This window comes from Halorussus pelagicus (assembly GCF_004087835.1).
GTDB classification, from domain to species: domain Archaea; phylum Halobacteriota; class Halobacteria; order Halobacteriales; family Haladaptataceae; genus Halorussus; species Halorussus pelagicus.
Genome location: NZ_CP035119.1, coordinates 2,849,167 through 2,961,201, shown reverse-complemented (window position 1 = coordinate 2,961,201; position 112,035 = coordinate 2,849,167). Strand labels below are relative to the sequence as shown.

Annotated in this window: 114 protein-coding genes, 2 tRNA genes and 2 pseudogenes (2 of these 118 cut by a window edge); 63 read left to right on the top strand and 55 right to left on the bottom strand. The window is 62.7% G+C overall.

All coding sequences use genetic code 11. From position 1 onward, the window contains the following. A protein-coding gene (locus tag EP007_RS14910) for an FKBP-type peptidyl-prolyl cis-trans isomerase (protein WP_128478405.1) crosses the window boundary here: on the top strand, positions 1-276 show its 3' portion. The gene continues 204 nt to the left of window position 1, outside the view; the window shows 276 of its 480 coding nt (coding positions 205-480); the start codon falls outside the window, past its left edge; it ends in the stop codon at positions 274-276. A gap of 39 nt (positions 277-315) precedes the next feature. Here the strand turns inward: EP007_RS14910 and EP007_RS14905 are convergent, their stop codons facing one another. The 3 genes from EP007_RS14905 to EP007_RS14895 form a co-directional block, all read right to left on the bottom strand. Continuing rightward, positions 316-1,728: a sulfite oxidase gene (locus EP007_RS14905; RefSeq protein ID WP_128478404.1), complete on the bottom strand. Its 1,413-nt coding sequence runs from the start codon at positions 1,726-1,728 to the stop codon at positions 316-318. Between the two features lie 161 nt (positions 1,729-1,889). Next, the gene (locus EP007_RS17990) at positions 1,890-2,777 is read right to left on the bottom strand and encodes a cupredoxin domain-containing protein (protein WP_243700401.1); all 888 of its coding nucleotides are present in this window, start codon (positions 2,775-2,777) and stop codon (positions 1,890-1,892) included. Between the two features lie 121 nt (positions 2,778-2,898). Next, positions 2,899-3,543 (bottom strand): YbhB/YbcL family Raf kinase inhibitor-like protein, encoded by a 645-nt coding sequence (locus EP007_RS14895; protein WP_208023506.1) that lies wholly within the window; start codon positions 3,541-3,543, stop codon positions 2,899-2,901. Between the two features lie 150 nt (positions 3,544-3,693). Here EP007_RS14895 and EP007_RS14890 point away from each other — a divergent pair, with 150 nt between their 5' ends. Next, positions 3,694-5,502 (top strand): ABC transporter substrate-binding protein, encoded by a 1,809-nt coding sequence (locus EP007_RS14890; protein WP_128478403.1) that lies wholly within the window; start codon positions 3,694-3,696, stop codon positions 5,500-5,502. A gap of 99 nt (positions 5,503-5,601) precedes the next feature. Then, positions 5,602-5,772 (top strand): HEWD family protein, encoded by a 171-nt coding sequence (locus EP007_RS17625; RefSeq protein WP_166035625.1) that lies wholly within the window; start codon positions 5,602-5,604, stop codon positions 5,770-5,772. Positions 5,773-5,789: 17 nt separating this feature from the next. Here EP007_RS17625 and EP007_RS14885 read toward each other — a convergent pair whose 3' ends face one another. Further along, entirely contained in the window at positions 5,790-6,272 is a 483-nt protein-coding gene (locus EP007_RS14885; RefSeq protein ID WP_128478402.1) for a DUF5518 domain-containing protein, read from the bottom strand. Between the two features lie 117 nt (positions 6,273-6,389). Here EP007_RS14885 and EP007_RS14880 point away from each other — a divergent pair, with 117 nt between their 5' ends. The 3 genes from EP007_RS14880 to EP007_RS14870 all read left to right on the top strand — a co-directional run bounded on the left by EP007_RS14880 (position 6,390) and on the right by EP007_RS14870 (position 8,611). After that, positions 6,390-7,091, top strand: a complete 702-nt coding sequence (locus EP007_RS14880; protein WP_128478401.1) for a MinD/ParA family ATP-binding protein — start codon at positions 6,390-6,392, stop codon at positions 7,089-7,091. Positions 7,092-7,118: 27 nt separating this feature from the next. Beyond that, on the top strand, positions 7,119-7,745 hold the full coding sequence (locus tag EP007_RS14875; RefSeq protein ID WP_128478400.1) for an RAD55 family ATPase: 627 nt from the start codon (positions 7,119-7,121) through the stop codon (positions 7,743-7,745). Positions 7,746-7,864: 119 nt separating this feature from the next. Further along, positions 7,865-8,611, top strand: coding sequence for an HFX_2341 family transcriptional regulator domain-containing protein (locus EP007_RS14870; RefSeq protein ID WP_128478399.1), 747 nt, complete (start codon positions 7,865-7,867; stop codon positions 8,609-8,611). A gap of 491 nt (positions 8,612-9,102) precedes the next feature. Here EP007_RS14870 and EP007_RS14865 read toward each other — a convergent pair whose 3' ends face one another. Then, positions 9,103-10,047, bottom strand: coding sequence for an FKBP-type peptidyl-prolyl cis-trans isomerase (locus tag EP007_RS14865; protein ID WP_128478398.1), 945 nt, complete (start codon positions 10,045-10,047; stop codon positions 9,103-9,105). Positions 10,048-10,237: 190 nt separating this feature from the next. On the opposite strand from EP007_RS14865, the gene EP007_RS14860 reads away from it, so the two are divergent. The 3 genes from EP007_RS14860 (at position 10,238) to EP007_RS14850 (ending at position 10,955) form a co-directional block, all read left to right on the top strand. Next, complete coding sequence (locus EP007_RS14860; protein WP_128478397.1) at positions 10,238-10,417, top strand: HVO_2753 family zinc finger protein; 180 nt, start codon at positions 10,238-10,240, stop codon at positions 10,415-10,417. A 2-nt stretch (positions 10,418-10,419) separates the two neighbouring features. Beyond that, positions 10,420-10,686: an elongation factor 1-beta gene (locus tag EP007_RS14855; protein ID WP_128478396.1), complete on the top strand. Its 267-nt coding sequence runs from the start codon at positions 10,420-10,422 to the stop codon at positions 10,684-10,686. Between the two features lie 80 nt (positions 10,687-10,766). Further along, on the top strand, positions 10,767-10,955 hold the full coding sequence (locus EP007_RS14850) for a hypothetical protein (RefSeq protein WP_128478395.1): 189 nt from the start codon (positions 10,767-10,769) through the stop codon (positions 10,953-10,955). A gap of 71 nt (positions 10,956-11,026) precedes the next feature. Here EP007_RS14850 and EP007_RS14845 read toward each other — a convergent pair whose 3' ends face one another. Continuing rightward, on the bottom strand, positions 11,027-11,656 hold the full coding sequence (locus tag EP007_RS14845; RefSeq protein ID WP_128478394.1) for a VOC family protein: 630 nt from the start codon (positions 11,654-11,656) through the stop codon (positions 11,027-11,029). 78 nt (positions 11,657-11,734) lie between these two features. Continuing rightward, on the bottom strand, positions 11,735-13,165 hold the full coding sequence (locus EP007_RS14840; protein WP_128478393.1) for an aldehyde dehydrogenase family protein: 1,431 nt from the start codon (positions 13,163-13,165) through the stop codon (positions 11,735-11,737). A 234-nt stretch (positions 13,166-13,399) separates the two neighbouring features. Between EP007_RS14840 and EP007_RS14835 the strand changes: the two genes are divergently transcribed. From EP007_RS14835 to EP007_RS14825, 3 genes are all read left to right on the top strand, one after another. Next, positions 13,400-14,209: a carbon-nitrogen hydrolase family protein gene (locus EP007_RS14835; protein ID WP_368408107.1), complete on the top strand. Its 810-nt coding sequence runs from the start codon at positions 13,400-13,402 to the stop codon at positions 14,207-14,209. Positions 14,210-14,586: 377 nt separating this feature from the next. Beyond that, positions 14,587-15,120: a DNA starvation/stationary phase protection protein DpsA gene (gene dpsA / locus EP007_RS14830; protein WP_128478391.1), complete on the top strand. Its 534-nt coding sequence runs from the start codon at positions 14,587-14,589 to the stop codon at positions 15,118-15,120. Positions 15,121-15,215: 95 nt separating this feature from the next. Further along, a complete protein-coding gene (locus EP007_RS14825) occupies positions 15,216-15,758 on the top strand; it encodes a hypothetical protein (RefSeq protein ID WP_128478390.1) in 543 nt (180 codons plus the stop codon). A gap of 84 nt (positions 15,759-15,842) precedes the next feature. Here the strand turns inward: EP007_RS14825 and EP007_RS14820 are convergent, their stop codons facing one another. Continuing rightward, entirely contained in the window at positions 15,843-16,586 is a 744-nt protein-coding gene (locus EP007_RS14820) for a DUF7504 family protein (protein ID WP_128478389.1), read from the bottom strand. Between the two features lie 125 nt (positions 16,587-16,711). Here EP007_RS14820 and EP007_RS14815 point away from each other — a divergent pair, with 125 nt between their 5' ends. Continuing rightward, a complete protein-coding gene (locus EP007_RS14815; protein ID WP_128478388.1) occupies positions 16,712-17,803 on the top strand; it encodes an NADH:flavin oxidoreductase/NADH oxidase in 1,092 nt (363 codons plus the stop codon). A gap of 15 nt (positions 17,804-17,818) precedes the next feature. Here EP007_RS14815 and EP007_RS14810 read toward each other — a convergent pair whose 3' ends face one another. Then, on the bottom strand, positions 17,819-18,049 hold the full coding sequence (locus tag EP007_RS14810) for a hypothetical protein (RefSeq protein ID WP_128478387.1): 231 nt from the start codon (positions 18,047-18,049) through the stop codon (positions 17,819-17,821). A 457-nt stretch (positions 18,050-18,506) separates the two neighbouring features. Here EP007_RS14810 and EP007_RS14805 point away from each other — a divergent pair, with 457 nt between their 5' ends. Next, positions 18,507-19,478: a DUF7547 family protein gene (locus tag EP007_RS14805; RefSeq protein ID WP_128478386.1), complete on the top strand. Its 972-nt coding sequence runs from the start codon at positions 18,507-18,509 to the stop codon at positions 19,476-19,478. Here EP007_RS14805 and EP007_RS14800 read toward each other — a convergent pair whose 3' ends face one another. Beyond that, positions 19,479-20,033: a metal-dependent hydrolase gene (locus EP007_RS14800; protein ID WP_166035622.1), complete on the bottom strand. Its 555-nt coding sequence runs from the start codon at positions 20,031-20,033 to the stop codon at positions 19,479-19,481. It abuts the gene before it with no gap. A 104-nt stretch (positions 20,034-20,137) separates the two neighbouring features. Here EP007_RS14800 and EP007_RS17985 point away from each other — a divergent pair. After that, positions 20,138-20,254 (top strand): annotated as a pseudogene (locus EP007_RS17985) (Sec-independent protein translocase subunit TatA/TatB); the annotation flags it as partial. A gap of 46 nt (positions 20,255-20,300) precedes the next feature. Here EP007_RS17985 and EP007_RS14790 read toward each other — a convergent pair. The 4 genes and pseudogenes from EP007_RS14790 to EP007_RS14775 form a co-directional block, all read right to left on the bottom strand. After that, positions 20,301-21,560: a DUF6498-containing protein gene (locus EP007_RS14790; protein WP_128478383.1), complete on the bottom strand. Its 1,260-nt coding sequence runs from the start codon at positions 21,558-21,560 to the stop codon at positions 20,301-20,303. Positions 21,561-21,628: 68 nt separating this feature from the next. Continuing rightward, positions 21,629-22,011 (bottom strand): annotated as a pseudogene (locus EP007_RS14785) (FAS1-like dehydratase domain-containing protein). Positions 22,012-22,018: 7 nt separating this feature from the next. Beyond that, complete coding sequence (locus EP007_RS14780; protein WP_128478382.1) at positions 22,019-22,384, bottom strand: Zn-ribbon domain-containing OB-fold protein; 366 nt, start codon at positions 22,382-22,384, stop codon at positions 22,019-22,021. Further along, entirely contained in the window at positions 22,385-23,542 is a 1,158-nt protein-coding gene (locus tag EP007_RS14775) for a thiolase family protein (RefSeq protein ID WP_128478381.1), read from the bottom strand. Between the two features lie 283 nt (positions 23,543-23,825). Here EP007_RS14775 and EP007_RS14770 point away from each other — a divergent pair, with 283 nt between their 5' ends. After that, positions 23,826-24,833, top strand: coding sequence for an asparaginase (locus tag EP007_RS14770; protein WP_128478380.1), 1,008 nt, complete (start codon positions 23,826-23,828; stop codon positions 24,831-24,833). 149 nt (positions 24,834-24,982) lie between these two features. On the opposite strand, the gene EP007_RS14765 is transcribed toward EP007_RS14770, so the two are convergent. Both EP007_RS14765 and EP007_RS14760 read right to left on the bottom strand, forming a co-directional pair. Next, positions 24,983-26,629, bottom strand: coding sequence for an acyl-CoA synthetase (locus EP007_RS14765; protein ID WP_128478379.1), 1,647 nt, complete (start codon positions 26,627-26,629; stop codon positions 24,983-24,985). Between the two features lie 77 nt (positions 26,630-26,706). Further along, the gene (locus EP007_RS14760) at positions 26,707-26,886 is read right to left on the bottom strand and encodes a hypothetical protein (RefSeq protein ID WP_128478378.1); all 180 of its coding nucleotides are present in this window, start codon (positions 26,884-26,886) and stop codon (positions 26,707-26,709) included. A gap of 178 nt (positions 26,887-27,064) precedes the next feature. Between EP007_RS14760 and EP007_RS14755 the strand changes: the two genes are divergently transcribed. The 5 genes from EP007_RS14755 (at position 27,065) to EP007_RS14735 (ending at position 34,417) form a co-directional block, all read left to right on the top strand. Next, positions 27,065-28,228, top strand: a complete 1,164-nt coding sequence (locus EP007_RS14755; protein ID WP_128478377.1) for an alpha-1 4-glucan-protein synthase — start codon at positions 27,065-27,067, stop codon at positions 28,226-28,228. Between the two features lie 61 nt (positions 28,229-28,289). Beyond that, the gene (locus EP007_RS14750) at positions 28,290-29,438 is read left to right on the top strand and encodes an extracellular solute-binding protein (RefSeq protein ID WP_128478376.1); all 1,149 of its coding nucleotides are present in this window, start codon (positions 28,290-28,292) and stop codon (positions 29,436-29,438) included. A 2-nt stretch (positions 29,439-29,440) separates the two neighbouring features. Further along, positions 29,441-31,096 carry an ABC transporter permease gene (locus EP007_RS14745; RefSeq protein WP_128478375.1) on the top strand — a complete coding sequence of 552 codons (1,656 nt, stop codon included), beginning with the start codon at positions 29,441-29,443 and terminating at the stop codon, positions 31,094-31,096. Beyond that, on the top strand, positions 31,089-32,306 hold the full coding sequence (locus EP007_RS14740; RefSeq protein WP_243700400.1) for an ABC transporter ATP-binding protein: 1,218 nt from the start codon (positions 31,089-31,091) through the stop codon (positions 32,304-32,306). The genes EP007_RS14745 and EP007_RS14740 overlap by 8 nt, the downstream gene beginning before the upstream one ends. Next, on the top strand, positions 32,303-34,417 hold the full coding sequence (locus EP007_RS14735) for an ArnT family glycosyltransferase (RefSeq protein WP_128478374.1): 2,115 nt from the start codon (positions 32,303-32,305) through the stop codon (positions 34,415-34,417). Before EP007_RS14740 ends, EP007_RS14735 begins: the two co-directional genes overlap by 4 nt. A gap of 385 nt (positions 34,418-34,802) precedes the next feature. Here the strand turns inward: EP007_RS14735 and EP007_RS14730 are convergent, their stop codons facing one another. Together EP007_RS14730 and EP007_RS14725 are read right to left on the bottom strand one after the other, a co-directional pair. Beyond that, positions 34,803-35,531 carry a dolichyl-phosphate hexose transferase gene (locus EP007_RS14730; protein ID WP_128478373.1) on the bottom strand — a complete coding sequence of 243 codons (729 nt, stop codon included), beginning with the start codon at positions 35,529-35,531 and terminating at the stop codon, positions 34,803-34,805. A 94-nt stretch (positions 35,532-35,625) separates the two neighbouring features. Next, complete coding sequence (locus tag EP007_RS14725) at positions 35,626-35,844, bottom strand: hypothetical protein (protein ID WP_128478372.1); 219 nt, start codon at positions 35,842-35,844, stop codon at positions 35,626-35,628. 124 nt (positions 35,845-35,968) lie between these two features. On the opposite strand from EP007_RS14725, the gene tpiA reads away from it, so the two are divergent. Beyond that, the gene (gene tpiA / locus EP007_RS14720) at positions 35,969-36,613 is read left to right on the top strand and encodes a triose-phosphate isomerase (protein WP_128478371.1); all 645 of its coding nucleotides are present in this window, start codon (positions 35,969-35,971) and stop codon (positions 36,611-36,613) included. A 72-nt stretch (positions 36,614-36,685) separates the two neighbouring features. Here the strand turns inward: tpiA and EP007_RS14715 are convergent, their stop codons facing one another. After that, a complete protein-coding gene (locus tag EP007_RS14715) occupies positions 36,686-38,587 on the bottom strand; it encodes a PQQ-dependent sugar dehydrogenase (RefSeq protein WP_166035620.1) in 1,902 nt (633 codons plus the stop codon). 215 nt (positions 38,588-38,802) lie between these two features. Beyond that, positions 38,803-39,075, bottom strand: coding sequence for a hypothetical protein (locus EP007_RS14710; protein ID WP_128478369.1), 273 nt, complete (start codon positions 39,073-39,075; stop codon positions 38,803-38,805). Positions 39,076-39,198: 123 nt separating this feature from the next. Between EP007_RS14710 and EP007_RS14705 the strand changes: the two genes are divergently transcribed. Beyond that, positions 39,199-40,146: a TIGR02391 family protein gene (locus EP007_RS14705; RefSeq protein ID WP_128478368.1), complete on the top strand. Its 948-nt coding sequence runs from the start codon at positions 39,199-39,201 to the stop codon at positions 40,144-40,146. 90 nt (positions 40,147-40,236) lie between these two features. Here EP007_RS14705 and EP007_RS14700 read toward each other — a convergent pair whose 3' ends face one another. The 8 genes from EP007_RS14700 to EP007_RS14670 form a co-directional block, all read right to left on the bottom strand. Beyond that, complete coding sequence (locus EP007_RS14700; RefSeq protein ID WP_128478367.1) at positions 40,237-41,835, bottom strand: helicase HerA domain-containing protein; 1,599 nt, start codon at positions 41,833-41,835, stop codon at positions 40,237-40,239. 96 nt (positions 41,836-41,931) lie between these two features. Next, complete coding sequence (gene dinB, locus EP007_RS14695) at positions 41,932-43,398, bottom strand: DNA polymerase IV (RefSeq protein WP_243700399.1); 1,467 nt, start codon at positions 43,396-43,398, stop codon at positions 41,932-41,934. Positions 43,399-43,506: 108 nt separating this feature from the next. Next, positions 43,507-43,917 carry a hypothetical protein gene (locus EP007_RS14690; RefSeq protein ID WP_128478366.1) on the bottom strand — a complete coding sequence of 137 codons (411 nt, stop codon included), beginning with the start codon at positions 43,915-43,917 and terminating at the stop codon, positions 43,507-43,509. A gap of 130 nt (positions 43,918-44,047) precedes the next feature. After that, on the bottom strand, positions 44,048-46,459 hold the full coding sequence (locus tag EP007_RS14685) for a methyl-accepting chemotaxis protein (RefSeq protein WP_128478365.1): 2,412 nt from the start codon (positions 46,457-46,459) through the stop codon (positions 44,048-44,050). Then, positions 46,456-47,694, bottom strand: coding sequence for an ABC transporter substrate-binding protein (locus EP007_RS14680; RefSeq protein WP_243700398.1), 1,239 nt, complete (start codon positions 47,692-47,694; stop codon positions 46,456-46,458). The genes EP007_RS14685 and EP007_RS14680 overlap by 4 nt, the downstream gene beginning before the upstream one ends. Positions 47,695-47,909: 215 nt before the next feature. Beyond that, entirely contained in the window at positions 47,910-48,059 is a 150-nt protein-coding gene (locus tag EP007_RS17620; protein WP_166035618.1) for a hypothetical protein, read from the bottom strand. A gap of 245 nt (positions 48,060-48,304) precedes the next feature. Further along, a complete protein-coding gene (locus EP007_RS14675) occupies positions 48,305-51,451 on the bottom strand; it encodes a type 2 lanthipeptide synthetase LanM family protein (protein WP_128478364.1) in 3,147 nt (1,048 codons plus the stop codon). A gap of 121 nt (positions 51,452-51,572) precedes the next feature. After that, entirely contained in the window at positions 51,573-52,715 is a 1,143-nt protein-coding gene (locus EP007_RS14670; protein ID WP_128478363.1) for a zinc metalloprotease, read from the bottom strand. 124 nt (positions 52,716-52,839) lie between these two features. On the opposite strand from EP007_RS14670, the gene EP007_RS17615 reads away from it, so the two are divergent. Continuing rightward, positions 52,840-53,004, top strand: a complete 165-nt coding sequence (locus tag EP007_RS17615) for a hypothetical protein (RefSeq protein ID WP_166035616.1) — start codon at positions 52,840-52,842, stop codon at positions 53,002-53,004. Positions 53,005-53,691: 687 nt separating this feature from the next. Here EP007_RS17615 and EP007_RS14665 read toward each other — a convergent pair. The 5 genes from EP007_RS14665 to EP007_RS18300 form a co-directional block, all read right to left on the bottom strand. After that, on the bottom strand, positions 53,692-54,117 hold the full coding sequence (locus tag EP007_RS14665) for a hypothetical protein (protein WP_128478362.1): 426 nt from the start codon (positions 54,115-54,117) through the stop codon (positions 53,692-53,694). Between the two features lie 200 nt (positions 54,118-54,317). Then, the gene (locus tag EP007_RS14660) at positions 54,318-55,355 is read right to left on the bottom strand and encodes a tyrosine-type recombinase/integrase (RefSeq protein WP_128478361.1); all 1,038 of its coding nucleotides are present in this window, start codon (positions 55,353-55,355) and stop codon (positions 54,318-54,320) included. Further along, entirely contained in the window at positions 55,348-55,935 is a 588-nt protein-coding gene (locus tag EP007_RS18305; protein ID WP_368408082.1) for a DUF7835 family putative zinc beta-ribbon protein, read from the bottom strand. Before EP007_RS18305 ends, EP007_RS14660 begins: the two co-directional genes overlap by 8 nt. Further along, complete coding sequence (locus EP007_RS14650; RefSeq protein ID WP_128478360.1) at positions 55,935-56,267, bottom strand: helix-turn-helix transcriptional regulator; 333 nt, start codon at positions 56,265-56,267, stop codon at positions 55,935-55,937. Before EP007_RS14650 ends, EP007_RS18305 begins: the two co-directional genes overlap by 1 nt. Beyond that, positions 56,264-56,380 (bottom strand): DUF7557 family protein, encoded by a 117-nt coding sequence (locus EP007_RS18300; RefSeq protein ID WP_128478618.1) that lies wholly within the window; start codon positions 56,378-56,380, stop codon positions 56,264-56,266. The genes EP007_RS14650 and EP007_RS18300 overlap by 4 nt, the downstream gene beginning before the upstream one ends. Before the next feature lie 116 nt (positions 56,381-56,496). Here EP007_RS18300 and EP007_RS17980 point away from each other — a divergent pair, with 116 nt between their 5' ends. After that, positions 56,497-56,622: an antitoxin VapB family protein gene (locus EP007_RS17980; RefSeq protein ID WP_238398280.1), complete on the top strand. Its 126-nt coding sequence runs from the start codon at positions 56,497-56,499 to the stop codon at positions 56,620-56,622. 52 nt (positions 56,623-56,674) lie between these two features. Here EP007_RS17980 and EP007_RS14640 read toward each other — a convergent pair whose 3' ends face one another. Then, the gene (locus EP007_RS14640) at positions 56,675-56,932 is read right to left on the bottom strand and encodes a hypothetical protein (protein ID WP_128478359.1); all 258 of its coding nucleotides are present in this window, start codon (positions 56,930-56,932) and stop codon (positions 56,675-56,677) included. Between the two features lie 149 nt (positions 56,933-57,081). On the opposite strand from EP007_RS14640, the gene EP007_RS17975 reads away from it, so the two are divergent. From EP007_RS17975 to EP007_RS14615, 6 genes are all read left to right on the top strand, one after another. Continuing rightward, the gene (locus EP007_RS17975) at positions 57,082-57,393 is read left to right on the top strand and encodes a type I restriction-modification system subunit M N-terminal domain-containing protein (protein WP_243700397.1); all 312 of its coding nucleotides are present in this window, start codon (positions 57,082-57,084) and stop codon (positions 57,391-57,393) included. Further along, positions 57,387-57,725 (top strand): hypothetical protein, encoded by a 339-nt coding sequence (locus EP007_RS17970; protein ID WP_243700396.1) that lies wholly within the window; start codon positions 57,387-57,389, stop codon positions 57,723-57,725. The genes EP007_RS17975 and EP007_RS17970 overlap by 7 nt, the downstream gene beginning before the upstream one ends. Before the next feature lie 164 nt (positions 57,726-57,889). After that, positions 57,890-60,058: a DrmE family protein gene (locus tag EP007_RS14630; RefSeq protein WP_128478358.1), complete on the top strand. Its 2,169-nt coding sequence runs from the start codon at positions 57,890-57,892 to the stop codon at positions 60,056-60,058. Continuing rightward, positions 60,042-63,536 (top strand): DEAD/DEAH box helicase family protein, encoded by a 3,495-nt coding sequence (locus EP007_RS14625; RefSeq protein ID WP_128478357.1) that lies wholly within the window; start codon positions 60,042-60,044, stop codon positions 63,534-63,536. The genes EP007_RS14630 and EP007_RS14625 overlap by 17 nt, the downstream gene beginning before the upstream one ends. Continuing rightward, the gene (locus EP007_RS14620; protein ID WP_128478356.1) at positions 63,536-65,386 is read left to right on the top strand and encodes a hypothetical protein; all 1,851 of its coding nucleotides are present in this window, start codon (positions 63,536-63,538) and stop codon (positions 65,384-65,386) included. Before EP007_RS14625 ends, EP007_RS14620 begins: the two co-directional genes overlap by 1 nt. 629 nt (positions 65,387-66,015) lie before the next feature. Then, positions 66,016-67,548, top strand: a complete 1,533-nt coding sequence (locus EP007_RS14615) for a hypothetical protein (RefSeq protein ID WP_166035614.1) — start codon at positions 66,016-66,018, stop codon at positions 67,546-67,548. Between the two features lie 45 nt (positions 67,549-67,593). On the opposite strand, the gene EP007_RS14610 is transcribed toward EP007_RS14615, so the two are convergent. Continuing rightward, entirely contained in the window at positions 67,594-68,097 is a 504-nt protein-coding gene (locus EP007_RS14610; RefSeq protein ID WP_128478354.1) for a hypothetical protein, read from the bottom strand. Positions 68,098-69,250: 1,153 nt separating this feature from the next. On the opposite strand from EP007_RS14610, the gene EP007_RS14605 reads away from it, so the two are divergent. The 5 genes from EP007_RS14605 to EP007_RS14585 all read left to right on the top strand — a co-directional run bounded on the left by EP007_RS14605 (position 69,251) and on the right by EP007_RS14585 (position 73,100). Then, on the top strand, positions 69,251-70,075 hold the full coding sequence (locus EP007_RS14605; protein WP_128478353.1) for an HNH endonuclease: 825 nt from the start codon (positions 69,251-69,253) through the stop codon (positions 70,073-70,075). 119 nt (positions 70,076-70,194) lie between these two features. Next, positions 70,195-71,280: a DNA cytosine methyltransferase gene (locus EP007_RS14600; protein ID WP_128478352.1), complete on the top strand. Its 1,086-nt coding sequence runs from the start codon at positions 70,195-70,197 to the stop codon at positions 71,278-71,280. A gap of 13 nt (positions 71,281-71,293) precedes the next feature. After that, a complete protein-coding gene (locus tag EP007_RS14595) occupies positions 71,294-71,542 on the top strand; it encodes a hypothetical protein (protein WP_128478351.1) in 249 nt (82 codons plus the stop codon). A gap of 109 nt (positions 71,543-71,651) precedes the next feature. Next, complete coding sequence (locus tag EP007_RS14590) at positions 71,652-72,488, top strand: DNA adenine methylase (protein WP_128478350.1); 837 nt, start codon at positions 71,652-71,654, stop codon at positions 72,486-72,488. Between the two features lie 168 nt (positions 72,489-72,656). Then, positions 72,657-73,100: a hypothetical protein gene (locus tag EP007_RS14585; RefSeq protein ID WP_128478349.1), complete on the top strand. Its 444-nt coding sequence runs from the start codon at positions 72,657-72,659 to the stop codon at positions 73,098-73,100. 63 nt (positions 73,101-73,163) lie between these two features. Here EP007_RS14585 and EP007_RS14580 read toward each other — a convergent pair whose 3' ends face one another. Further along, positions 73,164-73,439 carry a hypothetical protein gene (locus tag EP007_RS14580; RefSeq protein WP_128478348.1) on the bottom strand — a complete coding sequence of 92 codons (276 nt, stop codon included), beginning with the start codon at positions 73,437-73,439 and terminating at the stop codon, positions 73,164-73,166. A gap of 520 nt (positions 73,440-73,959) precedes the next feature. Next, entirely contained in the window at positions 73,960-74,079 is a 120-nt protein-coding gene (locus tag EP007_RS14575; RefSeq protein ID WP_128478347.1) for an AbrB/MazE/SpoVT family DNA-binding domain-containing protein, read from the bottom strand. Positions 74,080-74,290: 211 nt separating this feature from the next. Between EP007_RS14575 and EP007_RS18205 the strand changes: the two genes are divergently transcribed. The 14 genes from EP007_RS18205 (at position 74,291) to EP007_RS14510 (ending at position 86,045) form a co-directional block, all read left to right on the top strand. Further along, positions 74,291-74,413, top strand: coding sequence for a hypothetical protein (locus EP007_RS18205; RefSeq protein WP_281062925.1), 123 nt, complete (start codon positions 74,291-74,293; stop codon positions 74,411-74,413). Beyond that, positions 74,410-74,619 (top strand): hypothetical protein, encoded by a 210-nt coding sequence (locus EP007_RS14570; protein ID WP_128478346.1) that lies wholly within the window; start codon positions 74,410-74,412, stop codon positions 74,617-74,619. The genes EP007_RS18205 and EP007_RS14570 overlap by 4 nt, the downstream gene beginning before the upstream one ends. 37 nt (positions 74,620-74,656) lie before the next feature. Beyond that, positions 74,657-76,267: a hypothetical protein gene (locus EP007_RS14565; RefSeq protein ID WP_128478345.1), complete on the top strand. Its 1,611-nt coding sequence runs from the start codon at positions 74,657-74,659 to the stop codon at positions 76,265-76,267. A gap of 15 nt (positions 76,268-76,282) precedes the next feature. Further along, on the top strand, positions 76,283-76,888 hold the full coding sequence (locus EP007_RS14560) for a hypothetical protein (RefSeq protein WP_128478344.1): 606 nt from the start codon (positions 76,283-76,285) through the stop codon (positions 76,886-76,888). Positions 76,889-76,894: 6 nt separating this feature from the next. Continuing rightward, positions 76,895-77,242 (top strand): hypothetical protein, encoded by a 348-nt coding sequence (locus tag EP007_RS14555; RefSeq protein ID WP_128478343.1) that lies wholly within the window; start codon positions 76,895-76,897, stop codon positions 77,240-77,242. Continuing rightward, entirely contained in the window at positions 77,235-77,633 is a 399-nt protein-coding gene (locus EP007_RS14550) for a hypothetical protein (protein ID WP_128478342.1), read from the top strand. Before EP007_RS14555 ends, EP007_RS14550 begins: the two co-directional genes overlap by 8 nt. Then, positions 77,621-77,890 (top strand): hypothetical protein, encoded by a 270-nt coding sequence (locus EP007_RS14545; protein ID WP_128478341.1) that lies wholly within the window; start codon positions 77,621-77,623, stop codon positions 77,888-77,890. The genes EP007_RS14550 and EP007_RS14545 overlap by 13 nt, the downstream gene beginning before the upstream one ends. 23 nt (positions 77,891-77,913) lie before the next feature. Continuing rightward, positions 77,914-78,507 (top strand): hypothetical protein, encoded by a 594-nt coding sequence (locus tag EP007_RS14540; protein WP_128478340.1) that lies wholly within the window; start codon positions 77,914-77,916, stop codon positions 78,505-78,507. Beyond that, the gene (locus tag EP007_RS14535; protein WP_128478339.1) at positions 78,504-80,234 is read left to right on the top strand and encodes a hypothetical protein; all 1,731 of its coding nucleotides are present in this window, start codon (positions 78,504-78,506) and stop codon (positions 80,232-80,234) included. The genes EP007_RS14540 and EP007_RS14535 overlap by 4 nt, the downstream gene beginning before the upstream one ends. After that, positions 80,224-81,147, top strand: a complete 924-nt coding sequence (locus EP007_RS14530; RefSeq protein WP_128478338.1) for a hypothetical protein — start codon at positions 80,224-80,226, stop codon at positions 81,145-81,147. The genes EP007_RS14535 and EP007_RS14530 overlap by 11 nt, the downstream gene beginning before the upstream one ends. Continuing rightward, the gene (locus EP007_RS14525) at positions 81,144-82,301 is read left to right on the top strand and encodes an ATP-binding protein (RefSeq protein ID WP_128478337.1); all 1,158 of its coding nucleotides are present in this window, start codon (positions 81,144-81,146) and stop codon (positions 82,299-82,301) included. Before EP007_RS14530 ends, EP007_RS14525 begins: the two co-directional genes overlap by 4 nt. A 123-nt stretch (positions 82,302-82,424) precedes the next feature. Beyond that, on the top strand, positions 82,425-85,046 hold the full coding sequence (locus EP007_RS14520) for a hypothetical protein (RefSeq protein ID WP_128478336.1): 2,622 nt from the start codon (positions 82,425-82,427) through the stop codon (positions 85,044-85,046). A gap of 1 nt (position 85,047) precedes the next feature. Continuing rightward, positions 85,048-85,326 carry a hypothetical protein gene (locus EP007_RS14515; RefSeq protein WP_128478335.1) on the top strand — a complete coding sequence of 93 codons (279 nt, stop codon included), beginning with the start codon at positions 85,048-85,050 and terminating at the stop codon, positions 85,324-85,326. Then, positions 85,323-86,045 (top strand): hypothetical protein, encoded by a 723-nt coding sequence (locus EP007_RS14510; protein ID WP_128478334.1) that lies wholly within the window; start codon positions 85,323-85,325, stop codon positions 86,043-86,045. Before EP007_RS14515 ends, EP007_RS14510 begins: the two co-directional genes overlap by 4 nt. A 60-nt stretch (positions 86,046-86,105) precedes the next feature. On the opposite strand, the gene EP007_RS14505 is transcribed toward EP007_RS14510, so the two are convergent. The 7 genes from EP007_RS14505 to EP007_RS14480 all read right to left on the bottom strand — a co-directional run bounded on the left by EP007_RS14505 (position 86,106) and on the right by EP007_RS14480 (position 91,192). Continuing rightward, positions 86,106-86,594 carry a hypothetical protein gene (locus EP007_RS14505; protein ID WP_128478333.1) on the bottom strand — a complete coding sequence of 163 codons (489 nt, stop codon included), beginning with the start codon at positions 86,592-86,594 and terminating at the stop codon, positions 86,106-86,108. Positions 86,595-87,180: 586 nt separating this feature from the next. Continuing rightward, entirely contained in the window at positions 87,181-88,866 is a 1,686-nt protein-coding gene (locus tag EP007_RS14500) for a winged helix-turn-helix domain-containing protein (RefSeq protein WP_128478332.1), read from the bottom strand. Continuing rightward, on the bottom strand, positions 88,863-89,291 hold the full coding sequence (locus EP007_RS14495; RefSeq protein ID WP_208023504.1) for a hypothetical protein: 429 nt from the start codon (positions 89,289-89,291) through the stop codon (positions 88,863-88,865). Before EP007_RS14495 ends, EP007_RS14500 begins: the two co-directional genes overlap by 4 nt. Beyond that, positions 89,288-89,554 (bottom strand): DUF7563 family protein, encoded by a 267-nt coding sequence (locus EP007_RS14490; RefSeq protein ID WP_128478331.1) that lies wholly within the window; start codon positions 89,552-89,554, stop codon positions 89,288-89,290. The genes EP007_RS14495 and EP007_RS14490 overlap by 4 nt, the downstream gene beginning before the upstream one ends. A 92-nt stretch (positions 89,555-89,646) precedes the next feature. Next, positions 89,647-89,826 (bottom strand) — tRNA-Trp (locus EP007_RS17610). A 46-nt stretch (positions 89,827-89,872) separates the two neighbouring features. Next, positions 89,873-90,100: a DUF5795 family protein gene (locus EP007_RS14485; RefSeq protein WP_128478330.1), complete on the bottom strand. Its 228-nt coding sequence runs from the start codon at positions 90,098-90,100 to the stop codon at positions 89,873-89,875. A gap of 159 nt (positions 90,101-90,259) precedes the next feature. Beyond that, a complete protein-coding gene (locus EP007_RS14480) occupies positions 90,260-91,192 on the bottom strand; it encodes a DUF5794 domain-containing protein (protein ID WP_128478329.1) in 933 nt (310 codons plus the stop codon). 479 nt (positions 91,193-91,671) lie between these two features. On the opposite strand from EP007_RS14480, the gene guaB reads away from it, so the two are divergent. After that, positions 91,672-93,165, top strand: a complete 1,494-nt coding sequence (guaB, locus tag EP007_RS14475) for an IMP dehydrogenase (protein WP_128478328.1) — start codon at positions 91,672-91,674, stop codon at positions 93,163-93,165. Positions 93,166-93,290: 125 nt separating this feature from the next. On the opposite strand, the gene EP007_RS14470 is transcribed toward guaB, so the two are convergent. Further along, the gene (locus EP007_RS14470; protein WP_128478327.1) at positions 93,291-93,653 is read right to left on the bottom strand and encodes a hypothetical protein; all 363 of its coding nucleotides are present in this window, start codon (positions 93,651-93,653) and stop codon (positions 93,291-93,293) included. A gap of 241 nt (positions 93,654-93,894) precedes the next feature. Here EP007_RS14470 and EP007_RS14465 point away from each other — a divergent pair, with 241 nt between their 5' ends. From EP007_RS14465 to EP007_RS14455, 3 genes are all read left to right on the top strand, one after another. Further along, positions 93,895-94,923, top strand: a complete 1,029-nt coding sequence (locus EP007_RS14465; protein WP_128478326.1) for an LLM class flavin-dependent oxidoreductase — start codon at positions 93,895-93,897, stop codon at positions 94,921-94,923. A gap of 108 nt (positions 94,924-95,031) precedes the next feature. Beyond that, positions 95,032-95,499 (top strand): GNAT family N-acetyltransferase, encoded by a 468-nt coding sequence (locus EP007_RS14460; protein ID WP_128478325.1) that lies wholly within the window; start codon positions 95,032-95,034, stop codon positions 95,497-95,499. Between the two features lie 34 nt (positions 95,500-95,533). Next, positions 95,534-95,977, top strand: coding sequence for an ATP-binding protein (locus EP007_RS14455; RefSeq protein WP_128478324.1), 444 nt, complete (start codon positions 95,534-95,536; stop codon positions 95,975-95,977). 464 nt (positions 95,978-96,441) lie between these two features. Here EP007_RS14455 and EP007_RS14450 read toward each other — a convergent pair. Continuing rightward, positions 96,442-96,515: transfer RNA gene (locus EP007_RS14450), tRNA-Lys, on the bottom strand. A gap of 185 nt (positions 96,516-96,700) precedes the next feature. On the opposite strand from EP007_RS14450, the gene EP007_RS14445 reads away from it, so the two are divergent. Beyond that, positions 96,701-98,152 (top strand): DHH family phosphoesterase, encoded by a 1,452-nt coding sequence (locus EP007_RS14445; protein ID WP_128478323.1) that lies wholly within the window; start codon positions 96,701-96,703, stop codon positions 98,150-98,152. A gap of 53 nt (positions 98,153-98,205) precedes the next feature. Here the strand turns inward: EP007_RS14445 and EP007_RS14440 are convergent, their stop codons facing one another. From EP007_RS14440 to EP007_RS14430, 3 genes are all read right to left on the bottom strand, one after another. Beyond that, the gene (locus EP007_RS14440) at positions 98,206-98,499 is read right to left on the bottom strand and encodes a PRC-barrel domain-containing protein (protein WP_128478322.1); all 294 of its coding nucleotides are present in this window, start codon (positions 98,497-98,499) and stop codon (positions 98,206-98,208) included. A gap of 91 nt (positions 98,500-98,590) precedes the next feature. Then, positions 98,591-99,757, bottom strand: a complete 1,167-nt coding sequence (locus tag EP007_RS14435) for a pyridoxal phosphate-dependent aminotransferase (RefSeq protein WP_128478321.1) — start codon at positions 99,755-99,757, stop codon at positions 98,591-98,593. 81 nt (positions 99,758-99,838) lie between these two features. Continuing rightward, the gene (locus tag EP007_RS14430) at positions 99,839-100,438 is read right to left on the bottom strand and encodes an anthranilate synthase component II (RefSeq protein ID WP_128478320.1); all 600 of its coding nucleotides are present in this window, start codon (positions 100,436-100,438) and stop codon (positions 99,839-99,841) included. 163 nt (positions 100,439-100,601) lie between these two features. Between EP007_RS14430 and folP the strand changes: the two genes are divergently transcribed. Next, on the top strand, positions 100,602-101,756 hold the full coding sequence (gene folP / locus EP007_RS14425) for a dihydropteroate synthase (protein ID WP_128478319.1): 1,155 nt from the start codon (positions 100,602-100,604) through the stop codon (positions 101,754-101,756). 105 nt (positions 101,757-101,861) lie between these two features. Next, positions 101,862-102,569 (top strand): 6-hydroxymethylpterin diphosphokinase MptE-like protein, encoded by a 708-nt coding sequence (locus EP007_RS14420; protein ID WP_128478318.1) that lies wholly within the window; start codon positions 101,862-101,864, stop codon positions 102,567-102,569. On the opposite strand, the gene EP007_RS14415 is transcribed toward EP007_RS14420, so the two are convergent. Next, complete coding sequence (locus EP007_RS14415) at positions 102,566-103,537, bottom strand: quinone oxidoreductase family protein (RefSeq protein ID WP_128478317.1); 972 nt, start codon at positions 103,535-103,537, stop codon at positions 102,566-102,568. The genes EP007_RS14420 and EP007_RS14415 overlap by 4 nt on opposite strands. A 102-nt stretch (positions 103,538-103,639) precedes the next feature. Between EP007_RS14415 and EP007_RS14410 the strand changes: the two genes are divergently transcribed. Then, positions 103,640-103,939 carry a hypothetical protein gene (locus EP007_RS14410; RefSeq protein WP_128478316.1) on the top strand — a complete coding sequence of 100 codons (300 nt, stop codon included), beginning with the start codon at positions 103,640-103,642 and terminating at the stop codon, positions 103,937-103,939. Between the two features lie 98 nt (positions 103,940-104,037). Here EP007_RS14410 and EP007_RS14405 read toward each other — a convergent pair whose 3' ends face one another. The 3 genes from EP007_RS14405 to EP007_RS14395 all read right to left on the bottom strand — a co-directional run bounded on the left by EP007_RS14405 (position 104,038) and on the right by EP007_RS14395 (position 106,281). Further along, a complete protein-coding gene (locus EP007_RS14405; protein WP_128478315.1) occupies positions 104,038-104,223 on the bottom strand; it encodes an HVO_2922 family protein in 186 nt (61 codons plus the stop codon). Positions 104,224-104,327: 104 nt separating this feature from the next. Continuing rightward, positions 104,328-105,332 (bottom strand): TIGR04024 family LLM class F420-dependent oxidoreductase, encoded by a 1,005-nt coding sequence (locus EP007_RS14400; protein WP_128478314.1) that lies wholly within the window; start codon positions 105,330-105,332, stop codon positions 104,328-104,330. Positions 105,333-105,489: 157 nt separating this feature from the next. Further along, positions 105,490-106,281 carry an SDR family NAD(P)-dependent oxidoreductase gene (locus EP007_RS14395; RefSeq protein WP_128478313.1) on the bottom strand — a complete coding sequence of 264 codons (792 nt, stop codon included), beginning with the start codon at positions 106,279-106,281 and terminating at the stop codon, positions 105,490-105,492. Between the two features lie 216 nt (positions 106,282-106,497). On the opposite strand from EP007_RS14395, the gene EP007_RS14390 reads away from it, so the two are divergent. Both EP007_RS14390 and EP007_RS14385 read left to right on the top strand, forming a co-directional pair. Then, the gene (locus EP007_RS14390; protein WP_128478312.1) at positions 106,498-107,631 is read left to right on the top strand and encodes a putative sulfate/molybdate transporter; all 1,134 of its coding nucleotides are present in this window, start codon (positions 106,498-106,500) and stop codon (positions 107,629-107,631) included. A gap of 121 nt (positions 107,632-107,752) precedes the next feature. Continuing rightward, positions 107,753-109,228: a cryptochrome/photolyase family protein gene (locus tag EP007_RS14385; RefSeq protein ID WP_128478311.1), complete on the top strand. Its 1,476-nt coding sequence runs from the start codon at positions 107,753-107,755 to the stop codon at positions 109,226-109,228. 35 nt (positions 109,229-109,263) lie between these two features. Here the strand turns inward: EP007_RS14385 and EP007_RS14380 are convergent, their stop codons facing one another. Beyond that, a complete protein-coding gene (locus EP007_RS14380) occupies positions 109,264-109,746 on the bottom strand; it encodes a peroxiredoxin family protein (RefSeq protein ID WP_128478310.1) in 483 nt (160 codons plus the stop codon). A gap of 118 nt (positions 109,747-109,864) precedes the next feature. Beyond that, complete coding sequence (locus EP007_RS14375; RefSeq protein ID WP_128478309.1) at positions 109,865-110,095, bottom strand: hypothetical protein; 231 nt, start codon at positions 110,093-110,095, stop codon at positions 109,865-109,867. 214 nt (positions 110,096-110,309) lie between these two features. Here EP007_RS14375 and EP007_RS14370 point away from each other — a divergent pair, with 214 nt between their 5' ends. From EP007_RS14370 to EP007_RS14360, 3 genes are all read left to right on the top strand, one after another. Continuing rightward, entirely contained in the window at positions 110,310-110,942 is a 633-nt protein-coding gene (locus tag EP007_RS14370; RefSeq protein WP_128478308.1) for a superoxide dismutase, read from the top strand. A 187-nt stretch (positions 110,943-111,129) separates the two neighbouring features. Then, a complete protein-coding gene (gene sod / locus EP007_RS14365; protein WP_128478307.1) occupies positions 111,130-111,741 on the top strand; it encodes a superoxide dismutase in 612 nt (203 codons plus the stop codon). Positions 111,742-111,981: 240 nt separating this feature from the next. Then, positions 111,982-112,035: the 5' portion of a hypothetical protein gene (locus EP007_RS14360; RefSeq protein WP_128478306.1), read on the top strand. Its footprint extends 285 nt past the window's final position; 54 of the gene's 339 nt are visible here — the first part of the coding sequence; its start codon is at positions 111,982-111,984; its stop codon lies beyond the right edge, outside the window.

Sequence of the window (112,035 nt, the reverse complement as noted above, 5' to 3'; positions counted from 1 at the left end):
ATGGCGGTCGGCGACGAGCGCACCGTCACGGTCGCCCCCGAGCGCGCGTTCGGCGAGCGCGACGAGGAGAAAGTCGTCGAGTTCCCGCGGGCCGACCTCGAAGACCGGAGCGACGTGACCGCCCAGACTGGCGAACTCGTCCGCGCGGAGACCGGCGAGACGGGGTGGATAGTCGCGGTCGGCGACGAGTCGGTCACGGTGGACTTCAACCACGAACTCGCGGGCCTGCCCGTCGAGTTCGACGTAAAACTGCTGAATCGCTACGAGGACGGTTGAGGCGTTTTCTTTCCCAAAAAAGAGGACCGTTCGGTGCGTCTACGACGATGTCGTCGTTCGTTCACCCTCGGTAGTCATCTGACCACCGCGGTCGGACTGGACGGTCACGTTCACGCCGTGCGGTTCGTAGGCGGTGTTAGCGTAGCCGTCCACGTTCCACGGAAACATGCCGTCCCGAATCTCGCGCAGACCTTGGTCCGGGTTCGAGATGGTCGCCGGTTGGGTCCGGCCCTTCCCGTCGGTCGCCCGCGAGTAGAGCGTGTACTCGCCGGGACTCGCGTCCCAGACGTACCGGAACTGCCGCCACGAGTACGGTCCCTGTCGGGGACCGAAAAACTCCGCGTCGTTCCACGTCTCGCCGCCGTCGGTCGAGATTTCGACGCGCTCAACTCGGTCGTCGCCCGCCCACGCCACGCCGAGGACCTCTATCTGGCCGTCCGGACCGGGCGAGACCGTCGAGTCAAGCGTCGGGTAGCCGATGAGCGACTTGACTATCTGGTCGTAGAGGAACGGCTGGTCGATTCCCTGCGAGTCCATCTGGCGCTGTGTGTCGAAGACGCCGATGCGGGGTCGAGTGTTGGCCTCCTCGCCCGCCGGGATGATGCGGTACGAATACTGCTGCCAGTGGGTGTAGAGTTGCTGGTCGCCCTCCTCCCACTCCTCGCCGAACACCATCCGGTCCATGACGTGCATCCGGTCTACCCACTTGACGTTGTTGTTGCCGAACCAACCGGGCACGAGCAGTCGCACCGGAAAGCCGTGGTCGTCGTTCATCGGCGCACCGTTCATCTCGTAGGCCAGCAGGCAGTCGCTCATCACCTTCCGCATCGGAATCGAGCGTGTGAAGATGTCCTCGCCCTCGGGGGCGTCTCCGCCCATCACCGAGAGCCACATATTCTGGTCGGTGTTCGCGCCGTACTCCTCCAAAATCTCGCTGATGGGCGTGCCGGTCCAGACCGTGTTCCCGACCGCGCCGAAGGTCCACGGGTTGCCGCCGACCTGCGGTTCGAAGTAGGCCCGCCCGTTGCCCGAACACTGCATCGTGTGGGTAACCGTCTCGGTCGAATACTCTCGCTTTATCTCCTCCATCGAGAGTTCGACCTCCTCGTCTACCATGCCGGTCAGCGAGACGGTCCACTCGTCTTCGTCTATCTCGGGCGTCGAGTAGTGGTTCCGGATGTAGTGTTCCTCGCGGGGCGTGACGAAACTCTCGTAGGTACTGCGCGAGGCGGCCTCCGCGTTCTGCGGGTCCGCCGAGATAATTCGCAGGCCCGGATACTGCTCTGCAAGCGGCGGTTCCTGCTGGCCGCCCTCCGTCGTCTCCTGTCCGCCGACGTTGCCCGCGAGGACGCCGACCCCGGCCAGCGTCCCCGAAGCCATCAGAAAGCGCCGTCTGTTCAGATACCGGTCGCGCGAACCCGCGTCGTCTCTCGCTCGCTCGCTGTCTGTCATTCGCTCGCCGTCTGGCGTTTTCGGGTTGTCAGTTCTCCCGTCGTCTCCCGTTCCCCTGTCTCCCCCTGACATACGACCAACTGGTTCGGCCGATTCGGGCTTAACGTTCCGCCTGAGGTGTCCGGAGCGAAGTGATAAATCGAATCACTTTTTCGGGAGAACTATTCGGCCACGACGACCGTGCCTATCATCCCTTCGCCGACGTGCGGGACGCAGACGTAGACGTACTCGCCGGGCACCGAGAAGGTGTGGGCGTAAGTCTCGCCCTCGGAGACGACGCGGAACGACTCGCCCTCGGGGTACGACGAGAACGGCTCTGCGTCCTCGGGGAGACTCACCTGTCGGGCGGCCTCGGGTCGCGCCGAGACGTTGTGTCCGGCGCTCTCGAAGCGCCAGCGCACCGTTCCACCGACCGGAATCTCGACGCGCTCGGGGACGAACCGGAAGTAGTTGCCCGACGGTCCGGCCGCGACTTCTGCCGCCACGTCGCCGGACGCGCCATCGGCCGTCGTTTCGCCGCTTTCGGTCGTCCTGGTCTCCTGTGTCGTCTCTTCGCTTTCGGTCGTCGGGTACCCCTCGCCCAGTTCGACCGCGGCCCGCATCTCGTCGGGATGGAACTCACACTCGTAGCTGGCCAACCGCTCGCGCGCTCGGAACCGGGTCCCCCGCGTCGCGCCCTGCCGGTTGGACGGCCCGGTCTGGCTGGCGACGTTGCCGTCGGGGTCGAGCAGTCGCAACCGATGTCGCGCTCCGTCGAGGTTCACCCAAACGACCCGGTAGGCGTCGCCCTGCCGCAGTCGGAGCGCCGGATTCCGCTGGCCCTCTATCGCCTGTGGCTGAAGCCCGACCCAGTAGTCGCGCCGCGCCCCGAGGACGATAGTTGTCCGGTCGTCCTGTGCGGCCGCGTCGCCCGAAACGAGCGGCGGCGCGGCCGACAGCGCGGCCGCGCCGCCGAGCGCGCACAGGAGGCTTCGCCTGTCGGTCGCTTCGCTCAACTCCTCGCTGACGGTCGATTCGCCTCCGTCGCTCGCACCGCTTTCTCCCCCCATAACCGACAGTATCGTCGGTTCTATCCGGCAAAAGGGTTCGGGCACCTCACGTTCCGTGGCGTCGGTCGGTGGTTCGGTCCGACTGGGAGCTTGCTCGGTCTGTCGCTCGCTTGTCGCCTTATTAGGTCGTCGTTGTGGCGCTCCGAGCGTACTGCCCGACGTACTGCGAGCGTGCGATTGCGTTCTGCAACACGGCGTCCACGACCTGCTGGTACTCCGCACCGGGGTCCAACTCCAGCGGCGCGTCGAGCGCGTAGAGACTGAAGAGGTAGGTGTGTCGCGGGTCGCCCTCCGGCGGGCAGGGACCGACGTAGCCCAGTTCTTCGGTTCCGTTCGCTCCCTGCACCGCGCCCCCGAGGTCGTCAAGCGTCTCGCTCGCGGGAAGGCCCTCGGGGAGTTCGCGGGCGTCGGCCGGAACGTTCCAGAGCAACCAGTGGACGAACGGCGGACTCGGCGCGTCCGGGTCGTCCATCACCAGCGCGAACGCCTCGGTCCCCTCCGGCGGGTTCGAGATGGAGAGCGGTGGCGAGACGTTCTCCCCGTCGCAGGTGTACCGCGTCGGAATCGTCTCGCCGTTCTCCCAGGCGTCCGTCGAGAGCGCGAACTCGCCGCCGTCTTCGGTAGTGGTCTGCTCGCCTTCGGTCGTCGTCGCCTGTTCTCCAGTCGTGGTCTCCTGCCCGTCGCGGGTCCCACTCGCGGGCATCGCTCCGGTCCCCCAAATCGTCGCGGCCGCCGCGGCCGAGCGCAGTAACGTGCGTCTGCGCATGGCAACTGGTTCGGCGTTGTCGATAAAGCGGTTTGGGGCCTCTTTTCACGATTGTTACTCTCTGACACGGATGGTACTAAGTAGCCACTGTCTTTATTCAGAGACGAGAACAGCCGCACACAGTCGCCTCGGGAGGCGGCATGCTACATTATGACACCTAATCAGTCCTCCAACACGCGTCCCCGCGACAGTTCTGTCGGTCGGTCCCGCCGCGCGTTTCTGGGCACCGCCGGGACCGTCGCGGTCGGCGTCGGTCTGGCGGGTTGTACCGGGAGCGCACCGAAAGCCGAAGGCTCGTCCGCCGAGCGGACGCTCCAGATGGTCGGCAGTTCCATCCGGACGCTCGACCCCGCGGCGGCGAACGACTCGGAGTCAACCACCGTCATCTCGCAGTTGTTCGACGGGTTGGCCCACTACCCGAAGGGCGACCTCGATCCCGAGTTGCTACTCGCCGACGACCACAGCGTCTCCGACGACGGGACGGTCCACACCTTCGAGTTGCACCCCGAAGCGACGTTCTCCGACGGGCGACCCGTTCGGGCCGACGACGTGGTCTACTCCTTCGAGCGCGTCGCCGCCTCCGAGAACTCCACGTCGGCGAGCGACCTCCTCGACGTTCTGGGCGTCGAACACGAGACTCGGACGGTCGAAACCGGCGACGGTACCGCCGAGGAGTACGACCCAGGAACGCTCGGCGTCGAGGCGGTGGACGACCAAACTGTCGAGATACACCTGACCGAACCGTTCCACGCCGCGCTGGGCGTGCTGGCCTACCCCTCCTTCGGCATAGTCCCGGAGGGCGTCGTCGGCGACGTACCGGGCTACGACGGCGAGATGAGCCAAGACGAGTTCGCCACCGAAAACCCCATTGGCGCGGGTCCCTTCACGCTGAAGAACTGGCAGAAGGACGTGGAGTACGCCGTCTCGGCGCGCGACGACTACTACGGCGACGGCCCGTACGTCGCCGGGATTCACTGGCAGGTCACGAGCGACCCCGCGGCTGCGTACACCTACGCCACCAACGAGAACGCCGACATCTTCTGGGTCCCCAGTGGGACGTTCGATTCGAGTCTCGTCTCCATCGAGACCACCGACGAGAAGGGACGGAACGTCGGCACCTACGGGCCGCTCCCCGAAAACGGCAGGACGATTCAGTACCTGCAAGTCCCGCTGACGTGGACCTACTACATCGGATTCAACACCGAGCAGGTCGAGAAACCGGTCCGGCAGGCCATCGCCTACGTCCTGAACCAGCAGACCCAGATAGCGGAAGTCCACGACGGCCGCGGGTCGAGCGCGGCCCACATCACGCCGCCCAACCTCTACCCCGGCGGCAACGCGGCGTATCGAGACGACGCCGAGGCGTACCCCTACAACCTCACCGAGTCGCGCTTCGAGGACGCCAAGGCGGTCCTCGCGGACGCTGGCTACGGTCCAGAGAACCCCACGGAGGTCCGACTCACGGTCTACGAGGGCGAGGCGTGGAACGAGACGGCGACGCTCCTCCGGGATAAACTGGCCAGCGTGGGCGTCGATTTAACCGTCGAGCAGACCACGTTCGCATCTATCGCCGAGCGCGGTCGGAACGGCGAACTCGACGCCTTCTCCTACGGGTGGACGATGGACTACCCCTCGCCCGACACGTTCCTCAAGATTCTCTACCCGCCCACCTCCGAGGACTACTTCTTCCGGTGGGGCGGCACGTCCGCGGCCGACCGAGCGGAGCGCGCGTGGGAGCGTGTCCTCGACAACTCGTCGGGGAGCGAGAGCGACCGACAAGCGCGGACCGAGGCCTACCGCGAGATGGAGCGCGCCAACTGGGAGGACGTAGTCGCACTCCCCGTCTACCACCCCATCGGCGAGGGGTTCTACTACGACTGGGTGGACGTGGCCAAAACCGGCGCGGCCGGGTTCTCGAAGCACAAGTACAACCACGCGAAAGTCGGCAAGCGCGAGTAACCCGCGAGAGTTCGGACCGCGAAGCGAGCGATTACGGATTTGCGGCAAACCCCGCGGCAGAACGCCCATTTATCAGGCCTGCGCGCATCTACTCGTCTAATGGTCGAACTGGACCCGCCGGACGAACGGGAGTGTCAGCAGTGCGGTCGTCGGGACGTGTGGGACGCCGATGCGACGACGTGGCGAATCGACGGCCAAGAGCGAATCGGGAACCCTCACTGCATCCACGAGTGGGACATCAACGGCGCGTATCGCCCGGTTCGGGAGTAGCGTCGAGAACCCCCGACTCAGTTCTCGACGCTGGCCGGTCGTCCTCGCCCGATTTGCTCGGCCACCCATTTTCCGAGTATCGACCCGAGAAGTGACACTACCGCACAGAATCCGGCACCCATGACGACCAAGAGCGGGGTCAGGACCACGATGGCGACGCGTAGGACCGATGAACCGTGCCAGACGACCACGGGCAGGGCCAAAAGAACCAGCACCATCATGGGGGCAGAACCGACGACCCCCGCTCGGGTACTGGCGCGTTCGACCTCCACCGGTCGTCCGGCGTAGAGGTAGCCGACGACCGCGCCAGCGAAGAATATGGCCGTTGCGGAAATCGTCGCGTCGAAGTTTATTCCGCCGTTCGACAGTATCTCGTGGGGGAGCGTTATGGAGTCCCAAGAGAGGGCGACGGTGAACGGAATCGAAGCGAGACCGACGAGCGTCGCGGTTCGCAACGACTCGTCGGTCAGGTCCGCCACCAGCGTTCGAAGTGAGAGCATTCGGATACTTGCTCCGTTTCCTCTGTACGATATTGAATCTATTGACTATCTATCAACTACGGGACGGCCGCGAGTTCGTCCGAACGTTGAAACCGGAAGCCGGGACAAGCCAACGCCATGCTCGCCGTCGCCGGAGGGAAGGGAGGTGCCGGGAAAACGACCACGACGCTCGGTCTCGCGGCCGCGCTCGGCCGCCAACGCAGGCGCGTCGTCGCGGTGGACGCCGACCGGGAGATGCCCGACCTGCACGCGATGGCCGGGGTCGCGCGAACGCCCGGTCTCGACGCCGTCGCAGAGGGGTGGCCCCCCGACCTCGTCGCCGGGAGCGCCGACCGCCCGACCGCAGGAATTGACGTTCTCCCGGCGGGGACCGGCCCGCCGTCGGCCGGGTCCGCGGCCAACGACGACACACGACCCCGCGCGTCGGTCCCGCTGGCGCGCGTTCGAGGCGTTGCCGACGCCGTTCTGCTTGACTGCCCCGCGGGCGCGGGACCGGACGCCGTGGCACCGCTCCGGGCGGCCGACGCCGCGGTGGTCGTGACGACGACCGACCCCGCCTGCCTGCGCGACGCCGCGAAGACGGCCGCGATGGCGCGCGAACTCGACGCGCCGGTCGCGGGCGCAGTCGTCTCGCGCGCCGACGAGACTCCGGCGGGCATCGAGCGACTGCTGGACTGTCCGGTCCTCGGCGTCGTGCCCGACGCCGGAATCGACTCGCGCACCGACGGCGTCGAGAGTGGCGTCGGACCGCTCGACGACGAAAGAGTTCGGACCGCACACGACCGTATCGTGTCAGTGCTTCAGCCCAAATACTTATGAAACAACGATTCCAAATCGTGCAAGTACGTGCCACGGCGTCTCTCGACCGGCATCGACGTGTTAGACAGAAAACTCGACGGGGGGCTACCGAAGGGGAGCGTCGTCGCGCTCTCGGCACCGCCCGCGAGTCAGGCCGAGCTACTACTCTACGAGTTCACCGCCGCGCGCCAGACGCTGTACCTCTCGACCGACCGCGACGAGGCGGCCGTCGCCGAGGCGCTGGAGCGCGCGCCGGGACACACCGGGTCGCCCGACGTGCGCCGCGTCCCCGGCGACGCGCCGCTGGACCACTCCCAGCGGCTCTTCCGGCGTCTCCCCGAGGACTCGAACCTCATCGTGGACCCGGTGGACCTGCTGGAGGACTGCGACGAGGACCGGTATCGGAACTTCCTCAACGACCTTCAGAACCACCTCCACAACACCGACGGCGTCGCCTTCCTCCACTGCCTCGACGGTCGCAGCGTGTCCGACACCCGCGACGTGACCGAACACATCGCCGACGTGGTGTTTCAGCTTCACACCGAGTATTCGGGCGACACGGTCGAGACGCGCCTCGCAGTGCCGAAGTTCCGGGGCGGCCGCGCGCTCCCCGAGACGATCAAACTCGAACTCGCGGAGTCGGTCCGTATCGACACGAGTCGGGACATCGCGTGACGAGCGCGGGCCGCGGATTTCCCCTCCCGCTTCGTACTCCCAAGACTTCCCAACCATCGTCCGAGACTCGATGCCGAGAACTTAAGACGGACGCATACGGGCATCGAAGATAACCCGCCATGCAGACGATAGACGAGGTTCACATCGCCGCGCTCGGCTACGAGTACGACCGCATCGTCGGTCCCGTCCGCGAACACAACGTCGATATTCTCTACCTGCTCGAACACGACGACCCAGGAGAGGGTCCCGACTACCACGACGACCTGCGCGCGGAGTTGGACGACTTCGGCGTCGAAATCCGCTCGCGGAGCGTGGACGTGTTCGACATCTACGACGTGCTGGGCGTCGTGACGACCCTGACAGCCGACCACACCGAAGACATCGTTCGCGTGAACGTCTCCAGCGGGTCGAAGCTCTCGGCGGTCGGCGCGGCCATCGCCTGCATGGCCACCGACGCGACGGCCTACTACGTCCACCCGACGGACTACCCCGCGGCCGACCGCCGCGAGCGCCAGAGCTACGGCTACGCGGGCGACGAGGTGCTTCCGTCCTACCCAATCGAGTCGCCCACGACCGACCAAGTCGCGGTGATGGACTTCCTCGCGGAGACGAACACCGAGACCTACACCGTGAAAAAGAAAGACATCATCGAGTACGCCGAAGAGCAGGGGCTGGCGTTCGTCGCCGACAACGACCCCGCCAACGACAAGGCGAAGTTCGCGCTCCTGAACGCCAACATCGTCGAACCCCTGCTCGAAGACGGCTACGTCGAAATCGAGGATGTGGGGCGGCGCAAACAGGTCGTTCTCACCGACACCGGGAGCGACGCTCTCCGCGCGTTCCGCCACAAACTCCGCGACCGCTAAACGATTTCTCTGGCGTCGCGTTCGCCTGAATATGGCGGTTCCGTGCAAATAGTCTTGATAGTTCCGTCAGTATCGAAAGTATGGGTTGTATCGATACTATCGGTTGTTTCGATAGTATGAATAGTATCGTGATAGAATTGAATATAATCGCCGGTGTAGACAGAAGTGGAGGTCACACACGACCTCCCCGAGTCGGCCGGTTGCCCGACCGGCCGTCGCCCCAACCAGTCAGAGCCGCCCACCCCCGCTGGCCTCGCCCGGCCAGCCCTCCACCGCGGCATCGCCCGCGGTCCCCACTGACGCTTCGGCGCTCCGTTCGCCTCTGACACACCCACCGACCGACGACGCCTCTCGGCCCTCCAGCGACACCACTCCGCCCTTCCTCCATACCCGCCAACGATATCCCTCCGGCGTCGGTCGTGTTCCTTGCTCACCGAGCGACGGCCGCGCCGCTGTCCGGAAAAAAAAAAGAAAGCAGGAACGAGTCGGCGTTACTCTTCGTCGGCGTCTTCGAGTTCTTCGACGATTTCCTCTTCGTCAACGTCGGCGTCTTCGAGGGCTTCTTCGAGGTCAGCGCCGCCCATGCCGCCGCCCATCATGCCGCCCATCGGTCCCATGCCGCCGCCGTCGATGGTCTCCTGAACGATGACGCGGTCGAGACCGAGCTGGTCGATGACGTTCTGAGCGATCTGTTGCTTCTGGAACATCCACTGCTGGTTCATCGCCAGCTGGGGCGTGCTCTCGATGTAGAGCGTCTCCTTCTCGACGGTCTCGGTCTCGGTTTCGGGTTCAGCGTCTTCGTCCTCGTCGTCGGACTCGACGACGGTCTCCTCTTCGACCTCGTCGGTCTGAATCCACATGTCGAGGTCGGCGTCGAGGTACATCGAGATGAGGCCCTGGGCCTGCTCGACGCGGTCCTCGACCTCGCCGACGATTTCGTAGTCGTACTCGATGTCCTCACCGGCGAGCGGGTGGTTGAAGTCCACGCGAGCGCGGCCGCCGATGATGGTCTCGACGTGACCGTGTTCGCCGTCAACATCGACGTGTGCGCCGGGGTAGCGGTCGTCTTCCGGAATCTTGTTGGCGCTGACGGTCCGGACCTCGTCGTTGTCGTACTCGCCGAAGGCCTCCTCGGCGGGGATGGTCGTGTTACCGGAGTGACCGATCTCCTCGCCGATGACGGCGTCCTCGACACTCTCGAAGATGTGACCCTCGCCAAGAACGATGGTTCGCGGCTCGAACTCGCGCTCTTCCTCGTCGAGACCCTCTTCCTCGGCGACTTCGGGGTCGGTCGTGTCCACGATGTCGCCGTCCTCTACGGTGCGTGCGGTGTAGTCGAGGCGAACGAAGTCGCCCTGCTGAAGTCCCTCGTTGCTCTCGTCTTCGACATCCGCGTTCTCGTCGTCGGCCACGTCGGCCTCTTGTTCTTCACTCATACCCAAAACGTCGCCCGTTCGCCTCTTAAGAATCACGTTTCTGACCGCACGCGCTCGATAGGGGCGCGAGTCGCTCGCCGACGGGCGGAAACGGGCCGTAACCGCCGTCGAGTCGCTTGCGAACCACTGGCGCGTCGGGTCCGGAGGCCCTATCGAAACGATTTAAAGTCGTGGTCGGGTACAGGGAGGTATGAGTCAGTCGAAACAAAAGCAGGCGCGACGATGCGTCTCCTGTGGGATTAACATCTCCGGGACGAACGCGGCGTCGTTCAAGTGCCCCGACTGCGGACAACAGATTTACCGCTGTGCGAAGTGCCGCAAGCAGAGCAACCTCTACGAGTGCCCCGACTGCGGATTCATGGGACCGTAAACATGGGAAAAGTAGCCGCTAAAATCAAGGTCATGCCGCAAAGCCCCGAAATCGACCTCGACGAGCTTCAGGACCGACTCGAAGAGTCGCTCCCTGAGGGAGCCAAAATCAACGGCTTCGAGCGCGATGAAGTCGCGTTCGGTCTGGTCGCGCTCCTGCCGACCGTCATCGTCCCCGACGACACCGGCGGGACGGAAGCCGTCGAGGAAGGCTTCTCGACCGTCGAGGGCGTCGAGAGCGTCGAAGTCGAGAACGTCGGCCGAATATAAGCGATTTTGCGGTTTTTGCCGCGCTCGACGCGCGGGCCGAGAGAGCAACGATTAAACCGTAGCAGTAAGCTCGTTGAGGTATGTCATCCCCGTTCGCTAGTCCGCTTATCCGCTACGGTATGGGTCTGAGTAGCGCCGCGATACTCACTTTCATCGCGCTCACCTTCCTCGACGGAATTACCCGGTGGGTCGTGTTGGGTCTCGCGGTCTTCGAAATCGTGTTCGTGCCGCAGTTGTTGAAGCGAGTCGTCGCCGAGCAGAACGCGTAATCGGCGCGTCGGTCCGCGACGACGGAAAACGTATTTTCTGCCCTGAGCGACCCCGCGCAGTTGCTCGTTCCCTACACGCCAGCGCCCGCCGACGCGTCCGGCAGGTCGAACTTCTCGGCGTCGATACCGAGTTCGTCCAGCGCCGCTTCGAGGTGGCGCTCCTCGGCGAAGTCCGCGCCGTCCTCCTCGCGGATGCGCTGGGCCGTCGCCAGCACCTCTCCTCTCCGGTCGTCCGGAATCGCCCACTTGTCCGTCGAGAGTTCGATGACGAGACCGTTGTGGTCCTGCGTGTACAGCGAGTGGAAGATGCCCCTGTCGAACTCGTTGTACCCCCGGCCCGCGTCTTCGAGGGCTTCGCGTATCTCCACGAATCGCTCGGGGTCGATGCTAAACGAGAGGTGATGTACCCCGCCGACGCCCGTTCGCTGGGGCCGAGGGTCCGAGTCGCGCTCGTCGTTCACGAAGAACGTGACGATGCGGCCGTCGCCCGAGTCGAAAAACAGGTGCGTCTGGGAGGGGTCGTCTAAGTTTGGTTGCCGGAGGACCAGCGGCATGCCCAACAGGTCCCGATAGAACTCGATGGTGTCCTCGGCGTTGCTCCCGATGAGGGTGACGTGGTCGGTTCCGGTCGTGTGCATCGGACTGTCCGGGAGGTCGGAGGTGACTTCGAAGTCGTCTGCCGGTCGGCGGTCGTTTGCCATACGTCGAGGTAGTCGGCCTGAGAGTATAGGGTTCAGGTAACACTCGCGTCACCGGGAGCGAGCGTCCCTGCGTCGAGGCTACAGTATGATGCTCTTCTTGCGGACCATCTCCTCGATGGTCGTGTGCAGGCCCTGCCGACCGATGCCCGAGGACTTGTTCCCGCCGAACGGGATGTCGCCGAGACCGTGGCTCGGAGCGCCGTTGATGCGGACCGCACCGGCGTCCAACCGGTCGCTCAGGTCCATCGCGCGGTCGTAGTCGCTGGTGAACACCGAGGCGTCGAGCGCGAGGTCGCCGTGGTTGGCGATGTCGAGGGCCTGCTCCTCGTCCTCGAAGGTCGTGACGACCGCGACCGGGCCGAACTGCTCCTCGTGGACGATGCGGGCGTCGTGGGGCACGTTCGCCAGCAGGGTCGGTTCGAACTCCGTGCCGTCGCGCTCGCCGCCGCGCACGAGGTCGGCACCCTTCTCGACGGCGTCCTCGACCAGTTCCTCGACCCACTCGGCCTGCCCCTCGTTGATGAGCGGTCCCATCGTGGTCTCCTCCTCGAAGAGGTCGCCGGGTTGCCAGCTATCCATCTCGGCTTCGAGCAGGTCCACGACCTCGTCGTGAACCGACTCGTGGGCCAGCACCCTGCTCACGGCCGAACAGCGCTGACCGGCGTACTTGAACGACCCCTTGGCGCACTGGCCAGCCACGTCGGCCAAGTCGGCGTCGGGGAAGACCACGGCCGGAGCGTTCCCGCCGAGTTCCATGTGGAGGTTCACCATGCCGCTCTCCTTGGCGACGTGCTTGCCCGCTCCGCTGGAGCCGGTCATCGAGATAACGTCGATTCGGTCGTCGCCCGAGAGCACGTCGCCGATGACGCTCCCCCGGCCCGGCACGAAGTTGAACGCGCCGTCCGGCATGTCGAGTTCCGAAATCACGGCGGCGAGAATCGCCGCGCTGACCGGCGTGTCGCTCGCGGGCTTGAGGATGACGGCGTTCCCGGTGGCAATCGCAGGCGCGACCGAGAGCGCGGTGGTCGCCACCGGGTAGTTGTACGGCGTGATGGCCAGCACCGTGCCCATCGGTTCGTGCTTGACGATGGCCTCCCAGCCCTCGTGTCCGGCGGTGGTGCCCTCGCGGAACTCGCCCTTCAGCGAGCGGACTTCCTCTTTCGCGCGTCGGAATCGCTCGGCGGCGGACTCGACCTCGCCGCGGGCCGAGGAGATGGGTTTGCCAGCCTCGCGGACGATGACCTCCGCGAGTTCCTCCTTGCGGTCAAGCAGTCCGTCGGCGATGGCGTCGAGCCAGTCGGCGCGCTGAGGAATGGTCGTCTCGCGCAGTTCCGATTGGACGCGCTCGGCCGCGGCGAGCGCGTCGTCGGCCTGCTCGGGACTGGCGGCCGCGACCTGCGCGAACGAACCGCCGTCCGCGAGGTCGGTGACTTCGAGAACGTCGTCGGCGTCGAGCCATTCGCCGTCGATGTAGAGGCGCTCTCGACGCTGGAGTGGTTGTTGGGACATACACCCCTCTTGTCGCTCCGAGGGTAAAATATTTACTCACGATTGGATTAACGACGGGTTCGCCGACTCCTCCGCTCTCGGGAATCCCGGTCGTTTTTCTCCCGTCGCTCCGAGTCGCTGGACGTGCCAGAGGACTCACGACTCAGCGAGACGCCGCCGACTGTCTCGCAGACGCCGCCGAACGCCGCGCGGACGACGACTGCCACAGGAACGCCGACCGTCGCGGCCTGCCAGATAGCCGTCGCCGACCTCGACGTGGCCGCAAATCTGGCGACTATCGAGGAGCGCGTCGCCGCTCTTCCGCCGGAAGTCGATGTCGCGCTCTTCCCCGAGTACGCGCTGACGGGGTTCGTCGCCGACGAGCGCGTCCGCGAGGTCGCGCTGGCCCGTGACGGCGAGACGCTGGAGCGTCTGCGCGCGGTCGCGGCCGAGACCGACACCGCGCTCCTCGTCGGCTTCGTCGAGCGCGCGGAGGCGTCCGGCGCGGACGCTGGCGAAGCGTCCGACGCGGGCGAGGCGTACTACAACGCGACGGCGTACCTTGACCCTCACGGCGAGGGTGAAGCGGTCGGAGAGAGGGGCCGACCCGTCGAGACCACCATCTACCGCAAGCGCCACCTCTGGGCGAACGAGTCCGAAGTCCTCGTGCCCGGCGACGAGCGCGTCACGGTCGAGACGCCGGTCGGCACCGCGGCCCTGCTGACCTGCTACGACCTCAACTTCGTCGGCGAGAGCGCGGCGTTCGCAACGCCCGACGTGGACGCGCTGTTCGTCGGCGGCGCGTGGCCCGCGGCCCACAGCCAAAACTGGAAACTCCTCCTGCGCGCTCGCGCGCTCGACGGCGTTCGGTGGGTGGTCGGCGCGGGTCGGACCGGGCAAAGTACGGTCGGCGACCCGACGGAGTACGCCGGGCGCTCGCGGGTCGTCCGCCCCGACGGGAGCGTACAGGCGGGTCTGAACCGCGGCGAGCGGGACTTGGTGGCGAGGTTGGACCCCGCGGTGCTGGCGGAGTGTCGGGAGTTCATTCCGGTTTTGGAGGACTGAGGGATAGGCGGTTCGTCGGTTATTCTGTGGATTGTGGTTCGAGTACGGCAACGGTTTGAGTCCGGTTTGATTGCTGTCGGAAAGTCGTCGGAGCTAGCTACTGCCGACGCCAATCAATGACTGCACCGCACCGCAACCGCGAGCCTCACACCTCCCAACCGATTGCGTTGCTCGTTTCACTGCGCTACTCATCCCTCGCGCGGATAGGCGCGGCGCGCGACTGCGCGCCGCGCCCGCACGCGCCGAGATGGAGAACTGACCGAGCGCACCCCTGCCTCCAAAACGCCCGACGCGAGAACCGACGCCGAATCTCTCGGACCGACCCGCGAGTACACTTAAGCGCCCGCCGGTGGTAGCCGACTCGGAGGCGATTACCCATGAGCCAACAGCGACAGGTACTCCAGCAGGCGGGCACCGTCGAGGGCAACGCGGTCCGTTTCGACGCCGAGAAAGCCGAACAGGTCGTCGAAGCCCTGAACCTCGATTTGGCGGCGAGCGTCGTCCGCTATCACCAACTTCGCAAGCATCGGTGGACCGTCGCCGGTCCCGAATCGGGCGAACTCGCCCGATTTCTCGGCGAGGCCGCCGCCGAGTCCGAGCGTCACGCCGACGGGCTGGCGCGCCGAATCGGGGAAATCGGCGGCGTCCCCCTGAGCGGTCCCGCCGCGTTCGAGCGCCACAGTCGGGTCCCCTTCGAAGGCGAAGACGTGTACGACGCTCGGACCTCGCTGGCCAACGACCTCGACGCCTACGGCGACGCAATCGAGAGCGTCAGCAGTCACATCGAACTCGCCGAGAGCCTCGGCGACCACGCCACCGGCCACCTGCTTCGGGACCATCTCGCGGACCTCGAACGGCGCGCGAGCGCCATCGACGGCCTGCTCGCGCGTGATTCGCTGACCGAGTGGTGAGGCGCGATGTGACATTCACTCTACGTGATGATTCTCGCCGGTGATAATCCACGAGAAATTTATTGGCGAGGGGTGATTCGGGAGACGTAGCGCCGATGGTGTCGAAAGCGTTTTTCACGGGGTCGAAGTACCTCGTCGAAGACAACGACGGCCGTCACGACTACTTTCGTCTCAACGGCAAGCGATTTCTGAAGGCGCTCTCGATGGCGGGCCAGCGCGTCGTTGACCTTCCGGTTGACGCCGACGACCGGAAATCTCGCTACCTGAAGACGCTCGTGAAACTCGATGAGGACTACTCCGCCGCCCGCGAGGACGAGGACGACGCCAAAGGCAAGTATCTGAAACACGACAAGCGCGCCGAGTGCCGCTTCCGAATCAAGACCGCCGAGCGACTCGGCGATTTGGTGGACGACCTCCACGCGGTGCTATCGCCCCACGACGCGCTCGTTGATGCCGCGGTCGAACAAGTCGAGCGCACCGAATCAGGCGAGGACGACCTGCGGCGGATTCGCCACGTTAACCGGGAGTCGCCCGGCGGTGACCCCCAAATCTGGAAGCGACTGCTCGAAAAGTACGACTGGTACGTCGGTCACGAGCGCGAGCAGTCCACGGCCGCGCGGAGTCGTTCGAGGGGGTAGTCGAACTCGAAAAGGTCGGTCGAATCGGAGGGGTAGTCGAACTCGAAGGGTAGCAGTCGAACCGGAGAATCGCGGCTGGCGCTCCTACAGCGCGAGCCAGTCGGTCGCCATCTCGGACTCCGAGAGGTGCCACCGCTGTTCGATCTCCTCTTCGCCGCGCCGAACTTCGACGACCGCGTCGAACAGCGCCTCGACCGATTCGACCGTCTCGGAGTCGTAGCGCGCGGGGAGGTGGTAGTGGGCCATCCCGTCGAATCGCTCGACGGTCTCGGTCAGGCCGAGCAAAAACCGGCGAACGTCTCGCTCCTCGTAATCGGCGACTAGCGGGACGAGCGAATCGAAACAGAGCCGTAGCTCCGCGGGCGAGAAGCCACCCGTTTTGGCGTCGAACCGCTCGATAGTCTCCTCGATAGCCGTCCCGAATTCCCGCAGGTCGTCGCTCTCGACGGTGACGTGCCGGAGCGACGAGTCCGAGGCGTTGCGCACGCCTGCCGGGCCGTCCAAGGAGTCGCCCCCGAGCGAGGCGTCGTCGGTCGCACTCCCACTGCGAACATCGGTCTGCCAGTTCACGACCGCGGCCTCGTCGCTGTACGCTCCTGACTGGGCCGACTGCAACCTCGCGTAGGCGGTCGGCGGTCTCGCGTCGCTGGTCACGAACAGGCGATAGCGCGGTCCAGCGCTCGACTCGCCGAGCAGACGCTCGCAGGCGGCGTCCAGCGCGTCGGTGCCGACGAGCAACACGTTACACCCGTTGCGCTTGAGGTCCGCGAGTCGATGTCGAAATCTGGCTACCGCTTCCGGACTCCCCTTTCCTTGCTCCCCACACATTGCTTCACTAATAACGTCAACGTATACAATAAGTGTTTCGGGGGTGCAAAACGCGGTCTCCGAACCTTCGGCAAGAAACGGGGGGAGCCGAGACCTTTCGGGGCCGGAGTTCCGAGAGGCAACCGATGACTGACGACCTGTTTGATTCGCTGTCGATTCGGGAGACGGAACTCCGAAATCGCGTGATGGTATCGCCGATGTGTCAATATTCCTGCGACCGCGACGGTCTCGCCACCGACTGGCACGAGGTCCACCTCGGGAGTCGCGCGACCGGTGGCGCTGGCGTCGTGATGACCGAGGCGACCGCAGTCGAACCGCGGGGTCGAATCACGCCCAACGACCTCGGAATCTGGAGCGACGACCACGGCGACGCGCTCGCGCCCGTCGCCGACTTTATTTCGAAGCGCGGCGCAACCCCCGCAATCCAACTCGCCCACGCGGGCCGGAAGGCCAGCAAGAACAGTCCGTGGGAGGGAAGCGACCCACTCGGTCCCGACGAGGGCGGGTGGGAGACCGTCGCGCCGAGCGCCGACCCCTACCCCTACGAGGAGGGCGAGACCGAGACCCGGAAGATGGACGACGACGATATCGAGTCGGTCGTGGACGCCTTCGCGGCGGGGGCCGAGCGCGCGCTCGACGCGGGCTTCGAAATCGCGGAGGTCCACGCCGCCCACGGCTACCTGCTCCACGAGTTCCTCTCGCCGGTGACGAACGACCGCGACGACGAGTACGGCGGTGACTTCGAGGGACGAACTCGTCTCGTCCGCGAGGTCACCGCCGCGGTCCGAGAGGTGTGGCCCGACGACAAGCCCGTTTTCGTCCGCCTCTCGGCGAGCGACTGGCTACCGGACCGTGAGTCGTGGACTCTCGACGACACCGCGGAACTCGCGCCCCTGCTCGCGGAGGCAGGCGCGGACCTCGTGGACGTGAGTTCCGGCGGCATCCACCCCGACCAGCAGATTCCCCAGACGGGACCGAACTATCAGGTGCGCTACGCCGAGCGCGTCGGCGAGGCGACCGACGCGCTGGTCGGCGCCGTCGGCGGCATCACCGAACCCAAGCAGGCCGACGCGCTGATTCGCAACGACCGCGCGGACCTCGCCATCGTCGGCCGGGAACACCTCCGGGACCCGTACTTCACGCTCCACGCCGCCGAGGAGCTGGGAGCGGGCGACCGCGTTGAGTGGCCGGTTCAGTACCGGCGCGCGACCCAGTAGAACGGCGCGAGACCGTCAGCTTTCGGCGATAATCTTGTGGAGGACGCCCACCGCGGCGACCAACATCGCAAGCAGACCCGCGAGGGCGACGAGGCTTACGAGGAGAAATCCGAAAGCCGTCACCGCGGTTCCAGCGAACGACGTGCTGAAAATGGTCAGGACGTACCCGAGAGCGAGGACCGCGTAGAGTTTCAGAAACTCGTCTCGCGTGGCGTATTCGAGGGCGTCGCGTGCGGAGACTGACATATTTCAGAGTGTCACGCGGGCGAGGAAAATCCTTCGCAAGCGACGCGAGAGTGGTTGGCGTCCATAGAGCGAAGAGTTCCGAACGTCGGGAGTTTCGGCAGGCGAACGTTTGAATCGTGGCGCGTGGGGGCGTCTGCGCGAACGGACGTGAGCGCATGGCTCGTCGGACGCGGGTTGTCCGACGGCGCGTCGCCGTCGGCGACGCGCCCTTCCGCGCGAGGGACGAACGACTGAGCGTAGCGAAGGAGTGAGGAGGTTGGGGAGGCGTGAGGGTGATGCGGGGCGGTGCTGGGCGGTTGCGGTGCTGTACGATTAGTTCAACTCTGAAGCTAGCTTCCCTCCGACGTTCGTCGTCGTTTTGCGACGACGGCCCGGACCACCGACCCTCGCCGATAACGACTTCCCAGTCATCCCGAAAGCGGCCAAACTCTTTAGGACGCGACACGTAGACCCGGCCATGAGAGATGACCGCGACGACCGACGCGACGGCGACCCGCGACGGTCCGACGACCGCCGCACCTCCGACGACCGAACCGGTTCCGCCGACCGACCTGATTCCCGCGACCGAGACCCCGAGCGAATCGACGAGCGCGTCGAGGAGTTGGAGGGCCGCGTCCGGGAACTCCGGGACGAACTTGGCCGCCCGCCCGAGGGTCCGCTCGGCCTGCCGCGCCCGCCGACGCCGCGCGAGGTGTTGTCGTTCACCGGCGAGTACGCGATTCCGACCGCCATCGCCATGCTTGAGGCCAACGTCCGGGCGTTGAAGGCGCTCCAACAGGTCATCCGCCTGCTCGACCCCGAGCGGAGCGTCGTGAACGAGGAGCGCGAGCGACTCCAAGGCCGGGCCGCCGACGCGAGCAGACTCACCCTCGACCGCCTCGAATCGGCGCTCGAAGACGTGGAGACGACGATTCGGGAGAGCGACCTGCCGCGCGAAGACGCCGCGCGCGACATCCTCGACGACGCCCGGCGCATCAACCGCGAGATTCGGGACCGCGTGGACCGCGAGCGGAGCGAAGTCGAGGAGTCCCGCCAGCGCGAGCGCGACATCGACCGCGAGCGAGGGCGCGACGAGCCCAGCGAGGGCGACGACTCGAACGACCGGTCCGGCGGCGACGACGAGGACCTCCGGGGCGCAACGACCATCGAACTTACCGACGAGAGCGAACGCGCCGACGGGGCGGACGCCTCGGAGGACGACGACCGCGCCGAGGTGGACGTGGAGGCCGAACTCGAATCCATCAAGGACGAGATGGAACGCCGGAACAACGACTCCGGGGGCGTCGCCCCGACGGAGGACGATTCCGAGGACGGCGACGCCGGGAGCGACCTAGAAGACTCCGGCGCGGAGGACGCCGACGCGGACGACTCGGACGACGCCGGTTCGGAGCATTCCGACGACGCCGACGCAACCGACGACGACGAGTGACTACTCCCTGACGCTCTCTCTGCGACGAACTCTGCGGTACAGTCGCTGGACCAGCGAGCGGTCGGTCTCGGAAGCGCGGCCCGCAATCCACGCGGCCGTTGCGCATCCGACGCCGAACGCGAGCATCGCGTAGTTCGCGGCGTCGTTGGTCGCGCGCACGAGGTCCAGCGAGTAGAGCGCGGGTGAGACCGGGTAGACGGGCATCACGCCCCACGGGTTGAGCAGGTCCGCGAGCAGGTGCGAGACCACCGCGAAGCTTCCGAGGAAGAACGCCCAGAGCGCCCCGCGGAGGGCTTCTCGACGGGGACGCTCCCGAAGCGACGACGCGACGACCAGCACGCAGAGACCACCCACCGCGAGCGCGAACCAGAGGGTGTGAGTCACGCCCCGGTGGACCAGAAACGCGAACTGGCCGTCGAGGTCAGGGAACAGCGCGTAGGCGAGGACGACGCCGCCGCCCGAGAGCGCGTCGCGGGCGTACCCCCGCGAGAGCAGGGCGTACCCGACCACGGCGTAGAGCGCGAGTGCCAACCCGTAATGGCCCGGCGGAAACACACTCCGAAGCGACCGCGGATTCAATGTGAATCTATCGGTTTTTGAGGTGCCAGCGCGGTGACGCCCGAGAAGTTGTTACCGACTCGCCGCGTAGGAGCGTCGGTATGCTTCCGACACCGCTGTTCGGTCCCGTTCCGGGCGGGATAGAGATGATGATACTTCTGCTCGTCGCCGTCCTGCTGTTCGGCGCGAACAAACTCCCGAAACTCGCGCGCTTGACCGAGAACGGACGACGTGAGTCTCGGACGAGACCGTTTACTCCCTCGGTTACAATCGGAATTTCTCCGCCAACTCATCCGGTTCTGCAAGGTATCTAAAGACGTGAACGTCACCGTTGATTTGGGTCAGCTTCAATCGACCGACTCCAGATAGTCGCTGCGTTATTCCACGCGAGACGGATACTTCTCGGAAGTCGGAAGACGTGACATGTAACTGTGGCTCGTCTGTTTTCCGGTCGTACACGACGAGTTCGTCGCTGTACACTCGATATTCGAGGTGGCCGTACTGCGTGTCGAACAGCCAAATTTGTCCCGCGACGACGCTTCCGACGAATCCGGCGACCAGTAGACCACCGAACACCGGACCGATTACGTCGGCGAGGATCAGGAGAACGATACCGGCGATACCGACGCTACCGGGGTACAAGATGCCGTAGCCGAGTCCGTATAAGATTCCATCTACCCGGACTGCTCGTCGCTCAGTCCGGAATACAGCCGTGGGTTCGCTCTCGGGCGATTCTATCGCTGTCCGCTCCTCGCCGATGCTGCCGGATACCCAATCGAACGAGAGGAGACCGGATCGATGTTCGTATCGAGTCGGATACCCCACTATCGTCACCCGGTAGGTTTCGTAGGCGAGTTTACAACAAGCGACGAAGAGGAACATCGCTCCGACGCTGGTGCGTACCGACCCGGAGGCGTCGGCAGACGAGACGACGGCCGGGTTGCCGTAGACCGCGGCGGAGAAGGTGAGGAACGCGAGCCAGAGAAACCGTCGCCGAGGCCAGACGACCGACGCCGAGACCTCCTCGTATCGTCGGTCGTCGAGGAAGCTACGACGAAACGCCGACCAGTGTCGGTACGCGAACGCGAGAGTGCCGACCGAGACCAGTGCGACCGCAACTGGGTCGAACGCGAGCGAGTCGGGGACGACGAACAGGAGGACCACGCCGGTCGGGACCCAGAAAACGGCGACACGGCGGAGCAGCGAAAGTACTGCCGGAGTATTTCGGGGGTGTACTGGTGGCAAGTCGTCGTGAATCTCGACCGTCCCGCGTTTGCTCCCCAGTTCCAAGCGCTCGAACAGTTTGATACGGTATCCATCCCGAAATGGTTCGGTCGGTACTTCTGCGAGTAGTCCTTCAACACCTGTCCGGACGAGTAGTATTCCGGCCTCCAACCAGTAGAGAACGAGCAAGAGGGTAACGCTCCAATCGAAGACGAGGACGCTGGCAAGGGCTGTCGCGTTCCCGAGACAGAGCGCCGTGATTAGCGACAATTGGCATTTCAGCGTCGCATTAGTGCTCATGTTGGTGTATCTAATTCCGTCCGTCGGGGGGTACTACGCTCCACAGTACGGTATCGAACCCCCGACCGTCACACGTTTTTCCAGACTAATCCCTCAACCGTGCCGGTCATCACTGTCTCGCCACCCTCGTTCTCGCAGGCGACGGCCGCCGAGAGGTCGTAGCGGTCCGCGCGCTCGGCGACTTCCGCGACGGTCACCTCGCAGGTCACGGTCTCGCCGGTGTAGACGGGGTTATCGAAGTTGAAGGCCATCGAGTGCCCGAGACCTTCCAAGTCGCTCCCGATTTTCGTCGGCATCGTCGCCGTAGACCGTGAACGAGCAGGCGGTCCTCGTCGTCGGGTTCAACATGGCGGGGTTGCTAGTCGCCCGAGAGTTCGGCGAACCGGCGAACGTCCTCGGGGGTGAAGGTGCGCTCGAAGGTCCGGGTGTCGCCTACGGAGGGCGGAGTCATTCGATTCTCACACCGGGTCGAACCGATACCCGTCCCACTCCTGACTCGCCTTCTCGCGGATTCCGGCGTCGGGGTCGCGCAGTTCCTCGGCGTAGACCGGCCGCACTTCGTCGCCGATTTCGACTTCGGCGTCCTCGGCGAGTTGGCCGATGGCGCGCACCGACTCGTCTTCCACTTCGAACTCCACGATGGCCAACGAGTTCGGTTGCCGGACGCCCGGCGGCGTCGCGGTGTTCGTCGTCCACGTCACGACCTCCGCGGTCCGGTCGCTTAGGTCGATTTCATCGGTCTGTTCCTCGCCGCATTCGGGACACAGTTCGTGGCCCGGATAGGTTACGTGCCCGTTCGGGCACCGGTAGGCGTACATCGTCATCTATGGCTCCTCCAGAATCGTGGTTGTCACGCAGTTGCCGAACCCGCCGACGTTGCAGGCGAGACCGACCTCGGCCTCGACCTGCCGGTCGCCCGCGTCGCCGAGCAGTTGTCGGTGCAGTTCGTACACCTGTGCGACGCCGCTCGCGCCCAAGGGGTGGCCCTTCGACTTGAGGCCGCCCGAGGTGTTGATGGGCAACTCGCCGTCCCGGTCGGTGACGCCCTCCTCGACGGCCTTCCAACCCTCACCCTGCTCGAAGAAGCCGACGGCCTCGCTCTGGAGGAATTCGAGGATGGTGAACATGTCGTGGAGTTCCGCCACGTCCACGTCCTCGGGGTCGCGGTCGGCCATCTCGTAGGCGTCGTCGGAACTATCCACCGCGCCGCCCATCACGGTCGGGTCGTCGCGCTCGTGGACGACGTGGGTGTCGGTCGCGCCGCCGATGCCCGAGATGACCGTGTATTCGTCCTCGGGGACGTACTCCTTGGCGACTTCCTCGGGGCAGAACAGCAGGCCTGCGCTCCCGTCGGTAATCGGGCAGAAGTCGTAGAGTCGCAGGGGGTCGGCCACGATGGGCGACTCCATGACGGTCTCTAAATCGACTTCCTTGCGGAACTGCGCGTGGGGGTTGTCCAGTCCGTTCTTGTGGTTCTTCACCGCGACCTTCGCCAGACTCTCGCGGGGCGCGTCGTACTCGTGGAGATACCTGCGCGCGGTGAGACCCGCGAAACTCGGGAGGGTCACGCCGTGCTTGTACTCGACGGGGTGGGTCAGCGACGCGATAACGTCGGTCGCCTCCGCCGTCGTCTTGTGGGTCATCTTCTCGCCGCCGACCAGCAGGGTCATCTCGCTCGCGCCGGAGGCAACCGACTGCCACGCGGCGTAGATGCCCGCGCCGCCCGACGCGCTGGTCTGGTCCACGCGCTGGGTGTAGGCCGGTATCGCGCCGAGGTCGTGGGCCAGCGCGTTCGGCGCGCCGGTCTGGCCCTCAAACTCGCCGCTGGCCATGTTCGAGACGTACAGGTGGTCTACCTCGTCGGGGGAAACGTCGGCGTCGGCGAGACACTCGCGGCCCGCCTGTGCGAGCAACTCGCGCAACCACGCCTCGCGCTCCCCGAACTCGGTCATCGAGGCTCCGATGATTGCGACTCGGTCCATGCCTGCCAGAAGGCGCAGGAGGGGTTTATATGCCGGGGATGACGCAATGGAGGTTTCAGGGAGGCGATAGCTGGTCAGCCAGTTCGCTCCGGACGGGGTCGCTCGGACTGAACACCGGTGAGGACCGACCGGGTTCTCGCGGTCGTCTTCGGGGAAGGCTGATCGGGCCGGACGAACTCGGAATCGACGAGGGCTTTCGAGTCGAGGGGTAGGCGACTCGCGGGAGCGTGACAACACTCTCCCCAACCCGTACGCTCTTGTCGTCTCGGGCGGGAATGGAGATATGCTCCCGCAAGTTCACGTCGTCGCAACTGGCGGCACCATCGCAAGCACGCCCGACGAGGACGGAGCCGCGCCGAATCTCGACGGCGAGGACCTCCTCGTCTCCGTTCCGGAACTCGCCTCTCACGCCGACCTCAGCGTCGAATCCGTGGCACAGGTTCCGGGGTTCGACGTGGATTTCGAAATCATGGCCGCGGTCGCCGAGCGCGCACGCGAGGCGGTCGCCGCGGACGGCTCAGGCGACTCCGCCACAAACGACTCGCCCGACGCAATCGTCGTGACCCACGGCACGGACACGATGGCCGAGACCGCGTACTTTCTCGATTTGGTCTGCTCGCTCCCGATTCCGGTCGTCGTCACGGGCGCACAGCGCCGCCTCGACGAACCGAGTTCCGACGCGCCCGCGAACCTGCTCGCGGCGGTCCGCGCGGCCACCCACCAGCGGGTCGATGGAGGCGTCTTCCTCGTGTTCGACGACGAACTCCACGCGGCCCGCGACGTGCGAAAAGTCCACAGCCACAAACTCGCGGCCTTCGCCTCACCCAACGACGGCCCGGTCGCCACGCTGACCCGCGCCGGGGTTCGCTTCCACCGGGAACCGGAAAGCGAGTCGGTGTCGGTCTCCGCCACCGAACCCGACGCTCGCGTCGAGATTGTCGTCTCTGCCGCCGGAGTCGATGGCAGACAAGTCGAGCGCGCGGTCGAATCCGGTGTAGACGGCGTCGTCGTCGCGGGCACGGGCTTGGGGAATGCGACCAGCGACCTCGGCGAGACTATCGCGGACGCCATCGACGCGGGCGTGCCCGTCGTTCTCACGTCCAGAACCGGCGCGGGAAGCACGGGCGCGGTCTACGGCACCGAGGGCGGCGGCCAGACGTTGCAGGACCGGGGCGCGATTCCGGGCGGCGACCTCGCGCCGTGGAAGGCGCGGGTGAAACTCGCGCTGGCGTTGGACGCGGTGGACGATTCGACGACCGTCTCGGAGTATTTCTCAAACGCGACAGAGTGAGTCTGTCGATTATACCGCTACTCGTCAGCCCTCACGGACAGCGACGGCACCGCGACTCGCGCCGCGTGTCCCCGTCCGCGACTGAGCGCGAGCGGACAATCGCGGGCGCATCCCGTGGTCGGTGTCGATTCGGTCGTCACGCGCGAGCGTCACTCCCCGAACTGCTGTTTCTCCTGTTTGCGCAATTCTATCCGGCGAATCTTCCCGCTGGAGGTCGTCGGTAGCTCTTCGACGTACTCGATGCGTCGGGGGTACTTGTACGGGGCCGTCTCCGCCTTCATGTACTCTTGCAACTCGTCGGTCAGCTCTTCGCTCCCTTCGCGGCCGTCCGCGAGAACGACGTAGGCCTTGACAACGTTGCCCCGCTCGTCGTGGGGACTGGCGACCGCCGCGGCCTCGGCGACCGCCTCGTGGCCCACGAGCGCGTCCTCAACCTCGAAGGGACCAATGCGGTAGCCCGACGAGATGATGATATCGTCGGCGCGGCCCTCGAAGAAGAAGTAGCCCTCCTCGTCCATCCGGGCGAGGTCGCCGGTCCGGTAGTAGTCGCCGTAGAACGTCTTCTCGTCCAGTTGGGGCTTTTCGTAGTAGCCGTCGAAGATAGCGGGCGAGTCCACCGGAACTGCAATCTCGCCGGTCTCGCCCGGTTCGACTTCCTCCTCGTCTTGCGTGTCGAGCAGGGTCACGTCGATGCCCGGCACGGGCTTGCCCATGCTACCGGGCCGCACGTCGATGCCGGGGTAGTTCGTCACCAGCGCGACCGTCTCGGTCTGGCCGTAGCCGTCCCGCGGCGTCACGCCGAACGCCTCCTCGAACTCCTGAATCGGTTCGCGGTTGAGCGGTTCGCCCGCCGAGACGGCCTCGGTTAGCGCGAGGTCGTAGTCGGCCAACTCATCGACCTGCGTGAACATCCGGTACTGGGTCGGGACCGCACAGAGTCGCGTCACGCCCTCCTCGTCCATCAGGTCGAGGAACGTCTCGGCGTCGAACTCCCCCTCGTAGACGAACTGGGGCGCGCCGGTCGTCAGGGCGACGCCGACCGGACTCCAGAACCACTTGGCCCATCCGGTCCCCGTGGTCGCCCACAGCAGTTCGTCAGAGAAGTCCGTCTCCTGCGTGACGCCCCACCAGTAGGGCGCGTTGATTAGCTCGAAACAGCGGAGCCAGCGGTGGCGGTGGAGGACCGGTTTCGGTTGCCCGGTCGTCCCACTGGTGTAGTTGATGGACATCGGGTCGTCCGCGCCGAGGTTCGGTCCCTCGTGGTCGGCGCTCCGGCCCTCCAGCAGGGCCGAAAAGGCGTGCCAGTTCTTGCTGTCGGCGATTTCGTCGTCCTCCTCGGCGTCCAGTACGACCACGCGCTCAAGCGGCGTCTCCTCAAGAATCGGTTCGACCATTTCGGTCAGGCCCTCGTGGACGACGACGGTTTCGGCCTCGCAGTCGTTCGCCCGGAACGCGAGGTCCTTGGGTTTGAGCATGGCCGAACAGGGAACCAGCAACGCGCCGCGGGCCAGCGCCCCGACCTGAATAGCGAACGCGTCGGGGTGGCGCGGGAACAGGTGCATCACGCGGTCGCCCTCGCTGACGCCGAGGTCGGCCAGCGCCGACGCGAAGCGGTTCGCGTCGTCTCGCACGTCGGCGTAGGTCCGCTCGGTCTCGCCGCCCTCGGCGTCGCGGAACCGGACCGCGAGTCGGTCGCCGAACGAGTCGGCATGGGCTTCCAGCACCGCCGGGAGGTTGTAGTCGTCGGGAATCGCCCACTCGAAACTGTCGCGTTCGCGCTCGTAATCGACGGACATGTTCGATATCCTCGTTGGTCAGTTATTTGAGTGTGTCGCAAGTTCTCACATTTCACGGCCGATTTCGGTCCCCGCAGTCAGACCGCCCGGCCGCGCCGCGAGAGACCGACCAACAGCGCGCCCGCCGCGAGAACGAGGACGGCGGCGGCGAGCAACAGCGTCGTGTACCGCAGTCTGATAACCAGCGGTGCGAACAGGACCACCGCACCGAAGACGAGGAGGGCGGTCCCGCCCCAGAGTTGTGTCTTGTCGTCCATGCCCCGCGTCGCAACGCCGAGACACTTAGCTTCGGGTGTCGCTGGCGTGGTCGGTTGCGACGGATGGCGCTGGCGGCGGGCGTCGCCCAGACGGGCCGCCCGAAACACGCTTCCACCGGCCCGACCAGCGCGGATAGACAACTTTTTAGGTATACCTAAACCAACTCTCGGGTAACGAATGAGCGCAACAGCAGACATTTGCGTCGTCGTCCCGACGATTCGGGAGTACGAGTGCATGCGGGCGTACTTCGAGAACGCCCGCGAACACGGCTTCGACTTGGACCGACTCCATGTCGTGCTGGTGACCGAGGACTTCTGCGACACCGACGAGATGGCCGCGATGCTGGCCGACGAGGGCGTCTCGGGCGAGGTGTTCGACGCGAGTAGACGCGCGGAGTGGTACGACGAGCAGGGCATCGCGGAGTACGACCACCTCGTCCCCGCGGCGAGTCACGCCGAGACGAGTTTCGGCCTGCTGTACGTCTGGGCCAACGACTTCGACTACGGCTTTTTCATCGACGACGACACCTTACCCCACGAGGAGTTCGACTTCTTCGGCAGTCACATGCGAAATCTCGATTTCGAGGGCGAAATCGAGGAAGTATCCTCCGACGAGAACTGGGTCAACGTCCTCTACCAGAACTTCGAGGAACACGGACTCTACCCCCGCGGCTACCCCTACGCCGCGATGGACGAGAGCGTCGAGACCGAGACGACCGAAATCTCGGACGTGGTGGCCTCTCAAGGACTCTGGACCAACGTGCCGGACCTCGACGCGGTCCGTATCCTGATGGACGGCGACCTGCAGGGACAGGCCCAGACCCGCACCACGACCGATGACTACGACGGCGACTTCGTCGCGGCCCGCGACAACTATCTCACGGTCTGCTCGATGAACCTCGCGTTCGAGCGCGAGGTCATCCCGGCGTTCTACCAGCTTCCGATGGACGACAACCGCTGGGACGTTGGCCGGTTCGACGACATCTGGTCGGGCGTCTTCCTCAAGCGCGCCTGCGACGTGTTGGGCAAGCGCATCTACAACGGTACGCCGCTCTGCGAACACAACAAGGCCCCGCGCTCGACGTTCGGCGACTTGAACAACGAGGTTCCGGGACTCGAACTCAACGAACACCTCTGGGAAGTCATCGACGGGACCGGTGGCGACGCCGACAGTTACGCGGGCGTCTTCGAGGCGATGGCGACCGAACTCGCCGAGGGCGACTTCGAGGAGTACGAGAACGGCGCGTTCTTCAACTACGTCGGCGAGTACATGCTCGATTGGCTTTCGGCGCTGGACGAACTCCGCGCAATCGAGTCCACCCCGACTCCGGCCGACGATTGAACTGATCCGCCGACGCCGAAATCGGTAAGTATAAGAGTTTTAGGCAAGCCTAATTCTAAGTATGAGCGAGCGTCAGTTCTGGACACGTCGTCGTCTCCTCGCGTCGAGTGCGGTCGGCGCGACTGCGAGCCTCGGCGGCTGTCTGTCGCAGTTTACCGGCGAACAAGAGAGTAGTTCGGCACTCAGCATCTCGGACTTCCGCGGGTCGGGTCCGCTCGTCGAGTCCCGGTCCGCGCCGGGCGGCACCTCGATGGACGATCTCCCGGACCTCGAAGGGTCCCTGGAGATATATCTCGGCGGCGGTGAGGGCGGACTCTACGAGAATCTGGTCCGCCTCCTCGAACAGAAATACTCCAACTTCGACGCCAACGTCCGGATGGCTGGCTCGACCCAGTTGGCCAACGAAATTATCGAGGTCGAGAAGGGCGGCGAAACCAACGCCGACGTGTTCTGGTCCATCGACTCCACGTCGCTCGGTCTCGTCGCCGACGCCGACATCACGAGCCAACTCCCCCAGCGCGTTCTGGACCCGGTTCCGTCGGGCTTCCGAGACTCGAACGGCGCGTGGGTCGGCGTCGCCGGGCGTGCGCGTTCGATTCCGTACAACACCGACGAGCTTTCGGAGTCCGACATCCCGGACAAGGTCCAACAGCTGCCGCAGACCGCCGCGCTGGAGGGTTCGATGGGCTGGGCACCGACCTACGGCGCGTTCAAGTCGTTTGTCACGGCGATGCGACTACTCGAAGGTCCCGAGACGACCAAACAGTGGCTCAGAGGGATGCAGGACCACAACGTCTCGCGGTATCCCGACGAGTTCCAAGTGTCGAACGCCGTCGCCGACGGCGAACTGCAGGCCGGGTTCGCCAACCACTACTACGCGCTTCGAGTCATCGCCTCGCGCGAGAACGCGCCCATCGACCTCGCGTTCACGAAAGGCGACGCGGGCGCGCTGGTCAACGTCTCGGGGTGTGAGCTTCTGGAAAGTTCCGACAAGCAGGAACTCGGTGCCGACTTCGTCCGCCACCTGCTCTCTGCGGAGGCACAGGAGTTCTTCGCCACCCAGACGTTCGCGTACCCGATGATTCCGGAGGTGTCGCCCGTCGGCCCGCTCCCGACGGTTGACCAACTCGAACCGCCGGAGATAGACCTCTCGAAGCTCTCGAACCTCGAACCGACCCTCGAACTGATGCGAGAGGTCGGGGTGCTGTAGGAATGTCCACCAGCGACCGCATCCGCGAGGCCACCGCGAAGTTCGGTGGAGACGAGGAGTCGCCACCGGTTTCGCTCGTCCTGCTGTCGGGTGCGGTGGCTGCCGCCGTCGCGTTCCCCTTGGTGTGGCTCATCTTGCGGTCGCTCGAAATCGGCTTCCAGCAGGCACTCGACCTGCTGTTTCAGCCCTCGACGCTCGAAGTCGTGACCAACAGCGTCGCGCTCGTTGGGGGCGTCACGCTCGGGTCGGTCCTGATAGGCGTCCCGCTCGCGGTTCTCACGGTCCAGACCGACCTCCCGTTCCGGCGGTTCTGGACCGTCGTCGTCTCCCTGCCGCTGGTCGTCCCGAGCTACATCGGCGCGTTCGCGTTCGTCTCGGCGTTTGGCCCGCACGGCGTTCTCTCGGACCTGCTCGCGCCGCTCGGCGTCCAATCGATTCCGACCATCTACGGTTTCAAGGGCGCGACGCTGGTCCTGACGCTATTTACGTACCCCTACGTCTTTCTGACGACCAGAGCCTCGCTGCTGTCGTTCGACGGGCGACTGATGGAGGCCGCCCGGACGCTGAATCACGGTCGATGGGCGGCCTTCCGGAAGGTCACGCTCCCCCAAATCGCGCCGGGTATCGCGGCCGGGAGTCTGCTGGTCGCGCTCTACGCGCTCTCGGACTTCGGCACGCCCTCCATCATGCGCTTCGAGGTGTTCACCCAGCAGGTGTACGTCTCGATGTGGGAACCGAACTACGCCGCGCTGCTGTCGCTTCAACTCCTCGCGTTCGCGGCGGTCATCCTCGCACTGGAAAACCGCATCTCCCGAAGCGAGGACGGTGCCCACGTCTCGCGCGGGTCGGGGTCGGTCCGCATCTCGCTGGGATACTGGAAGGGTCCGGCGCTGCTGTTCTGCGCGCTCGTCGCCGCGCTCTGTCTGGTCGTCCCGGTCGCCATCCTGTTCATGTGGCTGTTCCGGAGTAACCCGGCCTACACTGGCGGCGGGTTCGACTTCTCGTGGATATACGGTCTCAACTCCGGATGGGTCGCGTTGCTCGCCGCGCTGGCCGCGACGCTCGGGGCGCTCCCCGTGGCGTATTTCTCGGGGCGGTCGGACTCCCGACTCGCCACGCTGTTCGAGCGCGCGAGTTACGTCGGCTACGCGACCCCCGGCGTCGTGTTGGGTCTCGCGCTGGTGTACTTCGCGTCGTCGAACACGCCGGAACTCCTCGGCGTCGAACTCAACCTCTACCAGACGATTCCCCTGCTGGTGTTCGCCTACGTCGTCCGGTTCCTCCCGCAGGCGGTCGGTGCGGTTCAGTCGTCAATCCTACAGGTTGACCCCAAACTGACCGAGGCCGCGCGGACACTCGGCGAGTCGCCGGGGTCGGCGTTCCGGCGCGTGACGTTCCCACTCGTCCGTCCGGGCGTCGTTGCGGGTGCGGCGCTGGTGTTCCTGACGACGATGAAGGAACTCCCGGCAACCCTCATCCTTCGTCCGACAGGTTTTGAAACCCTCGTCACGTACATCTGGCGCGTACAGGACGCGGGTTACTACGGACAGGCCGCGGTTCCGGCGCTCGTCCTCGTCGGCGTGTCCGCGCTCTCGATGCTGGTCCTGCTCAAGCAGGACGGAAGCCTCGTGCGACAGGAAGGAGAGAACGATGCCTAGACGAACCCAACACGATGACTCCGAAACCATGGACCGAACGCACCGCGACGAGACGGCGACCGCACCGCGACACGAGAGCGACGACGCGGAAGCCGACCACGAGACCGTTCTCGACCTCGACGGCGTCGTCAAGGAGTACGCCGCCGAAACCGCGGTGGACTCGCTGTCGCTGTCGGTCCGCGAGGGCGAACTGCTCACGCTGCTCGGTCCCTCCGGGTGTGGCAAGACCACGACCCTCCGGATGATGGCCGGACTCGAACGCCCCGACGGCGGGACGGTGCGACTCGGCGGCGAAGTCGTCGCCGACGAAACCGGGTCGGTCAAGCCCGAGAATCGCAACGTAGGACTCGTCTTTCAGGACTTCGCGCTGTTTCCCCACCTCACGGTCTTCGAGAACGTCGCGTTCGGTCTCACCGAGACCGACGAGCGCGAGACCGAGCGCCGCGTCTCCGAACTGCTGAACCTCGTAGACCTCGCGGGCCACCGCGACGCCACGCCCGACGAACTGTCGGGCGGCCAGCAACAGCGCGTCGCCCTCGCGCGCTCGCTCGCGCCCGAACCCGAAATTCTACTGCTCGACGAGCCGTTCTCGAACCTCGACGTTCGCCTGCGCGTCGAGATGCGCGAGGAGGTTCGCCGAATTCTGAAGGAGGCGGGCGTCACGGCGGTATCGGTCACTCACGACCAAGAGGAGGCGCTCTCCATCTCCGACCGCGTGGCCGTGATGAACGACGGGGAGATGGAGCAGGTCGGCCGCCCCGAGAGCGTCTTCGAACACCCCGAGTCGCGGTTCGTCGCCTCCTTCCTCGGACAGGCCGGATTCCTCTCGGCGTGGCACGAGGAGGGGACGGTCGTCACGCCCATCGGTAACTTCGCGCCCCAGCGTCTCAACGGCCTGACGACGGAGTACGCGGGCACCGACCTCGACGTGCTGGTCCGGCCCGACGACCTCCGGGCGACCGTCGTGGACGAATCGGAGGCCGACGGCCACATCATCCACCGCCAGTACACCGGTCCCTCCTTCGTCTACCGGGTTGAACTCGACAACGGCGATCTGGTCCACTGTCAGCACAACCACGTCAAGGAACTCGACATCGGCAAACCGGTCCGGGTCGAACTCGACGCTGACCACACGCTGGCGTGGTACCCGCCCGAGGACGACGAGGAATCGGCCACCGAGCGCGTTTCGGAGTCCGTACGACCTCGATGAACCGACGGCGATTTCGGCTCTTCTCCGCGGCGGTTGCGATGGTTGGCGGCGCAATCGTCCTCCTGCTTGCGACCGAACTGTTCCCGTACCACACGACCAATCACGACGAGGCGGTGTATCTCCAGCAGGCCGGGATGCTGTTGGAGGGGCAACTCTCGGTGTCCCCGCCGGTTCCCGACTCGTTCCGGCCGTGGTTCTTCGTCCGGGACGGGGCGGAACTCTACCCCAAGTACGCGCCGGTTCCGGCCGCGATGTTCGCCGTCGGGAAGTTGCTCGGCGGCGCGCGCCTCGCGCTGGCCGGGATTGGGGCGGCGAACGTGGCGCTGACGACCGCGATTGTAGCCGAGGCCTTCGACCGGCGGACCGGCCTGCTCGCGGGAGTCTTCCTGCTCGCGTCGCCGCTGTTCCTCATAGACTCGTCGGTGTTCCTCCCCTACGCGCCGACGACGTTCTGGAACCTGCTGTTCGCGTTCGCGTACCTCCGGTCTGCCCGGCGCGAGGGAGCGGTAAAAGCCGCGGGCGCGAGGATCCGAGCAACCCACGCTTACGCCCTGCTCGCGGGTCTCGCAATCGGCGCGGCGTTCTTCGCGCGACCGTACACGTCGGTGCTGTTCGCCGCGCCGTTTATCGCCCACGCGCTCTACTCGCTGTGGGCCGGTCCGTCGGCGACGCGCCTGACGCGCCTCTCGCTGACCGCGCTCGGCGGGGGGGCTGGCGTCGGGGCGGCGCTGGCGTACAACGCCGCGATGACGGGGTCGCCGATGGTTTTCCCCTACGCCGCGTTCGCGCCTCAGGACGGTCTCGGGTTCGGCCACCGCGAGATTCTGGGCTACGCGCGCAACTACACCCCCGAACTGGCGCTTCGGGCAAACGCCGAGGTGGCGTCGGTGCTGTTCACCGAGTGGGTCGTCGCCGGGCCGGTCGGAAGTCTACTCGCCGCGGTCGGCGTCGGCGCGTTCCTGCGCCACGCTTCCGTCGGGAAGACCGCCGACCTCACCGACGTGCAGGCCAGAGCGATGCTGGCGGGCCTGTTCGTCTCGGTACTCGCGGGCAACGTCTACTTCTGGGGCAACCTCAACATCCTCGGGGCGCTGGCGGACCCGGCGGACGGACTCATCGACACGCTCGGGCCGTACTACCACTTCGACCTGTTGGTGCCGACCGCGGCGTTCGCGGCCCACGCCGCCTTCCTCGGATTCGACCGCGTGCGTGCGCTCGCTGGCGAGCGCACTCGACGCCCGCGAGCGGTCGTCGCGGGCGTCGCGCTCGTCGGCGCGGTTCTGCTCGCGGGCGCGACGGCGGGCGTCCTCGCGCCGACCGTCGCCGACCACGCCGAGATTACCGACTCCTACGAACGGGCCTACCAGCCCTTCGAGGACCGACAGCTCTCCGACTCGGTGGTGTTCCTCCCGACGCCGTACGGCGACTGGCTCAACCACCCGTTCCAGCACCTCCGGAACGACCCCGGCTTCGACGGCGAGCGCGTCTACGCGCTCTCGGACGGTCCCGACGACCTCGACGTGGTCGCGGCGTACCCCGACCGCGACTACTACCGGTACGTCTACCGCGGCGAGTGGACGCCGTTCCTCGGCGAGTCGGTCAACCCCGCGATTCACCGCGTCCGGGCGGTCCGCGGCGAGCGTGTCACCCTGAACGCGACGCTCGCGGTGCCCGAGTACGCCGAGAGCGTGTCTGCCCGCGTCTCGACCGGCGACGAGTCGGGCTACTACGAGGTCGATGGGACGCCGAAAAACGTGTCGCTCGGGCTTCGAGTGGCCGACGGGACCGCGCGCCTCGGCGGTCCGGGCGTGAGTCCCGTCGGCGAGAACGCCACCGTCCCGGTCGCCCGCGAGGACGAACTCGTCGTGCAGGTGTTTGTCAGCCGCGCGTCCGGCGGGTTCTCCTACCGCCTCGAACTGCCGGTCCGGCAGGCAGACGGTGAGGTCGCCGCGCTGACGCCCTACCGGGAAGTCTGTTTCGTCCCGGACAACTGCAACGGCGCGGCCGCCTACGTCGAGGACGCGGTCCCGAACGAGGTTCGCATGGAGACGACGCTCCGGGCGACTCGGTCCGGTCGCGTCGCCGACGACGGCAACGCGACCGCTCCGTAACGATGTCACTCTCCGAGTCGCACGCCACGCCCCGGATTCCGCGACAGCGCCGCCGCTCCGCGAGACCAACCAGCGACGACCCCGGTCGAGGCGACAAGAGACAGGAAATCCGTTCTCGAAGAACGAATTTTCATTCTTTACCACTCGAAGATACGTCTCGATATTGGCTCGGCCGTTTGAAGGCTACCCAGACTGGCGGTCCCCGTTCCCCGCCCGCCGGGCGACCGCACGAGGCGTCCGGGCGGGGTTCGTCCCGCCATCGGACGTAAACCCTCGGTCGAGGTCACGGAACGGGACGACAATGTCGCCGGACCGCTTTCGCGCCCTCGTACGGGAAGACGATTCCGGGACCTGCGACCGCGAGGTCCTCGGTCCGGCGCTCGTGCTACTGTTCGGCCAGACAGACCTTGATGATGGATTTGACGATGGCTGCGCCGCCCGCGAAGGGGTCTAACTTCGTCTCGCCCGCGCGCTCGTCGTACTCGATGGGAATCTCGCGCACGTCGTAGCCCCGCATCAGCGGGCGAATCAGCAGTTCCGCCGAGAGACCCGTGTTCTCGGTCCACCGGATGTCCTCGACGACGTGACGGCGGTACGCCCGCATCCCGGTCGTCGTGTCGTGGACGCGCTCGCCCATCAGGACACTCGCCAGCGCGGCGAACGCGTGGTTGCCCCACCGATTGAGGTCGGGCATCGCCTCGGCACCCCAGTAGAGTCGGTCGCCGCTCACCACGTCGTAGCCTCGGTTTATCCAGTCGAGGAACTCCGGCAGTTGCTCCATCGGGTAGGTGTCGTCACAGTCGGTCGTCACAACCACCGGCCGGTCAGGAGTCAGGACCGCCTCGCGCACCGCGACGCCGTAGCCCTGCGGTCGCTGTTCGATGACCTGCGCGCCGCGCTCGCGGGCGATTTCGGCCGTTCGGTCCGACGACCCGTCCACGCAGACGACCTCTGCCCGCCCGTCGGTCACGCGCTCGATGTCGTCGAGTACCGTCCCGATGGCCGCCTCCTCGTTGTACGTGCCCATCACGATGCTTACGTCGTCAAACGTGTACTCGTCGGTCGGCCCGTCCGCGCCAGCGGAATTCGCCGACCCGGATACGTCCGTATTCATGCTATCCGTCGCTTGTCGTGGGCCGTATTTGTACTTTTAGGTTCGCCAAAATTCCTAGCGGTTGGGGGACATTTTGGCCGGACCGAGGTCATCCTCAGGGCCGGTTGTCGAACGCCTCGCTCTGTTTCTCTAACTCCTCGGCGTGTCGCTGGACCTCGCCGAGCGCGCGCTCCTGTTCGTCGCGGGTTACCCCGCCAGAATCGACGTGACGGCCCCGGTACTGCCACGACGGAATCGCGTCCCAGACCGTGCCGCCGCTGTCGCCGTCGGAGGACTCGCCGAACCGAAGCCAGCCGAGTAGACGTGTTATCATGGCGTCACGTTGTGTTTCCAACAGTATAACCGTTCGCCTGCGCTCGACCGCTCGGAGACGTAGCCGAGGTCGTCCGCTTCCTTCTCTCGCAACCTATTAGTCCGGCCCGGTGGACAGTTCTCGTATGAAAGTCGTCGTCAACCTCAAAGCCTACCCCTGTGACCCGGTCGAAATCGCCACCGCCGCCCGCGACGTGAGCGAGGAGTCGGGCGTCCCCGTCGCCGTCGCGCCGCAGGCCGCCCACCTCGAACGCGTCGCCGAGACGGGCGTCGAAACGTGGGCACAGCACGTTAGCCCGGTCGAACACGGCAGTCACACCGGTTCGACGCTCGCGGAGGCCGCCGCCGAGGCAGGCGCGACCGGAACGATGCTCAACCACTCCGAGCGCCGACTCAAACTCGCAGATATCGACGCCGCGCTCGCGGCGGCCGAGCGCGTCGGACTGGAGACCTGTATCTGCGCGAACAACCCCGACCAAATCGGGGCCGTGGCCGGTCTCGGCCCGGACGCCGTGGCGGTCGAACCGCCGGAACTCATCGGCACCGGCACGCCGGTCAGCAAGGCCGACCCCGACATCGTGACCGACGCCGTCGCGGCCGCCGAGGACGCAGACGACTCGGTGGCGGTCTACTGCGGCGCGGGCATCTCGACGGGTGAGGACCTGGCCGCGGCCCAAGAGTTGGGCGCGGAGGGTGTCTTGCTGGCCAGCGGCGTGGCGAAGGCCGACGACCCCGAGGCCGCGCTCAAAGACTTAGTTGCACCGCTGTAGCCGCGACTACCGAGCGGGCGATTTCCGGCGTTTCGGTGTTGTTCGGCCCACAGCACCCCGAAAAATGAAGCGTCAGTTTCCTCCTTCCGTCGTCGTTTCCTCCTCGGTGGTCTCCAACTGCTCGCCCTCGCCCGCCGGGACGATGCGGTACACCTCGCCGGTCTCGCCGGTGATGGTCCCGGAGCCGTTGCCGAGGACGTAGAGTCGGCCCTGATTGTCCTGTCCGAACGCGAGGATGAATCGGTTCAGTTTCCCGTTCGGTGAGTTGGCGACCTGTATCTCCTCCAGCGACCAGAGTTCGTCCTCGTTCTCGGAGGGCGTCGCCGCGAAGATGCGCCCCGCAGGGTCGGCCCCGGTCCGACTGTAGTCGCCGAAGACGTACTTGTCCTGAACCCCCTCGATGGCGTCATTCGTGTACATATACCCGCCGATAACCGAGACTCCGACGCCCCGGCCCTCGTAGGTGTGGGGGTACTCGATGACGGGGTCGATGAACTGTTCGCCGCCGCGCACGTCGTCGGGGGTGCTGTTCGGGCACTGCTCGGGCGGTTCGTTGGGATTCTCCGTGCTGAAACAGCGGGTCGCCTCCTTGACGTTCCAGCCGTGGTTGCCGCCCAACTGTGCGATGTCCACCTGCTCGAAGAGGTTCTGGCCGTTCGACGCGACGAGGAAGTTGCCGTCGTCGTCGAACGACGCCCGCCACGGGTTCCGGAAGCCCCACGAGTGCTGCTCGGGGAGTCCGTCGTAATCCGCGAACTCGCCGCCCTCCGCGAAGGGGTTGTCGTCCGGAATCGCGTAGGGCAGGTCGCCTTGGAGGCGGTCTACGTCGATACGCAGGACACCGCCCATCAGGTTCTCGGTCACGTCCTGTCCGTTGCCGCCCTCGTTGCGGTCGTACCAGTCCTCGACGTGGCCGAGTCCAACGTCGTCGGCACCGCCGCCGTCGCCGGTCGGCACGTAGAGGTACCCGTCCGGGCCGAACGCGAGGTCGCCCGCGTTGTGGTTGAACTGCGGGGACGGCATCTCCAGAACCCTGCGCTCGGAGTTGGGGGTGCCGCTACTCAGGTCCTCGCTCGCCTGAAACTCCGACAGCACCTCCATGTGGTCGTACTCCTGTAGGTCCGGTACGTCGCTCCAGTCGGCGCTACTCAGGAACGGTGGTTCCCCGAGGGGCGCGCTGTATCGGACGAAAAACCGCCGGTTGTTCTGGAAGTCGGGATGGAACGTCACGCCGAGCAGTCCCCGCTCGTCGAAGTCACTCCCCTCACGGCCGCCAACGTCTACCATCCGGTCGGCGATGTCGATGAACGGTTCGTCCTGTAAGCCGTCGGGTCCGTGGACGTATATTTGGCCGACTTGGTCGAGGATGAACTGCCGGTCGTCGTCGCCCGGCGGAACTTCGAGTCCGACCGGGGAGACGAACCCGTCGGCGATTCGCTCGACGCCGACGCCCGGACCGACGGGCATGAATCGCTCGGTCTCCTCGGCCGCGGTGGTCGTCGCGGCCCCCTCGAACTGAATGGTTCCGCGCATCGACGCCGGGTGAACGTCACAGACGTACTCGGCCATATCCGTGGTCGCGGTGAACTGCAAGGTCTGGGTCGCGCCCCGCTCGGAGATGATTTCGGTGCGCTCGATAGCCTCGCCCTCGCCGTTGAGGATGGCGACGTTGTGGGGCAACCCATCGACGTTCTGCCAGGTAAACGCGTACTCTTCGCCCTCGGACAGTTCGAGCGTCGGGTTCGTCGTCCCCCCGATTTGGGACGGCGAGCGACCCTGCCAGCCAGCGACCTCCCCGCCGAATCGGTACTCCTGTCGCTCCTGTCCCGCTGTGACGACCGGCCCGAGACCGACGGCGGTACCGGTGGCCGCCGTCGCCTTCAGGAACGTCCGTCGTGAGGAGCGGTCGCGTACCTGTCCCCCGTTGTTGTCGGTCTCGTGGTTCTCGTCGGTGGTTGAGTTATTACTCGACATCTTCGAGACCGACGTGACTGCGCTACATAAGCCGGAAGTATCGTTCGGGTACAGTATCGTCACGGTTCCGCAGAATATGCCCTCGTTCACGCGAGCTATGCCGTCGTTTCCACCACGAAAAACCCGATTACGGCCGCGTTGACTCGTCCGGTCCGGCCCGCTGGTCCCATCTTGCGGTCTCACCCGTTCCATCCGGTCCTCGCCCGACCTCCGTCTCACTCCGCGAGGATGCGCCAGTGGTCCTCGTCCTGTTTTTCCAGCACCGACTTCTCGCGCATCCTTACGATGTAACCAGTGGGGGTGTTCTCCAACTCGTGGTCGGCCTTCACCCGGACGAGGTTTCCGAGGATTCGCGCCGAGGGCGGTTTCTGGGCCGCGCCGCAGTCGTAGATGGTCAGCAGTTCGGTCTCGCGCTCGTCGTAGACCACGAGGTAGGCGTGCTGGGGGAGACGCCATCGGTCGTCGCCCGCCCGCGCCAGCGTGTTCATGCTCAGTAGTAGTCCCCTCGGCAGTAAAAGCCCGCCCAGTTGAAAGGGCCTACCACTATTTGTTCTGGTTTTCTAATTCGGAACAGATATTAATTAGTATAGTGTTTCTGGATACGTCTCACAATGGAACTAAGCGAGCGCTTAAATAGAGAGAAGTATCAAAGCGGGGAGTGGGCTGGCGAGAATGTTGCTCGTGTGGACATCGGTTATGATGAAGGAGGTGCCTATCTCCTCACGCAAGGACGGTATAAAAAAGAATCATACCATGGAGGCATAAAATCGAAACGTGAGAGCACTATATTCATTTATTCAGACGGTATTAATTGGCTTCAAGAATTTGAACAAGTATTGATTGAGGCGAGAAATAATGACACAAATGCATCAATAAATAAACACATACAGGATCTGAACGGACAATTCCGTCAAAAAGATAGCGAAACAGAATTGGATAAAATTATAGTTGATATAAATTCAAGTGGCGTTCATTTATTAGCTTTTCAAGACGGTGACCTCTTAGGTACACGGCTTATTCCACGAACTGAGCGACTTGAGGATGGTGAGGAGAAGGGAAATGACCATCTTAAAACACTTCAAAGCCTTGTTTCTCAGGTCATCGATTCATATAAAGAAAATCACAAAAACAACTCTTCAGAAGAAGTGCAACTACCATTCAAACATATTGACGAAGAATTGAAGGCACGATGTTCTCCTTCTTTTGAAAGTGGCCAGTATGCTGATGCCGCAGAAACAGCGATACAAATCGTTGAGGAACGTGTGGATGAACTTACAGGCGAAGAGTTCACCGATCAGTATGGGAAGGCATTGATGGAACATGCATTCTCTCCGAATAATGGACCACTCACGTTGGGAGAGAGCGATAATGAACAGACAGGAGTTATGCTCCTATTCAGTGGCTCCATACAAGGCTTGTTTAACCCTCTCAAGCACCGGAAGCAGAATCCGGATAAGAATAGGTATTTAGATAATATAGATCAGCGACAATCTCAAAACATCATATTTCTTTCAGACTTGCTACTACAGCTGATAAAAGAGGGGGTGAATAAGGACTAAATTACGGATTTAGTGATTTCTGTTACGTTACTCGCTTTCGCATGTGCCAACACTTTTGAATACACCCTATAATCGTCGGAAAGTCCCGACTTACTCCACGTCCGGCAACTCCTCGGCCACCGCTTCTAGCGCCTCGGTCCGGGTGTCGTCGTCCATCTCGCCGTCGGTCAGCGCCGCGAGCAGACTCGGCAGAGCCGCGACGTACTCGCCGCTCCCGGCGTGTTGGACGAATCCGCGCTGGCGCAGCGTCCGGTTGTGGTTGTACGCGAGTTCGCGGTCCTCGGGACCGCCAGCGACGACGTGGGCGTCGGTCGGCGTCGCGGGACCCTGCCGGAGGTAGTGGGCCAACATTCCGCGCTCGACCGGTTCGAGGGCGTCCAGTTCCTCCCGAATGGCGTCAGTGGGGTTCCGGTTGGCCGCCTCGTCGTCGCGCTCGGGGTCCTCGCTTGCTCCGGAGTCGCTGTCGGTCTCGACCGATTCCTCGCCGTCCGCCGCATCGTCCTGCTCGAACCCGCCGAGGTCCGCCTGCTGGTCTCGTCCGGTGGCTTGCGGGTCCCGCCCGCCAGTTTGTTGCCCTCGCGGGGCGCGTGGGCGCTCTATCGTCCCGCCGCTGGTCTCGACGTAGGGGTTCGCGCGCTGGTTCCGCGAGGTGTCGAGCATCGCCTTGGCGAACTTGTCGGCGACCTCTTCCATCTCGCGGGCCTCCTCTAGTCGGCGTTCGAGGTCCTCGATGTGGCTTTCCTTCTCGCGGAGTTCCTGTTGAAGTTCCTCGATGCGGTCCTCGCGCTGGCTTTCCTCCTCGCTAATCTGGCGGAGGTCGCTCACGAGGTCGTCGCTGACCGACTTGAGGTCCGGGCGCTCGAAGTCGTCGAGTCCGGGCGTCGCCCCGGCGTCGAACGTCTGCTTGCGGTGGAACTTCACCCGGCGGGTCTCCTCGGACCAGTCAGTCGTCATGAACGCCTCGCCGTCGCCCATGTCCTCGATGGCGTCGGCGTAGTCGGTGCCGAGGATTCGGCCGACGACGTTGGTGTCGTTGTTCCACGTCAGTCGATGCCACACGAGCCAGTCGCACTGCGTGATAAAGTCCTTCTTCACGTCGGCGGGGCGCTGGCTGATACCCGCGATGCCGAGACCGTGCTTGCGCCCGCGCTTGCCGATTTTGATGAGCATCCGGCCACACTCGTCCATCCCGCCGCCCTCGGGAATGTACTCGTGGACTTCCTCGACGACCATCAGGAACGGCTTCTTGAGCTTCTTTTCCTTGGCGAACAACTGTTGGGCGACCGCTTTCAGCAGTTCCTTGCCGTCCTCTTCGTTCAGATAGCCCGACACGTCGAGGATGATGGGGACGTTGTCCTCCAGCGCCAGCGACGCCAGTCGCTCCGCGTGTTCGGGGTTGACCTGAATGTCGCACTCCTCGTCGGCCCCGGCGTGTAAAAGTTCGTACTCTTCTTTGAGACCGTAGTATTCACCATCTGTGTCCACAAGCATTACCGGATATCCGCCGTCTAAGAGCTTCTCGGCGACGACGCTCATCGTGTTCGACTTCCCGGAGCCGCTTTTTCCGGTGATGAACGCCCGGCCGGTCAGTACCTCCACGACCGGCAACTCGACGGGGTCGCCGGGGTCGCCGTCCTCGCCCCCTTTCCCGGCGCTCACCTCAGCCACGTCGATGGTCTCTTGGGACATTCCTTGCGGGCTACCTCTCACCGGTCCCTCATAAACTGTCGGGCCACGATTCGGGGCGGGCCGACGACTCCCCGCGGAACGCGGTCCGGAAGCGACTCACTCGAAGTCGCCCAGCGAGACCTGTCCGTCGGGGTCCGACTCGTCGCTTTCCGCGCTCGCCTCGTCGTCCGTCGCGCTTTCCCCGTCGTGCGCCCCCGACTGCTCTGTGTCGTCGTGGCTCGTCGCTACCTTCGTGTCGCCGTCCGACTCGTTCCACTCGCGGCCGAGCGAGAGTTGCCCGTCCGGGTCGGTCTCCGCCGTCGCTCCGTCGCGTTCGACGCCGGAGTTGTCGTCCGACTCGGAATCGTCGTCCCACTGGCGGCCGAGCGAACGTTGGCCGTCCGAACGCTCCGCCCCGTCGTCGCTCGCGCTTGACTGCCAGCCGTCGCCAAGACTCGCCTGCTCGCCGTCGGCGAACGAGAGGTTCGAGACGCGCACGCCGACCTTCCGGACCTCGACGCCGTCGAACTCCTCGAAGAGGTCGAGCGCGACCTCTTCGACCAGTTCCGGTTCGTCCACCGGGCCGGGCAGGGACTTCGCGCGGGTGTTCACGTCGAAGGGCGGCGTCACGGCCTTGATGCCGATGGTTCGGTACATCGCGCCCTGCCGGGAGGCGCGGTCGGCCACCGCCTCCGCCAAGGTCCCAATCCGGTCGCGCGTTCGCTCGCCGTCGTCGGTCGCCTCGGTGAACGCCGACTCCCGCGAGAGGCTTTTGGGTCGCCCTGTGGGCGTGACCTCGCGCTGGTCCTCGCCGCGCGCGCGGCGGTGCATCTCCGCACCGCGCTCACCGAATCTGGTCTCCAGTTGCGCTCGGTCGGCCGCCGCGAGGTCCGCCGCCGTCTCGATGCCCATCTCCGTCAACTCGCGGGCCGTGACCGGGCCGACGCCGTGCAACTCGGCCACGTCGAGCGGTGCCAGAAACTCCCGGACCTCGCCGGGGGAAACGACTACGAGACCGTCGGGCTTGTCGTGGTCGCTGGCTATCTTCGCGGCGGACATGTTCGGCGCGACGCCGACGCTGGCGGTTACGCCGACCTCGCGGTCGATGCGGTGTTTGACGTGGCGCGCGAACCCCTCGGCGACCTCCCACGCGGTCCGGTCGGACACGTCGAGGTACGCCTCGTCGATGCTGACCTCTCGGACCACGTCGGCCGACTCGTGGAGGATTTCCTTGACCTCCGCGCTGACCGACTCGTAGTGGTCCATGTCCACCGGTCGGTAGTAGCCCGCGTCGTCGGCTTGCTCTCCTTCTTCGGCCTTACGCGGCAGTCGTTCGAGAGCCGAGGAGATGGCTTGGGCGCTATCGACGCCGTACTCGCGGGCCTCGTAACTCGCGGTGGCGACCGCGCCGTGGCTCTCGCCCTCCTCGTAGCCCATCCCGACGACGACGGGTTCGCCCTCCAACTTCGGCTCTCGGCGGCGCTCGCAGGCCGCGTAGAAACAGTCCATATCGACGTGGAGGACGATGGGGTCGCCGCCCTCCTCGTCGGGCGTCCCCGGCAGGCGCGACCCGCGTTCAGTCACTGTCGAGGATGGATTCCGAGACAGGATAAAGGTTCAGTTCGGGGTCGGAGTTCGCCTCCTCACACACCCTCGGTGCGCTCCCACCTTCGCTCTCGGTGCGTCCTCCCCTCACGCCACGTCGGCGTCCCGGAGCAGGTCGGCGACGACGTGGACGTAGAGGACGCCCGCGGTGAACAGCGCGTACACCGGCCGAACCAGCGCGAGCGCGCCGACCCACGCGCCGCCGAGCAGGAGGTGACTGAGCAGTCGGAGCGTTTCGAGCGTCTGCGTATCTACGCCGTCGAACACCCGCTCCTGTTCGGTGAACGCGAACACGGGGTCGGCGACACAGCGCCGGAGGTGCGACCAGTCGCCCGCGAGATAGCGCGCGACGACGAAGTGGTCGAGGTCCACGAAGACCGACAGGAGGACGCCGTAGCCCAACAGAACCGCGGCTTCGAACGGGAGCGAGACCGGGAGCGTCGCCACGAGGAGTCCCGACGCGACGGTGCCCAGCGCGGCGTGTTCGGGCGACTTCATCGTCCCGAGTATGCCGTCTCCGGGACTTAGTTCTCTCGCTCGGTCGTGGTTCGGGGTCGCCGATCGCCCGAAACGGGTCGGCTCTCAACTCTGGAAAAACGAAACCCGACGGCCGCGAGAGCGGGCCGTCTCAGTCTTGGGTCGCGCTCGGGGTCTGCTCGCGGTGGACCTCGAACCGGTCAACCGTGGCCGCAAGCGATTCGGCTTTCTCCGCCAAGTCGTCGGCGCTTCTGGACACCTCTTGGAGCGAGGCGGTCTGCTCTTGGGCCGCGGCGGCAACGTTGGTGGCCTCGTCGGCGGTTTCGTCGCTGATGTCCGTTATCTCATCGACCATCCCGACGACCTCCTGGGTCGTCATCGACTGGTCGTCGGCCGCGTCGCTGATTTCGCGGACGCCGTCGGTCGTCTCCTCGACGTTGTCCACGATTTCCTCCAAGGCCGCTTGGGCCTCGCGGACCGTCTGGGCACCCCCGGAGACCGCGTCGCGGGTTTCCCGAACGTCCTCGGCGGTTTGGGTCGCGCCGGACTGGATGTCCTCGATGCGGTCGTCGATGTCGCCGACCGCCTCCTTGGTTTCGTTGGCGAGGTCCTTGATTTCGTTTGCGACGACCTCGAACCCGTCGCTGGAACCGCCGGTGTTGGCGGCCTCGATGTTCGCGTTCAGCGCGAGCATGTTCGTCTGCTCGGCGATGGACCGGATGAGTTCGACGACTTCGCCGATGCGGGCGATGTCGGACTCCAACTCCTCCATCTGTTCGACCGTCGATTCGGTCCCCTTCTCGATTCGCCGCATTTCGTCGATTGCGTCCTGTGCGGCCTCGCGGCCCTGCTGGCCCAACTCCTCGGTGTGGGTCGCCGCCTTCGCAACTTGGTCGGCGGAGGCCGCGACCTCCTCGATGGTCGCCGAGAGGTCGTTCATCTCCCCGGCAGTTCTATCGAGGCGCTCGGACTGTTCCTCGGCGGCCGACGACATCACCTGCGTTGACTCGCTGACCTGCTGGCTCGCGTCCTCGATTTCCGCGGTACTCGCGGTGACTTCTTGGCTTGACGCCGCGACGGTCTCGGCGAACTGGTTCACGTCCGCGATGGTGGTTTCGAGTTCCGCGATCATCGCGTTGAACTCCTCGGCGATTTCGGTCATCGCTTCGGTCGGACTGTCGGTGTCCATGCGCTGTGTCAGGTCGCCGTCGGCCGCGCGCTCCATCACCTTGCCGAACTCGGTGGCCTTGCGTTCGAGCGCGTCGTTCATCTCCTCGGCCTCGGCCTTGGCGTTCTGGGCCTCTGCGCGCGCCTGTTCGATGTTCGTCAGCATCTCTTCGAGGTCGTGGCGCATCTGCTCTAAGGACTCGCCGAACGTCCCCGGAACGGACTCGTCGAACGCGGCCGCGTCGAAGTTCTGGTTTGCCAGCGCGTCGGCTTGGTCCGCGACCGTGTTCAGATACCGCTGCATCGACTCGAACGACGTGAACAGTTGGCCCATCTCGTCGTCCCGCGTCGTGTCGGGGAGATCGACATCGAGTTTCCCCGAGGCGATCTCGTCGGCGGTGTCCGCGACCTTGGCGAGGGACTTCGCGGTGCCGCGCCCGATGGTAATTCCGACGAGCGCCAGCCCCAACGTCGTGGCGAACACCATCAGCAGGATGTTCTCGATGACCTTCGACTGGACCGCGAGCGCGTCGCTGGTCGGAACGCGATACGTCAGCACCCAATCGGTGCCGACGACCGGCGTGTAGGCACGGACGTTCCCGCTGTTGTCCAACCTCGGTAGAATCGGCATCTCGCTAATGCCACTCTCCCCGACCAGTCCCTGCTCGATGGCGCTCGAATCGCCCTCGTAGGGTTCGAGCAGTCGATTGTTCCGGTTGTCGAAGAGTATCGTTCCCTCGCCGTTCACGACCTTGATGTCGCCGGTCGCCATCGGCGAGGAGAGTTCGTGGGACCGCTCGGCGAGCGAGGCGGTCAGGACGAGCAGTCGGCCGGACTCGCCGGTCGGCGTGGCGAACGCGACGACCGGTTCGTCGCCGACTTCGTACGGCGCGGAGACGACCACCTCGTTCGGCGAGTCGAACGACAGCGAGTCTCCGGCCCAGCCAACGTCCGACGCGCTCGGCGTCGTCCCGACCGAGCTATCCGTCGTACTCGCCAGTATTTCGCCGCTCTCGGTATCGACGTAATGAATCGCCTGCGCCTCGCTCGGCAAGTCGATGAACTCCTGCTCGACGAGCGCTTGGCGCTCGGTCGCGGACATATTTCGACCGACCATGTCCGCGAGGAACCGCGTCGTGGAGCGCTGTTTCGTGACCCACTTTTGCAACGCTTCGGCCTCGCTGTCCGCGGTCCCGCTGATCTGTGTGCGGGTGTCCTCGCGGACGATGGCACCCGACTGTAGCTGCACGTAGGCCCCGACAAGGAGCATGAGGACCAACACCCCGAGTAACACCGCACCGAACTTTGCCGAGTAGCTCCGCCGGATTCGCGCGGGTAACAGTCCCTCGATGCGGGTCGTGAGTTCGTCCAGCCACTTCCGGCTCGGTTTGGTCATTGTCCTTGCCCTCCCTCGAAGTACGACTCCTGCAGTAGCTCTAGTTGCCTCACCGTTCCGTCCTCGACTCGCTCGACGATGTAGGGGTTGAGCGGTTCGAGGTTCTCGTTCAGATCGACGCTGCTCGACGCACCCTGATAGTTCACCTCGCGTCCCGCCTCGAACAGGTTCGCGGCGCGCTCGAAGTCATCGACCGAGACGGTGTGGCCTCGGCCACCGGACACCGCGCGCAGGTTCTCGCTGATCGCCGTCCCACTAGCTTCTCCGGCGCGCTCGATGGCGAGCGCCTGCAAGAACAGCGCGTCGTAGCCCTGGAGCGTGTAGGCTCTCAACGGTTCGATGTCGCGCAGTTTCTGGCGGAGGGTCACTTCGCCCGTGGTGTTGGCTTCCGCGACCGACGCGCTGTACATGCCGTCCATGTAGTCGGGGATATCGCCAGTCAGATACCCCGTCGATAGCACCGCCTGCCCGTCGTACTCGCTCTTTCCGAGGGCTTCGATAACCGTGTTGTTTCCGGGGACGTTGACGAACGCGACGGCGTCCGCGTCGGTCTCCATCAGCGCGCCGACCTCCGCGGAGTACGAGTCCTTCCCGCCGTCGAACGGTATCCGGACCGTTTCCACGTCGGACGTGGCTCGCTCGATCTCGTCGGCGAGTCCGCCGCCAAACGCGTTGTCAACGTAGAGTATCGCGGCCGTCTCGGCGTCGATGTATCGTTCACCTTCGAGGATTTTCGCCATCACGGTCGCCTGCTGGGCGTCGTTCGCTATCGTCCGGCCGAAATACTTCGTTTTCTCGGCCGTCCCCGCCGTTTCGAGTTTCGGGTTCGTCGCGGAGTGGCTGACGCTCATCACTCGCTCTTCGGCGAGTCGGTCCGCGAGTGACAGCGAGTTGCCCGATGTGAGCGGTCCGACGAGTCCGGCGACGCCCTCCTCGACGAGCGAGTCGAACGCCGCGTTTGTCTCTTCGGGAGTGCCGTCGGTCTTCTCGACGGTGAGTTCGACGGTCCGTCCGAGCGGGCCACCCGCGCTGTTGAGGTCGGCGACGGCCTGTTCGACCGCCGCGAGATGGTCCTGGACGATGGGACCCAACGTGGACGACGACAGCGGCAGGATGGTTCCCAGCCGAATCGGGGACGACCCGAGCGAACCGAGACACCCCGAGAGACCGGTCGCCATCGGTAGCGAACCGGCAGTGTATTTGAGGTATTTCCTCCTCGATAGGTCTGATGCCATTCGTACGGAGGTTTACTAAATCTATTATATAATCGTTTCGGCGGGATACATTTTCTAGCGGTATTAGTCTTATATCCCATTTGCAATACGCAAACTATATCTAGGTTCTCTCCGGACGACCGCCGATACGTCATCTGTCGGCCGGACTCGATAGATCCACTGGTATCCGGAATACGGTTGTCACATCTCGCAAAAAAGGAACGGGTTTCGAACGGTTACCAGCTGGAGAACGGGCTACAGGTGAAACCGCAACCGTCGCGGTGATGCGCTTCCTGCTCGGGTGCCTCGTCGGTGGACGGGGACACGGTGAACTCGTTGTCGTACTCTTCCTTGCTGCCAGCGTCAGTGTCAATTGCAACAGACATCGCAATTGGAATTATAAGCCATTAAATATTAAAACTTTTTATTGTATCACATACATATGTAATAGAACCATTGTTTTATGTAGCTTATTCACTGTGAACAATATTCTATACGCGCATCTAAACTTACGATTTAATATACTAACCGGGCTAGTTAATCTGATATGTCAGTTCTCGCGTTTCGTTGCGGTCAAGAGGACTTCGGCTCCGAAGCGTCCGGTACGAACCCGAAAAACTCGATTCGACAATCACTCTAACAGGAGCACACAGGGCAACGTGTCGGGATTTCGGAGGCGGAGAAGCGCGTACGACGGCCCGGCGACGCCGTCGAAGAACGTCGGATTCACGAACTCTCGAGAGTGTGCGGGCAGCGAGAGTGCGCCGTCGCGGTCCCGACGAGCGAGACACCGCCTCGCCAGTTCGACCGCGAGCGACTCGTCACACCCAGCGCGACGTGAACCGACCAGTAGAGCTTCGACGCGGCCAAAGTTCCCACAGCAGAGATTATCGAGATGGGATGGCTCGTCGGTTCCGGTCTCGGCCAGTGCGTCGGCCGCGTCCGCGACGAGCGCGTCGTCATCGAGCAGTTCTCCGATAGCTACTCGGCCGAGCGCCATCCCCGTCCGTCCGTGACACCATCGGTCCTGATAGGCGTCTCCTGCGGCGGATTGGGGCCAGTTGTTGCGAGACGACGAGTACAGCGACGCCTCGAAGTCAAGTGCCTCGCGCGCCGCCTCGGCGTATCGCGCGTCGTTCGTCGCCGCGGCCAGTCTGGCGAGCGCGTACGCGATGCCGGTAGAGCCGTGTGCAAAGCCGGTAGCCGGTATCTCCTCGTCGGTGGTCTCCCAGACGAGATACCCCTCGACTTCGGTCCGCGCGTCGAGCAATCGCTCGCCGCACTCGACCGCTCGGTCGAGGATGCCAGCGCCGCCGTACCGTTCGTGATACGCGAGCAGGCCCAGTAGCGTCCCCGCGACGCCGTCCACGACATCGAGCGAGTCGGCGTCGGCAACGCTGTCGGACGTGATTGTCTCCGCCGCCGCGAGAGCGGCGTCTCGATACCGGTCGTCGCCGAGGAGTTCCGCGACGACCGAGAGGACGTAGATGACGGAGCCGATTCCCTGCGTTCCGCCGTGGCCCGCCGAAATGGGCCCGTCGGTGACATCCTCGACGACCGGGGATAGCGTCTCTTCGACGAGGTGCCGGTAGCGTTCCCGACCGGTCGCATCGTACAGTGCGGTCGCGGTCAGCGCGATGCCGCCCGCACCCCAGAAGAGCGAATGGTCGGCCGGGTAGAGGTTGATTCCCGACTGAGGAACTATAGAGACCCAACTGGCGTCGTCCCCCGCCTCAACCATCGCGTCAACCACGCCGTCGAACAGGTCGATTGCTTCCCGCCGGAATCGCTCCGCGGAGGCGTCACCCGCGGGCGGTGGCGCTCCTTCGGCCGCCGTTACCCCACCGAGCGCCTGCCGAATCAGCCACGTCTGGCGTCGCCGGTCGGTTCCGTCCATCGTGTCGAGTCGCTGGCGGACGAAGTCGTACCCCGTACTGTCGGTGGTAACGTCCAGTTGCTCCCCCCGATGAAAAACCGCCGGTCGGTCCGCGCGCGCCGCGAATCTCGGCACGTCGAGGTTCCGGAGCGAACGTCGCTCGGACGCGTACATCGGCCAGAGTCGATCCGACTCGACGGTACCGTCGAAAAACGGCACCGCGAGATCCTCGAACTCGACTGTCAGTCGAGCGCCGTCCCGCAGCGGGTCCCGAGCGGCCGCCGACCGGAGGACCGACGCGTACCGGCCGGTTGACCGGTAGAGCAGTCGCGTTTCGACCGCCTCGACGAGTTCCGGGTCGGCGATCTCGGAGCGAAACCGACCGTCGGCGTGTAACTCGCGTATCTTCTCGTAGGTCTCCTCGAAACCTCGAATCAGGGCGTCCACATGGTCTTCCGGCGGTCGGTCGGAACTCCCCTCGGTCGGCGTGTTCGTACTCGGGTCAACGGTTACGGACTCCATCTCGACGGACATCACGTCCGTGTTGACCGCCTCGATAGCGGGCGTGGATCGGTTCGGGAGCGGCGTCTGCTCGCTATCGCTTCCGAATCCGGCGACCTTGTCGGCGAATCGCCCGCCGTGTGATTCGCGGGGGTCGCCGACGGAGAAAGGCAACAACACCGACAGCAGGACCGACCGGTCGATCACAGCGCTGGCTTCGGTCTCGAACGGCTTCGCGTCCGACTCGACGTGGGGGTGAAACACTGTCTCACCGTCAACTATCGTCGGTATCTCGCCGTCGGCGATGACGTTCTCGTAGTGACAGTCGGTCGCGTTGAGAACGTACGCGAGACACAGCAACGTCCCCGCCCGCTCGTAGTAGCGGTCGGCGGCGGACGCTTCGGGGAGGTCGCGGTACTCGGCCAGTTCCATCCATCCGTACTCCTCGCGCGCGAGCAGCGAGGGAGTCTCGAACTGCGGGGTCGAGAGACGGTCGTCCAGTCGGTGCAGAATCGTGTAGAGCGCATTCTCGCCATCGACCGGCCGCGGTTTGTAGACGACGCTCCCCTCCTCGAAGGAGACTCGCACCGGAACTCGGCCGCCAGCGTGTGTATCCGTGGTCAACGGTTCAAGGGCCGTCACGGAACCGGCGACTTCGAACCGCTGGTGGAGCGATTCCCGGTCGGTCTCCAATCGGCGGCACAGTTCCGCGACGGCGCTCTGCCAGTCCTCAAGCAGGACCACTAACTGCCGCGCGAGGACCGGGTACTCAAGACACAGATTTTTGAACCCGCCGTCGATCATCGCCGAGATAAACCGGTCGTAGTATTCCGTCGAGGGGTCGGACACGGTCTCGGGACTCGTCGCCGCCAGTTCCGAGTCGTGAACCTCGACGAAACTCTTGAACTCGACGTACAGCGCCCGGACGCACAGCGACCGGAGTCGGCCTACGAGGTGTTTCTCCATCGGTGATACCGCGGTCGCCGGAACGACCGATTCAGGACGCCGTTCGCGGGCGAAGCCAGCGATTGCGGCGAGCAGTTCCCCGAACGGAGTCTCGTCGGGAGTGGCGACGGCGTTCCGGTCGTCGGCCGAACTCGTCTCGACGTGACGGACCAAACTCGACAGGGTGTCGAGCCAGTCGGGCACCGGCTCGTCGGCGGGCCAACGGGTCGCCGCGATCTGCTCGCGGACCGCCGCCTCCGTGAGACCATCGCGTGCGAGGCGAGCGCGAAACGCCTCGTCGTTCGGGAAGCGCCGTCGCCACTCCTCGATGACTTCCTCGGGGGCGATAGGCGGCGACGACCCGACAGTGTTGGCCGGACCGTCGAGACGTTCCGCAAGCGTTCGGGCGCGCCCGGCAATCTCATGCCGTTCCTCCTCGGTGAACACAGGTCTCATTCTATACACGATGCCGGGCGCACGATGTGTTAAGGGTTGTTATCCTCGCACCCAAACGTTCGAGCAAAGCCGATGGCGTCGAAATTTACGAGGAAGAGCGCAATCGTCCGTGAGTCCCCGATCAGGTTGTCCACCACTCCCCGCGCCGGTCGTCGCGGCCCGCATCGACGAACGGTGCCGGGAGTTCGTCCTCGCCGAGACCCAGCGCGTTCGCCAGCCAGTAGCCAACGTGCCAGCCGACTGCCTCGGTTTCGAGACCACGGACGCGGATATCGTACTGCGCGAAGTATTCGGGCGCGTCGTCAGTGTCGGTGTCGTACGTCCACGCCGACCCGCACGACCCCTCTCGCACGCGCTCGCTCCCGCAGTCGAAGGGGTCGTCCGGGAAGTCGATTCGCACGTCTACCGCCGACCGGTTCGACGTTCGCTCGAACGAGACGTTGCTCGGGACCGCACCGTCAGCACCTGACTCGTAGTAGTCCAGCGCGTGTCGGACCTGTTCGCGGGCCGCGTCGCGGTCGTGGCCGGGAAGCCCCGACAGGTCGATGTGGACCGCGAGCGTGTCGTTCTTCCACGGCACCGCTCGGTCGGCGAGGTCCGGTTGCGACAGGTAGGTGAACGACGAGATCGCTTGCATCGTCGGCATCGGTTCCTCGCCGTGTTCGATGCCGAGGACGTGACCGAACTCGTGTCGGAGAATCGTCCGCGTCGATTCGTTCGAGTAGCCCGCGACGACCTCGACGCGAGCGGGCGTTTCCGGCGTTGACCGCGCGTCGAGGAGCGGTGCGCAACCGACCGCTGAGTCCGTGTCCTCGCCGTCACACTCGGTGACTTCATCGACCGACTCCACGACGATGTCCGCGTCGCGGGGGTTCGTCGCCCGAACGAACGTGACCTCGTAGCCCGCGTACTCGCTCCCCTCGCCGTTCCAGTACGCCAGCGTCTGCTCGACAAGCGGCGCGATGTCCCGCGACTGGTCGGCCGTGTTCCGGACCGCGACTGTCACCTTCTGCCTGCCCCACGGATTGTCTGCGGGTCGCTGTTCTATCGTGGTCGTGGAGGCGGTCGGCGTCGGGGTCGTGGTCGGCGTCGTAGTCGTAGCTCTGACTGTCGTCCCCGTATCGAACGTCGAGGTTGTTACAGGCGGCGTCGTCGCCGTCGCCGTGTCCGGTACCGCCGTGGTCGTCGCGGACTCCTGCAACGGGCCACTGCACCCCGCGAGAACGACGAGTGCGACGACGGCGAGCGTCCGCATGGTGGGCATGCTTACGCCACGCTCTGTAGAGCGAATACATCAAGATGGCGGTGGGCGGAGTGTTACGAGTTCGGTGGGGGACAAGAACATCAAGAGCAAGGCGATAGATTGAGCGGCCGAGTTCTACATCAAGATGGCCGGGGATAGCGTGACCGTCCCGAAGGGCGCGTTCGAGGAGTTGATAGCGACGGCGGAACGACAGGGCAGCGTCACGTCCGAGGAGATTGCCGAGGTGCTGGATACCGAGGATTTGCCTGTTGAAGCCGAGTTAGAGAGGTCTATCGGCGAAAGAGGATGATTTAATGTCAATAGCCGGTGTGATTGCGTCAGACTTATTTTTCTCCTTGGAGAAATTCCATCTGCCTCTCCAAAGAGGGTGCAACACTGTGCCGAAAGGTGCTTTATCATGCATTCCTCCGTAGAGAGGCAAAAATGGTAGAAATGATGGTATCTCTTGCAGCGCTGCTCGATCCATTAAGCGAGCATTCGTAGCTCTGTAAGGGATGTCCTAGCAAGCTCAATCCGTAAGACCGGCGGAACTCCGAGCCCTAAAAGGCAGCTCGGTCATCCGGTCACAGTATCCTTTTAAAATCAACTTTGTAGAAGTATCTTTTCGATAGTAAAAATGCTTAATAACGAGAATTAGGACCCGAGCTTGCTTATGAATGGAGACCGGCGGAACCGCCGGGCCCTTATTTCTCCGACTCGCCGACGCAAATTCCCACAGCGAGAGTGATCAAGTCTCGACCGAGGGGGACGCCCGCTAGTAGGAGGACAGTGCCACAGACCACGAGCATCGTGGTCAACGGGATGTCAGAAGCAAGCTCGGTCATCCGTATCAAGTATCCTTTCTTACGACGTATGATATCGCCGGGTGCTAACCGTACACCATTGTATTGTTTGGATTCGAGGTTAATGGATTTATCGTTAGCCTGTCTGTCTAAAATTGGCTGCTTCTATTACAGTAGTCAAGGTTTCTAAAAATTTAATACTGGATAAGTATAGGCCAAGGTACCTCGTACTCATCGGTCTCGGGGTACCAACGCCCGTCCACGACCTCCAACACCTCCGAGACCAACACGCGCGTAATCTTCAGCAGGTTCGACCCGTCCGAACCCACCGAGGAGTACAGCACGACGACGACGCCGCACTGGTGGCTCTCGCGCCGGAGCGACCGGAGGTGATGGAGGTTGAACCGGAGGACCCCCGGATACCCGCTCTCGTCCCTGTAGACCGCGCTCTTGCACTGGTAGTAGGTCCCGTTTTCCTCGGAGACGAGATCGACGTACGTCTTGCGCTCGCCGACGACTCGACAGTCGTACTTGCGGGCCGCCGACTGTTCGGCGTCGATGTAGCCTCTGCAGAACCGACAGACCGAGAGGTAGTCGTCTGCTGGGTTTCCAGAACTCACGCGGACCACCCCCGATTCAGAACAGCGTTACTACTCGCAGAACGTGGTGGAGTAAAACCAGCAAAGACTGCTGGTTTACTTTTAAATGGTATGGGGTCGGAGGGCGCTGGACTAGTTGTGAAGCCGTACTCTCGTCTGTCGATTCTGGTCGATTAGGGGAAGTTTCTCTCATGGGTGGAAAGTCGGGGGTCGGTCGATTGTCAGAACGGTGCGTCGAGAACGTCGAGGTCCTCGGTGTCCGGTCGGCGGCGCTCCAACTCCTCGTCGTAGTTGGGCTTGTCGTAGTAACGCCGGATGGTCTCGGGTTCCGCGGCGACGCGCTTCGCCACGCGGATGTACGAGATGCCGCAGTTGAGTTGCCACGTAATCGAGCCGGTCCGAATCGCGTGGGGCGACCGACTCGACGGACACCGCGAGGACTTCACGCGCTGGGTGAACTCGCAGGTGTCGCGCTTCCGGTTGTGCGGACAGGCCGTGTAGAGGCACGGCTGGGTCGCTTGATACGCCCAGCACCGAATCGAGGACTCCGAAGCCCGGCCGTGGTTCGTCGTGAGCAACGGATTCCGGCCGTTCTCGTCGCGCTTGCTCGGGCGCTCGCGCTCGACCCAGAACTGTAGGGCCTCGGCGACCGGCTCGGCCACCAAGACGTTGCGCTCGTGTTCTTCCTCTTTCTTCAACCGCGTGGGCGGTCGGTGGCGGAACTCAAGCTTCCGCTCGTCGGGGTGCCAGTCCTCTAAGTCGAGCGCGCGGAAGCAACCGATTCGCCCGCCGACGTGCCAGACGAGTTCCAGAATGACGTGCTGGATAGTCCCGTAATGCTTGGTCGAGTCCCGGAAGAACGAGAGCAACTGGCGCGCGTCGTCGCTGTCCAGCTTCTCGTCGCTGGTCTCCTCGCTGCGCGAGAGCGAGGGTATCTCGACTTTCTGGGGCAGGCCCTCGTCGGCGACCTCGATGGAGACGCAGTATTCGAGGAGTTGCCGGAGCGCCGAGAGCTTGCCCTTGACGGTCGTCGGCGCGTTACCGTCACTCTGGACGTAGCGCGTGTACTCGTCGATGAGCCACCCGTCGAGTTCGCGCATGGTTTCGACCTCGTTCTCGTCGGCCCAGTGGACGAAATCGTTCAGGCGATTCCGGTAACTCCGGACCGTCCGGGAGGCGTTCTCGTTCTCGCGCCGGGCGATGAACCGCTCGGCGGCCTCGACCGGCGAGAGGTCGCGGCGGGAGTTTCGGTCAGGCATTGTTCAGTCGCACCTCCTCGGTCGCGCCACAAACGCCGCACTCCGTGACACGGTACGGTTCGCGCGAGGCCCGCGAGTCCGGGTTCTCGGTCCGGATCTCGACGGCGACCTCGTGGGCCGTCTCGCGCTCGCACTCGGCGCACTCCTCGGTGAGTTCCGAGTACGCGGCCGGGGTGTCGGTATCCGGAGTCTTGACGATACCGCCGTCGGTGACGAGTCGGTCGTTTTCGTCGTTCCTTGCCCGGACGGTCACTACGTCCTCGGGCCGGAACGAACGGTTCGTCTTGCAGGGTGTGCCCCCGCCGTGGGCGTAGACGCCCGCGACGACGAAGTGAATCTCGTCGGTGTGGTGCTGGCAGACGGTGTGACCGTCGGCGTCGATAGCGAGCGCGTCGCCGCGTCCGATGACGCCGTTCTCCTCGGGTCCTGCGAGTTGGTCGCCGCAGACGCCGCACTCGATGGGGTAACAGAAGTACCGCCCTTCCAGCCACTCGGCGGTGACTTCCGGTTCGTCCTCCTCGGTCGTAGTCCCGCCGTCGGTGGCGACGCCGCGCCCGCGGTCGAGTGGTGGACGCCGCATCAAACGTCACCTCCGTTGGTCGTGAGACCCACCTGTTCGGCACGGCGCTCGGTGCGCGACTCCAAGAGGTCACGCGCGGTCGCGGTCGTCGCGTACTCGTTCGTCCGGTCGTCCTTCTTGCCCTTCGTCAGAAGCCCGCGCTCGGCGAGACCGTCGAGGTTCTGGTAGAGGCGCGAGTGGTTCAGTTCCTCGTCGTACTCGGCTTCGAGCAGGTCCTTCACTGCGAGGCCCTTCGGGGCGTTGCCGTTGCGCTCCAGCCCGCGAACCGCGTAGAGAAGATCGCGCTCGAACGCGTGAAGGTCCGCGAAGCGGACTCCGGCGCTGGCGTTCATGCGGACCCCTCCTCGCGCATCAGTCGCTGGAGTACGTCATCGAAGGATTCTCGGGGTTTTTTCGCACGATTCAGCCGTTTCCATGTGTCCGTTGAGACGGACACGGTTGTCATCCCCGCCATAGCACTATAGTACTATTATTCAATTGTTATAGTTCTGTTGTTCTATAGCACTCCAGTTCCTGACCTCATCCAAAAACCCATATCCTACAGCGCCGATTGCTCCGACAATGAGCGACGACGTGACATCGATACAGGTCAGCACCGAGACGTGGCAGGAACTGAACGGTCGGAAAGCGCCGGGTGACACGTTTGACGACGTTATCCAGCGACTGCTTGAGCAAGACGAGGAATAGTCTCGCTCGACCGTCGTCGGAATTCGCTTCGGTCCACCAACAGAGCGGTCTCTCAAGCCGACCCCTCCCGGTGGTCGCTCCGGAGGTCCTGATACGGACCGGCGGGCGTCAGCAGTCGGAGGTTATCGCGCTCGTACACCTCGCCGGTCGCTTTGTTCCGGAGTCCGTGAAAGACGCCGTCCGCGCCGAGGTGGCGCGCGCAGGACGGACACCAGAAGTGGTTGTTCGTCGGCTCCCAGTTGCGATGGCCGTTGGGACACACCCACTTCCACCGATCTGACTCGTCTTCGAGACGTATTTCCTCAGACATCTGGGCCGGACTGAGGAACCCACTTGTAAAAGTTCGAATCCTTGCACGAAGTGAAAGTGAAACTATAGCTGAACCGGTCGGCGTAGCTTCGATTTTTTGTTGTAGCGATGCGCGTCGTCGTGCGGGAGTTCCTCCGTACCAGATGACTGATGGTCAACAGACGCTCCCTGGGGTGGGAGGATCTTCTCGACATACTCGATCTTGACATGCTTGAAACCTACCTGTGGGAGGCCGCCGACTTGCTCCGCGGCAGTATCAACGCCTTTGACTACAAGAACTACATCTTCGGCATACTGTTCCTGAAGCGTGTGAAAGACCGCTTTGAGGAGATCGCCGAGTGGCACGACATCCCGAGGAGATCGTCGAGGATGACCGCGACCTCCATGAAGAATTTTAAGTTTCCAAGCGCACTCGTTCGGACCGCATTAGCGCGCAGGAGGACGACATCGGCGCGATGCTGACTAAGACGCTTGAAGCTATCGGAGATGAGAACGACGAATTCGCCGACCGTGTGTTGAGCAGTATCGACTCCAACGACAAAGATCGGCTCCCGGATAAGGTTCTGAAGAAACTCGTCAACCACTTCACCGCCTATCGCTACCGGAATGAGGGCCTCAGAGATCCGGACAGTTCCGGCCGTGCCTACGAGTACCTGATTCGGCAGTTCGCCGACGACGCCGGGAAGAAGGCGACGAGTTCTACACAACTCGCGAGGTCGTCCAACTCATCGTCGAACTGGTCGCTCCACCTCGGTTGGACGAGCTGTGATATAACCTTGCTGATGAAGATATAGTACGAGTCTTAGAGTGCTAATTGAACACTCTCGATCCAGGCGCTCTATGTACTCCCCCGAATACGGTCATGGTTGAGGATTCCACGAAGATAGTGGCTTTCCGGGGTCGTGGTAAATGCAGTTGAATGATATGATTTATATTTGGATAGTATATAGTTGGAGGAGTGGCTGATACACAGGAATTATTTGATGTAGCACGCGACGCCAATCTCCTCAATATGCTCGAATCCGGGCGCGTCGAATTCGAGGGTGCTCCTCTCCAGTTGGGGCACTCCGAGCGTGCACTCCTCCAATACACGCTAAACGGCATTACTAATCGAGATGTCACGTTCGTCGTCAGTCCCATCCAAGGCGACCTCTATCCACTTCTCTCATGTTTCACCTATCAGATTCTCTCTCGAGCCAACCCCGCCCGGTTTGAAATGAACAAGACGTATCCATCATTGCTTTGTGCAAAACAAGGCTACCTGGGTCGATTCAGCTCATTCCAACATGCCGCCAGCACAAAGAATGAGCCGATTATGCGTCGAGAGCCACTCTCACCTAGTAAATTCAAACAAAATAGACCCACATTATATTCAACGCAATCCCCAGAAGATCTTGAATACCGTGGTGATGAGTGGCTCTTCGGGAATGTATTCGTCGACCTGCGAAACGAGAAGTGGCGATCGAGCTTATTGAAATTCGATGGCTTCAACGACCACCACCGAGTGTGTTCATATACGTTTTTCGTAGATCCAGGTTGGGCCGCACGGGACGTTCGTGATAAGTTACCGGATGCGCTCACTGTAAACCGAGAGTGGGTAATGGATGTCGAGCCACCATCGGAGACTGCCAGTAATCCGAGTCCAGTCCGCCGGTACGAGACGATCCTTAACTCGGACTTTGATGTCGAGTACCTGATTTTGAGCGACGAAACGTTCGTCGAAAAGTTAGAATCCCTCTATCATCTCCACAAACAGATCGAAACCGAATACGACGGCTACGTTCGAACAGGCCGCCTGTTCAAAGAACTGAGTGCACTTGCGGCACTTCCCCAGCAGTTTGATGCTACTGCTGGAATGAAATATAGCCAACCCAAACTCGGGCGAATCATTGAAGCTATCGAAGAGCGAGCAGCAGCTGCCAGCGGTAGCGCTCGAGGACTTCTTGGGTCCTTCGCTAATGACGCCCAGGAAATTATAGAGTATCTGTCGGAGAACAACCTCAAGCGAACGACACTCCATTCGGTACTCAATGACGCCGCAGAGTCGAGTAAACCAGTGACGATCGTCACTAAAAACGAAACGCACAAAAATGCGATCAAGACCGATGTTGAGCAATTATCACGTTCCATACCCCCAAACGTCTCGATTAAACACGCGACGGAACTTGAGCCGATGCCCTCACATCAGTTTATCATGCTCGGCCTCATGCCGTACGCCGCAAATGCATTCGAATTCCCGCTCAGTGCGGACCTCAAAATCCTTTGTTACCCAACAGAGTACGACCCTATCAAGAAACGACTCAATTTATCCACGGCAGACTCTCCAACGGACCCCAGTGCAATATCTGGTGAGGTGACTAAGTCGACTGTGAATAGCGATTCAGACCACGGCACTGTGTCCTTCGATTTAGATGATATTAAGGAATCTATCTCTGAAGACATCCTCGAGCAACGTGAAGAGACCTCAGTTGTCGAAAGCAGCGATGGCCAGTCACGTGACCCAGATACATACGTCGTGACATTCGATAATGGCCTCCAGGAGTCCTTCCAGGGTGGGCGTCGGCTGACTACATATAACAAATCGACACATGAAGTTAGAAAACGGCCAGCTCGCACCATTGAAGCTGGTGATTCGATAGTTCGCTTAGGGGATGCGGAACAAGACTTCTATGAGTATCTCAGAGAGAAAGAGAAATCTCGGGGAAATCTCGATGAAAAAGAGCAGCTCGTTGAGTACTGGCGAGATATCCTTAGGACGGCCCGAGAAGAATCCTCCCTTGAGGATATCCAAGCGACACTTGACGAGCATGGCTCGTCGATTGAATCGACAGCCGCGATTCGACTGTGGATCTCTGGAGAAACAACCGGACCACAAGACCCGAAAGACGTACGTCGTGTCTTAGAAGCTTACCAGCCTGACGCGCTCGGCGTTTACGATGAAATCAATACAGCGGTTGAGTGGATTCGAGAGTTCAATGAACAGGTTGGTGAGGAGATCAGGAAGCTGATAGCGGGGGAACTCGATTCTCGCAAATCACTTGACGTCGATGGTGACGTTAGACAAAGGATTATAGAGTTGCGCGAAAAGATTGAAGTAGTTCAGGTGGAGGATGTCCGGAAACAATAACGATCTCGACCCTCAAGCATGCTATCAGGTCGGTGAAGGGCTGTTCAAGCGTGCGCTCAATTACGCATCCGGGAAAGTGAAGGATACATGCTGGGGGCGCCCCGAAACACAATACTACGTCGCGAATCTGTCTCCTGGGTCGATTGACTCTGATGAGGAGTCAGACGACGGGCCGTTTTCTCAGGCACGACCATCGATGATTGGGCTGCGCTGGCAGCCAACACCAGAGCGCTCAAACTACGAGCTCTCTTTTTCCTGTGATGTCTACTATCGCTGTCTGCCAACAATCGATGAAATTCGAGAGAGAAACATCGAACTATCTACTGAAATTTTGTCGAACGAACAGTTCCACCGGCAGTTTGAAATCTCCACCACGATCTCTATCGATTCAATAGATGACGTCTCAGAGTTCGCATCGACGTTCCAATCCGAGATTCGGAGCGCAATCGCAGACAAATACGAGCAAGAGTGCGAGGATCGGATTCCATTCCCAGAGTCGGACTTATCTGATATCGCTAGTCAAGTGGATGCCGAAGGCGACCTGACCGAGCGAGGATATAGTCGGCTGCGTGATGCTGCAGCAGAGGAGTCGCCTATCGATCAATCGTGGTCGGTTGGCTGTCAAATCGACCGGCGGACGCGAGATGTGAAAAGTGAACCTACGGAGATTACTGTCAAAGTCTACAATACGAGCGATGGTGATGCACATGGGTGGTGTCCGTTCTTGTTCAACCAGCGGATTAAGGTCGAAGGCGAATTCCAACAGTACCAGTTTCGGTCGATCCCGAAGGACTACCGGTACGACCGAACGTTGTGGGGGAAAGGTCTCAATGCGACGGTCGACAACTCAGAGTTAGCGTCACTTGACGACTCCTCTTCGACAGGCACACTTGCGACCACTCAAATTGCGACGCATCAAACTTATCGATTTGAGCACCGCGAATATCCTGATGATGTTTCTGATCGAGCCGCTAGTAATGCAGACGCTGCTGTCCAGGGCCGGAAGCATACAGCGTTTAGCGAATTAAACTCTGAACACACCCTTGAACACCTGCGGGTAATCCGTAACGACATGCAAGCGTATGTAGACGACGCCAGGAGTAGCCGAGGTCGGCGCAGCCAACTTGTCGAGGGACTCAATGACGAAGAAATCAGCGAGTTAGATCGTGTTCTGCAGGCGTTTGATTCCGAAATCGAGAACTTTAGCCGCGGGATCGATATTCTCGAAAATCATCCAGAGACCGCACTGCGTGCGTTCCGATTGATGAATCGAACATTCCACGAAGACGAGGAGGAGTTCGACTCGTGGCACGCGTTCCAACTCGTTTTCATCGTATCGAATCTACCGGCCATCGTTGACCGTATGGACAGCGCAAATATTGATGGCGCTCGTCACAATGAGGCAGAAGTCCTCTGGTTCCCCACTGGTGGCGGCAAGACAGAAGCATACCTCGGGTTGATCCTATTCAATTTGTTTTTCGATCGACTACGGGGCAAGGAGCGAGGGGTTACTGCGTGGATTCGCTTCCCGCTGACTCTTCTGGGCGAACAACAAATGGGTCGATTCCTCGAGAAACTCATCGCAGCCAATAACCTCCACGCTAGTGAAGGCCTCAATGGTGAGCGATTCGAACTCGGATACTTTGTGGGAGGTGAGACAACACCGAACCAAATCGAGAAACCAAGCTCCGGACGGTCGAATGACTTTCATAAAACATTCGACGAGGATCATGGCCTCCTCAAAGAGAAGTGCAAACGTGTCGAAGAGTGCCCGAATTGTGGCTCTCCCGTAGAGATCGAGTTCAACCAACAGAATAATCGAGTCAAGCACTATTGTACGAACGACGCAACAGGTGAGGAGGGGTGTCGTGTGGACGAGCTGCCGTTGTACGTGACTGACTACGAGATCTATCGAAAAGTTCCCTCGGTGTTACTTGGAACGTTGGACAAGATCGCAATCACTGGTACGAATCCGAGATTCGCGAATCTACTCGGCAATCACACTACTAAATGTAAGAAACATGGGTTCGGGTATTCTGGGAAGTGCTCGGAAAAGAATACGGTAGGGTGTAGTGGCCCACTTGAGGAAGTTGGTCCGCAGTTTTCAGATCCGATTCCGACGTTGCACTTGGTTGATGAGGTCCACCTTCTCAATGAGGAACTCGGTGTGTTTGCTTCCCACTATGAGACGATGTATCTTGAGCTGTGTAAGAAGAGTGACGGTAAGACACCCAAGATCGTGACTTCAACGGCAACTATTTCTGACCAGGAGGGTGTGACTGACACACCTGCCTACGAGCGCCTCATGCAAGGGTTGTTTTTGAAGGATGCGAACCGCTTCCCAGAGGAAGGCCCGTCGCTGACTGAATCTTACTACGGCGAAATTCAGGAAGACGATCCAGATGAACGGCTCCGGACCTTCTATGGCATCACTCCGAATAACAAGACGCACATTTACGCCGTTTTGGACATTGTCAAGCAGTACCACGAAGCAATTCGTGACGCCCGACAGAACAATACAGATTTCCTGTCAACGACCGTTGGAGATAGGAAGATTACTGCCGAAGAGCGGGCGGAAATCCTGTACCTCTACGAACTCAGTATCATCTATTTCCTCCGGAAGACAGAAAAAGACCGGTTCAAGCGGAGTATCCGAAATCAGATCAGCCGCGAAATAAGGGATGATGGCTATGACGATAACGAATTGGAAATCTCTGAACTGACTGCTGACGTCGATACAACGGGGGTGCTTCAAGAACTCCAGGAGTCACGCAATATGGACTTCGAGGATCGGCATGATCTACTGGCAGCGACAAGCTACATCAGTCACGGGATCGACGTTGATCGATTCAATAGTATGTTCTTCTTCGGGTTCCCCCGGCGTACCTTCCAGTACATCCAGTCCAGCAGTCGCGTAGGGCGTGACTATCCTGGATTTGTGGTCGATATGTTCAGCCCAATCGATAATCGGGATCGACACCGGTACAAGTACTTTGAGAAAACACACGAATATTTAGATCGGAGTGTCGAGGAGACGTCTGTAGCTCGCTGGGCTCGATTTAGCTTAGATAAAACGTTCCCCGGCCTCTTCCAAGCAATCCTTCTCCAGTACTATCGTCCATTGATGCACAGAGAGTACGACGTGAACGTCCAGAGCTCAAAACAGCTGATAAATGTCATACATAACCCGGACCAATACCCGGAATTTGGGAAGAATTCCTTTGAGGAAGTATTGTCGCGGGCGTATGGGGTCGATGGCAAAGTGTCGGGAGATGAACAAGAGTACTTCAAACAGTCCGTAACCGATCGAGTGGAAGAGTACTGGCAGTATTGGCTTGATCATCTCCAGGAGGAGTTCTATACGACGTTCAAACATGACCCGATGCGGAGTCTTCGAGATATTGGTGAGGAGGTTGAGATACGGGTTGATACTGATGCTCGGAATTCCTTTGAAGCATTGACGGGGGGAGACGACTAATGGAGCGAAGCAAGTCCCAAATCCTATATAATTTCCTCCAGGACGATACGTTCGATCACGCTGAAACCGGGATCATCGGTCGCGTGACCGACATCCGGAAGCAGCGCCAGGATAATCCTTTCCCGGACAGGTATTTCATTCAACGGATTGAGGCACAGTTAGGCGATTGGGCGAACGACGTCGAATTCAATGTCGGAAACACCCGAATCGTCGAACCTCGGGCTGTCGAATTCGAGGTATTCCCCCGAACGTTTGAGTGTCCGTCGTGTGGCTATCTCACGCAGTTCAATCGCAGTGAGATGCAGTCGGCTCGCAACGGTACGCTTCGATGTGAACACGATACCTGCAGTCACCAGTTTACTGCACGGGAGCAAGTGCAATTCGTTCAAGTGTGTAAATGTGGGGAGATAGAATCGCTGTACATTCCTGAGAACGGGGAGTATCAATTGAATCGAAGTAGCCGTGGTCTCGCATCGAGTACACTTGAAGGCCCAGGTAGCGAGTCGAGACAGCTCAGCCGAAACATGGGTAAGTGTTATCAATGTGAGAAGAGCGCTCAGGAACAGCGGGTCAAAGTTCACTCAGCCTCCTCGTGTTTCTACCCGCAGCGAGCGACATTCGTCAATGCTGACCGCGAGGAAATCAAACGTATCCAAAACAACTCGCAGTACCAGAAGAACGTTCTCATAGATTACCTTTCAGCAGACGCTACGTCTCAGCCTGCGTCGGCGAATGAAGCACTCAATGACAAAATAAAACAAGCTCTTGACAAGATTGGGCAGGACATCGACGAGGTTGAGGCCGCAGTGGATGATGTCGAAAAAGAACGCGAGCAACAACAAGAGGAAGTTCGCGAGTTCATTGAGGATGCAATTCCGGCCGATCAACAGGCACAATTGAGTGAAGAGATCTTCGAATATCAAGCGCTCGACGAAGACTCGAAAAAGGCAGAGGTGTACTCGCACACGCTGGAGGATTTGATGGAGCGTGCTAGCAGTCAGACACCACAGTTCTCCACTGGAGAATCTGCGACAGTCTATCGTGAAGACAAACTTGAGGAGTTCCTGCAGACCCGCGACGAACTTGGGGTTTCTGAGGTACGACTTCTGGAGAATTTCCCGATCACGACTACGATTTATGGCTACTCGCGGCTCAACTATGAACCCACCAACGGCACCCACTTACGGAAGTTCTCTGGTGAGCACGGCACCGAGATCTATGCTTTGACTGCTGAGGCGGAAGCAGTACAGTTCACACTCGACCCAGCGACGGTCTACGAGTGGCTAATATCACTCCCGTTCGTTGAAGTCGACGAAACAGTCGATACGGACGACGTCCACGAACTCCGACGGTGGTTCTTACAAAAACTTACCCCTTGGGGGGACTCATCGCCGATCCCAAGATTCGACGACATTACACGAGAGAACGAGGTACGGCACGCGGTCTTGACGTTGCTTCACTCCTACTCCCACGTGGTGATTAACGCGATCGATGCTCTCTCTGGGTACTCTCGTGATAGTCTTGTTGAGTATCTGCTTCCACGACCCCTTTCGTTTGTCATCTACAAGCGGTCAGATACAGATTACAGTCTGGGAGCGATCTTCACCCTTATTGAGGATAGGTTTACGGATCTTGCCGAACAGATCCGGAGTGAAGAAGCCGAGTGCTTGTACGATCCCGTCTGTCAGCACGAGGACGGTCACGCCTGTGAAGGTTGTCTCTACGTCTCTAACCTCTCATGCCAGTTCTCAAACCACAGTCTCTCTCGAGCTCCACTCTACGGTGGATCGTACTACGATGGGGACTTTAATAGCTACCTCGAAACTGCCCGAGACCTAGCACCCAACTAACAATGAGTAAGGTATGGTCGAAAATCGAACGTTGGAAAGAACTAACATTCCTGCTCTTGGTTGGACTACCGACTTTAGTTGGCTTAGTGTCTCTCGCTTGGGGGGGGCGAGTGCCTTCTTTGATCGACTCCGTAATCAACAGTATTGAATTCCTAGATATTAGGAGTAGTAATCTGAGGTTCGTATTGACGACCATTGCGACGGCACAGGCGAGCATCCTGGCGATCGTATTCTCAGTGACCTTCTTGAGTGTTCAACTCGTCTCGACGAATTACACCCTCCGGACGCTCGGTCAATTCGACAGTAGCCATCTGTTCTCTGAAGCCTATATTGTCCTCTTCTTATCAATAATATATGACGTGGCGTTAATCGCTTTTCTCCCATGGATACTACCAATCGGGTACCTCTGGTTAGGGATCGGTGCGGGCATTTTGTTCCTCGCGTCCATCTTTTCTCTCGGACTCGCAGTAAATCGGACGCTTAAATTGAGCACTCCCTCGGGCCTAGCGGCGTTCATCCGACAGGCAGCGAATCCTAGAAAGACATTCGCTACCACTAACGGTAGAAAACAAAACAACCGAGGCGACACGAACTCTAATCAACGGCCCACGGACCCGCTTCACTCTTTGATGAACAGTGCCGTCCAGAACGGGGAGACGAATACTGTTAAAGAAGTCCATGAAACGTACGATGACCTCATTGATGATCACTTCGACGTCGTTGATGAAGTTGGTGTGGCACATCCAAGCAAACAACAGCGAACGTGGCGTACGATACTAGGGTTGGCCGATGGACCTGTTGCTAGATCCGCTGTAATTGATCAGTTTAAAAGTGTGATTCAACACGAGTATGAACCATTGTTAATTTCGGCTATCAATTCCGGGAATGAGGAGTGGGTAGCTGACTTTTCCGATGATGTAGCAAGGATTAGTGAACGCTCGTTGGAGAGGCGGTTGCCGGAAATAGCGAAAACCGCATTCATTACACTTCGTTCAGTCAAGAACCCCGGTGACAGGGCTGATTTAACCACAGGTGAGCAACGATGTCTCTTCCAGGCGAGGACAAAAATATTAACAGCGTTAGTAAAGCACGAGTACGACAATACTGCGTGTAATTTCGCTACAACATTGAAAGAGGACTACGAAGCCCTCAATTCGAATGGACAAGAAAGGTCATTAGAAGCTGATCAGGAACGAAAGGCAATCTATCGTGATGGGATTAATGCTGTGTGTCGAGCGTTACAAACGTTGATTGATCGTCGGCAACTATCAGCTATAAGACGCAACCCAACCGGTGGGTATCTTGAGGATGAGAGTTCCAAGACTGACGGTCAATCTCTCTATCGAGAACTCATCAATCTCCAACGAACGTTACACCAGTTAATCGTTTCTGGCGATGATGACGGGTTAGCTGAACTCAAAGAACGGTTCTTTGAGTCATGGGTAGCCATCTTTGAGAGTGCCGATGCAGCTGGCCGCCGTCATTTTATCATTGACAACGTCCGGTATCTTGCGGCGCACATGATTATTGATGATAACGAAGCTCTAGAGTCTGAAGTAGCGTATACGACCTCGATAGAGTTATTTGCCCGCATTTCAATGAGTATTGGGCTTGAGAAAGTGATGCAATTGCTTGCAGGTTGCAGTGAACTGGTTGATAACAGTACGATCGATACTGTCAATCCGATGCGAACCGACACACGGGCAACCAAGCTTATCTCAGAATCTGCTGAAGTCAGCTCACCCACCAAACTATTTAAGACGGCCGAAAATAGAATTCGAGCGGAGTACGAAGCGCTTTTCTGGGAAACATACGGTCATGATACTGTTTGTTACGCATTCAGAGAGCATTGTAGTGATATCTTGGGAGAGTCAGTGACTATCAGAACGAACCTCTCGGACCGAGTGTTCCTGTGTGAGACCGACGACGGTAGATCGATTGTTGTAACGCTTACAAAAGCTTTCTCAGAAGAAACGATCGAAGAAGTCTGTGAAGAGATCGAAACGATCCGTGAGTCAGTGCTGTACGACCGAAGAAATCTCGAATTCCGCATTCTCACCTGTGCTAGACGAGAAACACTCCCAGAAAACCTGAAGAATACGTGTACTGTTGAGGAATGTCGTTTTTCAAACTTCATCGAACAATATCAAGATAATCTCTGATAGCCTACCACGTGTCTACCGTATTGCTGGGCTCGACATTACTGTTTAGAGCTGGCTCAGGTCCTCGACATACTCCTGATAGCGGTGCTGGTACTTTGGGTACTTGCTATCAAGACTGTTTCTGAGGAGTTCCTCATAGTCCTCCTGCTGTGGACCTCGAGTATGCCGAACTGCGACACAGTTCATGAGCAGTGGCCAAGTTGTGTCTTCAAAGAATTCTTTCGTGTGTATGAATCGATCTCTTGGGTTTGTGATGGACTCATCTGGAACAAGCACTGTTTTGAAAGCCAATTTTGAGATTTCCGTGGCGTCCTTTAATGTCTCAGCGAGGGAATTTCGCCACCGCTTCTGCCGCTCAGCTGCTGATTCTTTTCCACTATCGTCCTTCGGATGATCCGCTTCGGTATCCTTTCTGGTGGGAGTACTCTGGGAGCCGGTAGTTCCCTGAGCTGAGTCCACGATGATGACTGTATCGAGCAGGTCTGAGGCGACGGTTTGGAAGAATATTGTCGTCAACTTAGACTCAATCTGCTCAAACTCGTTCAACATACTGATATGGTATTGACTTCCAGAGTCTGCGTCGGCGTAAGTAAGTAGTGATCCGTTGCCATCGTCGGGAGATGGTAATTTCTGTGCAACGTCATCGAGTTGATTCTGTAACTCAAAGCCAGCCGTCAGGAGCCGATGCCGCTCTTTTGGAAAGTGATCTTTGAGTACATCGCATTGAAATTCGCGTTGCGCAATCGCAAGCTCGTGGGGGCGTTTGTGGCTTGGCATATACTCGCTCGCACACTGGACGAGGGGATCAAAGAATGCTTCCAGAGTTCCTAATGATGGAGTGTGAGATGAACGAAGGGTTTGGGCATCATCCCCTCCCCGTCCTCTCACGTTAGGGGACTTCGACCGAGCTTGCAACTCAGAGGGTATCAATGATTGGTGAATAGTGGTTTCGAGAGCGACCTCGGCATAGGACTCCACGTCAGGACCAAGCCTGTTCGTCGCCCCGCTCTCTGATGGATGTGCAAAAAATTGAGGCCCTTCGGAGGTCCACGTATAGGTCAGTGGCAGTGAGTACTCCCGAGTTGCTCGAAGGAGCAACGTTTGTAGCGTTTGGCGTGGAAATGGAAAGCGAGCTATGTTTCTTCGATCGTAGGCTCGCGAACTCTCAATAGCACGCGACAACCCTCGATAGAGATCCTCATAGATCTGGCTCGCTCGCTTTGCAGCACTGTCTCCATGAACGACTCTACGCGACATATTCCAGCCCTCAAACCCAAAACAAATAGACCTATCGCACACCTCACGGCCCAGCTCATTGACTTCCAGGTAAGGACCTAACCGAGAGTCATGTAGCCGCTTACCCTTCGATAGATGTCGTCATACTCTACAACGTAGTTCGCAGCTAATCGATACGCATTTCAAGATTCTCCAGAGGTCGATCTTTAATGGTGCCGTTTGGAAGTAGGATTTCGACCACGCTCAGATTCTACCGTTTCCGAGGCAGAGAATCTTCAGTCGATCATTGAGGTCATCATGCCAGCTCTCAGGCAGGAAATAGTAAAATTACATCCCATATACATCAAAGGGTTTAAATGCGTTTAGTTGAATATCTTTTTGAAGTGAGCTATATACTTTGATAACATGAGGGTTGAACAAATCGACATTACTGTCGGCGAAAAATTCCAGCAGTCACAGTTCGAAGATGTATTCGGTCAGGGGGGCTACGGGAAAGGGAATTGAGATTAGATACGATGATAAAGGCCAGAAATACCTCTGGCTTTTTGCCAAAGAGAAAGGGAGGTACGATGACGATATTGGAACAGAAGAATTCCGTTTTACTGGGGAAGACCCACAGGGGCATGGCGTAGGAAATCCAGGTGAGGAGAGCCAAGAACTGAATAGAGGAAATAAAGCGCTCCGCGATGCCATCGATACTCCGGTACCGATTTTTCTGTTTTACCGATCAATCGATGCAGATCAATGGGAGTACCGTGGTATGGTAGACGTAGTGAGTTTCGAGTACAAACCGCGCGATGGTCGGTACATTTACGAATTCTTACTAAAACCTGTAGAAGAACAGACTGAAACCCATTCTAATTTCGACGTGGATGACTCAGAGCAACCGACCGATTTCCGTCAGTCGTCTCGAACGCAAACTACAGTAAGCCGAATTATTCGGAACACACAGATTGTGAAGGAGTTAAAAAATAGATATGAGCACACTTGCCAAGTCTGTGGTGATCAGCGGCGAGGAAATGATGGTGAGCCGTATGCAGAAGGACACCACATTCGACCGCTTGGACAGCCTCATAACGGGAAAGATGAGAAGTCAAATATTCTAATTCTCTGCCCGAACCACCATGCAGACTTCGACTACGGACGAATTAAAATTGATCCTGAGACATACCAAACTCACCACAAAGACGAGTCAGAAGTCGATGGGAACAAACTGACGATGGAGGAGGGTCACGAAATAGAGAGTCAATATCTCCGATATCAGAATCAGGGACTCGCCCAGTTTGATTAAATGTGATAGCTACCCACCCGCAATTACAGTGAAATAGGCCGTGATAGAAGATAACGAAAATTTATTACTTCCGTTCCGGTTTAATGGCTTTTATGTCCCTTGGTACAAAGTAGAAACGTATGAGCATACGTGCTGTCGATCTATTCTGCGGGGCAGGTGGTCTTACCTACGGCCTTCAAAAGGCGGGAATCGATGTTCGCGCGGGCTTCGATATCGAATCAGAATGTAGACATCCTTATGAGAAAAACAGTACAGATGCGGAGTTCATAGAAAGCGATATTTCCGAGGATGTATCTCCCGAGGATATCGAATCGTATCTTTCATCCGATGAAGCAGATCATACTCTGATAGCTGGTTGCGCACCGTGCCAACCATACTCGAAAATGAGTAATGGAAACGAGAAGCAGGCAGATAGTCATGAGAAATGGGGACTCATGGAGGATTTCGGCCAACTGATTGCTGATGTAGAACCAGATTTAGTAACGATGGAGAACGTCCCACAGGTTCAAGAACATGAGCCTTATGAGGATTTTCAATCTCGATTAGAGGATTTGGGCTATACTATTTGGGACAAAGTGGTGGAGTGTCCTAAGTACGGAGTTCCTCAAGAGAGAAAACGGCTCGTTCTCTTAGCTTCCAAATATGGGCATATAGAACTACAAGACCCTACTCATGACCCAGAAGAAGCAACAGTGAAGTCCGAATTTGAGAAGTACGATTTAGCAGAACTTGAAGCAGGTGAATCATCGGAGGAGGATTTCCTTCATACTTCTCGTGACCTTTCAGATAAAAACATTAGGCGCATTCAGAACTCCGAGCCCGGTGGAACTTGGGAAGACTGGGCCGATGAGCTAAAACTAGCCTGTCACAAGAAGGACAGCGGTCGAAAGTATACTGCCTCGTATGGACGAATGCAGTGGGAGGAACCTGCCCCAACAATTACTACGAGGTTCTTCAATTATGGGAGTGGTAGATTTGGTCATCCTGAGGAAGATCGGGCAATTTCGGTCCGAGAGGGAGCGATACTTCAGACATTCCCGAAAGACTATGCGTTTGTTGAATCGGAAGAAGACCTCAGTGTACAATCGATGGGGAGACTAATCGGTAATGCTGTTCCAGTTCGTCTGGCAAAGGCAATCGGAGAGTCTCTGGTTCAACACGCCAGTAACAAGGGACCTCAAAAGAGACTTCAAGCGACTGATTAGATCGGGGGAATACATGTCTGAAACCGCAGTAATCACCGTAGAACGCGATGATCGGATGAATGAGGAAGGTCTGAGCGTCATCCAAAGTAGCATTATCAATCCTATCGGAAAGCTACCGGAAGGTGCTTTTGAACGCGTCCAAGAAGAGATTCAGTCTGCATACGAGAAGACCGATTTGAGGAACGGAGAGAAACGAGAAGTCGGTGAAATCGAGTACGAACCGTCGAAAGACGGTGAAATCATCGACATTCGGATTTCGTAAAAAGACTTTACTGACGAATATCGAGTGTAGATACGAAAGGCTACCGCGACGACTACACAATCCGTCTACCCCGCAGATTTAACATGCACCCGGTTTCTCTCGGTCCTACATGACTACGCTCCAGACGCCGTTTCCCTACGTCGGCGGCAAGTCCCGACTCGCCGACTGGATCTGCGCGCACCTCTCTGACCACCAACGCTACGTCGAGGTGTTCGGCGGCGCGGCGTCGGTCCTGTTCCACAAGACTCCCGCGCCCGAGGAAGTCTACAACGACCTGAACACCGACTGTACGCACTTCTTCGAGACCGTCCGCGACCAGCCGGACGCACTCGCCGACTGGCTGGCCGACGTGGACTACACCGAGGAGCGGTTCGACCACTGGGCCGACGCCTACTTCGCTGGCGAGCGGGCCGACGCCGCGGTCAAGCGCGCCGGGCGCTTCTACTTCCTCCGGTACGCTCAGTACAACGCCGCGATAGCCCACCGGTCGGGCTTTCGAGCGGGCGAGAAGCGAGCGCGCCGCTGGCGGAAAGCGCGGTCGCGCGGCCGACTCCGGACGCTGGCCGACCGCTTCGCCGGGGTCGAAATTCGCGCGCTCGACTGGCGCGACGTGCTGGCCGAGTACGACGACCCGGACGCCGTGTTCTACCTCGACCCGCCGTACCTCGGGCGCGAACACTACTACCGCGCGACCGAGTTCGCCCACGACGAACTCGCGGACGCGCTGGCCGACCTCGACGCCGACTGGCTGGTCTCCTACGACGACCTGCCTGCGGCGCTGGCGGACCGCGAGGACCTGTTTGTCGTCTCGACCGACCACAACCACCACATGGGTGCGTACTCGAAAGACGACTGTAGCGCGACCGAGCGACTGGTCTGTAACTTCGACCCCGGCGTCGCCGACGACGACCGCGGACAGACGGACCTCGCGGCCTTCGGCGACTAATCGCGCTCGTGCGGTACTACGCACGGACGCGACTCGTCGAGTGATTCTATACGAACTGTCTACCACGACCGACTCGCCGTCGACGCGCTCGGTAGACGAATCGTCTACTGCGACTCGCGGCCGCGAGTAGACGAAACGTATATTTGTAACCCGGTTCGTCCGAACGCCATGTCAATCGAACTGACGGAAATCGACACCTACGCCGAGACCTTCCGCGTCGAGTACGAGAACGTCGCCTCGCCGCTGGGCGGCACGACCCGATTCTACCTCTCGGAGGTCGAAGGACGCGAGCGCGTCGAGGTCGGCGACGGTCCGGACGGACGCCGGAATGCCCGGACGCTGGCGGCGGCCCTCGCCGCGGCTGGCGTCGAATCGCTCGACGTGCTTCCGCCCGAGTTCGGACCGAGCGCCCACGACGGCGACGAGTGGGAAGCGTGGGCCGACGACTCGTTCGCGGTGCCTGCGAGAGTCGCCACGGCCTCGCGCGCCGCTATCGCTGGGTGGCTGAAGGTCGTCCACCGCCAGCGCGAGGACTGGATAGCCAGCGAGGTCGGCGTCTCGGAGGACACGGTGGTTCAGTACCTGAGCGACCTGCGGGAAGGACGGCGGTAAAACGAACTTTTCGGCGTCTCCGAATTCAGTTGTCGGCAGTAACGGTTACGTCGAGTAACGCGCTCACTCGGTTCCGACCGACCAGTTTGTCTCGGCCTCGACCGGCAACTCCTCGGTGCCCAGCACGTCGGCAATCTCCTCGGGCGTCACCGAACCCTGCTCGACCGCGCGTTCCATCAATTGCTCTATCGCGCCGACCGGCACGGCCGTGGTGTCCCCGGACATCTTCAGGTAGTAATCGGACGCGGCGTCGAGCGCAGTCGATTTGTGGCCCTTCCCGGTCGCTTCTTTCAGGTTCTCCCACTTCCGTTTCCGCGTTTCGGTGGCTTCGATTCGCATACTCGTTGCACAACCTCCCCGTGGACCTAGTATTCTGCGGTCACTCAAACTCGGATAGTATATAAACGGGGGTCGGGGAGCGGCGTGATCACTTCGGAAGTCGAGCGGAGTTTCGACGGGGAGGGTCGCTCGTTGCACAACCGATTTCGTTCGACTTGTGCAACGAGCGAGATTCGTTTCTCTCGACGCCTAACCCCGAGAAGTTGCGTGGAGAAAGGATTCCGGACAGAATTGATTTTCACCCATACAGTTAAGCCAAAAGGTAATGAGTAACTGTTTCATGGGTTGTGTGTTCTGCTCAAGACCCGAGACAGACTGGGGGGTATTCGATGATAATACTGGGCAGAAAGTAGGAGCAGTTTGCCAGAAACATCGAAAAGAGTTCAAAACGCCCACAAATGAGTGTAGCGTGCCCGGATGCCAAGAAAAATCAGACTACACAATGCAGTACGTAAACGACAGTGACGAGATTATCCGTTATGCTACTGTCTGTGATGGCCACTTCCCTTAACGATATATCTCAATTTGGAGAGTGAATCTCCGCGCTATCTGAGCCCTCCTCGCCGGTCCAAAGCACTTCATCGCCGCCTTCGATTCCGAGTTCGTCGGCTACGTCCTTCGGAATCGTTACCTGAATCACGTTGTCACCCTCCTGAGCGGTCCGAGTATCTGCGAATCGTTGATTCCCATGGCTACTCCGTACTTCCTGCGAACCGTTTCTCTAATAAATGTATAGGGTAGCGAAAGTAACTGGGTATCGCCGTTGGGGCAGCTCCCAATTTTTCTACAATCTATAGCCAGCGTCGTTCAACGCGGGTGTGACGACCGGTCGCTCCGGTCGTGATACTCCCATGACACGGGAAGACGGGCACGAACGCCCACACTCCTCCTTTTCGGAGGAAGACGAACCGAGTTGGACAGACTGGAAACACTACGAGAGTAGCCGCGAGGACGACGAGGAGCGGCCCTCATGAAACGCTGGAAGAAAGTCGTCCTCTTTGCGTTCGCGGGCATGCCGCTCATGCTCGTCGGAGGACTCGGCGCTGGGGTTGGGTGGTCGGCGCTGGTCAACCTGCTATCCGGAATCGTGCCGGAAGCGCAGGCGCTGGAACCGCTCGCCCTCGGTGCCGCGGCGTTCGGGGTGCTCGGATTTCCGTACGTAGTGTTCCGAGAAAAGTGACGCACAGGCTTCAGAACAACCGAAATCGAACGAACTCATGACCTCGAAAACTATCGAAATCGACGGCAACGAACAGGACTGTCAGACGTGCGCGAGTACGACGCGACGCGCGTTCATGGCTAGTGCGGCTGGCGCGGCGGCGACCGCGGCGACCGCGGGCACCGCGGCGGCGCAGGACACGACGACCTCGGAACCGGACTGGTCGAGCGGTCGGTCCGGCCTGAACTGGGACTCGGCGTACGTGCCGAACCCATACTTCGTGGCCACGCTGGAGAAGGACCGGCACCACGCGACGTGGGGCGAGGACGACGCCGCGCTCCTCGCCTACGAGAACGACAACGGCGAGAAATCGACGCTTGGCGGAACGGTGGACCGCGAGGACTCGGAGAACATCGTGTCGTTCCGCGCCGACAAGATAGAGTTCCCCGACGGGTCCGCGTTCCCGCGCTCGACCCAGTACGACGAAGACGGCGACGGCGACAAGGACACCGACGTGACGGCGCTCGCGGCGACTCACTGGAGTACCTCGGGCGCGACGAACGGAACTATCTCGGTGTCGAACGCGGACCTCGACGTGTCTCCGGCGCTGGAGGTCTCGACCTCCTCGGTCGCCGACGGCGAGACGGTGAGCGCGACGTTCGACCTCGGGTCGTTCGGAGCGACTATCTCGGACTCGGCGGCCAAACGATTCGCCCAGCTTGTGGCGAACACGGTGTCGCTCGACGCGGGCGCGCTGGTCGAGGTCGCATTCCGGGACTCGGACGGTGACGAGAAGGTGCTGAAAATCGGGTCGTCGCTCGACGGCACTCAGTCGAACGTGGTAGCGACGGCGACGGGGTACGGTCAGACGGCCCAACAGCGGTTCGGGGACCTCTCGACCGTGGCGAACGGCGACGGGTCGTTTGACGACATTGCCGAGGTCGAGATTCGGGTCTCGGACGCGAACGCGACGGTGCAACTCACGGCCCTGAACGCCGAGAAGATGGGTCGGTGGACCTTCGGGTCGTACCTGAAGAACGAAGGCACGGACGACGAAGAACGGACGAAGCGCTACGAACCCAGTGGCGAGGTCTCGGCGACCTCGCTCGACACGTTCAGCGAGGCGTTCACCGAGGACGACGCGACGTTCTTCGACCTCTCGTACCCGGTCCGGGTCACGATGGAGGACGCGGACCTCGACTACGAGTACCGGTTCCTCGAAACCCCCGACCGCGTGAACTACAACTCGGTCCTCGAAACTCGCGGGAAGGTCCGTCTACCGCAGGCGTACGACCTGAACTGGCAAAACCCGTCCTTCGAGCAGGAGGTGACGGTTCCCGCGGAACGCTACGAATCGGTCGAACTCGCTACCGGCGTCGAGGACGTGGCGTTCGAAGACATAGACGATAGCAGTTGGGCGAGTCACACGTCGAAGTTCGACAGTGAGGGTACGACGGTCGCGCTGAAGGACCCGGCGTCCTCGGGAGTCGTCTACGGGGCCAGTGAGAAGATTCTGCTCACGGAGTCCGACCGCTCGGAAGTCGAGGATTCGGGCGGCGGCGGGAAAGTTCCGAACGCTCAGTCCGGTGAGACGCCGCTGGGCGCTATCGCCGCGGTCGTGACGGGCGTGCTGGGCTTCGTGACCGCGTGGGCGAAGGGTCTGGTCTAATTGGAGAGTCCCGACATGACAGACAAACAAAAATGGGTGAAACACCTGTTCGTCGGCTTGTTCACGACGGTCGTCGTGACGCTGGCGAGCAAGTTGCTGTTCGGCGACGTGGCGGTGTGGATGCCGGTCGGGTGGTTTAGCCTCGCCGTGGCCACGTCTTACGTCACGGACTCGGACACACCGTCGCTACGCCGTCGCCTCGGGGACCAGCGAGCGCAAGCGGACTCGGCTCGGACGATGAAAACGGCGGCAGGAATCGTCTCGACGGCGGGTCTCGCAGGTCTCGTGAAAAATTACGGTATTGGCGGCGTTCTCTACGAACTGTTCGACACCCTCATCGGGGCGATTGATTCGACAGGAATGGTCTTTCTCGCGCCCTTCCGTGCGTTCTCCAGTGGACTCGGTGAACTGGTTGACGCGGTGGTCACGTCGCCGATTCAAATAGTCGTTGCAGGGGCAGAAAACTCGGCAGAAAGTCTGACGACAGGACAGTGTTCCCAGCTTGGACCGGGTACATTTGCGTTGGGCGTTCTGTCAGTGCTTGCTGGCCTCTGGGTGTTCACCATGTTCCTCAGGCGCATAGAACTCTCGCCGCTCCGACTATTCACAGGACGCAGGTAACGACTCATGCGAGGCTACCCGCAGACGTTCGTAGAGGGCCGACGTATCAAGTGGGGCACGCTCGCCAGCGTCGTGGTCGGCGGGCCGGTGTTCGCGTGGTACCGCGGATATATCGGGTCTATAGACGGGTTCGGGGACTGGGTTCAGACGATCCTCGACGGGATTCGGACGTTCGGGGTCGGACTCCTCGGCGGGTTGTTCACCAGCGGCGCGACGGCAATCTCCCGAGCGTGGTGGTCGTACTGGGCGGCGGCGCGCTCGACACTGCCTGCACTCGTTGCGTGGTTCGTGACGGTCGTAGTGGTCCTCCTCGTTATGTGGCTGGTCCTTCAGGGGGTGCGACGCTTTGCCTGACTGTGGCCCCGCGGCGCGCCCCGGCTGGCTTCCGGACTGGGTATTCTGTCCCGAGGACAAGATTATCGAGGTCGTCGCGCGCTGGCTGGTCGGCGGCGTCCTCGACCTCGGTGAGGAACTGGTCGGAATCGTCGTCAAACAGTGGTCGATAGTCCAATCGGCATTCGGCGCGGCGGGCGGCGACGTGCTGGGGGCAGGCGAGGCGGCGGGCCAAGCAATCGAAGGCGCATTCCGGACGCTGAACAGCGACCTCATCGAACTCGGAGCGTCGGCGGGACTCTCCGGGCCGCTGGTGTCGGCGGTGTTGTTCGCGGTCTACGCGGCGCTGGCGGCGGCGTTGGCGCGCGGGACCGTCGAACTCGTGAGGAGGGTTCGGATATGGATCGTCTGAAACCGCTGGCGGCGCTGGGCGGCGTCGGGTCGGTGGTCGGCCACTACGTCCTCAACGGCGCGGGCGTGTTCGCGCTCGCGGACTGGGTGATGGTCAACATCGACTTGCTCTTGCCGCTGGCGACGACCCTCCAGCATCGAATCGCGCCCAACGTCGGCTGGTTGGACCAGTCGCTTCTCAATCAGGTGATTCTGGCGCTCTCGGTCGTGTTCGTCCTTGTGACGGTCATGCGAATCGCTCGACGGACGTTCGACTAAACCCAACCATTCGACTTTCAACCATGCTCAAATCAAACGCATTAGAACTGAACGCGGACGACGGGAGGAATAGAACCAAGGACAGAACAGCGGGCGAAATCGCCGAGGTAGACGAACCGTGTACCTCATGCAGCGCCGACTGGAGAGGCTCGGTAGACACGTCGTCTACCTCGGTTCGTCGAGTCGCGGGTCTCGGGCCGGTCCTCGCGGTCGGTGAGAACTTCGACCTCTCGGCGTGGGTGCCGACGATTCCGTGGTGGTTCACATGGGTCGTGCTTCCGCTGTTGCTCCTCGCGGGCCTGTGGTGGGCTATCCGCGAGCGGTCGGTCTCGGGGGCGGCGGACCGCGGCGAGCGGAACGTCCGGCGGGCGGTCACGGGTGCCGGGTTCGTCGGCGCTGGCGTCCTCGGGGCGTTCCTCGGGACACTGGAAGGACTCGAATCGGTCGGCGTCATGCTGGGCGACGTGCTAATCTCGCACCACGAGATTCTGGCAAAGGTCGGTGCGGTTGGTGGTTCGTGGGCGGTCCTCGACCGCGTGACCGCGCTGGGTCCGAGCGAGATTCTGCTCGTGCTGGGCGTCCTCAGTCTCGTCATCCTCTCGGTGAACGACAAATGACGGGGAACAGACGCCTACGCGCCGCGTTCGCGGTGTTCGTGGTCCTCTCGCTGGCGGTCCCGGCCGTCGGGGGCGTCGCGCTCGCCCAAGACGACGGGGCCGGAGCGAACCAGTCGGGCACCGCGACGGGTACCGAGAACGGGACGTGGACCTACGACGACCTCGCGGACTACGGCACGGTAAAGTCGAACGCACCGAGCAAGGCGATTCGGCCCTACGGCAACGCTGGGTCGTTCTGGATTCGCCACGTTCCGGTCGAGTTCATGGCGTCGCCGGAGGACCGCCAGTACATCGAACCTCGCACGACGGTTCAGCGTGATTCGATTTACGTCGGGTCGTTCCGCGGGTGGGACTCCGAGGACATGGACGCGACGTTCCACGTCGTCCTGTGGGATTTCGAGACGGTCGAGCGAACGACCGAGAACAACCGGACCGTGCGCGAGCGCGTCGTGACGAACGCGACGCACACGACGGTCTCGGCGACGCTCACGGGCGGCGACTACGGGTCGGCAAAACTCGACCTTCCGGCCCACTACGGCGACGCGAAGTACGTGACGGTGTGGATGGAGGGCCACCGAGACGAAGTTAGCTGGCGGTTCCGCTACGCGGTCTCAGAGGCGGCCCAGTCGGTCCCCATGCGGTCAGCGGGCGGTATCGCGGGCTTCGCCGCGGTGTGGATGTTCGCGCCGTGCATGCTCACGTCGGTCGGGATAATCGCGCTCGACCGGCGGTTCCTCGACAAGGTGGGCAACGGGCCGATGGTCTCGGCGCTGGAGGTCGTGTTCGCGCTGGCCGTCGCAACGTTCCTCGCGGTGTTCGTGTGGTACAACGGCCTGTTGGAGTTGCTGGCGACCGCGCCGTGGTCGGTCGGTATCGCTGGCGGGGCGCTCCTCGGGGTCACAGTGCTGTTCATGTTCGGAGAGCACCCCGAGGAGGTGCTGTTCCTCCAGTTGACCAGCGGCGAGGACAGTGCCAGCATCAAGGACGACGGCACGGGGCGCTGGCACGTCCGCACGCGGGCCTACAACGTGGTGCAAACCTCGGAGGGTCGGAAGATTCGGCGAGAGGGCTGGATACCGTGGCTGGTGGCTATCTGGCCGTTCCACAACGCCGCGCCGACGGTGGACGTGGACGAAGCGACGCTCGGGACTCGGCTGGTCGGCCGCGAAAACGATGACGAGTACGACGAAGTGTTCCTCTCGGACCCGACGGCGGACGCGCCTATCGACTACGAGAAGGCGGGGCTAACCCTCTCGACGCCGGACTTGCTCGACTGGCCCGACGAGGACGAACTGGTCGCGGGGCGCTGGCCGATTCCCTCGGTCGCGTGGGGGCCGCTTGTCGGCGGGGTCCTGCTGGTCGGGCTGGCGTACTACGTCGGCGGACTGCTGTTCAACGAGGGGTTCGGTATCGCGTTCGGCGTCCTCGCGGCGCTGGCGACCGTGCTGAAACCGACGGTCGGGAAGTCGGACCCGAACCTCGCGCCCGCCCAGTACGGGGCGCTGGTCGAGAACCTAATCACGCACGCACGGGAGTTCGAGGACGTTGCGGACCGCGCGTACTGGAAGGACGAGGCGCTAACCGAGAAGGCGGACAAGCGCGCCGAGCGCGTGCGCCAACAAGAGGAGCGCGACCGCTCGACGTTCGAGAAGATTACGGACGAACTCGCGCCGCCGAACTCGGGAAGCGAGTCGGACCACTCGGAGGTGGTCGCGGGTGACGACTGACGCGACTCGACGAACCGAGGTAGACGAAGCGTCTACTGACGACGTCGGCGGCCCGACCGTGCGCGTCGAGGAGGGCGACGTGCTGGCGGACCTCGGGTTCGGCGAGGGCGAGGTGCGCGACCTCCTCGACGGTCTTCCCGAGACGCCGCAACTTCGGCCCGCGCTTCAGAAGTTGACCGGCGACCAGTTAGAACTGCTCAGGCGATTCATCGACGGTTTCGAGAATCGACGGACATTCCTCCTCTGGTGCCAAGACGCCGCGATTCACACGCTCGGGCGCTTGTCCGGGGACTGGATGGTCGAGCGGGCGTTCTCGCGCCTCGACCTCTCGGTCCTCCTCGTGTCCGAGCGTCGGTTCGCGTGGGCGGACGACCCGGACGACGTTCTCGACCCGGCGACCGCGGCGACCGCGCGGCGCGGAGTCGCCGCGGTGGACCTGCTACCGGCATTCGTAGAGTCTCATCACGGGTTCCGCTGGTCCGCGACCGAGTACGTCGAGAACCCGGACGCCGACGGCGAGACCCGTGAGGGACCGCCGGACCCCGAGGAGCAAGATGCGCCGGGAATGCGGCCCGCGCTGGCGGAACTCGCCCAGCGCCAAGACTGGGCGCTCCGGCAGGTCCTCGACGGGTTCGCGTCCGAGGACCAGATGCTCGCGTGGGTGCAACAGGTCACGGAAGCGACCTTCGCCGAAGTCTCGGACGATCTCGCCACGCGCCTCTACACGGAGAGTCACACCCGCGAGATGCTTCTCGACCGCGAGGGCGAGCGCGCCCGCTCGTGGTTCTTCCGGGAGTCGTTCGCGGCGAAAGAGGTTCTGCCCGCGTTCGCGGTCGCGGCCCACGAGGTCGCGGACCGCTCGGGCGAACTGGCGGAACGCGAGAACTCGGAGCTACCGATTCGGAACCTATGACATGGAACACAGTAGAGACGCTGACGGACCTCGACCCGCGAGAGAACACCGGGACCTACCTCGGAACCTCGCGGCACACCGACGCACAGTCTATCAGACGCAAGTTCGGCATTCCCGAACTCGACGTGGAACAGTTCGACTACCCGTCGGTGATTCCGGGGTGTCTGTGCAAGGCGGCCGACAACAGCGCGTTCTCGCCGGGCGGCGGCACGGACGCCCTGATAGAGGGGCCGATGGGCGCGGGCAAATCGACGTTCTTGAAGACTATCGGCGCGCACCTCATGGACTCGGTGGGTCGGTTCCCGTCCGAGGCGGTCGTCTGGCGGGCGAGCGAGTCCCGGAGTGAGTGGATTAGCTTCGCGCCGTGGGCGAAGGTCTGTCTCCCGAGTTCCTGCGAGGTCGAGGCGATGGTCGTCTCGACCAGCGAGGGCGACGCCTACCGCCGGGCGGTCCGACTGGAGGACGTGGTACGCGAGGTCGTCTACTACGACGACCCGATGGACCTGTGCCAGAATCACTTAGAGTCGGGAAAGTTTCATGTGGTCTACCCGGACCCGCAAATGACGGGGTGTCAGGACCTCTACGAGCGCTCGCCGAAGCGCAAGGACGGGTTGGAGTTCAGTCCGGACGACCCCGTGAACCACTGGTGGGTCGGGTTTCTCCTCGCACGGGTCGAACACGGCTCGTTCATCTGGACGGCGCTCCTCGCCGACGAGATCGGCGACATGATTCCCCAGTCGGCGAGCAAGGACCAGTTCGCCAGCTACCAGAAGGTCGAACTCTACCGCGACCTGTTCATCGACTCGCGGAAGTACAAGCTCAGCGTCTACCACGCGGGCCAGAACGCGGAGGACGCCCACGAGAAGGTGAAACGAAAGCACCGCTGGCGGGTGACGCTGAACGGTCGAGCGAATCCGACGCGCGCCTCGCAGGTGGTCGGCGTCAATCGCGTGCCGATGTACAAGGACCTCACCAGCGATATGCCGACGGGTCGCGGTCTCTTCTGGACCGAGACGAACTTCGCGGCGTTCGCGTGGCCGAACATCCCGAAACCCACCGAGGAGGAACTACGAGTCCATCTGACGCCGAAAGTACCCTCGGACCCAGCGGACTCGGGGGACTCCGCCGAGTCGGAGGGGGTGGTCTCGCTATGAGCCGCGCCCGGTCGCGCGGAATTGTCGCGCGAGTGAACGGATGCGCGCGCGTACTTAGAGTCCTATAGGAGCAAACCCCCGAGGGGGGTATCTGACGGGCGAAACCGACGCGTTTTGGCGCTGGTGCTGGTTGGTCTTCTGCTCGCGTCGGCGGTCGCACCGCACCTCCTCGCGGGGACCGCGGCGGCGTCCGCGACGCCGGACATGCCGCCGGGATTCGTGGCGATTCCGGACCAGAACGTCGAGCAAGGAACGCCAGCGAGCGATTCGTTTCCCTTCCGCGCGTCGAACATGACCGGCGGCGACGTGCTGGCGTCCGACCACGCCGCGACAACCGAGTTCATCCTCACCTCGCCCGAGGACGCCGAACAAACACTCGGACCGGACGCAACGGTCGCGGAAGGCGTCGGCAATCTCGCAATCGTGATTCGTGACGACTCGGTGCATGATGGACGGAGAATCGCAATTAACGCCTCGGAGGTCCGTGACGAGTTTGGTTATCTGCCGGACCAAATCGAGGGCGTTCACGAGGACGGGTCTCGCTGGAGCGAGCCGGTGACGACGAGTTCCGGCTACATCGTGGTCGAGATACCGAAATTCTCGGACAACGTTATCACGTTCACTGGCGAAGTCTCGCTTTCGGGAAATCCGGCGACTGACGGGTCAAGCTACCAATATCAGTTACAGTCACTCGACTCCGCCAGCGATTTCGATATTAATCTGACTGGCGTCGAGACGACCGCATGGTCGAACGAATCAGGTTCACTTTCGCCGGGTGACTCGGCGTCAATCTCAGTCGGCGGAAACCTCGCGCCGAGCGGTCCCGCTGGAGGAGAACCGGAGCTAACCGTGACCGGACAACAGCCAATCCAGCGGAGCAACTGGGGCGACGACGGGCAAAAAGCGATCAACGAGGGCGGGAACACGACGGTTGCAACGTTTTCCTCGCCGCCGTCGAATCTAGCGCGAGCGTCGATTCAGGTCGAATCCCACATCTCGGACGGAAGTTCCTACTTCGAGGGCTACGCTGTAACTAACGGCAACTGGTACTATCTCGGGTCGGTGAATTTCGACGGCATGGGTGCAACGACGTTCTCGTCCTCGCTATCGGACGTACCGACAGGTGAGGACGTTCAGTTCGTCCTCTCCGGGACTCAAAGCGGGTCGGACATCTGGGTGCAAGACATCGAGATTCGCGGCCCGGCTCCGAAAAACGTCGATGTGGCGTTTTCCGACGGAACGACGGCCTCACTCGGAGATTTCTCCGGCGGCGAGACAAAGACCCGCGCGGTGGACCTCTCGGCAGGCGTGTCCTCGCTCGACACTTCCGGTTCGCATGGGTCGCTGGATTGGTCGCTGAGTGCAGAGGAGCGGATTGAGACTGAATCTCCAACGGTTGAGGTCAATGGCAACGAGACAAGCTATCCGGGCCGTCTATCCGTTGGTGAGACGGTTAGTCTCTCTACGGACTCCGCATGGCTTCAGTCGGGCGAGAACACCGTCACGGTCTCGACAGCGGCCGGGAGTGTTGGTCTCGACTACTCGCATAGTGCCCGCGACGACCAATCAGTCAAATACGAGGGGGAATCGTGGTCCGAACGCTACAACGTATCGAAAACGTGGGGAGATATGTCGGAGAACGCGACACTCGAAATTCCGTTCGCGGGGAACGTAGTTTCGAACCGCGACCTCACGGTCTATATTAACGGGACCAAGACCGCGCCGACGTGGAGCCACTTCAAGAGCAACACGACCACGCTCAAGGTCGGTCTTGGCGACCTTTCCCCCGGCACGACGACAAGGGTTGTCGCCGACGGGAGCAAGGTGCGAGTTCGAAACGGGGCGATTCGGGTCACGGACCCGACGACTGAGGGCAATGCGCTGAACACGACGTTCGAAGTGGTCTCGCGCGGCGAGGAGTTCCGAATCGACGTGTCAGGTACGGCGTCGAGCGAGTGGGTTCACTACCTCGCGGACCCGTCGTATCAGAACGCGAGCGCGAGCGCCCGTATCGCGGACGGCGGGGCGTCTCAGTACGTGCGCGTGCCGAACGCGCCCGAGGGCGGGAGTGCGACCGTCCGGACGCTCGACCTCCGGGCGGACCCGCAAAACGACGTGGTGGTTTCTGTCGCCGACCCGGACGAACCGAGGTTCCGAATTAGACAAGGTACGGTCGCGGGCGATTCGGTCGGTCTCGACTACTACGGCGGCGAATCCGGCGCGTCCTACGACCTCGTGTCCGAGTCGAACGGCCGCGTCGAAGACCCGAGCGTGTCGGGGTCGCCAGTCGCGTTCTCTCTCGACTCAGACGAGTCGAACCTTCTGAGAATCGCGGTTGCGGATTCCGGCGGGTCGTCCTCGGACGACGGCGGCGGCGGAACCCTGCCGCTGGAGACCGCGAAGACGGTGGCGAGTGACCCGCTGGCGAACCCGCTCCTCGTTCTGGGCGCTGGCGCGGTCGTTATCCTCGGGGTCGGCCTGCTCGCGCGTCGGCGCGGCGTGCCGATATGGGCGAGCGGCGGCGTCCTCGGGTTGGTGTTCGTGGTCGCGCTCGAAAGCCTCGCGCCGCGGGTTCTCTCGGGGGCGTTCGCCCGTGTGGTCGAAGAACTGGCGGCGGGTCTCGGCGGCGTCTCGCGGTTCCTGTGGCTGGCTGGCGGACTCGTCGGACTGTGGGGCGTCTTCCGGCTGGTCCGGAAGTTCACCTCGCCGGACCGCACGATTCTGCGAATCCGAGGAGGGAAGTGAGATGGTCGGGACGGAACTCGGCGTCGGTCTCGGCGGCGTCCTCGACCCGGTGGTTCGACTGGTCGAGGCGCGGTTCCTCGAAGCGTCGGCGTGGCTGGCGCTGATTCTGGCGGGGCGGTGGCTTCGCCGGACCGAGGCGGTTGCGTCGCTTCTCGGGACGCTGGGGCTGTTCGTGATGCTCCTCGGAGTTCTCGCCGCGGTGGGCGCGTTCGACCCGACACCGCTCCTCGACCTTGGACGCGAGGGGCTGGCCCTCTTGGACTGGGGTGGTCTTCCGTGACGGTCGAAGACGGCGACCTCGCGGACTGGCTGAACGACGTGGGCGAAGAAGACGACCAGAGCGACTCGGTAGGCGATTCGTCTACCTCGGGTCGTCGAGTCGAGCGTCCGGACGCGCCCGACCTCGCGGACGAACTGGCGGTCGCGCACTCGCGGGCGAAGGCCCTCGCGGACGAACTCGCGCCCGCTGGCTCGGACGCCCGCGGTGACGCGACCGCGGACCCGGACCCGGACGGACGGGCGGACTGGCGCGACCGCGCCGACGCGCATTATGCGGCGGCCCGCGAGTGCGTCCGGACGTGCTGGAGCGCGTGGGTCCGGGCGTGGGCGTTCGTCCTCACGGTCGCGTGGGCGCTCGACCCGCGGACGCGCTTTCCCGCGCCGCCGGACGCGGACCCGCCCGACTGGGCGTTCGCGCTCGCACCGCACGTCGGCGGGTTCGCGTCGTGGACGCGGGCGGAACTCCGGCCCGAACCGCTGTTCGCGCGGTGGCTGGGTTGGGTCGAGGACCGCCAGAACCGACTCCTCGCGGCGTCGGGGTTCGCGGGGACCGTGGTCTCGCTGGTCCTCGCGGCGGCCGGACAGTGGCCGATAGGCGGCCTTCTCGGGGCGTTGGTCCTGTGGGTCCTCTCGGTCCTCTACGTGCCCGTGGGCGTCGCGCTCGCGTTTAAACAGTACCGGGGAGAGTTTGAGCGCGATTGGCTCGACTTGCCCGAATAGCCCTACAAGGAAATAGCGGACGGATAAATCTCCCATCCTCACGTGGACGTATATACGATCTCAAATGTCTAGTTCACTCCTAATCTCGTTCTTTTCTTCGAGCAAGAAATCCCGGATATTTCTGGAGTGGGTTTTGGGATACTGATTTTTGTGTTCAGAAAGCAACTCTTCAACGCTCTTACCTCTATTCTTATTCTCGGAGAGGTAGTCAAGATGGTGATGAAGGTACCAAGCCTTAAGATAATCTTCTCCCATCTCTCTCATTGCCTTTTTATTGATTTCAGCGGCTATATCCCCGCGTGTCGTCTTTCTTCTTCCAGCGTCGTGGCTTTCTTTGACGTTTTTTGAAATGACCATATGCAAGGCACTGTTTCCGCTTTTCGCTCCCTCACTTGTCTGAAATTGCCGTGCTACTTGACTTACAATATTACAGTATTCCTCCGGAAGGGTGCTACTATCTCTTTCGTCTATTATTCTGTTCACGCTCTGAGCGACCTCCTCTGAAATTCCTAACTTCTTCGCCCACCGGTTGTGACCTTGCCAGTCCATACCGATAATTTGGATTCAACGACTGATGAGTGTAGTTACGGGTATCTGTACAGAATACTACTAAATCATCGAAGCCATCATATGTTTCACAATAGCTGTTTGGAGTTAGACTTTCGAGCCCCGTAAGCGAATTTGACAAACCGCGTTGGCGGGTTCTCAACTTCTACTACCCCTCCGTGTATCTGGTCCCTGACCCGTGACGCGCCGGTTCGACTGTCGGTCGCGGTGCGGTAGGCGGCGCGCGCTCTGCGCGCCGCCGTAACCCTTCTGTTCCCCCTTAGGGGCACTACCCTAAGGCGGTGCGGCAATGTCGGTGCGCTCCCGAAGCGTCCTCGACGGCGTTCTCGGACGCCCACGCGCCGCGTATCGGACGGTACGAACCCGGCGACGACCCGCCCAGTTCTCGGAAAACTGGGTCGAATTGGACCCGGAAACGCTCGGTAACACCCAAGTGAAAGTAAAAGAGGTTAGAAAGAATATATGAAAGCGTTGCCCGCGACCAGAAGTAGACGAATCGTATAGCGAAACGGCCGACGCGAATCAGTGTCGCCACTACAAGAAAGAGCGAACCCGGACCGAGACCTCGCTACCGGAGGTCCGGCGGGAGTTCGTCGGCGCGAACGCGCACGTCACGCTCGCCCAGTTCTGAGCGGTCGCGCAGGAACGCGAGGTCGTGGGCGCTCGCCTCAACGTGCGCGAGATAGCGGAACCCGAGGTCGTCTTCGCCGCTGGCGTCCGGGTCGGCGTCCTCCTCGGTCTTGCGGTCGAGGTCGTCATCACGGCGCTCTTGGCGCTCGTGGCGGGCCTCGCGCCGGTCGTCGGCGCGGTCCGCGCGATCCTCGGGCGTGTCGTCCAGGTGGACCTCCTCCAGCACGTCGCTGGCCTCTTCGCGGGCCAGCGGCGCGGTGAACGCCACGAGGACCGGGTTCTTCTCGACTTTCACGAACACGTCGGCGTCCTCCAGCCGGGCGACGTGGTACCGGACAGTCGAGCGAGCGAGTCCGGTCTCCTCGACCAGCGTGTCGTAGTTCGCCCCGCGGTGTTCCGCGACGACCTTCATGAGGTCGTAGACGGCCGTGGTGTTCGGTTTCAGCGCCTCGCGGTAGACCTCGGTAGCGACCTCCTCGTAGCGCTGGCGAAGCATGTGCTTGCGCCCGGTCGGGCGCTCGAACTCGTACTCGGGCGCGAGCGCGCCGTCGAAGAAGTCGTCCTCTACGAGGTCGGACCGTTCCAGCCCGGCCCAACGCGCGTGAGTCGCGCACATCGTGCGCAGGTGGTCCATGACGCTATCCCACTCCGAGACGTGCGGGAGTTCCCCGCGCTCGACGCCAGCGAAGAACGCCTCCAGCTTCGGGTGAAACGCTGGGTTCTCGGGACTGAGCGTGTGCCAGTCCTTCCGGCGGTAGACCTTCAGCCCGGTGTTGAACGGCTGGTCGGGGAACCCAAGGAGGTCCCAGCGGTCGGACTCGACCAACGCCTCAAGGTAGCCCTCGCGCTGGCGGCGCTGGTGCGCTTCAATCTCGGATTCGCCGCCGTAGGCGACCAACTGACGGGACTGGTCGAGCGCTTCCACGACGTTGCCCATCTTCTCGTGAGCGAATCGGACGTGCGCCTCGGCTTTGGCGACGCGCCGGGAGTTCGGGTTCTGGTCGTCTACGTCGAACACGTCGCCGTAGACCGCGCGTAGGGCGTCGTAGGCGCGGGTCTCGGCGTCCTCGGGCTGTTCGGCCCACGTCGTCCAAATCTTTAGTCGGGTGCCCTCGCCGTGGGGACACTCCAGCGGGTTCCCGTCCGAGTACACGAGGTCTCGGAACTGGGGTTGGACCTCGACGTGAAGCGCCAGTGGTGGCTTCTTGAGTTTGGTCCCGTTCTTCGTCTCGACTATGCGCCGGAGCATGACGTGGTGTTCGTAGAACTGGCTGTAGTCGTCGCCGAGACCGTAGCCAGCCTTCCATCCGGAGGACTTGACGACCAGTGCGAAGCGTCCGTCCTCGGGTAGCCAGTCGGCGTCGAACGGTTCGGCGGCGACGTAGGGTTCGCGGTCGTGGTCCTCGACGTTCTCGCGCCAGTAGTGGACCGCGTGGTCGTAGAGCGTGCCGCGGTCGAGACCGCGCTTGTCCCGGTCGGAGGGCGCGAGGTCGTTCAGCACGTTCTGGATACTCGCGCCGTGGGCGCGCGGTTCGGGGAACCGGTCGGTCTCGGCGTCGGTCACATCCGAGACGTACTGGTCGGGCGAGACGACGCCCGCGCTCGACGGCGTGTCGAGACTCACGCGGAACCAGCCTCCTCAGTCTCGCCGCGAGCGTCGGTAGACACATCGTCTACCTCGCCTCGACGAGTCTCTTTCTCGGGCGTGGCGACAGTCCGAACGAACTCGTCGGCGAAACGAACGCGGACGCCGACCCAACCGGAGTTCACGGCCTCCTCGACCGAGAGGGACCCGACGGGCGTCGGCATGACGACCTCGTAGCCGGGGTGCCGGTCGCACACCCAGCCGTGCGTGACCAGCACGTCGCCGATAGCGTCGGCGAGGTCGTCGTCAACTACGTCGGGCTGGGCGACCTCGTGGCTTCCGAGGGAGTTCCCGACGGGCGTTCCGCACTCGGGACAGATGAGATAGCCCTCGTCGTCCTCGGTGCGTTCTCGGAGGACGGTCTTCGCGGCAACGTCGAAGTGACCGAGACCGGTCCGCTTCATCGGTTTAGCCCTCCGTCCGTTACTTTCGGGCCACGGAGTTCGACGCCGCCGTTCCGCCCGCTGTGTTCCTGCGGGTCGGGGTGGTCTACGTCCTTACCAGCCGCGGACCCGCGCATAATTCGCGCCCACGAGTCGCACTCGGGGCACCGGAGGGCGCGTCTGTCGGCGGTCCCGTAGCTACGGCGGAACTCTGGGGTGACGTGGGCGTCACAGAACTCGCAGGTGCGACAGTCGCCGTTGGCGTCGGGCAACGGAACCGCCATTACCGAGGCACCCCCGTTGGACGACAGCCGTCGCTACCGGGTTTACCTCGGGTAAGTAGCGGCAAAAAGTTCCGAAATTGTTTTTTACGGAGTGGGGTCGGAGGGATTTGAACCCCCGATCGACTGATATCTCCGGTGTGTGCGCCTCGGAACTCCAGAGGGTCGTCGTCGCGGACCGATGATCAGTCGGTCGCTCGGTATATCAGCTGGAGTTTCGTCCTGGGCGCGTTGCCTCTGGAGTCAGTCGCCATCCCTGACTTGGCCACGACCCCGCACGAATTCGTTGGTCCATTCGCCGTAAAGGGGTTTCGATTTTTCTCAGTCGCGGTCGGTGTCGGCCCAGTCGCAGTCTTGGCATTTCCACCCGGTGACGAACTCAGTCACGCTCGGCATGTATCCGACTTCGAGAACGTCGCCGCCGCAGTCGGGACATTCGCGGTCGGTCTCCGAGATAGTTTCGGCGTCCATCACGTCCTCGCCCTCGACGAGTTCCGCGAGAGCTTTGGGCGTCACCATGCGACCCTGCACGACACGGTTGTCGGCCATGTTCCACCGAAGCAGGTCCGCGGTGGTAAGCTTTCCCGTCGCGGAGCGCGACGACGCGGATGGTGTCGGAGCGGAATCAAGTGCTATCGAAACAAAATCGATGGCTGTCGAAGCGATGTCGAACTGCGACAGTGCAAAAATCAGCGAGTCAGCGGTCTCTCAGAGCCACGGTTCGCGCTCGTCGTCGTCCTCCTCGCCGGGGTAGCCGTAGCCCGCGTCGTCGGAGTTCGACCCGCCCGAGCCATCGGTGGCGACGGCCTGTGCGGAGTCGGGAGTCGCCGCCGAGTCGGTCGCGTCTGCGGTCGTCTCGGCGTTCATCGCCTCGACGGCCGTGGTCGCGTCGTCGTCCTCGGTGGCGTCCTCGGCAGTGCCTTCGCCGGGGTCGAACGCGAGCAGGCTGGTGACCGCCAGTACCGCCAGCGGCGCGTTGCCGGGCGCGAGTCCGAGCAGGCTCAGCGGCAGGACGCCCAGCGCGACCGCGCTCCCGAAGCGGAAGCGGTCGATGTCAACGACCTCGCGGAGCCACGGCGAGGTCAGTGCGACGAGGAGCGCGAACGTGACACCGCTGGCCGCCGCCGCGGTGGCCCGCAGGATGAGGTCGTAGTCAACGACTGCCAACTCGAACCCGGCGGGCTGGAAGGTGGCAACCATCCCAAGACCGACGATGACGCCCGGACCGGGAAGGTACTCCCCGATGCGGGAACTCGCGGTCTTAGCGGCGATGGCCAGCATGACCAGCGCGGCGAACCGCGTGAACGTCTCAGTGTCGAGGACGCTCTCAATGGTCGGCGCGAACGCGGCCTCGACCGCCGCCAGCGCGATGATACCGATGCCGACCGTCAGCACGGTTCCGGCCTGCTCGCGCGGCGTGCCGTCCATCTCGGCGAGGATGACCGCGACGGTGGCGCTCCCCCCGAAGACGAGTAGACCGACCTGTAGCATCCCCGTGAGGCTGTCCACGCCGCCTGCGAGGACGAGCGCAGGAAAGATGCCGTCAACCAGCGGTAGCCCCATGACGGTGGCGAGCAATTTCGTCGCCCCGCCTACCTGCCGCTCCAAGCGAAGGGCGACTGGATGTTGTGAACTACTCATCGGACACTAACTGGCGTGGCCGTATCCATCGGCCGAACGGTGTTGATAGCCGCGGTACCTGCGATGACCGGCGTCGCCGAGGTCCCATCGCCGTCCCACGAAGAGATTTGCTACCAGTGTAAGGAACCCCATCGCAAAAATCGGTTTGCAGGAACTGCCGGAGACAGCAGTCGTCTGGCCTGCAGTACGCGCTGCGATGGGACTGATAGCGTCCATATTCGTAACAAGACGAGTTTCCAGCATAAACGTTGCGTGAGAGAGAACCACATTCAAAAGAACATTATAGATTTGGTTTAAGTAGTATGTTCGATACCTAGTTTTAACACGCCGAATTTCTACGATTTTGAATAGGTGTTCTGGGTTCACCGACGAAACCGAGTTACAACTGTGTTACATATCTATGCATACTGACGGCGCCAGCCTCAGGAGAACGTGCAGTATCTCGCAACGTTTTTGACGGGGGACTTCCTTCGTCTTACATGGAGAGAGATTCTGAGCGAACGGGGCAGTTCACCGACAAACTCCGCGTACCCGAGGCGTTGACCTTCGACGACGTACTTCTACGACCGAAAGAGAGTCGCGTCGAACCGGACGAGGCCGACGTTTCGACTCGCGTCTCGACCAACGTGGACGTGAACGTTCCCATTCTGTCCGCGGCTATGGACACCGTAACCGAGAGCCAGATGGCCATCGCCATGGCCAGACAGGGCGGTCTCGGCGTTCTCCACCGCAATCTGGACGTTGACGAGGCCGTCGCCGAAGTCGAACGGGTCAAACGCGCCGACGAACTCGTCATCCGCGATGTCGTCACGGCCGCTCCCGACCAGACTGTCCGCGAGGTGGACACGATGATGGACCGACAGGGCGTCTCGGGCGCTCCCGTCATCGACGACGACAGGAAGGTGCTGGGTATCATCTCGGGCACCGACATCCGACCCTATCTGGAAGTCGGCGACCGCGACGAGGTCCGCGAGGCCATGACCGACGAAGTCGTCACGGCGACCGAGGACGTTACGCCGCGCGAGGCGCTTGAACTGATGTACGAACACAAGATAGAGCGCGTGCCCATCGTGGACGACGAGGACCGTCTGACGGGTCTCGTCACGATGCAGGGCATCCTCCAGCGCCGCGAGTACGGTAACGCCGCCCGCGACGAGGACGGACACCTACGCGTCGGCGCGGCGGTCGGTCCCTTCGAGACCGACCGCGCGGTCGCCCTCGACGAGGCCGGTGCGGACGTACTCTTTATCGACTGCGCGCACGCGCACAACCGCAACGTCATCGACGGGGCGCGCGAAATCAAAGAGTCCGTCGCGGCCGACGTGGTCGTCGGCAACGTCGGCACCCGCGAGGCCGCCGAGGACGTAGTGGACTTCGCGGACGGCATCAAGGTGGGTATCGGTCCGGGTTCCATCTGCACCACGCGAGTCGTCTCCGGGGCGGGGATGCCCCAGATTACGGCCGTCTCGGAGGTTGCCGACGTGGCCGTCCAAGAGGACGTGCCGGTCATCGCGGACGGCGGCATTCGGTACTCGGGCGACGCCATCAAGGCCGTCGCGGCGGGCGCGGACGCGGTGATGCTCGGGTCGTACTTCGCGGGCACCGACGAAGCGCCCGGCCGCGTCATCACCGTGGACGGCAAGAAGTACAAGCAGTACCGTGGCATGGGGTCGGTCGGCGCGATGCAGTCGGGCGACGGCGACCGCTATCTCAAGGACGAACCGGACGAGGAAGAGGAGTACGTCCCCGAAGGCGTCGAGGCCGCAGAACCCTACAAGGGGAGCCTCGAAAGCGAACTCCACCAGCTCGTCGGCGGGATGCAGTCGGGCATGGGCTACGTCGGCGCTGAGACGATTCCGGCGTTCAAGGAGCGCTCGGAGTTCGTCCGGGTCTCCTCGGCGGGCCAGACCGAGGGCCACCCCCACGACGTGATGATTACCGACGAGGCACCGAACTACAGCCCCAGCGAATAAGACGGGAATCTTCACACCATCTCCGCGACTCCTGTTTAGTGGTCTCGAGGAGATCTTTTGAGCCAAAAACGACGAAGAGACCGTTGGGGGTTAGCTAGCAGGACTTCTTCAAAATTTATTCTATCTCACTCATCGCGGCGACCCGGTAGAAGCGTCGATGCACCGATGACGGCTATAGCGACCGAAAGGACTACCCAAGTGACGAGATCGTCACGACTCACGGTATCGCCATTGACAAATATTTCCCAAGCAACAATTCCGAAACCGAGGAGACTAATCGTGCCGGTGAGGATGGTATCCTGTCGAGGAGTGAGGTGACCCAATGTCGCTTTATATATCAGGTATCCAATTATGAGAATTGAGAGCAAAACGGCTTTGATCAACCCAGGGCCAGTGTCAGAGAATCCGACGAATATAGCTCCGGAAAAAATGATAATGGAAAGCACCCCGACTACACCAAATTTTACTCGTGTCAGGAACGATTTCATGTGGGTTAGTTCGACGCCGAGCAGATATCAATTCCATGAAAATGGATTGTTTACGGGGGCGTGCGATAGTCGTTACCGCAGTTCTCGCAGGTGTCGGTCTCGAACTCCGATATCGTTCGTGATGTCTCCACCCGCGTAGTTCGGACGCCGATTTCGCTTTCTCCTGCGATTTTGCGGCAACTTCGGCCCGGCGACGGAACCAATAACCGCGTCCGGGAGCAATCACCGTGAGACGCTTATAATGAACCTCTCGATAGTCGATATCGCGCCGGTCCGGGCCGGAAGCACCGCGACCGACGCTTACGAGGACACGGTCGAGTTAGCGCAGGCGGCCGAGCGACTCGGCTACTCCCGATTCTGGGTCGCCGAACACCACGGACTCGCCGACTCGATAGCGAGTACGACGCCAGAGGTGCTCATCTCGCATCTGGCCGCGAAGACCTCCGAGATTCGAATCGGCTCCGGGACGGTCCTGCTCAACCACTACAGTCCGTTCAAAGTGGCCGAGACGTTCGCCTCGCTTGATGCGCTCGCGCCCGACCGCATCGACTTGGGACTCGGGCGAGCGACAGGGATGCCCGCGGCGGACCGCGCTCTGCGCTCGGGCGTTCCCCGCCAACAGACCAGTGGCAACCACGCCGAGAAGATAGAGGAGACCGCGAGACACCTCTACGGGGCGTTTCCAGACGATCACCCGTACGACGACATCGTGATTCCCCGCTCGGCCGACGGCGCTCCCGAGACGTGGGTCCTCGGGTCGAGTCCGTCCAGCGCCGAAATCGCGGGGGAACTCGGACTGCCCTACGCCTTCGCGGCGTTCATCCGGCCGACCGTGGCCGAGGAAGCGATGGCGAGATACCACGACCACTTCGAGGCCTCCGAGTTCGACGCCGGACTGGACGACCCCCACAGCGCGCTGGCCGTGAACGCCGCCTGTGCCGAGACCGACCGCGAGGCGGCACGACTCCGCGCGTCGTCGGAGGCCGCGTACCGCCGGATGCGACGCGGTGCCTTCGGCCCGCCGCCGACCGTCGAGGAAGCCGTGGACGAACTCGGGGGCGTGCCCGACCCGACGCCCGCCTCGCTCGCGCCCGAAGAGTGGCCACGCGCGATTTCCGGCAGTCCCGACACGCTCGCGTCGCTCCTCGAAGGGATGACCGACGCCGTCGGTGCCGACGAGGTAATCGTCCAGAACCTCATCGAGGACCCCGACGACAGGATTCGCTCGTACGAACTACTCGCCGAGGGCGTCGGTCTCTCGCCGCGCTGAGACGCGACGCCGGAGACGCGCGTTCGGTCGGTCCCGTCGAACGCTCGCCAGACACCGCCGAACCGTCGGTTCGAAACGTTCAGAGGCACGGGACCGAAACCCTCACCGATGACCGTCGAAGTCCGACGAGCCGAGACCGACGCTGAACGCGCGGACGGCATCGCGGTCCGCAAGACAGTCTTCGTCGAGGAGCAGGGCGTCCCCGAGGACCTCGAACTTGACGGCAAGGACGACGAATCCCTCCACTTCGTCGCGTACGCCGAGGGGGAATCGAACGAGGAAACGCTCGCGGATGACCGACGCCCGGTCGGCGTCGGACGCCTCCGCGAGGTCGGCGACCGAACGGGCAAAGTCGAACGCATCGCGGTGCTGAAGGCCAATCGCGGAGAGGGCGTGGGCCGCGCGATTATGCGAACCCTCGAAGCGACCGCCGCCGAGCGCGGCCTCTCGAAACTCGTGATGCACGCCCAGACCTCTGTCGAGGAGTTCTACCGCGACCTCGGCTACGAGACCACCAGCGACGAGTTCGAGGAGGCCGGAATTGCCCACGTCGAGATGGAGAAGTCGCTGGAGTAGAACCCTTTTCACCTCGCTCGCCGTCGGGTCGCCCGTGAAGCTTCTGCTTTGCGGGCCGCCGGGCGTCGGCAAGACCACCGTCGCCGAGCAACTGCTCGGGCGACTCCATAGGGCTGGCCACGACTTTCGGGTCCTCCACTCAGACGACTTCTCGCGGAACACCTACGGCCAGATGTACGAGCGCGTGAGCGCCGACCCCGACGCCGACTGGCTTCTCGATGGGACGTTCTACGAGCGCGAGTGGCAGGACCGCTTTCGCAACCTTCCCGACGCCCACCTCATCTATCTCACCGCGAGTCTGGAAACCGCGCTGGAGCGCAACCGGGAGTGCAAGAACGCGATTTCCGAGCGGGGAGTTCAGGCCATGCACGGGAAGTTCGAGAAACCGGAGCGTCCGGACCTGACCCTCGATACCGAGGCGTTGTCGGTGTCCGAGGCGGCCGACGCGATTGAGCGGTACGTGGCAACGTGGATTTGAAGCGAGAAAATGTTCGCTGACTGGAGAAAAGTCGGCCAGCGTTCGCAAGCGAGCGGTTCGGAGAACCCGAGCGCAGCGATTCACCGCGAGCGAGGAGCGAAGCGACGAGCGAGCGGACCAAGGAACTGTCGAAGAAGCGCCTCTGGCGCTTCTGAGGCGGTGACGCCGTGTCGTCGGGAACGGAGTGACCGACGGCTCGGAAGGTGCGGTTTGCCTTCCGGTGTTTTTCATCAACGTTTTACAAGTGGAAGAAGCCCGAAGCAATCGGCTTCGGGCTTCTGAAACGCAGTAAAAGGTTGTAGTACGGGCCGGAAGGGATTTGAACTACGTCAAGACGTTCCTGCTCACTTCGCTGCGCGGGCTGCGTCTTGCCTCATTCAAATCCCTCCGGCGAGGCGAATTTGCCGCTCGTGCATGTCGTGAGCGCACAAGGCGCTCACAGTGTAACTCGCGGCAAAATGTAGCGGGCCGGAAGGGATTTGAACCCCTGACCGTCTGATTAAGAGTCAGACGCTCTCCCTAACTGAGCTACCGGCCCAACGTATTCCATTCTTACCGGGTGGTACGTAAATACGTTTCCGTTTAGTCGAACTGGTATCCCTTTCGGTTTCTCTCGGAATCGGGCGAGGGCGGCGACCTCGATATGCGTTTATTTCGTTGTTCCTCTCGCCGAAAAACGGCTCCGGGAACGTTAAGTGTGGTCCGGAGCAACGCCACAGTATCATGAGCGCCGGGATTACCATCTCCTCGATGTCCGACTACGCTATCTTGGGCTGTGGGAGCGTCGGGCACGCGGTCGCCGAGGAACTGGTCGAGCAGGGCAAAGACGTACTCATCATCGACCGGGACGCCGACCGCGTCGAGGCCCTGCGTGACCAAGACCTCAACGCACAGACCGCCGACATCCGGGAGGACGATATCTACGACACTATCGCGGACAACGAAGTCGTTCTCATCATGTCTTCGGACGTGGAGGCCAACAAGGAGGCCGTCCAGAACATCCGGAACAACGACAGCGAGCAGTTCATCGTCGTGCGCGCGAGCGACCCCGTCTCCGAGGACGAACTCACCGAGTTGGGCGCGGACGTAGTCATCAACCCCTCGGAGGTCATCGCTGATTCGGCCCTGCGCGCGCTCGAAACCGGCGAGTTGGAGTACAAGGCCCAACAGCTCACCGAGGTCATCGAGGGCGCAGACGAGCGTCTTGCCATCGTCACCCACGACAGTCCGGACCCCGACTCCATCGCCAGCGCCGTCGCGCTACAGGCCATCGCCGACACCCTCGGCGTCGAGGCCGACATCCTCCACATCGGCGACATCGGCCATCAGGAGAACCGCGCGTTCGTCAATCTGCTGGGCATCGAACTGCTTCCCTACGCCGACGCCGACGTGGACGACTACGACACCATCGCGCTGGTGGACCACGCCAAGGCGACCGAGAACACGTTCGGCAAGCCGGTCGATATCTTCATCGACCACTTCGAACCGGACGAGGAGTACGAGGCCGAGTTCGTGGACATCCGGCCGAGCGTGAGTTCGACCTCCACAATCATGACGAAGTACATTCAGGAGTTCGACCTCAACGTCAGCGAGGAGGTCGCTACCGCGCTCCTCTACGGCATCCGGGCCGAGACGCTGGACTTCAAGCGCGACACGACGCCTGCCGACCTCACCGCCGCGGCGTACCTCTATCCTTTCGCCAACCACGACACGCTCGAACAGGTCGAATCCCCCTCGATGTCGCCCGAGACGCTGGACGTGCTGGCCGAGGCCATCACGAACCGCGAGGTGCAAGGGAGCCACCTCGTGAGCAACGCGGGGTTCATCCGCGACAGAGACGCGCTCACACAGGCGGCCTCCCACCTCCTGAATCTAGAGGGCATCACGACGACGGCGGTGTTCGGCATCGCCGAGGAGACTATCTATCTCGCCGCGCGCTCGAAGGACATCCGGATGAACATCGGCAAGATGCTACAGGACGCCTTCGCCGACATCGGCGAGGCCGCGGGCCACTCGACGCAGGCCAGCGTCGAGATTCCGCTCGGCATTTTCACCGGCATCGAGACCACCGACGACAACCGCGACACCTTGCTCTCGCTAACTGAGGAAGCGGTCAAGCGCAAACTCTTCGACGCGATGGGCGTCGAGAGCGGCGAAGGGTCCAACGGAAGCTAACGCTCGGTCGTCGATAGATCTTCAGAAGTCATTCGACGCGACGAAACGCACGTTCAGGCTGGAACCGTCTCGTCTTCGTCGTCAGGTTGCTGCAAACGCTCGATAGTGTCGTTGATGAGGACCACATCGCCGACTGCGCGCACCCACCGATACGGAACCATCACGCCGTTCTCGGTGTCAACTACGTCGGAGAACAGTTCGCGGTTGAGTTCGCCGAGCGCGACCCCGGACACGGCGCACGCATCGACGTTCAGTCGTACGTCCTCGACTTCGCCGACGAAGATGCCGTTGTTGGAGTACACCTCCCGACCGACCAGATTCGTAATCTCCTGTGGTGTGCCGTCCATGTGGACAACGACTGTCGGGGGAGGTATTAAGTTTTGGTAGACCGTGACAAAATTATCTCCGAGATGAACTGTCGGCGTCCCCTCGGGCGAATCACTCCGCGAGCGAGTCCAACACCTCGCCGAGTCGGTCCAGTCCCGCCCGGACGCGCTCGGGTTCGTGGCCCGCGCTGACGCGGACGCTCTCGTCGTCGTCGAAGAACCGACCCGGAACGACCAGCACGCCCTCGTCCCACGCAGCCGCGGCGACTTCGTCGCCGTCGGCCGCGTCGTGGCTGAGGAACGCATACGAACACCCCGGTTCGACTCGTCCCGAGAGGTCCTCGCGCTCCGCGAGGAACGACGCCAGCGCCTCGTGATTGGCCCGAAGGCGCTCGCGGGACTCGTCGGTGAGTCGGTCGCCGACCGCGAGCGCCCGCTCGGCGAGTCGCTTACTCGGTGCTGCGACTGCCGGGACATAGTGGCTCACCGAGCGTGCGCGTTCCACGAAGTCGGCGTCGGCGACGAGCCAGCCGATTCGAACGTTGCCGAAGCCGAAGAACTTGGTCAGCGAGTTCGTGACGACTGTGTTCGGGAGTCCGGCCGCCGTGGGACCGCCGAAGGGACCGTCACCCGCTTCGGCGCGGAACGGCGCGTACACCTCGTCCACGAGGAGGGTCGCGTCCGCCTCGCCGACGGCGGCGGCCGTCTCGGCGAGCGTTTCGCGGTCGGTCAGGCGACCGCTCGGGTTGTGGCGGTTCGACACCGTGACGAGCGCGGTGTCTTCGACCGCCGCGGCGGCCACTCGGTCGGGGTTGAGCGAGTAGTCGTTGTCCGGCGTCCGGAGGAATCGGTCCACCGTCGCACCGACCGCCTCGGGCGTCGCCAACAGCGGTTCGTAGCCGGGTTTCTCGACCAGTGCGCGCGGTTCTGACGGAAGTGCATCGCCGTCGGTCGTGCTACCGTCGCCGATGTCGGTACCGCCGTCGCTCTCGGCCGCCGCTCGCGCGGCGGCCTCCGCGTCGGTGAGGACGGTCGCGGCCGCGAGGAAGTTGGCGTGGGTCGCGCCCGCGGTTACGAGGACGTTCTCGGGTTCGACGCCGTAGATTTCGGCGAGGCGTTCGGAGAGCGTCGCCTCGCCAGCGACGACGGTAGCGAGCGCCGGTGGAACGACCTCGTCGGGACCGGCGGGTGCGCGCCGGAGGTCCGAGGAACCGAGGTCGTGCGCGGCGTTCTCGGGTCGCCCGGCGATCCAGTCGAGGTACGCGATGTCGGGAAACACGTCCCCGTGTACGAAGAGCGGAAAATTAACCTTCGGGATGCAGACGCCGGGCCGACGGTCCGAGCGGACCCCTCGGCGGAGTCACCGCCGACAGAATTTCGAGAAGTTCTCGACCAATCGCTTGCCCGCGTCGGTCAGGATGCTCTCGGGGTGGAACTGCACGCCGACGTGCGGGCGCTCGCGGTGGCGCACGGCCATGACGACGCTCCGGTCGCGTTCGTTCTCGTCGCTTCCCTCGCCGACCGTGCGCGCCGCGACTTCGAGACTGTCGGGCACGTCCTCGGGGGGGACTGCCAGCGAGTGATAGCGCCCGACCTCGAAGGGGTCGGGCAGGCCCGCGAAGATGCCCTCGCCGTCGTGAGTCACAGTTGAGGGCTTGCCGTGGACGACCTCTGGTGCGTGGCCGACCGTCGCGCCCTCCGCGGCGCAGAGCGCCTGATGGCCGAGACAGACCCCGAGAATCGGGTAGTCGGTCCGCTCGAACAGCGGGACCGAGAGACCGGCGTCCGCCGGTGTTCCGGGACCGGGCGAGACGACGATGCCGTCCGGGTCGAGGTCGCGCACGTCCGCGAGGGTCAGGGCGTCGTTGCGCCGGACCGTCACCTCGGGGTCGAACTCGCCCACGTACTGGACGAGATTGTAGACGAACGAGTCGTAGTTGTCGATGACGAGGATGGACATGTTCGGAGAGAGACCCGACTGCGGGGTCGCTCGTGAGTCGGTTAGTCGGCGGGCGATTAATCGGCTTCGGTCTCCCGTGCGCGGCCAAATCGGTCCCACACCGCTACCCTCCTCGCTCGCCGGAACAGCCTCCTTTTTGGTTCTCCCGTCCCGCGGTTCGGACATGCAGAACGTCACCGCCGCGGGCGTTGGAATCGGCGACGACTATCCGCCGCGAATCATGGGCGTGCTGAACGTCAGTGAGGAGTCACCCTACGACCCGAGCGTCTACGACGACCCCGGCGAGGCCGCCGAGTACGTTGACAGCGAGCTAATCGCCGAAGGCGCGGACATCGTGGACGTTGGGCTGGAATCCGCGAACAAGCGCTTCGAGGTCCTCTCGGCCGAGCAGGAACTCGACCGCCTCGACACCGCGGTCGAGACCATCGAGAGCGTGTCGGGCGACGCCGTCTTCTCCATCGAGACCCGATACGCCGAAGTCGCCGAGGAAGCCCTCGCTCGCGGGTTCGACATGGTCAACGACATCTGCGGGTTCGCCGACCCCCGGATGCCCGAGGTGTGCCGCGAATACGACGTTGCGGTGGCGAAGATGGCGAGTCCGCCGGACCTCGAACGCCCCGGCGCAGTCGAGAACGTGGACGACATCTACGACGCCCTGAAGCGCGAGGGGCTGACCGACAAGACCATCGTGGACCCCGCGTTCGGCGGCTGGTCCGAAGAAAAGACTCTCGACGACGACCGCGAGACGTTCGACCGCCTCCGGGAGTTCCGCGGTCTCGGCCAACCGATTCTCGTCTCCATCAATCGGAAGAACTTCCTGCGGGACCTCGCGGGCCGACCCACCGAGGAGGCCCTGCCGGTCTCGCTGGCGGCGACCGCGATGGCGGTCGAGCGCGGCGCACACGTCGTCAGGACCCACGACGTGGCCGAGACGGTGGACGCCGCGACCATCGGGAAGGCCTTCGCGCGCGACCGACTCCGCGACGCCGACCTCGGCGTCGAGGAGTTGGACGTGACCAGCGCCGGAGAGGCCGCCCGACACCTCGAACGACTCGGCTCCGACGCCGACCTCGCGGACGAGACGACGACGCGCGTCTTTGAACTCTCCGCGCTCTCGGACGCCGAGCGCGAGACGCTGGCCGCGGCCGCCCTCGACGCTGGCGTCACCGTCGCGCCCGGAACCGCGGGCGTCCTGCTCGCGGGGACGCCCGACGCGCTGGCGCGCTTGCGCTCGCGCGTGGCCGACGAATCACCAAGAGAAGGGGCGTCGGAGCGACTGGTCGATGCCCTCTATGCTGTCAGCAACACGGAACGGTAAGAGAAAACTTATGCCGGGCGAGGAAGAAAATCGATTTGGGAAGCCGGAAGGGCGCTCGCGGGTAGGGGTACTTGCATGCGAACTTCCGGCTCAAGCGATTCTGTCATGAACTACGAAACGTGGAGTCCCGTCTACGAGCAGATTCTGCGCGACTTCGGCTTCGGCCGCGAGGCCGACGAGCGCGCCCGCGACGTGCTGGCCGACCTGACCGACCCCTTCGACCTCGCCGAACTTGACGTGTCGGGCGAGACGGTCGCAATCGCGGGGGCCGGGCCGTCGCTGACCGACCCCGACGACTCCCGCCGCCCGGCCGAACTCGCCCGCGCCCGCGAGACCGACGCCGTGTTCGCGGCGTCCACTGCGGCCGACCACCTCCGGGCGGCCGACGTTCGCGTCGATTGCATGGTCACGGACTTGGACAAAAACCCCGAGACCGCCAGCGAGTTGACCCGCGAGGGAACGCCTGTCGCGGCCCACGCCCACGGCGATAACGTGCCCGCGGTCCGCGAGTGGGTGCCCCGATTCGACGCCGAGCGCGTCCTCCCAACAACGCAGGCCCGGCCGGTCGCGCACGTCCGGAACTTCGGCGGGTTCACCGACGGCGACCGGGCGGCGTTTCTCGCGGACCACCTCGGTGCGGCCGAACTCGTCTTCGTCGGCTGGGACTTCGAGGACCCCGACGTGGACCCGATGAAGGCCGAGAAGTTGGCGTGGGCCGAGCGACTGCTCCGGTGGCTGGAACGCCGACGCGGCGAGGAGTTCGACGTGTTGGACGGGCGACGTGAGCGAATCGAAAACGAGGGGCCGCGCTAGGGGTTCAGAACGACTTTTCCGGTCGTCTCGCGGTTCTCAAGGGCCTCGTGGGCCGCGACGGCGTCTTCCAGCGGGAACGTCTCGCCGACAACGATTTCCAACTCGCCCGAGGCGAGCAGTCCTTGGAGTTCGGGCACCGACTGGAGGATGCGCTGTGGATCGCGCTGGAGCGCGTTTCCGAGGTGGAACCCCTCGACGGACTTGTTCTCGAAGAGGAGTCGCGTCGTCTCGACCTTGCCGGGGTCGCCGCTGGCCGCGCCGTAGGCCACGACGCGCCCGAAGTGCGAGAGGGCGTCGAGGCTCCGCGCGAACGTCTCGCCGCCCACGCCGTCCAGTACGAGGTCCACGCCCTCGCCGTCGGTCTCCTCCTCGACGACCTCGCGGAAGTCTTCCTCCTCGTAGTTGATGGGGTGGTCACAGCCGAGACGTTCGGCGAGTGCCAACTTCTCGTCGGTGCTGGCGGTGCCGAACACCTCCGCGCCCGCCGCGCTGGCCAACTGGACCGCCGCGGTGCCGACCCCGCCAGCGGCGGCGTGGACGAGGACGCGCTCGCCTTCTTCCAATCCGCCCCACTCGTGAAGCACCGCGTGAGCGGTCATGAACTGGACCGGGAAGCCAGCGGCCGCGTCGAGCGACATCGATTCGGGCACCTCGAACACCGACTGGGCGTCGGCGAGGACGTACTCGGCGTAAGCGTTCTGGCCGGTCATGGCGACCACGCGCTCGCCCTCCTCGCGCTGGACGCCCTCGCCCACGGCGTCGATGGTGCCCGCGGCCTCCATCCCCGGCACGTACGTCGGTTCCGGTCCGCCAACGTAGTGACCCCGCCGTTGCATGATGTCCGCGAAGTTGATGCCCGCGGCCTCGACCGCGATTCGCACCTCGCCCGCGCCCGGTTCAGGCTTTTCGCCGTCGGTCACTTCCAGTACGTCGCTGTCGCCGAACTCCGTTACTTCGACTCTCTGCATACCCTCGTCTTCGCGCCGGAGCCGCATAAACTCTCATGCCGTGGAGAGTTCTTCCGGCTCCCGTGAGAAACGATTATGCGCCCTTCGTGTGGAAACTGATACATGATTGGTCTCAAGGTGATGCTGTTCGGTATCGCTCTCATCTGCTTCGGCGGGTTCTTCGTGGTCGCGCAGACGGTCGGATACGTCTCCGGTGGTCTCTACTCCGTAGGTATGTTCGTTGGGCTTCTGCTCTCCTTTCTCGGCCTGCTGGTTGATGACGAGCAAGGCCGCGGCGACGACCAACAGACCGTCGCCGAGCGGTTCGATTCCAACGACGGCGACGAGAACGGAGACGACGAAAAGGAGAGTAACGACGCCGACCGGGCCGACCACTCCGCCAATTACTTCCCGCCGATGTAGCGTCGTTCGGAGTCGGTCGTACCCGTTGGGTTCGACCAAGATACTCCTCTTCGGGGTACGAAAGAACACGTCGGTTCCGGGCGAGTGCGACGCCAGCGTCAGTCGTCAACGACGACGTTCGCGTCGGCCGCGTTGGCTTTCACGCTCTCGATGCCCTGCTTGGCCTTCTGCTTCGAGGCGTAGCCCTGCCCCGAGTCCGCGACGACGTTGCGGTTTTCGTGGACCAGTCGCCAGCGCCATTTGCCGCTCTTGTCCTCGTACAACTCGAACGTTGCCTTGCTCATGATACACGAACGATTCCTCAGTCCCGTGATAAAAATCTTCCGTGGATAGCCCTCCGAAGCGGTACGGAGACCCGACTGTTCTCCCGGACCGGCGGCGTTCCCGCTCAGTTCTCGGGGGCCAGCGCGTCGATGGTCGCCTCCAGTTCGTCCTGCTCGGCACCGCGGGGGAACGAGACGGCCACGCGGTCCACGCCGTCGATGGTCTCGAACTCTCGAAGTTGCTCGCGGGCCTCCTCGGGCGTGCCGACCGCGCCGAGGTCCGCGAGCAGGTCGTCGCCGATGGCCGCTACCGCGCCTTCTTGATCGCCGTTGCCCCACGCCGAGGCGACTTCCTCGGCGGTCTCCTCGTAGCCCTGCCGCGAGAGGGCTTCCCGGTAGAAGGTGCCCATTCCGCCGACGTAGAACGCGAGGTGCTGGCGCGCCAGCGTCCGTGCGCGCTCGCCGTCCTCGGAGACCGCACAGGTCAGCGAGAGCGTGACCTGCGGGTCGTCGGGGTCCCGGTCGCCCAACTCCGCGCCGCGCCGGAGGTCTTCGAGTCGGTCCCGAATCCCGTCGGGCGTGAGCATCAGCGCGTGCCACCCATCGGCGAAGCGCCCGGCGAGTTCGACCGACTTCGGTCCCATTCCGGCCGCGTCGATGGGGACGGTCTCCTCGGGCGGGTCGCTCCGCAGGCGGAATCCGCCGATTGTGAAGATGTCGCCCGAGTAGTTGACCGTCTCGCCCGAGAGGACCTGCTGGATGATTTCGACGTACTCGCGGGTCCGGCGGAGCGGTCGCTCGAAGCTCTGGCCGTGCCACCCCTCGATGACGGCGGGACCGGAGGGACCGATGCCGAGGCGCAGGCGGCCGTCCGAGAGTTCCTGAAGCGAGGCCGCGGTCTGGCCCACGAGCGTGGGGGACCGCGAGTAGACGTTGAGGATGGACGGGCCGATACCGATTTCGTCGGTGCGCTCGGCGATTGCCGAGAGGACCGTCGCGGCGTCGCGTCCCCACGTCTCGGGAAGCCACGCGCGGCGATAACCGCGGTCTTCAGCCAGTTGGGCGAGCGAGACGATGTCGGCGATGCGCGGTCGGGCGGCGACCGGCAGGTGGATAGTTCGCTCCGTCATGGGTGTGACCACGGAACCGGCCACCATAGTTCCCGTGCCAACGACTCGCGCCGGGAACGCGGTTTATCGGGAGTGGAGTTGGTCGTCGCCTAGTCGGCCGGACGCTGATTCGGCGGGGCGAGAGCAGGGAAAGAGTAGACCGAGGTCGGAGCGCGCGTCAGACCTCGGGCGACTCCATCACGTCGGGGACGCCCGCGGCCGCGACGGTTTCGCCGACGACGAACGAGGCGGCGTCGCTGGCGAGGAACCGGGCCACGTCGGCGATTTCCTCGCTCGTCCCGACCCGGCGGTCGATGTCCGCTCGGTCCACGTCGTCGGCCGAGATGCCCATCTGGCTGGCGAGACCCGGCGTGGCGACGAACCCCGGTGCGATGCAGTTGACACGGACTCCATCACTCGCCCATTCGAAGGCGAGCGTCGAGGTGAGATTGACTACCGCGGCCTTGGCCGCGCCGTAGTGGCTCATGTAGGGCGCGCCCTGCTGGCCCGCCACGCTGGCGACGTTGACCACGCTTCCGCCGCCGTCGGCTTTCAGGTGTTCGGCGGCCGCCTGCGTGCAGTTGTACGTCCCGCCCAAGTTGATGTCGAGAACCTTCTGCCAGCCGTTGGCGCTGATGTCCTCGAAGTTCGCCATAAAGCTGGCTCCCGCGTTGTTGACCAGTACGTCGAGACCGCCGAACTCCTCGACGGTGGCCTCGACAAGTGCCTCCACGGCATCTCGGTCGGTCACGTCGCACTCTACGGCGAGCGCGTCGCCGCCCTCGTCGGCGGTCGCTTCGCGGATGTCCTCGGCCACCGGGTCCACGTTCGCCTGCTCGCGCGAGCAGACGACGACGTTCGCGCCGTCGGCGGCGAACTCCTCGGCGACGGCGCGCCCGATGCCGGAACTCGCGCCCGTCACGACCGCGGTCTTCCCGCCGACCGAGAAGCGGTCTCGGTGGTCGCTCATCGTCGGTCCCTCCGTCGAGTGACAGTGCATGTCATAGCCGTTATCTACAGGTCGATGCTTTGTAAGCGTAGGCAGAACCGCGAACAGCGGGAAAGGAGTTTTCGAGCCGGTTCGCCCGAAGCGGCCGAGTAATTAATACTGGTTACTAAATTCGATGTTATACCCAATTTCGGTTTCTCAGTAAACCTAAGGAAGTTACTCGTCATGTTTCCAAGGATGGGAACGACCGCGGACCTGTGGGACCGGACGACGACGTTCGCGCCGGGCGACGTGACCGGCGCGGTCGGCGACTCGGTGACGGTCTTGCCGGTGGTGGTCGCGGTGTCGGCGCTGACGGAGCTTCGGCTTCCGGTCCTCTTGCTGTGGTTCGGCGCGTTTCAGGTGGTCTGGGGGCTTCGCTACGGCGCGCCGGTCTCCGTCGAGCCGATGAAGGCGCTCGCGGCGCTGGTCATCGCCGGGTCGCTGACGGTGCCGGAGTTGGCGCTCGCGGGGACGCTCTCGGGCGTCGTCCTGCTCTCGTTGGGGTCGGTCGGCGCGCTCGGTACGCTCGCCGAGCGCATCGACCCGGCGGTGATTCGGGGCGTCCAGTTGGCCGTGGCGCTCGTCCTCGCGCGGACCGGTCTCGAACTCGGTGCAGGCGCGCCCGGAACCGCGCTCGCGGCCGCGGCCGTGGGCGGTGCGGTCGTCGCGCTCGGCTACCGGCGCGCGGCCGCGCTGGCGGTCCTCGCGGTCGGGGTCGGTCTCGCGGCGACCGAGACTGGCGCGCCGAGCGTCGCGGTGCCGAACCTCGACGTTGGAATCCTGCGCGGTAACATCGGCGTCGCCGTCGTCGCCGAGGCGGCAACGGGCGACGCCTTCGCGCTCACTACGGACGCGCTCGCCGCGACCGGCGCGCAGTTGGCGATGACGGTCGGCAACGCCGCCGTGGCGACCTCGCTTCTGCTGGACGACCTGTACGACGCCGCGGTGTCGCCCGACGAACTGGCGACGAGCATGGGCGCGATGAATCTGCTGGCGGTTCCGCTCGGCGCGCTTCCGATGTGCCACGGGAGCGGCGGGGTCGCCGGAAAGCACGCCTTCGGCGCGCGGACCGCGGGCGCGAACCTGATTCTGGGCGTCCTCTACGCCGTCGCGGCGCTCGGCGCGGCCGAGTTGGTCGCGGCGTTCCCGATGGCCGCGCTCGGAGTCGTCCTCGCGCTGGTCGCCGTCGAGTTGGGGAAGGCGAGTCTCGACACCGACTCGCTCGGCCTGACCGCGGGCGTCGGAGTGCTGGGCGTGGTGACGAACGTCGGTCTGGCGTTCGCGGCCGGAATCGCGGCGTCGGTGGTGCTGACGCGGTTGCGGTCGTGATTGCTCGCGGCGAGGTTCGGTCACAGGAGTGGGCGAAGACGTGTTGGTCAAACAGGGGTGACGCCCACTACTCTCGCTCGAACCCCGTCGTTTGACGGTCACGCAGTCCTCAGTTTCTTGCATGAACGTCCACTGGCACCGCCGGGACCTCCGCGTCGCCGACAACCGCGCGCTCGCCGAGGCCGCGACCGGCGAGGAGTCGGCCGCCGACGCGTCGGCGGCCGACGGCACAGTCCTGCCGGTCTTCATCTTCGACCCGGAGATTCTGGCCCACGCGTCGCCGCCCCGAGTCGCCTTCATGCTCGACGCGCTGGACTCGCTCCGCGCGGAGTACCGCGACCTCGGGGGCGACCTGCTTGTCGTCCGCGGCGACCCCCGCGAGGAACTGCCCCGAATCGCCGCGGCCTACGATGCCGAGGCGGTGTACTGGAACCGCGACTACTCCGGACTGGCGCGCGAACGCGACAGCGAGGTCCGCCTCGCGCTCGACGACGCCGGAGTCTCGCGGGCGGCCTACCACGACCAACTCCACCACGAACCCGGTTCGATTCGGACGAACGCGGGCGACCACTACTCGGTGTTCACCTACTTCGGGAAGAAGTGGCACGACCGCGAGAAGGACGCGCCCTACGACGCGCCCGAGGCGGGAGCGATAGCCGACGCCGAGCGGATTTCGGACGCCGACCTGCCCGGCGACGCGGCGCTCCCGACGCTCTCGGACCTCGGGTTCGTGGACCCCGAGGCCGACGTTCCCCCGGCCGGAACCGACGCCGCGCGCGAGCGACTGGACGCCTTCTGCGAGGACGCCATCTTCCGGTACGCCGAGGACCGCGACTACCCTGCGAGAGGTGGGACCTCGCGGCTCTCGCCGCATCTCAAGTGGGGCACCATCGGGATTCGGGAGGTCTGGCAGGCGACCGAAGACGCGATGGCCCGCGCCGACGGCGACCCCGACGAGGAGGGGAGTGAAGCGGCGTCAGTCAAGGAGTTCCGGAGTCAACTCGCGTGGCGAGAGTTCTACGCGCACGTCCTCTCGGCGCGCCCCGACGTGGTGACTCGCAACTACAAGTCCTACGACAACGACATCGAGTGGCGCGAGGACGACGAGGCCCTGCGAGCGTGGAAGGAGGGCCGGACCGGCTACCCCGTCGTGGACGCCGCGATGCGCCAACTCCGCGAGGAGGCCTACATGCACAACCGCCTCCGGATGGTCGTCGCCTCGTTCCTCACGAAGGACCTCCTGTTGGACTGGCGGGAGGGCTACGACTGGTTCCGCGAGAAGCTGGCCGACCACGACACCGGAAACGACACCGGCGGGTGGCAGTGGGCCGCCTCGACGGGCACCGACGCCCAACCGTACTTCCGCATCTTCAACCCCATGACGCAGGGCGAACGCTACGACCCGGACGCCGAGTTCATCAAGGAGTACGTCCCGGAGTTAGCCGACGCCTCCGCCGACGAGATTCACGGCTGGCACGAACTGAGCGACGCCGAGCGCGAGCGCGTCGCGCCGGAGTATCCCGCGCCAATCGTGGACCACGGCGAGCGCCGCGAAGCGGCGATTGCGATGTTCGAGCGAGCGCGGGGCGACGATTGAGGCGGGTCGTCGGTCCCTGAAAAGAGAGTCGTGCGCTACTCGCCGAAGGGGTCCTCGAAGTCGTTACGGATGAAGTACCGGACCCAGTTGCCGTAGGTGCGGTCGGTCAAATCATCGGCGACCTGTTCGTACCGGACGACGCCGTCGGTGTCCACGACGTAGGTGCCCGCGATGCCGGTCACGCCGTGACTCGTCTCCTCGGTGCCGCTGTACTGCTCGGAAACCTCGCCGTCGGGGTCCGCGAGCAGTTGGAAGTCGTAGTCGAAGCGGTCGCGCATCTCGACTAGTTTCGGGGCCGGACTCGTTACGACCGGGAGTACGTCCACGCCCTCGTTGAAGTGGAGGTCCTCGTACACCCTGCTGAACGTCGCCAACTGCTCGGCGCAGAAACTACACCAGTGGCCGCGGTTGACGAGGACGATAGTCGGCCCAGTTTCGAGCGTCTCTTCGAGCGATACCTCGCCGCCGGACGTGCTTTGGAGGCTGAATCCGGGTGCCTCGGAGCCTTCGAGCGTCACGAACGAACCGTCGCGTTCTACGTCAAAACCGATTGTGGCGGCGGCGGAGTTGACCGCGATTCCGGACGAGCGTCTCGACGGCGAGCGGTGGGCGACGAGCGACCGGCCGCGCTCCCCCCTACTCCGCCAGCGACAGGACCACTCGAAGGCCGATGGAAGCGAAGACGACCGCGACCTTGAGCAAGAGGAGAACGACTAGCACGGCCATCACGGCCCCTAAGACGGACTCGCCCCAGCGCCAGATTGGCTCGAACCAGACCGACGCGAACGCGAGACCGAGGAGACCGACCACGAGCGCGGCCACGACCGCGGGCGCAGCCTCGCGCCCGTCGGGGAAGGTTCGTCCCATGACTGTTCGTTTTCCGGGATTTGCATTAACTGTTAGGCATTTGGAAGTAGTCGTCGCCGAGCGACCAGAAGTCTCCGTCCGCTCGCGGGAGTTCGGTGCCCCTGCCTGCCTCCACACGTTCCCGCCCACGTCCGCGTCCCCGCATATCGGACGTTCGACTACTGGCTTAACACTTAACAGCGTGGCCGTTGCCCGGTGTATGGGGGAGAGACCAATGGCTACGTACGAACTACCGGACCTGCCGTACGACTACGACGCACTCGAACCGGTCATCGACCAGCGCATCATGGAACTGCACCACGACAAGCACCATCAGGGCTACGTTGACGGCGCGAACGCCGCCCTCGACAAGTTGGAGGAGATGCGCGGGAGCGGCGACTTCGGCGACGTGCGCTCAGTCAAGCGGAGCCTCGCGTTCAATCTCTCGGGCCACGTCAACCACACCGTCTTCTGGCAGAACATGCACCCGGACGGCGGCGGCGAACCCGGCGGCGAGCTGGCCGACGCTCTCGACGACCACTTCGGCGGGTACGAGGGGTTCAAGCAGGACTTCTCGGAAGCCGCGAAGGGCGTCGAAGGCTCCGGGTGGGGAATGTTGGTCTACGACCACGTCGCCGACAAACCGATGGTCGCCGCCGCAGAGAACCATCAGAACCAGCATCCGCAGGGCGCGACGCCGCTGCTCGTTTGTGACGTGTGGGAACACGCCTACTACCTCCAGTACGAGAACAATCGCGGGGAGTACGTGAACAACTTCTGGGACGTGGTGAACTGGGACGACGTGGAAGCGCGCTACCAGCAGGCGCGACAGGCCGACGCGATTCCGACCCACACCGAGTCGCACTGAACTCGGTCGAACCGAGAGTGAGCAAGGTATATAATTTTATTTACTGTAATCGATTTCACCGCGAGGGAGCGAAACGGTGTCGAGAGTGACTGAGAAGTCTGATTAGGGCAAATATGGAGGCATGTTACCAATCGACTTCTCAAAGCTTAAGAGTAAGAAGGGAGTTATATAGAATAGAGGTTCAATTATGTCCGAGCAATCAAACCCCGAACTACCACCGCTTCCGTACGACTACGACGCACTCGAACCACACATCAGCGAACAGGTGCTCACCTGGCATCACGACACCCACCATCAGGGCTACGTAAACGGGCTCGAAAGCGCCGAGGAGACGCTGGCCGAGAACCGCGAGAGCGGGGACTTCGGCGGCAGTGCGGGCGCGCTCGGCGACGTGACCCACAACGGCTCGGGTCACTACCTGCACACGCTGTTCTGGGACAACATGGACCCGAACGGCGGCGGCGAACCCGAGGGCGACCTGCTCGACCGCATCGAGACCGACTTCGGCTCTTACGAGGGCTGGAAGGGCGAGTTCGAGGCCGCCGCGAGCGCCGCGGGTGGCTGGGCGCTGCTGGTCTACGACCCGGTCGCCAAACAGCTCCGTAACGTCGCCGTTGACAAGCACGATCAGGGCGCACTCTGGGGCGCACACCCCATCCTCGCCCTCGACGTGTGGGAGCACTCGTACTACTACGACTACGGTCCGGACCGCGGCGACTTCGTGAGCAACTTCTTCGAGGTTGTCGATTGGGACCACGTCGCCGAGCAGTACGAGAAGACCGTCGGCAACCACGAGTAACTCCGAACCGCTCGTTTTCCCGACCTACGCGTTTTCTTTCGGTCGCTTCGTCCGATTAGCGGCGCGCTCGCTCGCAGTTTTCCCGAGTGACAGCGCTACCGCTCGACAGCTACATATGCCAATAGCCAGCAAACGGTTCAGTTCTATTGTGAAAAGCCCTCAATTTACATCAATATATAGATAGGGAGAGGTATATATTTTTTAGTAGGTTTATCCGATAGCTTGGGCTTCTCTCAGTCGATGACGGACGAACCGACTCGTCCCACGTTTTTGACCGCGGCAGGGGCATTGGGA

Bases quoted from the DNA above. Each gene is read 5' to 3' on its own strand.
- EP007_RS14905 (WP_128478404.1), bottom strand. From the start codon at position 1,728: ATGACAGACAGCGAGCGAGCGAGAGACGACGCGGGTTCGCGCGACCGG.
- EP007_RS17990 (WP_243700401.1), bottom strand. From the start codon at position 2,777: ATGGGGGGAGAAAGCGGTGCGAGCGACGGAGGCGAATCGACCGTCAGC.
- EP007_RS14895 (WP_208023506.1), bottom strand. From the start codon at position 3,543: ATGCGCAGACGCACGTTACTGCGCTCGGCCGCGGCGGCCGCGACGATT.
- EP007_RS14890 (WP_128478403.1), top strand. From the start codon at position 3,694: ATGACACCTAATCAGTCCTCCAACACGCGTCCCCGCGACAGTTCTGTC.
- EP007_RS17625 (WP_166035625.1), top strand. From the start codon at position 5,602: ATGGTCGAACTGGACCCGCCGGACGAACGGGAGTGTCAGCAGTGCGGT.
- EP007_RS14885 (WP_128478402.1), bottom strand. From the start codon at position 6,272: ATGCTCTCACTTCGAACGCTGGTGGCGGACCTGACCGACGAGTCGTTG.
- EP007_RS14880 (WP_128478401.1), top strand. From the start codon at position 6,390: ATGCTCGCCGTCGCCGGAGGGAAGGGAGGTGCCGGGAAAACGACCACG.
- EP007_RS14870 (WP_128478399.1), top strand. From the start codon at position 7,865: ATGCAGACGATAGACGAGGTTCACATCGCCGCGCTCGGCTACGAGTAC.
- EP007_RS14865 (WP_128478398.1), bottom strand. From the start codon at position 10,047: ATGAGTGAAGAACAAGAGGCCGACGTGGCCGACGACGAGAACGCGGAT.
- EP007_RS14860 (WP_128478397.1), top strand. From the start codon at position 10,238: ATGAGTCAGTCGAAACAAAAGCAGGCGCGACGATGCGTCTCCTGTGGG.
- EP007_RS14855 (WP_128478396.1), top strand. From the start codon at position 10,420: ATGGGAAAAGTAGCCGCTAAAATCAAGGTCATGCCGCAAAGCCCCGAA.
- EP007_RS14850 (WP_128478395.1), top strand. From the start codon at position 10,767: ATGTCATCCCCGTTCGCTAGTCCGCTTATCCGCTACGGTATGGGTCTG.
- EP007_RS14845 (WP_128478394.1), bottom strand. From the start codon at position 11,656: ATGGCAAACGACCGCCGACCGGCAGACGACTTCGAAGTCACCTCCGAC.
- EP007_RS14840 (WP_128478393.1), bottom strand. From the start codon at position 13,165: ATGTCCCAACAACCACTCCAGCGTCGAGAGCGCCTCTACATCGACGGC.
- dpsA (WP_128478391.1), top strand. From the start codon at position 14,587: ATGAGCCAACAGCGACAGGTACTCCAGCAGGCGGGCACCGTCGAGGGC.
- EP007_RS14825 (WP_128478390.1), top strand. From the start codon at position 15,216: ATGGTGTCGAAAGCGTTTTTCACGGGGTCGAAGTACCTCGTCGAAGAC.
- EP007_RS14820 (WP_128478389.1), bottom strand. From the start codon at position 16,586: ATGTGTGGGGAGCAAGGAAAGGGGAGTCCGGAAGCGGTAGCCAGATTT.
- EP007_RS14815 (WP_128478388.1), top strand. From the start codon at position 16,712: ATGACTGACGACCTGTTTGATTCGCTGTCGATTCGGGAGACGGAACTC.
- EP007_RS14810 (WP_128478387.1), bottom strand. From the start codon at position 18,049: ATGTCAGTCTCCGCACGCGACGCCCTCGAATACGCCACGCGAGACGAG.
- EP007_RS14805 (WP_128478386.1), top strand. From the start codon at position 18,507: ATGAGAGATGACCGCGACGACCGACGCGACGGCGACCCGCGACGGTCC.
- EP007_RS14790 (WP_128478383.1), bottom strand. From the start codon at position 21,560: ATGAGCACTAATGCGACGCTGAAATGCCAATTGTCGCTAATCACGGCG.
- EP007_RS14780 (WP_128478382.1), bottom strand. From the start codon at position 22,384: ATGACGATGTACGCCTACCGGTGCCCGAACGGGCACGTAACCTATCCG.
- EP007_RS14775 (WP_128478381.1), bottom strand. From the start codon at position 23,542: ATGGACCGAGTCGCAATCATCGGAGCCTCGATGACCGAGTTCGGGGAG.
- EP007_RS14770 (WP_128478380.1), top strand. From the start codon at position 23,826: ATGCTCCCGCAAGTTCACGTCGTCGCAACTGGCGGCACCATCGCAAGC.
- EP007_RS14765 (WP_128478379.1), bottom strand. From the start codon at position 26,629: ATGTCCGTCGATTACGAGCGCGAACGCGACAGTTTCGAGTGGGCGATT.
- EP007_RS14760 (WP_128478378.1), bottom strand. From the start codon at position 26,886: ATGGACGACAAGACACAACTCTGGGGCGGGACCGCCCTCCTCGTCTTC.
- EP007_RS14755 (WP_128478377.1), top strand. From the start codon at position 27,065: ATGAGCGCAACAGCAGACATTTGCGTCGTCGTCCCGACGATTCGGGAG.
- EP007_RS14750 (WP_128478376.1), top strand. From the start codon at position 28,290: ATGAGCGAGCGTCAGTTCTGGACACGTCGTCGTCTCCTCGCGTCGAGT.
- EP007_RS14745 (WP_128478375.1), top strand. From the start codon at position 29,441: ATGTCCACCAGCGACCGCATCCGCGAGGCCACCGCGAAGTTCGGTGGA.
- EP007_RS14740 (WP_243700400.1), top strand. From the start codon at position 31,089: ATGCCTAGACGAACCCAACACGATGACTCCGAAACCATGGACCGAACG.
- EP007_RS14735 (WP_128478374.1), top strand. From the start codon at position 32,303: ATGAACCGACGGCGATTTCGGCTCTTCTCCGCGGCGGTTGCGATGGTT.
- EP007_RS14730 (WP_128478373.1), bottom strand. From the start codon at position 35,531: ATGAATACGGACGTATCCGGGTCGGCGAATTCCGCTGGCGCGGACGGG.
- EP007_RS14725 (WP_128478372.1), bottom strand. From the start codon at position 35,844: ATGATAACACGTCTACTCGGCTGGCTTCGGTTCGGCGAGTCCTCCGAC.
- tpiA (WP_128478371.1), top strand. From the start codon at position 35,969: ATGAAAGTCGTCGTCAACCTCAAAGCCTACCCCTGTGACCCGGTCGAA.
- EP007_RS14715 (WP_166035620.1), bottom strand. From the start codon at position 38,587: ATGTCGAGTAATAACTCAACCACCGACGAGAACCACGAGACCGACAAC.
- EP007_RS14710 (WP_128478369.1), bottom strand. From the start codon at position 39,075: ATGAACACGCTGGCGCGGGCGGGCGACGACCGATGGCGTCTCCCCCAG.
- EP007_RS14705 (WP_128478368.1), top strand. From the start codon at position 39,199: ATGGAACTAAGCGAGCGCTTAAATAGAGAGAAGTATCAAAGCGGGGAG.
- EP007_RS14700 (WP_128478367.1), bottom strand. From the start codon at position 41,835: ATGTCCCAAGAGACCATCGACGTGGCTGAGGTGAGCGCCGGGAAAGGG.
- EP007_RS14690 (WP_128478366.1), bottom strand. From the start codon at position 43,917: ATGAAGTCGCCCGAACACGCCGCGCTGGGCACCGTCGCGTCGGGACTC.
- EP007_RS14685 (WP_128478365.1), bottom strand. From the start codon at position 46,459: ATGACCAAACCGAGCCGGAAGTGGCTGGACGAACTCACGACCCGCATC.
- EP007_RS14680 (WP_243700398.1), bottom strand. From the start codon at position 47,694: ATGGCATCAGACCTATCGAGGAGGAAATACCTCAAATACACTGCCGGT.
- EP007_RS17620 (WP_166035618.1), bottom strand. From the start codon at position 48,059: ATGTCTGTTGCAATTGACACTGACGCTGGCAGCAAGGAAGAGTACGAC.
- EP007_RS14675 (WP_128478364.1), bottom strand. From the start codon at position 51,451: ATGAGACCTGTGTTCACCGAGGAGGAACGGCATGAGATTGCCGGGCGC.
- EP007_RS14670 (WP_128478363.1), bottom strand. From the start codon at position 52,715: ATGCCCACCATGCGGACGCTCGCCGTCGTCGCACTCGTCGTTCTCGCG.
- EP007_RS17615 (WP_166035616.1), top strand. From the start codon at position 52,840: ATGGCCGGGGATAGCGTGACCGTCCCGAAGGGCGCGTTCGAGGAGTTG.
- EP007_RS14660 (WP_128478361.1), bottom strand. From the start codon at position 55,355: ATGCCTGACCGAAACTCCCGCCGCGACCTCTCGCCGGTCGAGGCCGCC.
- EP007_RS18305 (WP_368408082.1), bottom strand. From the start codon at position 55,935: ATGCGGCGTCCACCACTCGACCGCGGGCGCGGCGTCGCCACCGACGGC.
- EP007_RS14650 (WP_128478360.1), bottom strand. From the start codon at position 56,267: ATGAACGCCAGCGCCGGAGTCCGCTTCGCGGACCTTCACGCGTTCGAG.
- EP007_RS18300 (WP_128478618.1), bottom strand. From the start codon at position 56,380: ATGACAACCGTGTCCGTCTCAACGGACACATGGAAACGGCTGAATCGT.
- EP007_RS17980 (WP_238398280.1), top strand. From the start codon at position 56,497: ATGAGCGACGACGTGACATCGATACAGGTCAGCACCGAGACGTGGCAG.
- EP007_RS14640 (WP_128478359.1), bottom strand. From the start codon at position 56,932: ATGTCTGAGGAAATACGTCTCGAAGACGAGTCAGATCGGTGGAAGTGG.
- EP007_RS17975 (WP_243700397.1), top strand. From the start codon at position 57,082: ATGGTCAACAGACGCTCCCTGGGGTGGGAGGATCTTCTCGACATACTC.
- EP007_RS17970 (WP_243700396.1), top strand. From the start codon at position 57,387: ATGCTGACTAAGACGCTTGAAGCTATCGGAGATGAGAACGACGAATTC.
- EP007_RS14625 (WP_128478357.1), top strand. From the start codon at position 60,042: ATGTCCGGAAACAATAACGATCTCGACCCTCAAGCATGCTATCAGGTC.
- EP007_RS14620 (WP_128478356.1), top strand. From the start codon at position 63,536: ATGGAGCGAAGCAAGTCCCAAATCCTATATAATTTCCTCCAGGACGAT.
- EP007_RS14615 (WP_166035614.1), top strand. From the start codon at position 66,016: ATGAACAGTGCCGTCCAGAACGGGGAGACGAATACTGTTAAAGAAGTC.
- EP007_RS14610 (WP_128478354.1), bottom strand. From the start codon at position 68,097: ATGTTGAACGAGTTTGAGCAGATTGAGTCTAAGTTGACGACAATATTC.
- EP007_RS14605 (WP_128478353.1), top strand. From the start codon at position 69,251: ATGTATTCGGTCAGGGGGGCTACGGGAAAGGGAATTGAGATTAGATAC.
- EP007_RS14600 (WP_128478352.1), top strand. From the start codon at position 70,195: ATGAGCATACGTGCTGTCGATCTATTCTGCGGGGCAGGTGGTCTTACC.
- EP007_RS14595 (WP_128478351.1), top strand. From the start codon at position 71,294: ATGTCTGAAACCGCAGTAATCACCGTAGAACGCGATGATCGGATGAAT.
- EP007_RS14590 (WP_128478350.1), top strand. From the start codon at position 71,652: ATGACTACGCTCCAGACGCCGTTTCCCTACGTCGGCGGCAAGTCCCGA.
- EP007_RS14585 (WP_128478349.1), top strand. From the start codon at position 72,657: ATGTCAATCGAACTGACGGAAATCGACACCTACGCCGAGACCTTCCGC.
- EP007_RS14580 (WP_128478348.1), bottom strand. From the start codon at position 73,439: ATGCGAATCGAAGCCACCGAAACGCGGAAACGGAAGTGGGAGAACCTG.
- EP007_RS18205 (WP_281062925.1), top strand. From the start codon at position 74,291: ATGACACGGGAAGACGGGCACGAACGCCCACACTCCTCCTTTTCGGAG.
- EP007_RS14570 (WP_128478346.1), top strand. From the start codon at position 74,410: ATGAAACGCTGGAAGAAAGTCGTCCTCTTTGCGTTCGCGGGCATGCCG.
- EP007_RS14565 (WP_128478345.1), top strand. From the start codon at position 74,657: ATGACCTCGAAAACTATCGAAATCGACGGCAACGAACAGGACTGTCAG.
- EP007_RS14560 (WP_128478344.1), top strand. From the start codon at position 76,283: ATGACAGACAAACAAAAATGGGTGAAACACCTGTTCGTCGGCTTGTTC.
- EP007_RS14555 (WP_128478343.1), top strand. From the start codon at position 76,895: ATGCGAGGCTACCCGCAGACGTTCGTAGAGGGCCGACGTATCAAGTGG.
- EP007_RS14545 (WP_128478341.1), top strand. From the start codon at position 77,621: ATGGATCGTCTGAAACCGCTGGCGGCGCTGGGCGGCGTCGGGTCGGTG.
- EP007_RS14540 (WP_128478340.1), top strand. From the start codon at position 77,914: ATGCTCAAATCAAACGCATTAGAACTGAACGCGGACGACGGGAGGAAT.
- EP007_RS14535 (WP_128478339.1), top strand. From the start codon at position 78,504: ATGACGGGGAACAGACGCCTACGCGCCGCGTTCGCGGTGTTCGTGGTC.
- EP007_RS14525 (WP_128478337.1), top strand. From the start codon at position 81,144: ATGACATGGAACACAGTAGAGACGCTGACGGACCTCGACCCGCGAGAG.
- EP007_RS14515 (WP_128478335.1), top strand. From the start codon at position 85,048: ATGGTCGGGACGGAACTCGGCGTCGGTCTCGGCGGCGTCCTCGACCCG.
- EP007_RS14505 (WP_128478333.1), bottom strand. From the start codon at position 86,594: ATGGACTGGCAAGGTCACAACCGGTGGGCGAAGAAGTTAGGAATTTCA.
- EP007_RS14495 (WP_208023504.1), bottom strand. From the start codon at position 89,291: ATGAAGCGGACCGGTCTCGGTCACTTCGACGTTGCCGCGAAGACCGTC.
- EP007_RS14490 (WP_128478331.1), bottom strand. From the start codon at position 89,554: ATGGCGGTTCCGTTGCCCGACGCCAACGGCGACTGTCGCACCTGCGAG.
- EP007_RS14485 (WP_128478330.1), bottom strand. From the start codon at position 90,100: ATGGCCGACAACCGTGTCGTGCAGGGTCGCATGGTGACGCCCAAAGCT.
- EP007_RS14480 (WP_128478329.1), bottom strand. From the start codon at position 91,192: ATGAGTAGTTCACAACATCCAGTCGCCCTTCGCTTGGAGCGGCAGGTA.
- guaB (WP_128478328.1), top strand. From the start codon at position 91,672: ATGGAGAGAGATTCTGAGCGAACGGGGCAGTTCACCGACAAACTCCGC.
- EP007_RS14470 (WP_128478327.1), bottom strand. From the start codon at position 93,653: ATGAAATCGTTCCTGACACGAGTAAAATTTGGTGTAGTCGGGGTGCTT.
- EP007_RS14465 (WP_128478326.1), top strand. From the start codon at position 93,895: ATGAACCTCTCGATAGTCGATATCGCGCCGGTCCGGGCCGGAAGCACC.
- EP007_RS14460 (WP_128478325.1), top strand. From the start codon at position 95,032: ATGACCGTCGAAGTCCGACGAGCCGAGACCGACGCTGAACGCGCGGAC.
- EP007_RS14445 (WP_128478323.1), top strand. From the start codon at position 96,701: ATGAGCGCCGGGATTACCATCTCCTCGATGTCCGACTACGCTATCTTG.
- EP007_RS14440 (WP_128478322.1), bottom strand. From the start codon at position 98,499: ATGGACGGCACACCACAGGAGATTACGAATCTGGTCGGTCGGGAGGTG.
- EP007_RS14430 (WP_128478320.1), bottom strand. From the start codon at position 100,438: ATGTCCATCCTCGTCATCGACAACTACGACTCGTTCGTCTACAATCTC.
- folP (WP_128478319.1), top strand. From the start codon at position 100,602: ATGCAGAACGTCACCGCCGCGGGCGTTGGAATCGGCGACGACTATCCG.
- EP007_RS14420 (WP_128478318.1), top strand. From the start codon at position 101,862: ATGAACTACGAAACGTGGAGTCCCGTCTACGAGCAGATTCTGCGCGAC.
- EP007_RS14415 (WP_128478317.1), bottom strand. From the start codon at position 103,537: ATGCAGAGAGTCGAAGTAACGGAGTTCGGCGACAGCGACGTACTGGAA.
- EP007_RS14410 (WP_128478316.1), top strand. From the start codon at position 103,640: ATGATTGGTCTCAAGGTGATGCTGTTCGGTATCGCTCTCATCTGCTTC.
- EP007_RS14405 (WP_128478315.1), bottom strand. From the start codon at position 104,223: ATGAGCAAGGCAACGTTCGAGTTGTACGAGGACAAGAGCGGCAAATGG.
- EP007_RS14400 (WP_128478314.1), bottom strand. From the start codon at position 105,332: ATGACGGAGCGAACTATCCACCTGCCGGTCGCCGCCCGACCGCGCATC.
- EP007_RS14395 (WP_128478313.1), bottom strand. From the start codon at position 106,281: ATGAGCGACCACCGAGACCGCTTCTCGGTCGGCGGGAAGACCGCGGTC.
- EP007_RS14390 (WP_128478312.1), top strand. From the start codon at position 106,498: ATGGGAACGACCGCGGACCTGTGGGACCGGACGACGACGTTCGCGCCG.
- EP007_RS14385 (WP_128478311.1), top strand. From the start codon at position 107,753: ATGAACGTCCACTGGCACCGCCGGGACCTCCGCGTCGCCGACAACCGC.
- EP007_RS14375 (WP_128478309.1), bottom strand. From the start codon at position 110,095: ATGGGACGAACCTTCCCCGACGGGCGCGAGGCTGCGCCCGCGGTCGTG.
- EP007_RS14370 (WP_128478308.1), top strand. From the start codon at position 110,310: ATGGCTACGTACGAACTACCGGACCTGCCGTACGACTACGACGCACTC.
- sod (WP_128478307.1), top strand. From the start codon at position 111,130: ATGTCCGAGCAATCAAACCCCGAACTACCACCGCTTCCGTACGACTAC.